Origin of the sequence: Collinsella aerofaciens, from assembly GCF_040926265.1 — a bacterium.
Lineage (GTDB): Bacteria > Actinomycetota > Coriobacteriia > Coriobacteriales > Coriobacteriaceae > Collinsella > Collinsella aerofaciens_BB.
The window spans coordinates 1-115343 of the sequence record NZ_JBCOIL010000004.1 but is presented as its reverse complement, the minus strand read 5'-3'; the positions used below and the strand labels follow the sequence as shown (position 1 = coordinate 115343).

At 60.7% G+C, this 115343-nt stretch carries 107 protein-coding genes and 2 tRNA genes (1 of these 109 running past the window's edge); 24 read left to right on the top strand and 85 right to left on the bottom strand.

What is annotated here, in order from left to right; genetic code table 11:
* The 3 genes from AB5767_RS02215 to AB5767_RS02205 all read right to left on the bottom strand — a co-directional run.
* Positions 1–47, bottom strand: partial view of a NanQ anomerase/TabA/YiaL family protein gene (locus tag AB5767_RS02215; protein ID WP_117778978.1) — the 5' end (the start) only. It extends 427 nt beyond the left edge of the window; the window shows 47 of its 474 coding nt (coding positions 1–47); its start codon is at positions 45–47; its stop codon lies off the left edge, out of view.
* A 204-nt stretch (positions 48–251) separates the two neighbouring features.
* Positions 252–1187 carry a hexose kinase gene (locus tag AB5767_RS02210; RefSeq protein WP_368131738.1) on the bottom strand — a complete coding sequence of 312 codons (936 nt, stop codon included), beginning with the start codon at positions 1185–1187 and terminating at the stop codon, positions 252–254.
* Between the two features lie 59 nt (positions 1188–1246).
* On the bottom strand, positions 1247–2128 hold the full coding sequence (locus tag AB5767_RS02205; protein ID WP_368131737.1) for an aldose 1-epimerase family protein: 882 nt from the start codon (positions 2126–2128) through the stop codon (positions 1247–1249).
* A 156-nt stretch (positions 2129–2284) separates the two neighbouring features.
* On the opposite strand from AB5767_RS02205, the gene AB5767_RS02200 reads away from it, so the two are divergent.
* Positions 2285–2869 (top strand): flavodoxin domain-containing protein, encoded by a 585-nt coding sequence (locus tag AB5767_RS02200; protein ID WP_117772910.1) that lies wholly within the window; start codon positions 2285–2287, stop codon positions 2867–2869.
* Between the two features lie 75 nt (positions 2870–2944).
* On the opposite strand, the gene nagA is transcribed toward AB5767_RS02200, so the two are convergent.
* From nagA to tmk, 21 genes are all read right to left on the bottom strand, one after another.
* The gene (gene nagA, locus AB5767_RS02195; RefSeq protein WP_022094606.1) at positions 2945–4114 is read right to left on the bottom strand and encodes an N-acetylglucosamine-6-phosphate deacetylase; all 1170 of its coding nucleotides are present in this window, start codon (positions 4112–4114) and stop codon (positions 2945–2947) included.
* Between the two features lie 117 nt (positions 4115–4231).
* Entirely contained in the window at positions 4232–5398 is a 1167-nt protein-coding gene (locus AB5767_RS02190; RefSeq protein ID WP_316365479.1) for an AgaS family sugar isomerase, read from the bottom strand.
* 114 nt (positions 5399–5512) lie between these two features.
* A complete protein-coding gene (locus tag AB5767_RS02185) occupies positions 5513–6244 on the bottom strand; it encodes a GntR family transcriptional regulator (RefSeq protein WP_022094608.1) in 732 nt (243 codons plus the stop codon).
* A 185-nt stretch (positions 6245–6429) separates the two neighbouring features.
* Entirely contained in the window at positions 6430–7512 is a 1083-nt protein-coding gene (locus AB5767_RS02180) for a PTS system mannose/fructose/sorbose family transporter subunit IID (protein ID WP_368131734.1), read from the bottom strand.
* Positions 7502–8302: a PTS mannose/fructose/sorbose/N-acetylgalactosamine transporter subunit IIC gene (locus AB5767_RS02175; protein ID WP_022094610.1), complete on the bottom strand. Its 801-nt coding sequence runs from the start codon at positions 8300–8302 to the stop codon at positions 7502–7504. Before AB5767_RS02175 ends, AB5767_RS02180 begins: the two co-directional genes overlap by 11 nt.
* Positions 8303–8392: 90 nt before the next feature.
* The gene (agaV, locus tag AB5767_RS02170; protein ID WP_022094611.1) at positions 8393–8875 is read right to left on the bottom strand and encodes a PTS N-acetylgalactosamine transporter subunit IIB; all 483 of its coding nucleotides are present in this window, start codon (positions 8873–8875) and stop codon (positions 8393–8395) included.
* Positions 8876–8911: 36 nt separating this feature from the next.
* On the bottom strand, positions 8912–9193 hold the full coding sequence (yajC, locus tag AB5767_RS02165; protein WP_022094612.1) for a preprotein translocase subunit YajC: 282 nt from the start codon (positions 9191–9193) through the stop codon (positions 8912–8914).
* A complete protein-coding gene (locus AB5767_RS02160) occupies positions 9193–9636 on the bottom strand; it encodes a PTS sugar transporter subunit IIA domain-containing protein (RefSeq protein WP_055310428.1) in 444 nt (147 codons plus the stop codon). The genes yajC and AB5767_RS02160 overlap by 1 nt, the downstream gene beginning before the upstream one ends.
* A gap of 631 nt (positions 9637–10267) precedes the next feature.
* Positions 10268–11362 (bottom strand): hypothetical protein, encoded by a 1095-nt coding sequence (locus AB5767_RS02155; protein ID WP_368131732.1) that lies wholly within the window; start codon positions 11360–11362, stop codon positions 10268–10270.
* Positions 11363–11488: 126 nt separating this feature from the next.
* Positions 11489–12574 (bottom strand): isocitrate/isopropylmalate dehydrogenase family protein, encoded by a 1086-nt coding sequence (locus AB5767_RS02150; RefSeq protein ID WP_368131731.1) that lies wholly within the window; start codon positions 12572–12574, stop codon positions 11489–11491.
* Between the two features lie 36 nt (positions 12575–12610).
* Positions 12611–13279, bottom strand: coding sequence for a hypothetical protein (locus AB5767_RS02145; protein ID WP_368131729.1), 669 nt, complete (start codon positions 13277–13279; stop codon positions 12611–12613).
* A gap of 18 nt (positions 13280–13297) precedes the next feature.
* A complete protein-coding gene (locus tag AB5767_RS02140; protein ID WP_346964050.1) occupies positions 13298–13723 on the bottom strand; it encodes a hypothetical protein in 426 nt (141 codons plus the stop codon).
* A 5-nt stretch (positions 13724–13728) separates the two neighbouring features.
* Complete coding sequence (locus AB5767_RS02135) at positions 13729–14808, bottom strand: NAD(P)-dependent oxidoreductase (protein WP_368131727.1); 1080 nt, start codon at positions 14806–14808, stop codon at positions 13729–13731.
* Between the two features lie 98 nt (positions 14809–14906).
* Positions 14907–15860 carry a DegV family protein gene (locus tag AB5767_RS02130; protein ID WP_022094619.1) on the bottom strand — a complete coding sequence of 318 codons (954 nt, stop codon included), beginning with the start codon at positions 15858–15860 and terminating at the stop codon, positions 14907–14909.
* A 79-nt stretch (positions 15861–15939) separates the two neighbouring features.
* Positions 15940–16524, bottom strand: coding sequence for a ribosome hibernation-promoting factor, HPF/YfiA family (gene hpf / locus AB5767_RS02125; protein WP_006236248.1), 585 nt, complete (start codon positions 16522–16524; stop codon positions 15940–15942).
* Positions 16525–16838: 314 nt separating this feature from the next.
* A complete protein-coding gene (locus tag AB5767_RS02120) occupies positions 16839–17831 on the bottom strand; it encodes a substrate-binding periplasmic protein (protein ID WP_368137016.1) in 993 nt (330 codons plus the stop codon).
* A 750-nt stretch (positions 17832–18581) separates the two neighbouring features.
* Positions 18582–19691: a hypothetical protein gene (locus AB5767_RS02115; RefSeq protein ID WP_368131723.1), complete on the bottom strand. Its 1110-nt coding sequence runs from the start codon at positions 19689–19691 to the stop codon at positions 18582–18584.
* Between the two features lie 11 nt (positions 19692–19702).
* Complete coding sequence (locus AB5767_RS02110) at positions 19703–20509, bottom strand: ComF family protein (RefSeq protein WP_253279182.1); 807 nt, start codon at positions 20507–20509, stop codon at positions 19703–19705.
* Positions 20510–20611: 102 nt separating this feature from the next.
* Positions 20612–22312, bottom strand: a complete 1701-nt coding sequence (locus AB5767_RS02105) for a PSP1 domain-containing protein (protein ID WP_368131722.1) — start codon at positions 22310–22312, stop codon at positions 20612–20614.
* Entirely contained in the window at positions 22303–23430 is a 1128-nt protein-coding gene (locus AB5767_RS02100; RefSeq protein ID WP_368131721.1) for a DNA polymerase III subunit, read from the bottom strand. Before AB5767_RS02100 ends, AB5767_RS02105 begins: the two co-directional genes overlap by 10 nt.
* Position 23431: 1 nt before the next feature.
* On the bottom strand, positions 23432–24115 hold the full coding sequence (gene tmk, locus AB5767_RS02095; RefSeq protein WP_055310417.1) for a dTMP kinase: 684 nt from the start codon (positions 24113–24115) through the stop codon (positions 23432–23434).
* 246 nt (positions 24116–24361) lie between these two features.
* Between tmk and AB5767_RS02090 the strand changes: the two genes are divergently transcribed.
* The gene (locus tag AB5767_RS02090; RefSeq protein WP_368131720.1) at positions 24362–25345 is read left to right on the top strand and encodes a zinc-ribbon domain-containing protein; all 984 of its coding nucleotides are present in this window, start codon (positions 24362–24364) and stop codon (positions 25343–25345) included.
* A gap of 145 nt (positions 25346–25490) precedes the next feature.
* Here AB5767_RS02090 and AB5767_RS02085 read toward each other — a convergent pair whose 3' ends face one another.
* The 7 genes from AB5767_RS02085 to AB5767_RS02055 form a co-directional block, all read right to left on the bottom strand.
* A complete protein-coding gene (locus tag AB5767_RS02085) occupies positions 25491–28082 on the bottom strand; it encodes a DNA topoisomerase I (protein ID WP_368131719.1) in 2592 nt (863 codons plus the stop codon).
* Positions 28083–28136: 54 nt separating this feature from the next.
* The gene (gene hypB / locus AB5767_RS02080; RefSeq protein ID WP_138374518.1) at positions 28137–28820 is read right to left on the bottom strand and encodes a hydrogenase nickel incorporation protein HypB; all 684 of its coding nucleotides are present in this window, start codon (positions 28818–28820) and stop codon (positions 28137–28139) included.
* A gap of 55 nt (positions 28821–28875) precedes the next feature.
* Complete coding sequence (gene hypA, locus AB5767_RS02075) at positions 28876–29232, bottom strand: hydrogenase maturation nickel metallochaperone HypA (protein ID WP_117565013.1); 357 nt, start codon at positions 29230–29232, stop codon at positions 28876–28878.
* A gap of 6 nt (positions 29233–29238) precedes the next feature.
* Positions 29239–30030, bottom strand: coding sequence for a twin-arginine translocase subunit TatC (gene tatC / locus AB5767_RS02070; RefSeq protein WP_022093860.1), 792 nt, complete (start codon positions 30028–30030; stop codon positions 29239–29241).
* Entirely contained in the window at positions 30030–30632 is a 603-nt protein-coding gene (locus tag AB5767_RS02065) for a twin-arginine translocase TatA/TatE family subunit (protein ID WP_368131716.1), read from the bottom strand. Before AB5767_RS02065 ends, tatC begins: the two co-directional genes overlap by 1 nt.
* 154 nt (positions 30633–30786) lie before the next feature.
* A complete protein-coding gene (locus AB5767_RS02060; RefSeq protein WP_035137695.1) occupies positions 30787–31101 on the bottom strand; it encodes an STAS domain-containing protein in 315 nt (104 codons plus the stop codon).
* A 51-nt stretch (positions 31102–31152) separates the two neighbouring features.
* Positions 31153–32457 (bottom strand): aspartate aminotransferase type Ic, encoded by a 1305-nt coding sequence (locus AB5767_RS02055; protein WP_138113353.1) that lies wholly within the window; start codon positions 32455–32457, stop codon positions 31153–31155.
* Between the two features lie 149 nt (positions 32458–32606).
* On the opposite strand from AB5767_RS02055, the gene AB5767_RS02050 reads away from it, so the two are divergent.
* Positions 32607–32861 (top strand): hypothetical protein, encoded by a 255-nt coding sequence (locus AB5767_RS02050; protein ID WP_161115881.1) that lies wholly within the window; start codon positions 32607–32609, stop codon positions 32859–32861.
* Between the two features lie 332 nt (positions 32862–33193).
* Here AB5767_RS02050 and nhaA read toward each other — a convergent pair whose 3' ends face one another.
* The 3 genes from nhaA to AB5767_RS02035 all read right to left on the bottom strand — a co-directional run bounded on the left by nhaA (position 33194) and on the right by AB5767_RS02035 (position 36865).
* A complete protein-coding gene (nhaA, locus tag AB5767_RS02045) occupies positions 33194–34552 on the bottom strand; it encodes a Na+/H+ antiporter NhaA (RefSeq protein ID WP_368131714.1) in 1359 nt (452 codons plus the stop codon).
* Between the two features lie 267 nt (positions 34553–34819).
* Positions 34820–35743 carry a manganese-dependent inorganic pyrophosphatase gene (locus tag AB5767_RS02040; protein ID WP_006235927.1) on the bottom strand — a complete coding sequence of 308 codons (924 nt, stop codon included), beginning with the start codon at positions 35741–35743 and terminating at the stop codon, positions 34820–34822.
* A 168-nt stretch (positions 35744–35911) separates the two neighbouring features.
* Entirely contained in the window at positions 35912–36865 is a 954-nt protein-coding gene (locus tag AB5767_RS02035) for an ROK family protein (protein WP_368131712.1), read from the bottom strand.
* 337 nt (positions 36866–37202) lie between these two features.
* On the opposite strand from AB5767_RS02035, the gene AB5767_RS02030 reads away from it, so the two are divergent.
* Together AB5767_RS02030 and AB5767_RS02025 are read left to right on the top strand one after the other, a co-directional pair.
* Positions 37203–37922: a GntR family transcriptional regulator gene (locus tag AB5767_RS02030; RefSeq protein WP_368131710.1), complete on the top strand. Its 720-nt coding sequence runs from the start codon at positions 37203–37205 to the stop codon at positions 37920–37922.
* A 74-nt stretch (positions 37923–37996) separates the two neighbouring features.
* Positions 37997–38929, top strand: coding sequence for a type I phosphomannose isomerase catalytic subunit (locus tag AB5767_RS02025; RefSeq protein WP_438265970.1), 933 nt, complete (start codon positions 37997–37999; stop codon positions 38927–38929).
* Between the two features lie 278 nt (positions 38930–39207).
* Here AB5767_RS02025 and AB5767_RS02020 read toward each other — a convergent pair whose 3' ends face one another.
* Complete coding sequence (locus AB5767_RS02020) at positions 39208–42099, bottom strand: ATP-dependent helicase (RefSeq protein ID WP_368131707.1); 2892 nt, start codon at positions 42097–42099, stop codon at positions 39208–39210.
* 356 nt (positions 42100–42455) lie between these two features.
* Positions 42456–43436 (bottom strand): undecaprenyl-diphosphate phosphatase, encoded by a 981-nt coding sequence (locus tag AB5767_RS02015; RefSeq protein ID WP_368131705.1) that lies wholly within the window; start codon positions 43434–43436, stop codon positions 42456–42458.
* Between the two features lie 248 nt (positions 43437–43684).
* Between AB5767_RS02015 and AB5767_RS02010 the strand changes: the two genes are divergently transcribed.
* A complete protein-coding gene (locus AB5767_RS02010; RefSeq protein ID WP_006235921.1) occupies positions 43685–44122 on the top strand; it encodes a universal stress protein in 438 nt (145 codons plus the stop codon).
* A gap of 220 nt (positions 44123–44342) precedes the next feature.
* Here the strand turns inward: AB5767_RS02010 and AB5767_RS02005 are convergent, their stop codons facing one another.
* The 4 genes from AB5767_RS02005 to AB5767_RS01990 all read right to left on the bottom strand — a co-directional run bounded on the left by AB5767_RS02005 (position 44343) and on the right by AB5767_RS01990 (position 48424).
* Entirely contained in the window at positions 44343–45386 is a 1044-nt protein-coding gene (locus AB5767_RS02005) for a sensor histidine kinase (RefSeq protein WP_368131703.1), read from the bottom strand.
* 9 nt (positions 45387–45395) lie between these two features.
* Positions 45396–46067, bottom strand: coding sequence for a response regulator transcription factor (locus tag AB5767_RS02000; protein ID WP_118066294.1), 672 nt, complete (start codon positions 46065–46067; stop codon positions 45396–45398).
* A 170-nt stretch (positions 46068–46237) separates the two neighbouring features.
* The gene (locus AB5767_RS01995) at positions 46238–47368 is read right to left on the bottom strand and encodes an aminotransferase (protein WP_368131701.1); all 1131 of its coding nucleotides are present in this window, start codon (positions 47366–47368) and stop codon (positions 46238–46240) included.
* A gap of 24 nt (positions 47369–47392) precedes the next feature.
* Positions 47393–48424 (bottom strand): ornithine cyclodeaminase family protein, encoded by a 1032-nt coding sequence (locus tag AB5767_RS01990; protein ID WP_368131699.1) that lies wholly within the window; start codon positions 48422–48424, stop codon positions 47393–47395.
* A gap of 196 nt (positions 48425–48620) precedes the next feature.
* On the opposite strand from AB5767_RS01990, the gene AB5767_RS01985 reads away from it, so the two are divergent.
* Positions 48621–49823 carry a PucR family transcriptional regulator gene (locus AB5767_RS01985; RefSeq protein ID WP_368131698.1) on the top strand — a complete coding sequence of 401 codons (1203 nt, stop codon included), beginning with the start codon at positions 48621–48623 and terminating at the stop codon, positions 49821–49823.
* An 18-nt stretch (positions 49824–49841) separates the two neighbouring features.
* Here AB5767_RS01985 and AB5767_RS01980 read toward each other — a convergent pair whose 3' ends face one another.
* Both AB5767_RS01980 and purH read right to left on the bottom strand, forming a co-directional pair.
* Entirely contained in the window at positions 49842–50576 is a 735-nt protein-coding gene (locus tag AB5767_RS01980; RefSeq protein ID WP_316370013.1) for a hypothetical protein, read from the bottom strand.
* 81 nt (positions 50577–50657) lie between these two features.
* Positions 50658–52265 carry a bifunctional phosphoribosylaminoimidazolecarboxamide formyltransferase/IMP cyclohydrolase gene (gene purH / locus AB5767_RS01975; RefSeq protein WP_349088162.1) on the bottom strand — a complete coding sequence of 536 codons (1608 nt, stop codon included), beginning with the start codon at positions 52263–52265 and terminating at the stop codon, positions 50658–50660.
* A gap of 277 nt (positions 52266–52542) precedes the next feature.
* Between purH and AB5767_RS01970 the strand changes: the two genes are divergently transcribed.
* Positions 52543–53184 carry a GNAT family N-acetyltransferase gene (locus AB5767_RS01970; RefSeq protein ID WP_055310399.1) on the top strand — a complete coding sequence of 214 codons (642 nt, stop codon included), beginning with the start codon at positions 52543–52545 and terminating at the stop codon, positions 53182–53184.
* Between the two features lie 138 nt (positions 53185–53322).
* Here AB5767_RS01970 and AB5767_RS01965 read toward each other — a convergent pair whose 3' ends face one another.
* Positions 53323–55266: a DUF2207 family protein gene (locus AB5767_RS01965; RefSeq protein WP_368131695.1), complete on the bottom strand. Its 1944-nt coding sequence runs from the start codon at positions 55264–55266 to the stop codon at positions 53323–53325.
* Between the two features lie 515 nt (positions 55267–55781).
* Here AB5767_RS01965 and gluQRS point away from each other — a divergent pair.
* Positions 55782–56783 (top strand): tRNA glutamyl-Q(34) synthetase GluQRS, encoded by a 1002-nt coding sequence (gene gluQRS, locus AB5767_RS01960; RefSeq protein WP_117847874.1) that lies wholly within the window; start codon positions 55782–55784, stop codon positions 56781–56783.
* Between the two features lie 15 nt (positions 56784–56798).
* On the opposite strand, the gene AB5767_RS01955 is transcribed toward gluQRS, so the two are convergent.
* The gene (locus tag AB5767_RS01955; RefSeq protein ID WP_117847872.1) at positions 56799–57524 is read right to left on the bottom strand and encodes a metallophosphoesterase; all 726 of its coding nucleotides are present in this window, start codon (positions 57522–57524) and stop codon (positions 56799–56801) included.
* A gap of 85 nt (positions 57525–57609) precedes the next feature.
* A complete protein-coding gene (locus tag AB5767_RS01950) occupies positions 57610–57849 on the bottom strand; it encodes a hypothetical protein (protein ID WP_117847870.1) in 240 nt (79 codons plus the stop codon).
* Positions 57850–58203: 354 nt separating this feature from the next.
* Here AB5767_RS01950 and AB5767_RS01945 point away from each other — a divergent pair, with 354 nt between their 5' ends.
* Genes AB5767_RS01945 through AB5767_RS01935 form a run of 3 tightly spaced genes read left to right on the top strand, consistent with a single transcriptional unit; the run spans position 58204 to position 60814 of the window.
* A complete protein-coding gene (locus tag AB5767_RS01945; RefSeq protein ID WP_022093856.1) occupies positions 58204–58746 on the top strand; it encodes a UBA domain-containing protein in 543 nt (180 codons plus the stop codon).
* Positions 58747–58764: 18 nt separating this feature from the next.
* A complete protein-coding gene (locus AB5767_RS01940; protein WP_195232729.1) occupies positions 58765–59535 on the top strand; it encodes a response regulator transcription factor in 771 nt (256 codons plus the stop codon).
* Positions 59519–60814, top strand: a complete 1296-nt coding sequence (locus tag AB5767_RS01935) for a sensor histidine kinase (RefSeq protein ID WP_368131692.1) — start codon at positions 59519–59521, stop codon at positions 60812–60814. The genes AB5767_RS01940 and AB5767_RS01935 overlap by 17 nt, the downstream gene beginning before the upstream one ends.
* 75 nt (positions 60815–60889) lie before the next feature.
* Here the strand turns inward: AB5767_RS01935 and AB5767_RS01930 are convergent, their stop codons facing one another.
* Both AB5767_RS01930 and AB5767_RS01925 read right to left on the bottom strand, forming a co-directional pair.
* Positions 60890–61264, bottom strand: coding sequence for a VOC family protein (locus tag AB5767_RS01930; protein WP_368131690.1), 375 nt, complete (start codon positions 61262–61264; stop codon positions 60890–60892).
* An 11-nt stretch (positions 61265–61275) separates the two neighbouring features.
* A complete protein-coding gene (locus tag AB5767_RS01925) occupies positions 61276–61563 on the bottom strand; it encodes a PTS sugar transporter subunit IIB (protein ID WP_006235903.1) in 288 nt (95 codons plus the stop codon).
* 163 nt (positions 61564–61726) lie between these two features.
* On the opposite strand from AB5767_RS01925, the gene AB5767_RS01920 reads away from it, so the two are divergent.
* The 3 genes from AB5767_RS01920 to AB5767_RS01910 all read left to right on the top strand — a co-directional run bounded on the left by AB5767_RS01920 (position 61727) and on the right by AB5767_RS01910 (position 64027).
* Positions 61727–62350 (top strand): hypothetical protein, encoded by a 624-nt coding sequence (locus AB5767_RS01920; protein WP_006235902.1) that lies wholly within the window; start codon positions 61727–61729, stop codon positions 62348–62350.
* 31 nt (positions 62351–62381) lie between these two features.
* Positions 62382–62466: transfer RNA gene (locus AB5767_RS01915), tRNA-Leu, on the top strand.
* A gap of 259 nt (positions 62467–62725) precedes the next feature.
* The gene (locus AB5767_RS01910; protein WP_117746838.1) at positions 62726–64027 is read left to right on the top strand and encodes an ATP-binding protein; all 1302 of its coding nucleotides are present in this window, start codon (positions 62726–62728) and stop codon (positions 64025–64027) included.
* Positions 64028–64145: 118 nt separating this feature from the next.
* Here the strand turns inward: AB5767_RS01910 and AB5767_RS01905 are convergent, their stop codons facing one another.
* The 6 genes from AB5767_RS01905 to larC2 form a co-directional block, all read right to left on the bottom strand.
* Positions 64146–65147, bottom strand: a complete 1002-nt coding sequence (locus tag AB5767_RS01905; protein WP_368131688.1) for a Ppx/GppA phosphatase family protein — start codon at positions 65145–65147, stop codon at positions 64146–64148.
* A 20-nt stretch (positions 65148–65167) separates the two neighbouring features.
* A complete protein-coding gene (locus tag AB5767_RS01900) occupies positions 65168–65929 on the bottom strand; it encodes a hypothetical protein (protein WP_229028219.1) in 762 nt (253 codons plus the stop codon).
* 196 nt (positions 65930–66125) lie between these two features.
* Complete coding sequence (gene eno / locus AB5767_RS01895) at positions 66126–67415, bottom strand: phosphopyruvate hydratase (protein WP_117564903.1); 1290 nt, start codon at positions 67413–67415, stop codon at positions 66126–66128.
* 189 nt (positions 67416–67604) lie between these two features.
* Complete coding sequence (mazG, locus tag AB5767_RS01890) at positions 67605–68465, bottom strand: nucleoside triphosphate pyrophosphohydrolase (RefSeq protein WP_368132546.1); 861 nt, start codon at positions 68463–68465, stop codon at positions 67605–67607.
* Positions 68466–68467: 2 nt separating this feature from the next.
* A complete protein-coding gene (gene yfcE / locus AB5767_RS01885; protein WP_368132545.1) occupies positions 68468–69016 on the bottom strand; it encodes a phosphodiesterase in 549 nt (182 codons plus the stop codon).
* A gap of 60 nt (positions 69017–69076) precedes the next feature.
* The gene (gene larC2, locus AB5767_RS01880) at positions 69077–69562 is read right to left on the bottom strand and encodes a nickel pincer cofactor biosynthesis protein LarC2 (protein ID WP_368132544.1); all 486 of its coding nucleotides are present in this window, start codon (positions 69560–69562) and stop codon (positions 69077–69079) included.
* Positions 69563–69861: 299 nt separating this feature from the next.
* Between larC2 and AB5767_RS01875 the strand changes: the two genes are divergently transcribed.
* Positions 69862–70773 carry a PHP domain-containing protein gene (locus AB5767_RS01875; protein WP_368132543.1) on the top strand — a complete coding sequence of 304 codons (912 nt, stop codon included), beginning with the start codon at positions 69862–69864 and terminating at the stop codon, positions 70771–70773.
* 27 nt (positions 70774–70800) lie between these two features.
* Here AB5767_RS01875 and hisE read toward each other — a convergent pair whose 3' ends face one another.
* The 25 genes from hisE to AB5767_RS01750 form a co-directional block, all read right to left on the bottom strand.
* Positions 70801–71118 (bottom strand): phosphoribosyl-ATP diphosphatase, encoded by a 318-nt coding sequence (hisE, locus tag AB5767_RS01870; RefSeq protein ID WP_271748334.1) that lies wholly within the window; start codon positions 71116–71118, stop codon positions 70801–70803.
* Positions 71119–71163: 45 nt separating this feature from the next.
* Positions 71164–71493: a phosphoribosyl-AMP cyclohydrolase gene (hisI, locus tag AB5767_RS01865; protein WP_117746844.1), complete on the bottom strand. Its 330-nt coding sequence runs from the start codon at positions 71491–71493 to the stop codon at positions 71164–71166.
* A 160-nt stretch (positions 71494–71653) separates the two neighbouring features.
* Positions 71654–72436, bottom strand: coding sequence for an imidazole glycerol phosphate synthase subunit HisF (hisF, locus tag AB5767_RS01860; protein WP_117654877.1), 783 nt, complete (start codon positions 72434–72436; stop codon positions 71654–71656).
* Positions 72437–72439: 3 nt separating this feature from the next.
* On the bottom strand, positions 72440–73183 hold the full coding sequence (locus AB5767_RS01855) for a 1-(5-phosphoribosyl)-5-[(5-phosphoribosylamino)methylideneamino]imidazole-4-carboxamide isomerase (protein ID WP_238057621.1): 744 nt from the start codon (positions 73181–73183) through the stop codon (positions 72440–72442).
* Positions 73180–73881: an imidazole glycerol phosphate synthase subunit HisH gene (hisH, locus tag AB5767_RS01850; RefSeq protein WP_368132879.1), complete on the bottom strand. Its 702-nt coding sequence runs from the start codon at positions 73879–73881 to the stop codon at positions 73180–73182. Before hisH ends, AB5767_RS01855 begins: the two co-directional genes overlap by 4 nt.
* Positions 73882–73960: 79 nt before the next feature.
* Positions 73961–74548: an imidazoleglycerol-phosphate dehydratase HisB gene (gene hisB, locus AB5767_RS01845; RefSeq protein ID WP_006235888.1), complete on the bottom strand. Its 588-nt coding sequence runs from the start codon at positions 74546–74548 to the stop codon at positions 73961–73963.
* Positions 74549–75664: a histidinol-phosphate transaminase gene (hisC, locus tag AB5767_RS01840; protein ID WP_368132535.1), complete on the bottom strand. Its 1116-nt coding sequence runs from the start codon at positions 75662–75664 to the stop codon at positions 74549–74551.
* Between the two features lies 1 nt (position 75665).
* Complete coding sequence (hisD, locus tag AB5767_RS01835) at positions 75666–77102, bottom strand: histidinol dehydrogenase (RefSeq protein WP_368132880.1); 1437 nt, start codon at positions 77100–77102, stop codon at positions 75666–75668.
* 105 nt (positions 77103–77207) lie between these two features.
* On the bottom strand, positions 77208–78923 hold the full coding sequence (gene hisG / locus AB5767_RS01830; protein WP_368132533.1) for an ATP phosphoribosyltransferase: 1716 nt from the start codon (positions 78921–78923) through the stop codon (positions 77208–77210).
* A gap of 170 nt (positions 78924–79093) precedes the next feature.
* The gene (locus tag AB5767_RS01825) at positions 79094–79930 is read right to left on the bottom strand and encodes a sugar phosphate isomerase/epimerase family protein (RefSeq protein ID WP_368132532.1); all 837 of its coding nucleotides are present in this window, start codon (positions 79928–79930) and stop codon (positions 79094–79096) included.
* Between the two features lie 73 nt (positions 79931–80003).
* Positions 80004–81065, bottom strand: coding sequence for an SIS domain-containing protein (locus AB5767_RS01820; RefSeq protein WP_368132531.1), 1062 nt, complete (start codon positions 81063–81065; stop codon positions 80004–80006).
* 170 nt (positions 81066–81235) lie between these two features.
* Complete coding sequence (locus AB5767_RS01815; RefSeq protein WP_368132530.1) at positions 81236–82450, bottom strand: MFS transporter; 1215 nt, start codon at positions 82448–82450, stop codon at positions 81236–81238.
* 92 nt (positions 82451–82542) lie between these two features.
* A complete protein-coding gene (locus AB5767_RS01810) occupies positions 82543–83376 on the bottom strand; it encodes a PTS system mannose/fructose/sorbose family transporter subunit IID (protein WP_195241126.1) in 834 nt (277 codons plus the stop codon).
* Positions 83357–84130: a PTS mannose/fructose/sorbose/N-acetylgalactosamine transporter subunit IIC gene (locus AB5767_RS01805; protein ID WP_368132881.1), complete on the bottom strand. Its 774-nt coding sequence runs from the start codon at positions 84128–84130 to the stop codon at positions 83357–83359. The genes AB5767_RS01810 and AB5767_RS01805 overlap by 20 nt, the downstream gene beginning before the upstream one ends.
* Positions 84131–84355: 225 nt before the next feature.
* Positions 84356–85246 carry a DMT family transporter gene (locus tag AB5767_RS01800; RefSeq protein WP_368132630.1) on the bottom strand — a complete coding sequence of 297 codons (891 nt, stop codon included), beginning with the start codon at positions 85244–85246 and terminating at the stop codon, positions 84356–84358.
* An 88-nt stretch (positions 85247–85334) separates the two neighbouring features.
* Entirely contained in the window at positions 85335–86168 is an 834-nt protein-coding gene (locus AB5767_RS01795; RefSeq protein ID WP_195241126.1) for a PTS system mannose/fructose/sorbose family transporter subunit IID, read from the bottom strand.
* The gene (locus AB5767_RS01790; protein WP_368132172.1) at positions 86149–86922 is read right to left on the bottom strand and encodes a PTS mannose/fructose/sorbose/N-acetylgalactosamine transporter subunit IIC; all 774 of its coding nucleotides are present in this window, start codon (positions 86920–86922) and stop codon (positions 86149–86151) included. The genes AB5767_RS01795 and AB5767_RS01790 overlap by 20 nt, the downstream gene beginning before the upstream one ends.
* Before the next feature lie 58 nt (positions 86923–86980).
* Entirely contained in the window at positions 86981–87463 is a 483-nt protein-coding gene (locus AB5767_RS01785) for a PTS sugar transporter subunit IIB (protein ID WP_368132171.1), read from the bottom strand.
* 57 nt (positions 87464–87520) lie between these two features.
* Positions 87521–87940 carry a PTS sugar transporter subunit IIA gene (locus tag AB5767_RS01780; RefSeq protein ID WP_117744006.1) on the bottom strand — a complete coding sequence of 140 codons (420 nt, stop codon included), beginning with the start codon at positions 87938–87940 and terminating at the stop codon, positions 87521–87523.
* A 46-nt stretch (positions 87941–87986) separates the two neighbouring features.
* Positions 87987–89048: an SIS domain-containing protein gene (locus AB5767_RS01775; RefSeq protein ID WP_271747061.1), complete on the bottom strand. Its 1062-nt coding sequence runs from the start codon at positions 89046–89048 to the stop codon at positions 87987–87989.
* 60 nt (positions 89049–89108) lie between these two features.
* Positions 89109–90224: an SIS domain-containing protein gene (locus AB5767_RS01770; protein WP_368132170.1), complete on the bottom strand. Its 1116-nt coding sequence runs from the start codon at positions 90222–90224 to the stop codon at positions 89109–89111.
* Positions 90225–90417: 193 nt separating this feature from the next.
* Entirely contained in the window at positions 90418–91131 is a 714-nt protein-coding gene (locus AB5767_RS01765; protein WP_117564863.1) for a GntR family transcriptional regulator, read from the bottom strand.
* Entirely contained in the window at positions 91116–91883 is a 768-nt protein-coding gene (locus AB5767_RS01760; RefSeq protein WP_368132169.1) for a GntR family transcriptional regulator, read from the bottom strand. The genes AB5767_RS01765 and AB5767_RS01760 overlap by 16 nt, the downstream gene beginning before the upstream one ends.
* Before the next feature lie 38 nt (positions 91884–91921).
* Positions 91922–92410, bottom strand: a complete 489-nt coding sequence (locus AB5767_RS01755; protein WP_195503999.1) for a hypothetical protein — start codon at positions 92408–92410, stop codon at positions 91922–91924.
* Between the two features lie 248 nt (positions 92411–92658).
* Complete coding sequence (locus tag AB5767_RS01750; protein WP_035137746.1) at positions 92659–93687, bottom strand: LacI family DNA-binding transcriptional regulator; 1029 nt, start codon at positions 93685–93687, stop codon at positions 92659–92661.
* Between the two features lie 183 nt (positions 93688–93870).
* Here AB5767_RS01750 and murB point away from each other — a divergent pair, with 183 nt between their 5' ends.
* Positions 93871–94833 (top strand): UDP-N-acetylmuramate dehydrogenase, encoded by a 963-nt coding sequence (murB, locus tag AB5767_RS01745; protein ID WP_368132168.1) that lies wholly within the window; start codon positions 93871–93873, stop codon positions 94831–94833.
* A gap of 221 nt (positions 94834–95054) precedes the next feature.
* Here the strand turns inward: murB and AB5767_RS01740 are convergent, their stop codons facing one another.
* Positions 95055–96260, bottom strand: a complete 1206-nt coding sequence (locus AB5767_RS01740) for a coiled-coil domain-containing protein (RefSeq protein WP_349074973.1) — start codon at positions 96258–96260, stop codon at positions 95055–95057.
* A gap of 266 nt (positions 96261–96526) precedes the next feature.
* Between AB5767_RS01740 and galE the strand changes: the two genes are divergently transcribed.
* The 3 genes from galE to glgP all read left to right on the top strand — a co-directional run bounded on the left by galE (position 96527) and on the right by glgP (position 101710).
* Positions 96527–97588 carry a UDP-glucose 4-epimerase GalE gene (gene galE, locus AB5767_RS01735; protein ID WP_006235870.1) on the top strand — a complete coding sequence of 354 codons (1062 nt, stop codon included), beginning with the start codon at positions 96527–96529 and terminating at the stop codon, positions 97586–97588.
* Between the two features lie 208 nt (positions 97589–97796).
* On the top strand, positions 97797–99314 hold the full coding sequence (gene malQ / locus AB5767_RS01730) for a 4-alpha-glucanotransferase (protein ID WP_233504904.1): 1518 nt from the start codon (positions 97797–97799) through the stop codon (positions 99312–99314).
* 128 nt (positions 99315–99442) lie between these two features.
* Positions 99443–101710 carry a glycogen/starch/alpha-glucan family phosphorylase gene (gene glgP / locus AB5767_RS01725; protein WP_368132167.1) on the top strand — a complete coding sequence of 756 codons (2268 nt, stop codon included), beginning with the start codon at positions 99443–99445 and terminating at the stop codon, positions 101708–101710.
* Positions 101711–102087: 377 nt separating this feature from the next.
* On the opposite strand, the gene AB5767_RS01720 is transcribed toward glgP, so the two are convergent.
* From AB5767_RS01720 to AB5767_RS01700, 5 genes are all read right to left on the bottom strand, one after another.
* The gene (locus AB5767_RS01720; RefSeq protein ID WP_138113449.1) at positions 102088–103287 is read right to left on the bottom strand and encodes an ABC transporter ATP-binding protein; all 1200 of its coding nucleotides are present in this window, start codon (positions 103285–103287) and stop codon (positions 102088–102090) included.
* Positions 103288–103354: 67 nt separating this feature from the next.
* The gene (locus AB5767_RS01715; protein ID WP_022095055.1) at positions 103355–104194 is read right to left on the bottom strand and encodes a carbohydrate ABC transporter permease; all 840 of its coding nucleotides are present in this window, start codon (positions 104192–104194) and stop codon (positions 103355–103357) included.
* Entirely contained in the window at positions 104194–105048 is an 855-nt protein-coding gene (locus AB5767_RS01710; protein ID WP_055285610.1) for a carbohydrate ABC transporter permease, read from the bottom strand. Before AB5767_RS01710 ends, AB5767_RS01715 begins: the two co-directional genes overlap by 1 nt.
* A gap of 87 nt (positions 105049–105135) precedes the next feature.
* Positions 105136–106452, bottom strand: coding sequence for an ABC transporter substrate-binding protein (locus AB5767_RS01705; RefSeq protein ID WP_138341397.1), 1317 nt, complete (start codon positions 106450–106452; stop codon positions 105136–105138).
* A 306-nt stretch (positions 106453–106758) separates the two neighbouring features.
* Positions 106759–107478: a GntR family transcriptional regulator gene (locus tag AB5767_RS01700; RefSeq protein WP_349071126.1), complete on the bottom strand. Its 720-nt coding sequence runs from the start codon at positions 107476–107478 to the stop codon at positions 106759–106761.
* A 229-nt stretch (positions 107479–107707) separates the two neighbouring features.
* On the opposite strand from AB5767_RS01700, the gene AB5767_RS01695 reads away from it, so the two are divergent.
* The 4 genes from AB5767_RS01695 to AB5767_RS01680 all read left to right on the top strand — a co-directional run bounded on the left by AB5767_RS01695 (position 107708) and on the right by AB5767_RS01680 (position 112454).
* Positions 107708–110158, top strand: coding sequence for a PTS transporter subunit EIIC (locus AB5767_RS01695; RefSeq protein WP_368132166.1), 2451 nt, complete (start codon positions 107708–107710; stop codon positions 110156–110158).
* Between the two features lie 125 nt (positions 110159–110283).
* A complete protein-coding gene (locus AB5767_RS01690) occupies positions 110284–111297 on the top strand; it encodes a polyprenyl synthetase family protein (protein ID WP_368132165.1) in 1014 nt (337 codons plus the stop codon).
* A gap of 138 nt (positions 111298–111435) precedes the next feature.
* A complete protein-coding gene (locus AB5767_RS01685; RefSeq protein WP_368132164.1) occupies positions 111436–112341 on the top strand; it encodes a peptidoglycan-binding domain-containing protein in 906 nt (301 codons plus the stop codon).
* A gap of 38 nt (positions 112342–112379) precedes the next feature.
* A tRNA-Gln gene (locus AB5767_RS01680) sits at positions 112380–112454 on the top strand.
* 517 nt (positions 112455–112971) lie between these two features.
* Here the strand turns inward: AB5767_RS01680 and AB5767_RS01675 are convergent.
* The gene (locus AB5767_RS01675; protein ID WP_368132163.1) at positions 112972–115164 is read right to left on the bottom strand and encodes a hypothetical protein; all 2193 of its coding nucleotides are present in this window, start codon (positions 115162–115164) and stop codon (positions 112972–112974) included.
* Positions 115165–115343: the final 179 nt, after the last annotated feature.

The window sequence follows — 115343 nt, the reverse complement described above, 5'->3', positions numbered from 1 at the left end:
AGCATTCCGCGGTACTCCTCGATATCGCCCAATGCACCGTAAATCATCTAAATCCCCTCTCGGATCGTTTCTTTGGCGGCTACGCGATAAAAGCGTTACCGCCGCTGTTGCCGCCCACATACGTCTCGACCAGGGTAAGGTCGGGATTGAACACGACAGCGTCGGCGTCGCGCCCCGGCATAATGCTACCGCACTTGTCGTCGGCTCTAACCATAAGCAAATAAGCGATGCCGGGGCCGTCGCCCAAACTCTTACAGCTCGGTCACGACAACGCCGTTATAGACCTCGTCCCAACGATCCATGACCAAGTGGCCAGTCATGGGATCCATGGCGTTGAGCTTGCCGCAGGTGTTGGCGGTACGCAGCACCGTCTCGTCGTCTGCGCCGGCAGCGATGGCATGTGCGAAGCCGGCAATGGTCGAATCGCCAGAGCCCGTGGCGTTAACGGCAGGGATATCAGGCGTCTTGGCGCGGAACGCACGGCCATTGTGGAAGCCCACGGAACCGGCGGCACCCATGGACACGACGACCCAGGGGATATCGGAGAAGCGGGCATCAGAGGCGAGCGCGGCGCGGAGCTCGTCCACATCGTCGGTGGTAAAGCTCGTGCCCAAAAGGCCGTTAATCTCGGTCAGGTTAGGCTTAACCAGCTCGGGCTTGACCTCGGACTTGAGCGCTGCCTCGAGCGAGGCACCCGAGGTATCGAGCAGCACCTTGGCGCCGGCATTCTCGGCAATGCCCGTGATCTTGGCATAGTAGTCTGCCTCGACACCGCGGGGCAGCGAACCCGAAATGGTGACAACGTCGGCCTTGCTCGCAAGCTCGGTAAACTTGGCGGTAAAGGCATCGAGCTCCTCGGGGGCAATCGTCGGGCCGCTCTCGAGCAGCTCGGTCTGGTTGCCGGCGTGGAGGATGTTGAGGCAAATGCGAGTCTCGCCCTTGATGGGCACAAAGTCGTTGTTAATACCGTTGGCGTCCATGAGCTCAGCCATGTAGGCGCCCATGTGGCCGCCGAGTAGACCGGTTGCCACAACGTCGTCGCCCAGCTGACCCAGCACACGGGCCACGTTGAGGCCCTTGCCGCCGGCGGTCTTTTCGGGCGTCACGCGGTTGACGTCGTCGATAATGAGCTCATCGAGCTGATAGCGCGTATCGACAGACGGGTTCATCGTAACGGTGAGGATCATTTTTAGCTCCTTATCTCGCAGGCTCCTTATGCCTCGCGATACGAGTCGACAAAACGGAATTACAGAATCTCAATCGTGAACGAGCGGACGACGGTCTCCTTGGGCTTGGCGACAAGGCAGCCGCGCTTATGCTCAAGTACGTCGTCCTCATCGGAGCAGGTCGAGAGGCCGCCCCAAGGCTCAACTGCCACAAAATCGCCCTCGGGCTTACTCCACACAATGAGATACGGGAAGCCCTCGAAGCTCAGGCGAACGCCCTTGTCCTCCCCCTTCTTAGAAAGCGTGACCTGGCGGCTCTCGAGCACGTCAAAGATGGTCTCCGCAAAATCGAAGAGCTCGTGCGACAGGGGCAGCGTCTTTCCCACCATGGGGTTCTTGGAACGGTTTGCCACGTCAATCAATCCGGTCGAGGGCACGGCGGTGCAAAGCTCCGCAGCCTCGTCTTTCTCAAAGCGCAGCTCGTAGTCCGTATAGGCCTCGCCCTCATCGAGCGGACACCTGAAGCCGGGATGACCGCCGATAAAGAACGGCATGTCCTCGGTTCCCTCGTTGGTCACCTCATAGGAGACGCGCACGGCGGTATCCTCGAGCGCATAACGAGCGACAAGCTTAAACGGATACGGATAATCGCTCAGCAGCGCGGCGTTATCCTCCGAAGCCAGGCACATCGCCAGCTCGTTCTCGCTCTGGCTCAGCAGCTTCCACTCCTGTTTGCGCGCAAACCCATGGCGAGCGAGCTTTACATGATGCCCGGCAAACGTCATGGCGTTGTTATCGCGCAAGCCTCCGCAAATCGGGAAGCAAATCGGTGCCTGGCCGGACCACACGGCGGGATCGCCCTGCCACAGATACTCGCGACCTCCGGCCTCGATCGAGGTAAACGAACCACCAGCCGTGGACACCTTAATAGAAATCGAATCGTTGGAGAGAGCGTATTCCATTGCCCATCCTTTCGAACAACTGCTTTTTGCTCGCAAGTACCCGTCTCGGCCCTGACCAAAGGACAAACCCGCACGTTCATCGATACGTCCGGTATCCCAGCCATGCAACGGGGTACCATACAGACATTGATGCAATTACAGCTGAAAGGCCTTCTTATGCGAACCATCATCCTCTACGCCTCGCGCCATCACGGCAATACCAAAAAGCTCGTGGACGCCATCGTCGAGGCACACCCCGAGATCGATACCCTCGACGTCAAGGCGCTCGGTAAAAACGAGTACCCCGACCTGCACGAATACCATCTGATCGGTGTCGCCACGGGCATCTATTACTCCGAGATCGACAAGGACATGGCACGCGTGCTCACTAACGTGCTGCAACCGCAGGACAAGGTGTTTGGCCTTATGACCTATGGCGGCAAAAACAAGTGGTACGGCAAGGATATCGATGGCATCTGCCGCATGAGGCAGGCCATCTTTATGGGTGTCTACGGCTGCCCCGGCTTTGATACGTGGGGGCCGTTCAAACTCACCGGCGGTGTCCAAAAGGGACACCCAACCGCTGAGGAAATTAAGGGCGCCGTCGACTTCTTCGACAAGATCGAAGACGAGTATGGCGACATCATCGTCGAAGAGTACGCCAAGCGCGAAAAGCGCCTAGCATACGAGAAGGAGCATCCTGCGGGAGGCCTGGTGGCCGGCGTTAAGCGCACGGCAAAGAAGATCGCTAACAAGCTGTAACTGTGAAGGTGCTTTTGAGCGTTTAACCCATACGGCGGGTCCGAGCAGATTCGGGCCCGCCGTCTTTTTCTATCGTTACTCGGTAAAGGCGTTGCCGACGCTCTGGCCGCCAACATACGTCTCGACGAGGGTGAGCTCATGGTCGAACACGACAAAGTCGGCGTCGCGACCCGGCATGATGCTGCCGCACTTATCCTCGATGTGCGCGGAGCGTGCCGGCACCTCGGTTGCCATGCGAATGGCGATATCGGCGCTGGCGATGCCCCAGTCGACGATGTTCTTAACGCCCTGGGCAAGCGTGAGCACCGAACCGGCAATGCTCTTGCCGTCGGCGAGCCAGCACAGGTTGTCCTTCATGATGACGTCCATGCCGCCACTGGTGTAGCTGCCCTCGGGCATGCCGCCGCAGCCAAGGCAGTCGGTGATGAGCACCGTATGCTGCCAGCCCTTTGCCTGCAGCAACGCCTTGATGGCAGCGGGGTTTACGTGTTTGCCATCACAGATGATCTCGGCGTAGGTCTCGGGCGTGGACATGGCAGCACCCACGACACCGGGCTCACGGTGATGCAGCCCGCGCTGGCCGTTATAGGTATGCGTAAAGCAGCTGGCACCGGCGTTGATGGCGGCGATGCACTCATCGTAGGTGGCGTCGGAGTGACCGATGCTGGTCACGACGCCCTTGGCGTTCAGAGCAGCCGCATAAGCAGCGGCACCGTCGCGCTCGGCCGCCATGGCGCTCTTAACGATGCGACCACCCGCAGCCTCCTGCCACTGGTCGAAGACCTCCTCGGAGGGATCGATCAGGTAAGCGGGGTTCTGCGCGCCCACATGCTTCATGGTAAAGAAAGGGCCCTCCAGGTAGATGCCCTGAATGCGAGCACCGCAGAAGTCGGGGCCGCGACCCTCGTCCGCCTGGGCGATAGCGGCGCAGGCGTCCTTGATCTGCTCGACGCCATCGGTGAACGTCGTGGGCAGCCAGCTGGTGGTACCGCGACGGGCGAGCTCGGTCGAGCTGATATCGATGCCCTCGGGATCGTTATCGGTAGTTGAGTGGTTGTAGAAGCCATGGATGTGAGTATCGACCATACCCGGCGCGATCCACGATCCCGTGTAGTCCTTAATCTCGCAAGAGGGCTCGTCGGCCTGCCAGGCGCCAAAGACGCCATCCTCGACCATAAGATAGCCGCCCAGCTGCGGGCCTGCCGGCAAGAAGAACTTGTCAGCCTTAATTGCGTACGTGCTCATATGCACTCCTTGCTTCTAAAGCAGTTGACTGTGGTGATGCTTATACCCAGCACACGTAAAACAAAAAGCGCCCGCCCGCCGTTATGAGCGGACGGGCGCCCTTACAGGGGGACGCGATTAAGCGGTGAAGGGGTGAATCGTCACGCCCTTAACCACGCGGTTGACCGTGCCGGTGGGGCTCGGCGTATCGGGCGTATTGCCCACGCGCACGGAGTTGAGCAGGCTGATAGCCTGGGCAAACATCACGAACGGCAGAGCAAGGTAGCCCTCGGGAAGTGCCTCGTAGCCCTTAAAGGTGAAGGACTCACCCTCATAGACGGTGGCACCTTCCTGCTGAACGGCGACGGTGTGCTGAGCGATCTTGTCGCCACCGATCTCGTTGAGGATGTCGATGTCGTACTGACGGGTGTAGGCGTCGTTGTTGACGAACACGAAGACGAGCGTCTTATCGTCAACGAAGGACTTGGGTCCGTGACGATAGCCCATGGAAGTGTCGTAAGAAGTGGCAACCAGGCCGTGAGCAAGCTCGAGAATCTTAAGCTGGCTCTCCTGAGCAAGGCCGCCAAAGGAGCCGGAGCCCAGGTAGGTCACGCGGTTGAAGTCGCCAGCGAGGTAATCGGCGACCTCGGACTCGCGAGCGATAACCTCCTCGCCCATCTTGGCGATGGTCTCGACCCACTCGGCCTTCTGCTCGTCAGAGGCAGTGTCGAAAATAAGGGTGGAGAGCAGGGTCATGCAGGAATAAGAACCGGTCATGGCGAAGCCCTTGTCGTTGGCGCGCGGAATGAGCAGCGTCAGCGCATTGGGATCATCGGCAGACTCGACGGCGAGCTTGCCCTCGGGAGCGCAGGTGATGTTGAGGAACTTGACGTTGTGGACGAGCTCCTTGGCAACGGCAACGGCGGCAAGGCTCTCGGGGCTGTTGCCAGAGCGGGCAAAGGAAACCACGAGCGTGGGATCCTCGGCGCGCAGGAAGTCGCGCGGAGCGCTCACGATGTCGGTCGTGGCGATGGGCTTAAAGTCGTAGAGATCAGTGTTGCCAGCGTGACGCAGGTACGGGGCGCAAGTATCGCCAACGTAGTCGGACGTACCGGCACCGGTGAAGACAACGGACAGACGACCCTCGCCCATAGCGCGAGCCTCGGCCAGGAAGGCCTCGATGGCCTCCTTGTTCTCGCGATAGATGTTGAGCGTATCACGCCAAAGCTCGGGCTGCTGAGCAATCTCGGCCGTGGTGATCTGGGCGCCGAGCTCGGTGAGCTCCTCGACACTCTTCTCGAACATTTCTAATACCTCTCTCTAGAAGTAATCCTCTGACGTGCAATTATACACTTCGGTTGGTTATCTGGTAGTAACCAGTTAAATGCAAAGAATCACCATATGGAAACGATGCGAGCACTAGTTACTGCGCTGGTGGTAAACCTTGTATTTAAACTGATCGGCACGAGCAACCGAGAGTGTGTACTCCACAACCTCGTTTGACTCGTTATACGTAGTCCTGACCAAATCGAGCACAGGCGAGCCCTCGACAATTCCCAAAAGGTGGGCATCGGTGGGACGGGCTATGCTCGCATAGAACTCCTCTTCGGCCACGCGAATCTTTTGCTGAAAATCCTGCTCAATCACATCGTAAAGCGGCTTACGCTCCAGCAGCGGTCGCTTTAGGGACAGAAATTGACGAACCGGTAGATAGCTGCGTTCGACCATCATGGGCATGTTGTCGGCAGAGCGAAGGCGCTTGAGCTTAAAAATGCGATCACCGATGCGCAATCCCATATGCTCGGCCAGATTCTTATCGGCCTCCATCTCGCAAAACTCGAGAATCGTGGTCTCGGGTTCTCGACCCATCGCGCGCATCTGCTCGGTAAAGCTGTAGGACTGCATAAGATTGGTTGCTTTTGCCGAACGGTCGGTCACAAAGGTACCGCGACCGTGCTGCCGAACCACCAGTCCTAAACGCTCCAGTTCCTGCAGAGCCAGGCGTACCGTAGTGCGCGAGAGACCATAGCGCTCCGAAAGTTCGCGCTCGGAAGGAATCATGTCACCGGCGCGATATTCATGGTCGATCTTTTCGGTCAGAATATCGACCAGCTGATCGTACAGCGGTTGCTTACGCGCTCCGATCGCCATCCTATCCTCCCTTTTGCTCGAATTCGGCTAACTACCTAGGGTGTTTAGCATTATCTGTCTGCCACACCCGAATCATCAAGAAAACAAAAGCCGCGCGCTCTTTCGAGCACGCGGCTTTTAACATACACATGGCTTAAGGGGTCGGGGTGTGAGCCGCGTAGGGACACACCCCTCAAGCTAGAGCCTTACCAGATGCTCGGCCAGAGACCAAGCGGGCCAGCGCCCAGGATGCCAAGGACGAAGAGCAGGAGAATGCCCTTGGTCGGGGTCCAGCTGTGCTTAGCGAACATGTAGTAAAGCAGCAGCGTAAGCATAAGCGGGACGAGCTTCGGGACGATGGTGTTGAGGGTGTCGGCAACAGAGAAGTTGACCGGATCCTCGGTGACGGTAGCGTAGGTCACGGACTCCATGCCGTTGCCCAGATCGGCGACGCCGCACTTGACCTCGTTGCCGTCGGCATCGGTGGCGGTGAGAGCGTTGCCGTCCTCATCGGTCATGGCGATGGTACCGGCCTCAGCGGTCTCGGTATCGATGCCCTCCATACCGGTGAAGTTCTCGGCCTCCTTCTCGGAGACGATCACGGTAGTGGCGGAGAGACCACGGGTGGTGCCGTTGGGGATCTGGAGGTTGATCTGGGTGCCACCCATGGTGACGACCAGGCAACCGACGACGAAGACGCCCATGATGGAAGCGGCACGCGTGAAGGCCTGCATGTTGGCGGTCAGAGCGTCAATAGCGCTGGTGCCAAGCTTGTAGGACCAGTTCATGAGCCAGAAGCGCAGAGCGAACTGGACGACGTTGAAGATCACCAGGAAGATGATCGGTGCAGCGGCGTTGCCGTTGATGGCCATGTTGGAGGTGATGCCGGCCGTGATAGGCACGAGCGTCAGCCAGAACAGGGCGTCACCGATACCACCGAGCGGGCCCATTGCGGCGACGCGGACGGCGCGGATCGTGGGGATGTCAACCTTGTTCTGCTCGAGCGAAAGCACGATGCCCATAACAAAGGTGACAAGGAACGGGTGGGTGTTGAAGAACTCCAGGTTGTGGCTCATGGAAGCCGCGAGGTCGTTCTTGTTGGTGTGGATCTTCTCCAGACCGGGGATGATGGAGTAGAGCCAGCCAGCGGCCTGCATGCGCTCGTAGTTGAACGATGCCTGCAGGAAGCAGGAGCGCCAAGCCATCTTGTTGAGGGTCTTCTGGTCGAGCTGCGGAGCAGGAGTGAGATCCTCGTAGTGCTCCGGGATCACATACTCATTAGATGCCATCTTCGAAGTCACCTCCGTCAGAAACAGCTGCACCCTTCAGCTCGGTCTGCTGCTGGAAGTCCCAGAAAGCGATGCCGAAGCCGATGAGAGCGAGGATGAGCAGAGCAGGGGTTGCCAGCGAATCGTTGGCAACGGTGATGAGCGCGAGGCCAAAGCCCATGAGGAAGAAGCCCCACATATCGCGGTTCATCATAACCTTGAGCAGGACGGCGAAGCCGACGAAGCGCATCATGCCGCCTGCAGCGGACAGACCGGTCTGCAGCCAAGTCGGGATGGCGGAAGCGATGGTCTGACCGATGGTAGCGCCAGCGATGAAGAACAGGGTGACGACGACAGCGAAGATCAGGCCGAGCAGAGCCATGGCGAAGTAGTTCAGGCGCTCGATGCCCTTGGTGTCCGCGTTGTGAGCCATGTTATCGGCCGTGGACATAAGCGGGGACATAAGCGTGAAGACCAGGGTAACGCCGAGCTGGCCAAGCAGAGCGAACGGAATGGCGAGACCGACTGCCGCGTTGGGCTCGAGGCCCGTGGCGATAGCGAGAATGGCTGCCATGATGCCGCCGATGACGGCGTTAGGCGGCTGAGCGCCTCCGATCGGCATGTTGCCGATCGTCATGAGCTGATAGGTACCACCCACGAGAAGACCGGTGTTGAGGTCGCCAAGGATAAGACCGATGACGGCGCCGGTGACGATGGGCTGATAGAGAGACTCGAGGAAGTCAAACTGGTCGATTGCCGCGATGAACGTGACGACGAAGACCAGAGCGATCTGGATGATCGAGTATTCCATCTTGCTCCTCCTTTCAAAATGTATGTACGCACTTTGGATATCACGTACAGAACGTCAGGGTTTCACTCCTGACAACGTGGATCACGAGGATTACGAGAAGAGCTTGCTCGTGTCCTCAACAGGCGTGCTCGGAACGCGCCTGATCTCCAACTCCACCCCCAATTCCTGCAGCTCTTTAAACGCAGCGACATCCTCGTCGTTAACTGCGACGGAGGTGGCGACTTGGCGCTTTCCTTCCGACATGTGCATGTTGCCGATGTTTACCTTCTTTATAGGCACACCGCCCTTGACGAGCGTAAGCACGTCTTCCGGTGTTTCGGCCACGATGAAGATCTTCTGGCGCGGGCTCGCCTTGCCAATGACGTCGATGGTCTTCTGCAGGGAGAAGAAACGCGTAGCGACGCCGGCGGGAGCGGCCATCTTCATGAGGTTCTGGCGCATGGTGTTGGACGCCACGTCGTCGTTGGCGACGAGGATGAGGTTGGAGCCCAGAGTGGAGTTCCACTGGGTGGCAACCTGACCATGAACCAGTCGGTTATCGATGCGGGTAAGAAGAATGTTGGGTTCTGCCATGTTGATCAGCTTCCTTTCGATATTTGCTGACGACAGTTACTTGATCTCCTGAATCGCGTAACGCGAAACATCTACGACGGCTCCGGATCGGACTTTGATCTGGACCTTCTCGCCTTCGATGCCTTTGACGGTTCCGTAGATACCGCCGGCGAAAAGAACCTCCTGACCCGGCTTGAGCTCGGTGTGCAGCTCCTTGAAGTACTTCTGCTTCTTCTTCATGTTGATTTGCGACCAGATGGTGTAAATCAAGCCCATGATGACAAGCAGGCCTAAAAGGGCGACCGAGGAGCTCAGGACGTTGGCTCCGAAATCGGCCATTAGATGCCGTCCTCGTCGCCGAAGATATCCTCTTCCTCGGAGCCGGCAACGGATGCGACCGTCTGGGCGGTGATGCCCGTCTGGCCAACGGTCACGGCCTGCTCGCCAAGCTCGGCGAGCGTGGCATTGCCGCGGAGGAACAGGAGCTCAATAACCATGGGAAGGTTGGTGCCAGTCAGAACCTCGACGTTGTCGACATCCTGGGCAATCATCATCGACTGGTTGAACGGGGTACCACCGAGCAAGTCGGTAAAGACGAGCACGCCATCGCACTCCTCGCGCATGGCGGTAATAGCGGCGCGGAGATCCTCACCGTAGGATGCGGCCTGATCGCCCTCAAAAGGAACGACGGTAAAAGCAGGCTGGTCGCCGGCAACCATAGCGATAGCGCTTGCAAGGCCGGGTGCGAACTGTCCATGACCGGTAAGAATAAAGCCAACCATTCAAATTTCCCTTCCGAAGGTGTGTACGATCTGAGTCCGATGATTTTCGGAAGCCAGCGGGCACTTGCCCTTAAAGCTTCTTAGAAAGCGTTCTTTGAAGACCAGTGGTTTCTAAACTGGTAGTAACCACGTGACGTGTTGTTGTCACTATATCACCCCAGAAGAGATCGCTTTCGCTGATTCAAACAGTAAAACGTTTTTGCACCGCTCACGGTGATATTTCGACCGTTTACCGCTCGTTAACACTTCTACCTGCGGTTTTGAAACCGTTTCGAAACGCTTTGGCAAAAGAACGGATCTTTCCCGGTGTCTAAACAACGCAGGGCGGCTAAAAATAGCGTGTAGAAAAATTGCAGGTCATTGTGAAGATATGTGAATTGGTCTTTTTGACTTAATACCAGTTAGAACCAGTTTTGAGATTATCGGTGAACGGTAGTTTTCGACCGTTCACCGGTCACTTGCAATCGTTTGCAGTTGTTTTCCCAGATGAATTAGGGGAACCCGATGGAGCGCTTGTGCGGGCGCGAGGCCTATCCTATTGATTTCGGCAACAAAAAGCCCGCTAGAACGTTGTCCGTTCTAGCGGGCTCAATCAGGTAGATCGGTTAGCGCGCAGTAGTGCAGGCAAACCTTACGCAAACAGGCCGTAGATGCTGATGTTGGCCTTGGCGTAGAGGCCGTTCGCATACTCGGTCCACTTGGAGCTGGCGCTCGAAGCCTGCGAGGAATACTGCTGGTAGGCGGTGTAATAGGCGGTCATGGCTTGCTTATAGGTAGCGCTATCGGCCGTAAAGGCATCGTCAGCGAAGGCCTTGGCATAGGTGCTGTCGGCATCCTTCCAGGTGCCCTTCTCGCTATCCCACTCGTCACCGGCAAGGTTGATGATGTAATCGGCGTAGTCCTTGCTCGCGGTCTCCTCGTTGCCGTCAGCAGGCTCGGTCGGGGCGGTCGGCATGCTTGCGGAGCTATCGCCCACCTTCTTCTTGTAGAGCTTCTGCAGCGTCGCGGACTGGCGGACGATCTGCTTGGCCTGGTCCTTGGACACGCCGTACTGCGTGGCCATGGTCTTGTAGTCGGAGGTGCCGATGGAATCCTCGGCATACTGCTTCATTTCCTTGGAAGAGACGGTAATGCCCTCGTCCTCGGCAGCGTCCAGCAGAATCTGGTTGCGCACGTAGGACAGGATAACGTCGGCAGACGGAGCGGTGTAGTTGCCGTCGTCGTCCTTGACGGTGTCAAGGCTGTACTGGCTCTCGATGGCCTCACGCGCGGTGATGTCGCTCTTCTTGCCGTTGTAGCTATAGCTCGCCACGGTCGAATCGAGCTGGTCCTCGGACAGGGTCGCCGAGCCGACGCCCTTGCCGCCAAAACCACCGTTGCCGATAAAGAAGCCGACCACAGCAGCGATCACGACTGCAACCACGAAGGCGGCAATCATCGTCTTCTTGTGCTTGGATGCGCGGTCGTCTTCGTCGGAACCCAGGATATCGTCGTCCTCGTCCTGCTCCTCGGGTATGAGGTTCTCGTCGGCGGCGTCCGCGGCGATCTTTGCCTCCAAGCGAGCGTCCTCCTCCTCGGCCGTCGTACCGGCGGCAATATGTTCGGCAGACGTACCGGCGACCAGATCGATCTTCTCCTCCTCATCACCATCGGGGCCTTCGCCGCGCTCGATGATCTGGATGCCGTCGATCTCGTCCTTCTCGTCCTTCTTTTGAATCAGACCCATATCAGTTACTCCTTGTTAGGAAACATAGTCCGCAATAGAATACGCCCGACAAAGCGCCGGGCGTATTGATTCTCAGGTTATACGCAAACACTTAAGTACTATTTAGGCGTTTGCAGTCTGCATGCCTTAGGCCAGGTGCGCGATAACGGCATCGGCAAAGGCCTGCGTGCCCACAGCGCCCTCAACGGAGCCGGTCTGGGCACGACGAACGTCGCCGGTAACCTGCTCACCCTCGTCGAGCGTGGCAGAAACGGCGGCGCGGATGCGATTGGCCGCGTCGTTCTCGCCCAGGTGATCGAGCATCATAGCCGCGGACAGAATCTCGGCCGTGGGGTTAGCGATATCCTGGCCAGCGATATCGGGCGCGGAGCCGTGCGTCGCCTCGAAGATGGCGCAGTCGGCACCGATGTTGGAACCCGGAGCCATACCCAGTCCACCTACCAGACCGGCGCACAGGTCGCTCACAATGTCACCGTACAGGTTGGGCAGCACCAGGACATCGAAGTCGTTGGGGTTCTGGACCAGGCCCATGCAGGTGGCGTCGACAATCTTGTCGTTGAACTCGATATCGGGATAGCTGGCGGCCACCTCGCGCGCAACGCGCAGGAACAGGCCATCGGTCGCCTTCATGATGTTGGCCTTATGCACGGCCGTCACCCTTTTGCGGCCGCAGCGGCGGGCGTACTCAAAAGCGTACTCCACAATGCGGCGGCTCTTGGCGATGGAAATCGGCTTGATTGAGATGGCGGAATCCGCGGCGAAGGTCTTCTGGCCCGAGCGCTCGACGAGCTGCGAGAGCTCCTCGACCTCGGCAGCGCCCTCATCGAACTCGATGCCGGCATAGAGGTCCTCGGTGTTCTCGCGCACGATAACCAGGTCGACGTCGCGGAAGCGCGAGCCGTCGCCCGGCTGCGACAGGCAGGGGCGCACGCAGGCGTACAGGTCAAAATGCTTGCGCAGGGCGACGTTAACGCTGCGGAAACCCGTGCCGACCGGCGTGGTGATGGGGCCCTTGATAGCAACCTTGGTCTCGGCGACCGCATCGAGCACATGTTGGGGCAGCGGCGTGCCAAACTCGTCCATGACGCCGGCACCGGCCTCCTGGACGTTCCAGTTGATCTGGACACCAGTGGCCTCGACCACGCGGCGCATAGCCTGCGTAATCTCGGGACCGATACCGTCACCAGGAATCAGGACTACATCGTGCGCCATAATCTGTTACTCCTCGTCTTCGGCGTCGTCAGATTTTTATACGCTAGCACGCTTCTTCTTTTTGGAGAGATCCAGGCCAAAACGTTTAACAAGCATTTCGCAAATCTCGCTCGAACGGGCCTTGAGATAGCTACCCTTGCCGTTCTCGGCATCGAACTTAAGGCGCAGCGCGAGCTTCTCGGCGACCTCGGCGTCAATCTCGCCCCGGCCAAACTCGTACAGGCAACCGAGCATGTCGCGATACTCGAGGTCGCCGTGGTAGCACTGGATGGCCTCGTCCAGGATGGGCCAAGCCTCGCGCGAACGCTCGACGCTCGTGGCGCCCCACACGCACAGCAGGCGGAAGGCGGCATAGCGCAGCGTGGACGAAATCTCATCGAACAGCGCGGTCTCGGCGCCCTCAAAGGCATCGCCCAGCTGCTCGGGGCAGGTGGTGGCGAGCGCCGCCAGGGCATCGAGAGCCTCCCAGCGGGTCTGAGCCTCGGGGCGGTCGAGCGCCTCGATCAGCGCGGGCACGCAGGGCACGACGCGCTGCGGATCGCGCTCGGCAAGCAGGTGCAGCACGCGGGCGGCAAACTGACGGATGCGGCGCGTGGGGCAGCCGAGCTCCTGGACCAGGCGGTCGACGGCGTTCTCGTTCTCCTCTGCCAGCTGAAGCTGTGCCAGCTCCTCGTCGGTGAGCTGTTCGTCTTTGTTTTCTGCCATAGTTACCTCTTCTTACTATTACTTAGCGTGCTTGCCAGCACCCTTGCTGTCATCGGTGACCGAGATGAGCTGTCGGTCGGCCGCGCCATTGCGACGCGCACGGCGGCGTTCCTCAGCGTCGCCCGCGTCGGCGGCGGCGCGATGAGCCTTGTTGACGTTAAAGACCTCGTCGTGTTTGCGCCACGGACCGACGGACTCGCCAAAGCTCATCTTAAGACCGGCGATAAAGCCGCCGAGCCAGCCGATCGGCGCAAACTGCACCAGCGGGAACAGTGAGAACACCCAGGTCAGCAGGACGACTGCCGCCGCGCCTGCAAAGTTGGCAATCCAGTAGTCGCGCTTGGTGATGACGCGCTTTTCGCACGCCCACTGGCCGCACAAAAAGCCAATGTAGATCGCGAAGAGAAAGAGCACCAGCGCAAGCACCACGAACGTCCAGCTCATGGGCGCTACTCCCCGTGATGGTGGCCGCAGCAGCACTCGTGGCCATCATCATGGCCGTGGCCGCCGCAGCACTCGTGGTCCTCGCCATGGTGGTGGCCGCAACCGCACTCATGGTCGTCGCCGTGCTCGCCGCAACCGCAGCCGTCCTCGTGAGCACCGTGCTCTTCGGGACGATACTGCGACCAGTCCAGACCGGCGGCGATGGCGTCGGCCTCCTCCTTATAGAGGACCGTGATGGCCTGGGTGCCCAGCTTGGCACCACCGATGGCATCGAGCATGTCGTAGAGCGTAAAGGCCACGTCGGCGCCGGGCAGCGCAAGCTCGCGATCGTCGGCATAGGCGAGCGCCAAGCGCAGGTCCTTGATGAAGTGCTCGACCATAAAGCCGGGCTTGTAGTCGCCGTCGAGCGCCTTGGTAGCCAGGCTCTCCATGGCGCCGGACTTGCCGGTACCGCCCAGGATCATCTGGCGGGTCTTCTCCAGATCAAGGCCGCTCAGCTCGGCAAATGCCATGGCGTCTGCCATGCCGACCATGCAGGCGCCCAGCGACACCTGGTTGGCGAGCTTGGCAGCCTGGCCCTTGCCGGCGCCGTCGAAGCAGCAGATGTTGGCCGCAAAGGTGGCAAGGATGTCGCGGACCGGCGCGATGTCGTTCTCGGTAGCGCCCACGATAGCCGTGAGCGTACCGGCGATAGCGCCCGACTCGCCGCCGGTGACGGGGCAGTCAAACGCCATGCGACCAGAAACCTGGGCGGCCTCGGCAATGTCACGGGCAAGCTCGGGCGAGCTCGTGGTGAGGTCGATCAAGACCGCGCCGGGCTTAGTGCACGCGAGCAGGCCGTCGCCCGCCAGGTAGAGTTCCTCGACCTCGGAGGGATAGCCCACCATGGTAAAGACGACATCGGCGTTCGCCGCGGCATCGGCCGGCGTATCTGCCCAGACGGCGCCGCGCTGGATAAGCGCCGCCGCCTTGGACTTGGTGCGGTTGTTGACCGTGACGGGATAGCCGGCGTCCAGAATGTGGCCGGCGATGGGGGCACCCATGATTCCGGTGCCGATGAATGCGACGGAGAGCTTGTTTGCCATGAAACCTTTCCTTTTGGGTTGGGTGTTGTTACCAGGTTGAATACTCGGTGCCAGCGTTTGGGCTGTGAGTCGAGGGCGATTACGGACGCAGCGCTTGCCTACTGACCGCGCACGCGGCGGGCGATACGGTCGGAAAGCGACGCCTTGTCGGCGCGGTTCTTACCCCAAAACGCGCAGCCCACCATGCCGGGGCCCACGTGCGAGCCGATGGTGGGACCCACGGAGCCGCGAATGATCGTGACGTCGGCGCAACCCTCCTCCTTGCGGATGGCGGCTTCGAGCCAGTCACCATCCTTTTCGGCATCGGCCGTCATGATGGCGATGGGCATGGTGCGATCGGGCACGTAGTTCTCGCGGAACGACTTGAGGATGGACTTGAGCGCCTTCTTGCGGCCGCGGTTGACGCCGATCAGCGACAGCGAGCCGGCCAGGTCGTAGGAGAGCTCGGGCTTGACGTCGAGCTTTGCCGTGAGCTGCGCCGCCGCGGGAGGAATGCGGCCGCCGGCAGCCAGTGCGTCGAAGCTCTCGAGCGTAAAGTAGCCGTGCACGTAGGTCTTTGCCTCGTTTGCCCAATCGACCAGCTGCTTGGCGGTCAGTCCCGCCGAACGCTGGCGCACGGCCTCGAGCGCCAAGAGCGCACCGGTCGCGCAGGGCAGAGCGTTGTCGACCACGTAGAGCTCAAAGTTGGGATACTCGGCGCGCACGACATCTGCCGCCTGGCACGCGGAGTTGTAGCTCGACGACAGCGCCGAGGTAAAGCACAGGTAGACCGTGGGCGTGCCCTCTTTGGCGCACTCGGTAAAAAACTCGATATAGCGACCGAGCGACACAGCCGAGGTGGACACGCGGGCACCGGCGCGCATGCGGTCGTAGAACTCCTTAGGGCTCATGCTCGACCAGATGTCGTCTGTGCGCTCCTCGCCATCGATAATGAAAGGGAAACCCAGGATATCGACATCGAGGTTCGCGGCGACCTCGGGGCTAAAGTCGCAGCAGGTATCGACGACGATGCGGCAACGGTTCGAATGACCGGCGGATGCGGCCTTGTCCATCAAAGCGACTCCTTACGTAAAAAGGCGGCCACCCGCATGGGATGGCCGCCAACCGTTAACTCATGCAAGTTAACGTATTTTACTCGTCAAGTGTTTCGATGCGGGGCTTGATGATGCCATATCCACCATTCTTACGGTGATACACCACATTGATGAGACCGGTCGTCGCGTTCTCGAACACGTAGAAGTCGTGGCCCAGCAAATCGGTCTGCACCAGCGCCTGCTCCTCGGTCATCGGGGTGACATCGATGACCTTCTCGCGGACGAGCAGGTCGTCGTCCTCCTCGGGCAGCAGCAGGTCGGCCAGATCCTCAACGCGCTCGACCGGCGCGACATCCGCGGCACTGGCACCACCCTGGCGGTTGTCCACGACCTTGGTCTTGAACTTGCGCAGCTGGCGGGTGACCTTATCGGCGGAGAGGTCGATGGCAGCATACATATCTGCGCCGTGCTCGGCAACGCGAATCACCGAACCGCGGGCACGAGCCGTGACCTCGACGATTGCCGGGTTGGGGTTCGAGGGGTTCTTCTCATAACGAAGCACGACGTCGACTGTCATGGGCTCGATGTCGAAAACCTTGAGCGCCTCGCCGATTTTCTCATCCACATGCGCACGCAGAGCATCGGTTACCGTCGTCTTGCGTCCAGAAACCTTGATATCCATACGTGGCTCCAATCTGCCTCGGGGACTTACTGTACTGGCTATGTACCCATTGCCGTGCATTTAATCACGCGATTTCCCAAAGACCCGAATAACGACTGCTTGATACCGCATACCGAAGTCTCGCACTTTTCCGTGGCAAAGTGCGCTATAGGAGGGCGACGACTTTGTATTTGGTCCCGAAAATTGGCTTTGACCTGCTGGTTTTATTGGGATGAAAAAGCCGGGCTCCCCCATCGGGGAAGCCCGGCAGTGCGTGTTGAAACCGTGAAGAGGCATCTCTCCTAGCGCATAGGAGACGCCACCCCTAGCAATAACTAGCTATTGAGCTTGTTAATGTCGTCGTCGGTGATAGTGCCCTCCTGGCTGGACGATTTATCCTCGGAGGTTGTACCCTCGCTGCTCGAATCGGAGGATGCGGACTCGCTGGATCCGGTGTCGGTCGACTGCACGTCGGCGCCCGAGACCGTCTTGGTGGTGAGATCATAGGGCATCGTGCCGTACCAGACGGAGTGGACCGCCTCGAGCGTGCCATCGACCGTGATACCGTCGAGGGCATCGCTCACGGCACGGCATAGCTCATCGTTGGCCGCGAGGCCCGCGACGTCGAGCGTCGAGGGTGTCTCGAGCGCGCCGACGTAAGAGATCTGGCTCATCAGGCGCGCAAGGTAGCCGCCGGCCGTGGAATCGCAAATCACGTAGTCGATCTCGCCGGACTCGAGTGCCTCAAAGCACTCGTTGATGTTGGTGAAGGTCTTCTGGTTGGCGGTGATGCTTTGCTTGGCAAGCGCCTCCTGCGAGGCCGAGGAGGTCTGAACGCCCAGGGTAGCGGTGTTAAGCGTTTCGGTGGAAACGCTCAGCGACTCGCCGTCGCTCGTCTTCCCGAACACTGCCGCAGCGTCGTACAGGCAAGTACCAAGCGTGCTGATGTCACCATCCGTGGAATTGATGTCGCCAATGAAGATGTCGGCCTTTTTGTCGCCGAGCGCGGAATCGGCAGAAGACGCATCGACGAAGGCGACCTTAAGGCCCATGCGACTTGCAAGGGCGCGGGCAGCGTCAACTGCGTAGCCCATGAGGTTGCCATCGGCGCCCTGCATGGCCTGCGGGGCATCGGAGGTATCGAGGGCAACCGTCAGGGTACCGGGAGTGACCAGGGCATCGTCCGACACCGTAGGGGTAACGGTCTCGCGCTCGATCTGGTCAATCGTGGGTGTCGTGAACGTGGACAGTGGGTTGAACGCGCATCCGCTCAAACCCAATACGGCAATGACCGCCGCGGTCCCAGCACCTAACCGAGCCGCGTGCATCAAGCTGCCCCTCACCATGTCCACTACCCTGCCTTCTGTGTCGTATACAATCCGTGCGTTGCGCGGAATAACGGGTTGTTCCCACCAGCTGACCTGGTATTTGACCCCACACTTGCGCACCGGGGTGTTTGCTCGGGAGGCCGTAACCACCTTCACGACTGGCCCGCTCGCCCGCGAGGCGGTATTGCCCCAAAGAAAGTAGAACGGACGGTGCGGCTTACATCTAGGACGCGCCATGATCGCGCCGCGCGCACGCGGTCGCTTACGTGGATCCCTTTGACCGCGTCTGTCTTGGACTAGGATGGACATTTCGTCCGTCCGCAACCACAGCCCGGCAGGAACGTAGCGCATTATAGCTAAGTTCAAGCTAAAGTTTAAGGTTAGGGACGTCATTCGCATCGTGAGCACAGATTTTGCAGGTCGGAGCGGACCATTCGTACCCCCATGAAGCCCGGAGCTCCCCTACGGGGAGCTCCGGGGCACCCGTCTCAGGGTGCCGCGGCCAAAAAATAGCAAATATGAGTACTGTTACCAATTTAGTAGCAGACAATTTTGGCCTCTCGGACAGATTTTGCGCTCAGTGTCGCCAACCTGATGCTTAGTTATTCTACATTTGTTTATTATCTTCTTACTTTACGACGCCTCCGAGTCCTAAATTCCTTGATTTTGCTGTTACTGATTTAGTGACAGTACTCATATTTGCCATATTTTGGCCAGGGCATATGATTAACCCCCTATTTTCGACGCGAATTAGACCGGCTTAAGCCCAAAACACGCCCGCAGCGTGTTAAGCAACGCCTCTTGCTTCTTTCTGCGGGCATCGACACGATTCCGGTACCGCTTTCGCATACGCTGGTGGATGCGCCATGCGAGCGCTTCCATCGCTTCCATGTCACAGAGCATTTCGTTGTTGACCGTCGCGACCTCGATTCCCATAGTAATCAAGCCCGTGTTGCGTTTTTCATCATGGATACGTCCCTTCCGGGAAGAATGGCCCAGCTCACCGTTGTATTCCAGGTCAAACCGGGCTGTTTCCTGATACGCATCGCAAACTGCATGCGGCATCCCCGAGATTGCCTGCGCGCGGTCATCGAACTCGATCTTGTAGTCGGTCTTAAAGGGACCGCAGGCAAATCCGCCATAGGAAAACGGAAGCGAAAACATGGCAAGCATGATGCACTCCATGGGTGAGCGAAGGTTTTCTGACAGGTAGGGACACAGGCGTAGCAGTTGTTTGGCCGCACTCCCCTTGCATGCCGCAAGGTAATCTGCCAGGCGATCGGGCGTCAGCACCGGCTCGACTTCAAAGTAGCCCACGTCTGCCGGTTGGTCCTTGTCCTTTGCAAGTCTATTCGCAACAGGTGAGGTGTAGGGAGGCAGATACTTCCCGCGATCACTCAGTGAAATCTTGGAACACAGTTCCTGGGCCAGGGCAAACGCCTGGATACAGCCGACCTCGCGGGCGACGGCAACACAAAGGGCCTCGGGAGATAGGCTACACACCCCCGATTCCACCTCTAGAATCGCGCCGGCAGGCAACCCGGAACACACGGACCAGTCCACGCCAGGCATGCGGCGGCGCTGCGCCGCAGATCCCACCAGCAAGCAAAGATCTTCTTGCACCTCGCCGCTTTTGGCTCCAATTCGCACCAGGTCGGGAAGATAGATATCCTCGGTCGAAGGCGATGACGTACACAGCACGCGGCGCTCTTCATCGGGATTGAGGTCCTTCCAGCCGATGTAGCCCATCTGCCGGCGCTCGGCTCGAATCATGCGCAACGCCGAGGCGCCCGTCAGGATCACGGAAGCCGCTAGCTGCTCTTTTGTCGGTTTGTTGCACTGCCTGATTGTTACCGCCACACGAATCACCCCTACCAAACGCGTGCGATAGCAAGGCCATCAACGGCCGCGGCACCGGCGCGCTTGAGTTCCGCCGAAGCCGCCGCCATCGTCGCACCCGTGGTGATAACGTCGTCGATAAGCAGCAGGCGGCGGCCCCGCACGTCCTCAACGGTCTCGTACATGCCTCGGGCGCGTTCACGGCGTTCTTCACGACCGAGTTCACGTTGGTCGCCATGGCCGTACTTAACGAGGGCGTCGAGCAGCGGAACACCCGACAGCCCGCAAAATGGGCGCGCGATGGCTTCCATATGATCGAAGCCGCGCCGCCGAAACGCCGCCGCCGTCGCGGGCACAAACACCACGGCATCGGCGCCGGACAACACACCGCCTAAGCGATCGGGTGCCGCGGCCTGGGCATGTAAGGCAGTGTCGTATAGCAGCTCTGCCAGATACGGCGCCAGGCGTCGCTCGCCCGCGTCTTTGTACGCTTTAATGATCCGCGGCAGCGGATGCGTGTAAACGGCACATGCCAGGCACCGGTCGAGTGCTTCGGCCATCGCCGAGGACGAGCCCTCGACCGAGCACTCGGTGCACAGCAAGTCTCCAAACGGGGCGCCGCATCGAGTGCAGCTATGCCGCGGGTCGATGAGCGCAAGCGCCGCCAAGCAGTCTTGGCAAATAAGCGCACCGGCGCGCTCGCAGCCGGCGCATCGCGTGGGCGACAACGCCTCAAGCGCCTCGTGCGCCGCCCGCTCGGCAAACGGTAGCAATTCGTCCGCAAACGGTAGGATGCCGGTACCTTGCAGGCATCCCAACACATTCAAATGTCTCTTCACGACACAACCCTCCCTACGCTCGGTCGCAGGGAGGGTTGTCGATTCAGCGCTATGGTACCCCGACGCGTTTGGGGCCAGACAGGTTAAATCCGTTTGCGGGTGCTATTCGCCGGTGGGCGGTTGCGGTGCGGACGAGTTTTGGGTCGAGCCCTCGCCACCATCTTGACGCGGCTTGCGGGAACGACGACGGCGACGGCGCTTCTGGCCCTGGTCGGCCGAACCCTCGCCACCACGATCTTCGCGCGACTCGCGTTCGTCGCGAGCAGCGCCGCGCGCGGCCTTGGCAGCCGCCCCTCCGCCATCTCCAGGGCGACGGCGCGTGACCTTGACCTCGCCATCCGAGACCTGATCGGCCACGGAGGGCACCGAGGGCTTTTGCTGCGTGCCCGAGGAATGGCGACGACGCGGACGCGGGGCGCGCTCGTCATCGTTGCGCTGCTTGCCACCCTTGTCGGCAGGCGTATCGGAACCCGAACCACCCTTGGGGGCGGCACCGGCTTCGCGAGCGGCTGCGGCGCGGAAGGCGTCCTCGCGCTCCTCGCTCGACAGATGACGGCGGCGACGGCGCGTGGGATTCATGCCACCGCCGCGGTTTTGCTGCTGGGGCTGCTGAGCCTCGCGCTCGCGGGGGGAATTCTTGCCTGCGGGAGCGGCCTCGCCGGTATCGCCCGAACCCGAGCGCTTGCGGCGGCGACGTCCACCGGCAGCCTCCTCGGCCTCGGGTGCCTCGGCCTTGCCGCGACCCTTACCGCGGCCGCGACCCTCGCCCTGGCTCTGACCCGCACGGGTATCGGCGTCCGCATCGCGACGGCGGCGCTTGGGCATCGTCGTCCCCGCCAGACGGTCGGCGCTCGACAGGCCATCGCCCACGTCGACGCCGTTCTCGCGGTCGAGCTCCATAAGCGCCAAGCGCATCTCGGGCGACTCGATACGCTCGAGCACATCGCGCGTCACGCAGTCGGGGCGGCAGTTGCAGCCCTGCTCGGCGGCCTTCTTTTTACAGCCCTCCGAGCAGGTCATGTCGGCCAGGTTGACCTTAAAGACTTTGCCGTTCTCCAGGCGCAACACCAGCTGCTCACGCGGCGTGTCATATTCCTGGATACGCGCCTTGCCAAGCGGCGTATCGATAAGCGTCTTCTTTTTGGGCGCGCGGCTCTTAAAGTCCTTGTACGCCTCGAACTCGTAGCGCAGGCAGCACATCAGGCGGCCGCAGACGCCGCTAATTTTGGACGAGTTGAGCGGCAGGTCCTGCTCTTTTGCCATGCGAATCGAAACCGGCTCAAACTGTCCGCCAAAGCGCGTGCAGCAGAGCTCCTGGCCGCACTGGGCATAGCCGCCCACCAGGCGGGTCTCGTCACGCACGCCGATCTGGCGCATGTCGACGCGAATGTGCAGCGTCGAGGACAGGTCCTTGACGAGCTGACGGAAATCGACGCGCTCCTCGGCAGCAAAGTAGAACACAGCCTTCTCGCCGCCAAACAGGTACTCGACGCCGACCGGCTTCATCTCGAGGTCGAGCTCCTTGACCAGACGGCGGAAGTCGACCATGGCCTCGTCACCCTGGATAGCCAGGTCGTCGGCAAGCTGCAGGTCGATGTCGCTCGCTACGCGCAACACGGGCTTGAGCGGCTGACCGATTTCGTCGAGCGGCACCTCGAAGGGATCGGCCGTGACCAGGCCGATCTCGGTTCCGCGCTCGGTGGAGCAGATAGCATAATCGGCCTCGAGGATATCCAGATCCTGTGGGTCGAACCACAGGTCGCGCGAGGCGTAGGTAAACTTAACGGGTACGACTAACGGCATTTCAGTGCCTTCCTGATATCGAACAGCATGACCTCGATGGCCAGCTGGGGAGTAACGTTTCTGGCGATGTTGCGCTCAGCGGTCGCGACTGCCTCGAGCGCCCGGGTGGCACCCGCAACATTCGTCGCCGCGGCAAGCCGCCCGATCGTGTCGCGCACGTCCTCGTTCACAACGTCTGCCGCCTCATCCTGAAGTGTCAGCAGCACGTCGCGCATGAGCGTCCGCGCGCTCGCCAGCGCTTCCATGATACCCGAACGCTCGCGCGCGTTGAGTTCGCGCTTGTTGCGGTCCTCAAGCTGCTTCAATGCTCCACGCGACAGGTAGTCGGCATTTTGCTCGAGCACCTTTTCCTGCGTGGACTTGACCTCGGCGAGCGGCGCCTTGACGGCGACGATGAGCGACTTGGCGCGACTGAGCACATCGGCCTCGTCGGCGGCGATGAGCGAGTCGATGGCACGGACCATCTGACGACGGGCGTCCTGGCGCTCGGCGCTCTTGAGGAACTCGATGCCACGCGTGGGGCTTCCCGCCACAGCGACGGCCATGCGGCAACGCGCAGGGTCCTGACCGGTGGCGCGGCTCACGGCCTGCGCAGCCACAGTGGGCGACACCAGCCGAAACGGTACGCACTGGCAGCGGCTCACGATGGTGGGCAGCATCACGTCAGCCGAGGTGCCCAACAGGATGAACATGACGCCCTCGGGCGGTTCCTCGAGCGTTTTGAGCAGCGCGTTGGCGGTGTTGGCGCGCAGTTGCTCGGCACGGTCGATGATGTAGACCTTTGCCTTGGCGCGAATGGGCGCCAGGGGCACGTCATCGAGCAGCTCGCGGGTCTGCGCGATGAGGTAGCCCGTAGCGCTTTCGGGGGTGTAATAGTGCACGTCGGGATGCGTGTGCCGAGCAACGCGCACGCAGCTGTCGCACGAACCACAGCCATCCTGCTCGCACAGGAATGCCTGGGCAAGCGCCCATGCGGCGTCGAGCTTACCGGCACCGGGCGCGCCCAAGAACAGGTAGGCGTGCGATGCACGGCCGCTTGCGATGGCGTTGGCCAAAAAGTCGCGCACGCGCTGTTGGGTGTCGAGCTTGGCCAGCAGGCTTGTCTGCGCGGGGGCCATGTTACTCAGCCTCCTGGGCAAGCGCAGCGGCGACGGCATCCTGGGGGATGTCGAGACCGTACGCACGAACCAGCTCGACCGTCTGCGCGAAGACGTCTGCGATCGACGCAGTGGCGTCGATGAGCTTCACGCGGTCTGGCTCCTCGGCAGCAATGGAACAAAATCCCTGATAAACGCGCTCCTGGAAGGCCATGCCCTTTGCCTCCATGCGATCCGCCGCACCGCGGGCCGCCATGCGCAGCGCCGCCTGCTCGGGCGTGATGTGATAGACGAGCGTGAGCGCCGGATGCGTACCGGTGACAGCCAGGTTGTTGGCATCGCGCACCATCTGACGGTCGAGGCCATCGGCAAACGCCTGGTAGCAGGTCGTGGAATCGTAGAAACGGTCGCACAGGACCACCTTGCCGGCAGCGAGGGCGGGAGCTATGACCTCATGCACCAACTGAGCGCGTGCCGCCTCGTAGAGCAGCAGCTCGCAGGTGTCGCCCATCGCCGTATTGGCAGGGTCGAGCAGCAGGGCGCGGATCTTTTCGCTGATGGCGGTACCGCCCGGCTCGCGCAGGCTCACAACCTGGTAGCCAGCGAGCTCGAGCGCACGGGCAAGTAGGCGCGCCTGCGTGGACTTGCCGGCGCCGTCGACGCCCTCGAGCGTGATAAAGCTATGTTGAGCGGGCTCAAAAGCCATGGGCGCAGCCCCTTCCTACAAGGCGCGTAAATGCAGATATATCAACTAAGCCATGATACCCCAGGGGCAGGCGCGTCCCAAATCCAACCTAGCCATCGAGGCATCCCCGAAGTTGCGGTGAAATAGGGACTGTTTGGCGGTCTCAGAGCTTCAATCAGTCCCTATTTCACCGCAACTTATGATGGGGAATTTTGGACGCTGGGTATAATCGTCGTATTGCATTGAAATGTGGCGAAAGGAGTGGCAATGTCTCGGTATTGCGCCTCGTGCGGCAAGCTTCTTGCAGATAATGCCAAGTTCTGCACCTCGTGCGGTGCACCCGTTGAGCAAACAACCGCGAGCGATAGCCAGCCCGCTTTTGAGCAGACCGGCTCCCTTGATACGCCGCAAGCCAAGGCGGACGACCCCCTCGCCTATCGCCCCGACCCCGCCGCAAGCCCTGCGGCCGTCGAGACCACGCAGCGCATACCCGTCGCGAGCGGCTCGCCCCAACAGGAGCCGGCTCCCGCATACACGCCCGCTTCGCCACAGACCCCCGCTCCCAAAAAGAGCGGCACCGGGCCGCTTATCGCCGTTATTGTTGTGCTGGTGGCGATCATCATCGCCCTGGTCGTTTTCTTTGTGATCAAGCCTTTCGACAACGCCGCCACGCAGACGACTGCCGAGGTAGCTAAGCTGCACCATGACGTCGACGACGATGACCTAAAGCCTCTCGGCGATCCCAACAGCCTGTACGACGATGATGACGATGACGACGAGGATGGCGGCGAAGCAACGCTCTCCGAGCAGAATCTCTACCGCCGACTGAGCGAATACTACGACTTGCTCGAAGACCTCGACAACTACGTCCGTGGCTGCGCGCAGAACTTCAACGGCAGCTATCTGGAAGAAGATCGCACCACCCGTCAAAATCTCGCCGACGTCGCCGAGCGCACAGAGGACACCATCGAGCAGTATTACGACATCGTCGAGGACCTGGACGTCCCGACGAGCTCTAAGAACTACAGTTCCTGGAAAGACATCGTTGCCCTGTATGACGACCTGGATCACCGCATTGACGCAATCTGTGATGCCTGGGAGATCAGCCTGAAATACACCAAGCCTGCGGATCACAAGAATGAGATCGTGGCGCCGCTGTCGCGCGACAACGTGGCGGGCACCAATGACAATAAGTACCGCCTAGACTTTGAGGAGCGCTACCCCGGCGCCAAACCCGTCGAAGTGAACTAGCGCTTTGTCGTTCCCGAGCCGGCAGTTAGGGACGTTCCTAAACTGCCGGCAGAAAAGGAACGTCCCTAACTGCCAGATAAAAAAACGAGCGAGGATTTTGAGGTCCTCGCTCGTTTTTGTTTTAGGTGATGTCTCGACCGTGCGGCTACTTGTCGGCAGCGGTCTTTTTGGTAGTCGACTTCTTGGCCGTCGTCTTTTTGGCGGTCGTCTTCTTGGCAGCAGTCTTCTTTGCCGACGTCGTCTTCTTAGCCGTGCTCGCCTTAGTCGTGGTCTTGCGGCCGCGTGCCGGCTTCTTCTCCTTGGTCGGGCAGTCCATGTTCACGCAGATGCGCCACGGGCCGCGCGCCGTGTTGACCACCACGATGGGGGCGCCGCACTCGGGACAGGTCTCGCCCGTCGCCTCGAGTTTGCCACGTGCCGGAAGCGGATAGCTCACGCCGCAGTCATCGTAGTTGGTGCAGCGGATAAAGCGCTTGCCGCTCTTCTCGCTCTTGTGTGCGATCAGGTCGCCATGGCGTCCGGCCTCGGCACACACCTTGCACTCACCCACCTTAAGGTCGGGTTCGTAGTTAGTGGGGCACGTGGGGTTCACGCAGATCTCAAAGGCCTTCTGACGGAACGGCTGGCACTTAATGCGCGGCGCGCCGCACTCGGGGCACACGGCTGCCTCGCCCTCGAGCGGGCTCACCTTAACGCCGCTCGGCACCGGATAGGTCACATCGCAGTCGGGCCAACCCATGCAGCCGATAAAGCTGCCACGGGTCTTGGCGCTCATCTTCATGACCAGGTCCTTGCCGCACTTGGGACAGGCGCCCACGCGTGCATCGGCCGTGACGGCGTCGCTGATAGCGTCGCCCAGCTCCTGCGTATGTTTGAGCAGCTCGTCGAGCACACCGGCCAACAGCGCGCGCGAGTGCGTCACGACATGCTCTTCGGTGTCCTCGCCGCGCTCCACGCGGGTCATGTCGCCATCGAGCTCGCTGGTCATATCGGGGCTCGTGATGCGCGGGGCAAACTGCGACAGCGCATCGATGATGGCGATGCCCAGCTGACTCGGCTCAACGGGATCGTTTTTGAGATAGCGCACGGCATACAGGCGCTCGATGATGCTCGCGCGCGTGGACTTGGTGCCCAGGCCACGCTTTTCCATCTCTTGCACGAGCTTGCCCTGGCTGTAGCGCGCGGGCGGCTCGGTCTGCTTGGCCTCGAGCTTGATGTCGAACACGTCAACCGTATCGCCCTGCTCAAGCGGCGGCATCTGTTCGTCACGCTTAAGGCCATACGGATAGGCTTCGCGGAAGCCCGGAGTCACGAGCACGTCACCCGAAGCCACAAACGGCTCGCCGTTGACGTCGAGCTCGAGCTTGGTGTTCTCGATGGTCGCGGGGCCCATAAGCGTCGCCAGGAAACGGCGGGCAATGAGGTCGTAAAGCTTACGCTGGCCGCCATCGAGCGTGGACGGATCGCCCTCGCCCGTGGGGTAGATGGGCGGGTGGTCGGTGGTCTCGACCTTGCCGCGCGTGGGCTTCATAGGACCGGCGAGCACCTTTTTGCACACGGGTGCCAGCGCCGGATTAATCTTTGCCAGGTCGCTTACCACGGCGCCCAGATCGAGCGTCGCGGGGTATACGGTGTTGTCGACACGCGGATAGCTGATGAGGCCCGCCATGTAGAGAGACTCGGCGATACGCATGGTACGTGCAGGCGAGATACCCTCGGCTGCGGCGGCAGCCTGAAGCGAGGTGGTCGCAAACGGCGTAGGCGGTTGCTGTTTGCGCGAGCGCTTGGTCACCGCGGCGACGGTTGCCGTCTTGACACCGTCGACGTTGCCATACGCCGTCTCGGCAGCATCCTTGTCGGTAAAACGCGTCGTCTTGTGCGCAATCTTAAAGCGGTCATCCTCGGCAGCGCCCTGCGCGGCACCCATGCCGCGAATCTGCCAATAATCCTCGGGCACAAACGCCATGCGTTCGCGCTCGCGCTCGACCACCAAGGCGAGCGTCGGGGTCTGTACGCGGCCGGCGGAGCGCACGTTGCCAAAGCCGCCAAACTTGGCGAGCGTCAGGTAGCGCGTGAGCACCGCGCCCCAAATGAGGTCGATGTGCTGGCGGCTCTCGCCGGCGTCGGCCAGGTTCTGGTCGAGCGAGACAAGGTTATCGAAGGCCTGCGTGATCTCGGCCTTGGTAAACGAAGAATACTGAGCTCGAGCGACCGGCAGGTCGGGCGCCACCTCGCGCACCTTGTTGAGGGCGTCCGAACCGATCAGCTCGCCCTCGCGATCGAAGTCCGTGGCGATGATGACGCTGTCGGACTTTTTGGCAAGGTTCTTAAGCGAGCGGATGAGTTCCTTCTCGGCCGGCAGCTTAATGACGGGTGCCCAGGTGAGATACGGCAGACTCTCGAGCTTCCAGCCCTTGATGGAGATGCCGTCGGCAAGAAACGGCTTGCGCTTGGTGTCGTAGGGCGGGCGTGCCAGGCCATCGGGCATGTCGGCCGGCAGCATCTCGCCGTCCTCAGTAACCGAATACCAGCCCAGCTTTTTATCGAACAGCACGCTGTCGCAAAAATCGGGCGCAAGGATGTGACCGGCCAGGCCGATGGTCACGCACTCCTCGCCCTTCCACTCAAAACGGTAGATGGCGGTGTTGTACACCTTATCCTTTTTGGGTTTGCCCGTGGACAGACGCTCGGCGATCTGACGCGCAGCGTCGTTTTTCTCGGCGATGATGAGCTTCAAAAGAGGCTCCTATCTCGTGTCTCTGCGGCTACGCCCGCCCGTATGGCGGCCGATTTACGCCCTTGCTTGCTCGATCTGCCCGATGAGCCAATCGCACCAGGCATCCATGCCCTCGCCCTTGCGCGCGCTCACGGCAAACCGCGGCGCCTGCGGATTGAGGTCATCGAGTGTCTTAGTATACCTATCCATGTCAAAATCGAAAGCCGGGGCCACGTCGACCTTATTGAGCAGCTGCGCGCCGGCGTGCTGGAAGATGCCCGGGTACTTGATGGGCTTGTCGTCGCCCTCGGGCACCGAGAGAATCATGATGGACAGGTTCTCACCCAGGTCAAAGTCGACCGGGCAGACCAAGTTGCCCACGTTTTCGATAAAGATGACGTCGATGTTCTCCAGACCGACGGCCTGGTCGAACGCGTCAACGGCCTCCATGATCATGTTGCCCTCGAGGTGGCACAGGCCACCCGTGTTGATCTGGATGGCGGGCATGCCGGCTTCCTTCATGGTGATGGCGTCGACATCCGAGGCAATATCGCCCTCGATGACGGCACAGCGCAGGCCAGCCTTGTCGCGCAGGCGCTCGTTGGTGCCCAGGATCGTGGTGGTCTTGCCCGAACCGGGGCTCGACAGCACATTGATCACATAGGTGTTTGTCTCTTTAAATCGCTGTCGCAGCTGATCTGCCAGGCGCTCGTTGCGCGACAGAATCGGCGACGCGATATCAATCGTTTTCTCAGCCATACTCGGCACTCCTTACTTTGGCCCCTTTATACCCCATCACCAGATGGCTAGCGGGCTAATCGTCGGGGGTTTCGATTTCGATACTTGCGATGTCGAGCTCGCGGCCGTGCAGCAGACGCACGTTGGCGCCGCCACATTGGGGACAGCGGCAATGGAAGCGGTCGTGCTCGAAGACCTCGCCGCAGTCCAGACACTCGCTTTGTGGATGGACCTCCTCCACGGCAAGCTCGCAGCCGCGCGTGAGCGGGTCCTCGTCGCGAAATGTCTCCCACGCAAAGTCGAGTGCTTCGCGCACGACCTCGGTCATATCCCCGATACGCAGCGTTACCAAAACGGCGCGCGAGGCCCCCGCCCCACGCGCCGCGCGAATCACTGTATCGAGTATGCCGTTGACAATGCCAACTTCGTGCATACCGTTTTACTCCTCGTCGTCCTCGTCGTCCGAGAACAGGTCCAGACGACTCACGAACAAGCCCTCCTTGCCCTCGCGCGCGGTAATGACCACACGGGCGATGGCGAGCGAAATCTCGTAGAGCGAGAGCAGGGCGCCATACATGAGACCCAGCGTAACGGGCGAGCCGTCGGGCGTGATCACAGCCGAACCCACGAGCAGGCCAACGTATACATAACGCCAGGCACCGCGGAAAGCAGCGTAGGACACGATGTGGAAGACGGACAGATAGAAGATGATGAGCGGCAGCTCAAACGCCACGCCAAAGCCGATCATAAAGAGCAGTTCCATGTTGACGTAGTTCTCCAGATCGGGCAGTGCCGTAGCGACGGCCGAGGTCTCGCCGATGAGCCACTCAAAGCCCGCAGGAATGATGATGAAGTAGCAGAAGATGGCACCCAGGAAGAACAGCACCGTCGAGGCGAGCACCGTGGGCACGACCCACTTGCGCTCGTTGGGGCGAAGCGCCGGTAGGAAAAACGCCAGAATCTGCCAGATGATCATGGGCGTGCACATGACCACGGCCATCTTGATGGCCAGCGAGAAGCGCAAGCCAAAGCCGCCGAGCGTGGTAGTGATGTAGAACTTACCGTCCGGCACAAAGGAGCGGATGGGATCTTCCAGGATGTCGAGCACCACAGGCGTGGCGAAATACAGCACGATGGCGGCGGCAAACACCGACACGACCACGATAGTCAGGCGGCGACGGAGCTCTCCCAGGTGATCGAAGAGCGGCATGCGCGCAGGTCCGATAGGCATTACTCATCGCCTCCCTTCGAGGCGTCGGCGGTGGCAGTCTCGGCAACGGCCTCGTCCTCGGCCTCGAGCTCGCGAGCGAGCTGGTCGACGACGGCCTTGCGCTTGCGGGGACGACGGGCGTAGAGGTCAGCCGTCGTGGGCTCTGCCGGCTCGGGCTCGGACTCTGGCTCTGCAGCAGGCTCGGGCTCGACGACAGGCTCGGCGGCAGCGGCAGGCTCGGCGCCCTCGGCCTCGGACTCCTCAGCAGCACCCTCGCCCTCGGCGGCAGCCTCGCTCGCGGCCTTCTCGGCGGCAAGGCGGGCACGGCGCTCGGCAAAGGTCTCCTTCTTTGCGGGCGCTGCCGTCTCGGCGGCATCCTCGTCCGCATCGGAATCGTCGTCGGTCGCAGCAGCCTTCTTGGGCTTGACCGGGGCCGAAGCGGCCTCGCTCACCGGATCGATAATCTCGGACTGAACAACGGCCGTCATCTTTTCCTGCGTCTCGCGGAACTGACGGATGGCACGGCCGATCGTGCGGCCCATCTGTGGGAGCTTATCCGGGCCAAACAGCAAAAAGCCGAAGACCACGATGATCGCGAGCTCACCCTCTCCAATACCAAACACACATACCTCCAAGGCTCGATGTGAGTCGAGCCCGCACCGCGCCATTCGGCCGGAACTCGTCTATTCATTCGGTCAAGTATAGCGCCCGGACGCCAAAACGTCCGAGCGCATCACAAACATATGCCAAACGGCACGCCCTTTTGGGGGGCAAAGATTATGCAGCGGTGATCGAAATCTCTTGGTCGACACCCAACAGCTGGACCACACGCATCACCGGGGGCTGCACATTGGTGCAGCTAAAGCGCTTGCCGTGGTCGACCGCGTGGTGCGCAGCGCCCACGAGCACGCCAATGCCCGTCGAATCGATGTAGCTCACCTGGGCAAAATCGAGCTCAACGGCCTCGGTGGGCTGCTCGAGCGCCAGGTCGATGGCATTGCGCAGGCTATCGGCGTTAGAGATATCGATCTCGCCGGTTACCTTAATGGTGTAGAGCTCTGGCGTGGGGTTGGTGGAAATACCCAAATCCATGTATACGCTCCTTTACGTATCGAAAGTGCGGATAGTACGGGAAGCCGCGCGTTAGGCGCGCTCGGCACGCGCAAGCTCGGCAGCGACGAGCTTAACGGCCAGCACCAGCACATCGAGCGCGGCCTCCAGGTCCTCGACCGTGGGATAGCTCGGCGCGATGCGGATGTTGGTGTCGCGCGGGTCCTTGCCATAGGGCCAAGTGGCGCCGGCCGGTGTGAGCTTGACGCCCAGGTCGGCGCAGAGCGCGGCGACCTTTTGGGCCGAGCCCTCGGGACCATCGAAGCTTACAAAGTAGCCGCCGCGGGGGTGCGTCCAAGTAGCGCAACCCGTATCGCCCAAGCCCTCGGTGAGCTTGCGCTCAACGGCCTCAAAGCGCGGGCGCAAAAACTCGGCATGCTTTTTCATGTGCTCCTTGACCGCCTCGATGGTGGGAAGGAAGCGCACGTGACGCAGCTGGTTGAGCTTATCGGCACTGATGAGGCCGGCCTTCAGGCGCTTGGAGAACTCGGCGATGACCGCGGGGCTCGCACCGATAAAGCCGATACCGGCGCCCGGGAAGGTGATCTTGGACGTCGAGGCAAAGGCCACCACGCGGTCCTCGGTGCCCGCCGCGCGAGCGAGGTCAAAAATGTTTGCGAGCTCATCGGTCTCGTCGTACAGGTCGTGCACGCAGTAGGCGTTGTCCCAGAAGATGCGGAAATCGGGCGCGGCCGTGGGCATCTCGACCAGGCGACGCACAGTGTCCTCGCTAAAGGTGATGCCCGTGGGGTTGGAATACTTGGGCACGCACCATATACCCTTGATGGAATCGTCGGCGGCAACCAGGCGCTCGATTTCGTCCATATCGGGGCCGTTGTCGGTCATCGCGACGGGAACGTTCTCGATGCCCAAGTCGGCGGTGATGCCAAAGTGGCGATCGTAGCCGGGAACCGGGCACAGGAACTTGACCTTCTTGCCGTCGTGCGCTGCCTCGTAAGCCTCCCAGGGCTCGCTGCCGCACGAGCCACAGCGCCAGAACATGCCGGCGATGTCGTGCTCGATCAGCAGGCTCGACGAGCCCAGCACGAGTGTCTGCTCAGCGGGGCAGCCCAGGAACTCCCCTGCCAGCTTGCGTGCCGAGGGAATGCCCTCAAAGCAGCCGTAGTTGGAACAATCGACGTTGCCGTCGTGCAGATCGGCATCGGCATTGAGGATATCGAGCATGGGTCGAGAGATGTCCACCTGGGAGGGCGACGGCTTGCCGCGGGCCATGTCGAGCGCCAGGCCCTTGGCCTTGACCTCGGCGACCTCGGCTTTGAGCGCCTCGATGGCGGCATCGAGTTCGGTGGTTTCCATCTTCTGGTAGATCGTCTGCATGGGTGCGACCTTTCACGAAGCGGTACGTTGCAATTCTTCTAAGTATAGACCGCCACCGTCGCAACGTTATGAAGCCGTGATAGATTAAGTCCATCGCAATGAATTACGAATCGCCGCGCATGCCGGCATGAAGCGCCCAAGGAGGCACTATGGAGTACGGATCGTTCCAGACCGAGGAATTCGGCGACCTTCAGCGCCTGGTCGACGGACTGTTTTACGACCGCCACGCCATCGACCGCCTGGATCTGATCGTACAGGCCGAAATCTTGGACCTGGCGCCCGATCTCATGGAAATCGTGAACCTGCTACCGCCCGGCTATTACGACCGCCAGTCACTTTGCGACCAGCTCAACTCCGCCTTGGCCGCCCACGGCTGGGGCGCCATCTACGGCACCGTGGAATAAACCTAGTCATTGGGGCCTGTGGTCAAAAAATAGCAAATATGAGTACTGTTACTTTTTTAGTAACAGCGATTTTGAATTAAAAAGGCCAGTCTTGGCCTTTTGTGTCCGGTTTTGGAAGGATGCATCAGCATTTTTCGTCCAGCCACGCAATCGTTAATGCACAGACAGAATAGATTTGTACATTATTTTTCGCGCCTAAAATGAAACGCCGTTTGTGACAGTACTCACAAACGGCGTTTTTTGGCCACTGGGGTGTCCGGCAGGTGGCAAGTACCACTCAAAACCGCGTTTTACACGCGCTCGAGCAGGCTCTGGCGTCTGTTTCTACGCGCCTACTCGTTCTTGGGCGCGGGGTGCTTGCAGATCACACTCATGTAGATCATGCCAAGTACGGCCGCGGTGACAGAGCCGGCGAGAATAGCGGCCTTGGCAGCCAGAACCTCAAACTGGGCCGTCGGGAAGGCGAGGCCGCTGATGAGAATCGACATGGTAAAGCCGATACCGCCCAGAATGCCCACGCCGGCAATCATATGCCAGTTGACATTGTGCGGCAGCTCGCAGGCCTTGAGCTTGACCAAGGCGAACGTCATGCCAAAGATACCGATCGGCTTACCCAGCAGCATGCCAAAGTACACGCCGAGCGTCACCGGGTCGGTGAGCAGCGTGCTCATGTCCACGCCCACTAGGCGAACCTGTGCGTTGACGAACGCAAAGATCGGCAGGATCACAAAGTTGACCGGCGTGGAGATCAGGCGCTCCATGCGGATGAGCGGCGGGGTCACGCGGTGCATGACGCGCTCGACTTTGGTGGTCGAGACGGTAAAGTCATGCTGGCCCAGGATGTGCGCCTCGTCGTCGTAGCGGTCATCGAGCAGCGGCAAGCACTCGCCCAGCCAATCGGTGAGGCTATCAAGCTTAACACCGCACTTGGCCGGGATGGTGAAGGCCAGGATGACGCCAGCAAGCGTAGCGTGCACGCCGCTCTTGAACATGCAGAACCACAACAGCAGGCCCAGTACCGAATACGGGGCAAGGCGGTAATGCTGCGTCTTGTTGAGCCACACGAGCGCACAGGTCACAAGCGCGGCGGCGCCCAACCAAAACGGATTGGGGCTCTGACCGTAGAAGATGGCGATGGCGGCGATGGAGATGAGGTCGTCGGCGATGGCGAGCGTCGAGAAGAACACGCGCACGCCGTTGGGCACGCGGTTGCCCAAAAGCGACAGCACGCCCAGCGCAAAGGCAATATCGGTTGCCATGGGAATGGCCCAGCCGTTGTGCGCGCCGGCATGGTTAAAGATCAGATAGATGCAGGCGGGAACGACGACGCCGCCCACGGCCGCCAGCATGGGAAGCATAGCCTGGCGCGGGTTCTTGAGCTCGCCAACTGTCATCTCGTACTTAAGCTCAATGCCCACCAACAAAAAGAAGATCGCCATGAGGAAGTCGTTGACGAAAAGCTCAACGGTGAGACCGGCCGCAAGGTTGCCCAGACCCACATACAGCGGGGTCTCCAAAAAGTGATGGATGGCCTCGTAGGCATCGGTGTTGGCGCAAATGACGGCGGCGATGGCGGCGAAGACCATGACGGCGGCGGAAATCGTGCCGTTCTCGGTGATGCGCTCCCAAATGTCGTGGCGCTCAAAACGCTTGCGCTCACGGACGTTGAACAGCTGCTCGGGTGCTGCCATGGGCGGCTCCTTTCACGGGAAAGCTCCCGTCTTAAAAAAGCACGGCCCGCCCAAGTGGCGGCGCCGCGCTCTAACGTATTACGCTTGCATCTAGCCTACCCTGCACGACAAGCGCGCAAGCGTGGCCGAAAAGCGGAACCACAGGTTGAACATTATTTGCTCAACGGCACGGGCACGCCTGTCCAAGAGACGACGCGGCGACGTGCACAAAAAACGACCGGAGCGCGGGGCGTCCGCGATCCGGTCGTGGCGTTTGGTCAACTAAACCTAGCAGGCGGCCATGATGGGGGCAGCGACCTGCTTCTTACGGGAGAGGACGCCCGGCATCCAGACGCCGTCGTGCTCGTCGGCAATGCCCAGGCCCTTCTGAGCAGCCTCGGTCTCGCCCTCGAGCAGGACCTGCGAGCCCTCCTCCATGATGTCGGTGATGCACAGGACGATGCCGTCGGCACCCTTCTCGGCGGCGTAGGCGCGCATGGCCTCGCGAATCTCGTCGATCATGCCAAGCGCACGGCTCTTGTCGACAGTCTCGTACTGGCCGATGAGCAGCTTCTTGCCGGCAGGCTCGAACATCTTGATGTCGTTGCCGACCATCTCGGCTGCGGTGAAGGAGCCGGACGGACGGGTGAGGAAGACCTCCATGCCAAACTTGACCGGGTCGACGCCCACCTGCTCGCCGAGCTTGGCGGCGACGGCGCGGTCGACATCGGTGGTGGTGGGGCTCTTGAGCATGAGCGTGTCGGTCATCATGGCCGAGAGCAGCAGCTTGGCCTGGACGTCGGAAAGCTCAACGCCGAGCACGCCGGCGAGCTTGGTGACGATGGTGCAGCTGGAGCCCCAGGGCAGGCAGATGTAGTGCAGCGGGCCGGCGGTCTCGAAGTCGCCGATGCGGTGATGATCGACAACGCCAAAGACCGTGGCGTCCTTAAGGCCGGCGACGGACTGGGCAGACTCGTTGTGGTCGGTGAGGACGACGAGCTGACCAGCCTCGACGGACTCGATCACGCGGGGCTCGGCGATGCCGGCGTCGGCGAGCAGCTTGGCGGACTCGGCCGGAAGCTGACCAAGGGCGCAGGCCTCGTAGGTGTTGCCGGCATACTCAACCTGGTTGAGCAGCTGGGACAGGACGACGGCGCTCATGATGGCGTCGTTATCGGGGTTCTGGTGACCAAAGACAAGAACGTTTGCCATGGATATCCTCCACTTGATATGTGTACTTGGACGTAGCTATGGTAGCACGCCGATGCCGAGCCTTCGCAGACGGAAGGGCCACGGCATATTTTGGGGCGCAGGCACGGGGGCCAAGGCTGTCCCTTTTGCACCATGTTGGTGCAATGTAACCTGTCCCCCTTGCACCAGCTATTTACCGGCAGCGCGCAGGGCTACGTAGGCAGCACCGATGATGCCGGCGTCGTTTCCGAGCGAAGCGACCTTAATGGGCGTCTCGCGCGAGGCGGAAAGCGCGTACTGCTTAAAGTGCTCGCGAACCTTGTCGAGGTAGAAATCGGCCGAGGCGGAGGCGCCGCCGCCGATGAGGAACATCTCGGGATCAACCACGTTGGCAATAAGCGCCAGTGCGCGGCCGAGGTAGTCGGCCATGGTATCGGCAGCTGCCAACGCGAGCTTGTCGCCCTCGCGGCAGGCCTGGAACACGTCCTTGGAATCAGAAGGCCCGGTGAGCTCAATGGGCTCGACGCCCGCCTTCTTGCACTCGGCAAGGTAGTTGCTCACCACGCCGGTGGCGCTGGAATACTGCTCCAGGTGGCCATGGCCACCGCAGCCGCAGGTGCGCTCTTCAGCCGGGTTCAGGCACATGTGGCCAATCTCGCCGCCGGCGCCCACAACGCCCGATACCACGTCGCCGTTAACGATAACGCCGCCGCCCACGCCGGTACCGATGGTGACCATCACGACGTTCTGCACGCCCTTGGCAGAACCGAGCCAGGCCTCGCCCATGGCAGCGGCGTTGGCATCGTTCTCATACTTAACGACCGCGTCGGGGCAGTGCTTTTGAATGGCGATCCTCAGCTCGGGCAGGTTAATGGCAATGTTGGCCTTGACCTTGGCATCGCCCGATGCCGGGATGGGGCACGGAACGGCCAGGCCAATGCCTGCCACAAAGGCACGCGGAATCTGCGCCTTGGCGACCACCTGGTCGATAGCCTCGGTCACCGCGGCAAAGCCCGCAGCGTCAACGATGGGAGGCGTAGGCACACTGGCCTTGGCCAGCAGGTTACCGTCCTCGTCGAACAGTCCTTCCTTAACCGAAGTGCCGCCGACGTCGATGCCGATGTAGTATTGCTTAGGTTCCATGGGAGCCCACCTTTCTCGTTTAAACATTGCCTGTATGGTACCGCTCCCAAGGCAAAAACCTACCAAAAAGGGACAGGTTTGTTTTTGCAGGTTTTATCTGGGGAAGCGCAGAGTACGAGATTCGGTTCGCTGGGTGTTATATCGGTTCGGCCCCGTCCTCGGACCGATCATTTTTCAACACGACACTACTCAGATGTTTATCATTTAAAACGCTCTAATTTTACAAGCGAGGCGACTTTTAATTTTATCTTTCTCGAACTTTTCAATAACTCAATAGAGATACTTAGGTGTTGACTATACTTTCTTTTATTCTCAATCAAGTTGGAAAGGAGGTTCCTTGGTTCCCAAATACGAGGCGATAGCTGCAGATATTCGTCGAAGCATCGAGGATGGCGCTCTTAAACCGGGCGACAAGCTTCCCACCGTCGTTGAGTTCTGCAAGCTCTATAACGTTTCCAAAATCACCGTCAAACGAGCTATTGAACAAATCACCGAAGAAGGTCTTATTACCAGCCGGCGTGGATCGGGTACCTACGTTAAGGACACGGCGGGGCTTCCCGGCCAGGCGTTTTTCCAGGGCAAAAACGACCGTACCCAGGGTTTTTCGTATGAGCATCGCGGGGAGAAGGTGACCTCGGTGGTCTACGATTTCTCGATCGTTAATCCACCAGCGGACATCGCAGCCCAGCTGGGAATTGCCGAGGATGACTTTGCCTATCACGTCGTGCGCGTGCGTCAGGCCGATGAGAAGCCCATCGTTATCGAGTACACCTACATGCCCCTCGAGCTGATTCCAGGCCTTAAAAAGAAGGACCTGTACGGATCGGTCTACCGCTTCATCCGCGAGCAATGTGGGCTGAAGATTTCGAGCTTCCACCGTACCATTCGCGCCGTGGCAGCAACCGAGGAAGAAGCCGAGCGTCTGGACACCAAACTTGGCTCTCCCCTGCTCGAGCTCACCCAGATTGGCTTTTTGGACAGCGGCGCCGCCTTTGAGTATTCGATCTCGCGCAACGTTGGCGATCGCTTTGAGTTGCACAACGTAACGTTGGCATAGGTTTTTGTAGTCACGCGGGCGCTCGTTTTGAGCCGTCTTACGCGGCACCCGCACAACCTTATGGGAGTATGCACATGTCCGATTTGATTAAACTCACGCCGATCTTCCACGAGAAGATCTGGGGCGGCCGCCAGTTGGAGACCGTGTTTGGCTACGACATTCCCGAGGGTCCCATCGGTGAGTGCTGGGCCATCTCGGCCCATCCCAACGGCGACTGCCAGATTGCGGAGGGACCGTACGCCGGCCACACGCTGTCGTGGCTGTGGGCCGAGCACCGCGAGCTCTTTGGCAACTGCGAGGGCAAGGAGTTCCCGCTGCTCATCAAGATTCTGGACGCCAAGGACGACCTTTCGATCCAGATTCATCCCAACGACGAGTACGCTGCCGAGCACGAGAACGGTAGCCTGGGCAAAACCGAGTGCTGGTATGTGCTGGACTGCGAGCCCGGCTCCACGATTATCGTCGGCCAGCGCGCGCATGACCGCGCCGAGGCCGCACAGATGATCGAGGACGGCCGCTGGGACGACATGCTCAACGTGCTGCCGATCCACAAGGGCGACTTTTTCCAGATTGATTCCGGTACCGTGCACGCCATCAAGACCGGCACGCTCATTTTGGAGACGCAGCAGTCGAGCGACGTGACGTATCGCCTGTACGACTACGACCGTCCCGGCACCGACGGCAAGCTGCGCCCACTGCACATTGAGCAGAGCCTCGACTGCATCGACTTTGATGCCCAGGCTCCGACCGACGGCACGGTGACCGCGCCCGAGGTAAACGGCGTGACCGAGCTCGAGTCTAACTCCTGCTACACCGTCGATCGTGTGCGCGTCGACGGCAGCAAAACCCTCGACCAGCGCTGGCCCTTCATGTGCCTGTCGGTCATCGACGGCGAAGGCACCGTCTGCGGCGACCCCGTCCACAAGGGAAGCCACCTGCTGGCACCCAGCACCGTCAGCTCCATCGACCTCGAAGGCAAGATGGAACTGATCATCAGCCACCTCTAGTTCGCACCAACAACCCAAACGCAACAAGGGGCTCCCCCGTTCACCAACGGGGGAGCCCCTTGTCCATATATATCAGCCCACCCGGCTCTCCAGATCAAAAAGCGGACGAGCAAAGCGACGATTGCGCAACAACGTTATCTAAGAACCTGGGCGGGCGTATGGGGCAACATCGATCGCGAGTTCCGCACGAGCCGGAGAGCACTTAATGTGCTCTCCGTGCGAGCAGGACTGCCCGAGCAGGCGATGTTGCCCCATACGCCCGTCCAGGTCCGCCGGGATTATGACAGCTTGACGATCGGTGCAAAGCCCTTCATCAGCTTTTTGGTCTGGCCGGTCTTTTCGAATTGAACCTCGATCATGTCTCCGGCGACCGAGATCACGGTACCCGTGCCAAAGGTCTTATGGCTCACGGTATCGCCCGCGGCAAAGTCCTGTGATGCACTGGCGCGATCGACCTTGCGCTCCACCGTCGGGGACACCTTAGACGACGGCTTTTTGGCTCGCGGCGCGCCCGAGCCAAAGGTCGAGGCAACACGGCCGGCGTCGGGCGAAACCCCACGATGGCGCTCGGTGCCATAAGTGCTGCCGCCAAAGAAGTCATCGAAGCTCGATCCGCTGCGCGATCCAGAGCCGCCGGTCGAGCGCGTATGCGAGCCAAACACCTTGCCGCCATACATGTCCGAGCCCATACCCGAGCCAAACGTGCCACGACGATCGCCGCGCTTCTCCCAGCCCGTGCCCTCAAAACCGGCAGAACCGATACCGCTAAACTCGATGTCCTCAAACGGGATCTCGTTGAGGAAGCGCGAGCGCGGGTTGGCAGAGGTCGAGCCGTAGGTGCGGCGCGTAGCGGCGTAAGTCAAGAACAGGCGCTTGCGAGCACGCGTGATGGCGACGTAGGCCAAGCGGCGCTCCTCCTCGAGCTTGCCCGGATCGTCACTACCGCCAAAGTCGTGCACGTGCGGGAAGATACCCTCCTCCATGCCGGCCACGAACACCGCCGGGAACTCCAGGCCCTTGGCGGAGTGGATGGTCATCATGGTAATGGCATGCGTCTCGCCGGCCAGGGAATCCAAGTCGGAGCGCAGGGCCAGCCACTCCATGAGTGCCGGCAGCGCCTTACAAGTGAGCGGACCGTAGGTGCGCTCGATCTCGTCAGCATGCACGGCGCCCGCCGGCAGCTCAGTCGGCGCGGCATACGCGTTGCCCGCGATGGCGGCGGCCAGGGCATCCTGCGGAGAAAGCGCCGGAGCGGCCAGGCTATCGAGCGGATTGGAACCCGCGGCATCACGCGCGCCAACGAGCGCCTCAAACGAAGACACGGGCGCAGACGGGCCGGGCTCGGGCGCAGGCGCGCTCACCACAACGGGCTCGGGCTCAACGTCGGCGGACACATCGGCAACACCAGCAGCGCGCAGCTCTTCCAAGCTCTCGAGCGTGCCTTCGATATCCTCGTGCGTCTCCTCAAATTCGGCAGCGACACCCAGGAATTCCTGGATGATCTCGGCGCGGCTCTCGGACTCCATGGTGCCCTCGGCGCGGAAAGCCTGCAGCAGGCCCGTCTTATCGACAATCATCTCGACGACGTCCTTGAGCTCGCCGTCCATGCGGCGACCCTCGCGCACCAGCGACACAAAGCTCGACAGGCCATTGCGCACCTTGGCGCTAAACATGCCGGTTTCGGCGCACGCGATCTCGCAAGCCTGGAAGAACGAGCAACGGTTGTCGCGCGCCAGCTGCTCAATCTTTTGGATCGAGGTGGAGCCGATGCCGCGGCGCGGCGTGTTGATGACGCGCTTGACGCTCATCTCGTCTGCCGGGTTCACGATCATCTTAAGGTAGGCCATGACGTCGCGGATCTCGGCACGGTCGAAGAATCGCGTGCCGCCCACAATCTTGTAGGGCACGCCCGCGCGCAGGAACATATCTTCGAGAATACGCGACTGGGCGTTGGTGCGGTAGAACACGGCGATATCGTCGTAACTCGTGCCCTTGGAGTGCAGCTTTTCGATCTCGCCGGCAATCCAGCGGCCCTCGTCGCGCTCATCGCTTGCCTGGAAGGCCTGGATCTTCTCGCCGTCGCCCTCGGCCGTAAACAGGCGCTTGTCCTTGCGCTGCGAGTTGTGGCGCACCACGGCATTGGCGGCGCTCAGGATGTGACCCGTAGAGCGGTAGTTCTGCTCCAGCTTGACGGTCTTGCAGTTTTTAAAGTCCTTCTCAAAGTCCAGGATGTTGGTGATGTCGGCGCCACGCCAGCTGTAAATGGACTGGTCATCGTCGCCCACGACCATGAGGTTTTGGTACTTGGCGGCTAGCAGGTTGGCGATCTCGTACTGGACGTGGTTGGTGTCCTGATACTCGTCGACGCTAATGTAGCGGAAACGCTCTTGGTACTTGTCGAGCACCTCGGGGCGAGTGCGCAGCAGCTCGAGCGTGCGCACGAGCAGGTCGTCGAAGTCCATCGCGTTGGCGGCGCGCAGGCGGCGTTCCAGCTCCAGGTAGACCTGCGCGGCCTTTTTGTCGTTGGGGCTGTCGGCGGATTTGAGCATGTCCTCAGGGCCGATCATGGCGTTTTTGGCCGAACTGATCTTGCTGCGGATCATATTGATGGGGAATTGCTTTTGCTCGATACCGAGCGCCTGCATAATATCGCGCACCATGCGCTTGGAATCGTCGTCATCGTAGATGGTGAACTGACCGGTGTAGCCCAGCAAGTCGGCGTCCTCGCGAAGCATGCGCACGCACATAGCATGGAAGGTGCACACCCACATACCGCGGGTACCGCTGGGGATGAGTGCCGCCAGACGCTCGCGCATCTCGGCCGCGGCCTTGTTGGTAAACGTGATGGCAAGGATCTGCCAGGGCTTAACGCCTAGGTCGCCGAGCATATGTGCGATGCGGAAGGTCAAGACGCGGGTCTTGCCCGAGCCGGCGCCGGCAAGCACCAGCAACGGGCCCTCGGTGGTCAGAACTGCCTCGCGCTGGGCGGAATTAAGGCTGTCGATGTCGACGAGCGGCTTGGGTGCCGGCGCGGGAGCGTCGTAGATGTCGAGCGGGACGAGCTCGGGTTCCGGCGCAGCGGGGGCAGTGTATGCATCGAGCGGCACGGGTTCCGGCGCGGGCGGCACGGGTACCGCGGCATTCTTTTCCCAGGGCAAGGGCTGGGTCATGGGCGACTCCTCATCTGACGGACGGCGCGCCTGCGGGCGGCGCCATAGTTTGAGCCGTACCAGTATACCGACCCGCGCGGACACCGACGCAAATCACACCACGACTCCGTGCGTCACCATCAGGCCCGCACCAGCGGATTTGGCGCAATGGGGTCAGGTTAGTCTGCACCATGTTGCTGCAAAGCAACCTGTTCCCATTGCACCAATCAGGGAGCCACCGATGTCACGGCAACGGTAGCGAGCGGCGGCCAGAACGAACAAATTGGCATGAAAAGAGGGCGGCATAGACCTTTTGGTCATGCCGCCCTCTTTGAATGACAAGTTGTCGTTCTGGCCGCCGCGCAGCGTCAACCAAGCTACAGGCCGAGCATAGGCTCCAAGACGAAGAAGTACGCAAGCACCACGATGCCCAGAATGATGCGGTAGACGCCGAAGCACTTGAAGTCGTGACGGCGGACGAAGCCCATGAGCCACTTGATGGCGATGAGCGAAACCACAAAGGCCACAACGCAGCCCACGCCCAAGATAGCGACCTCGTTGGCGCCGAACGTGCCGCCCTTGATGAAATACTTGACCAGCTTGAGCGCACTCGCGCCAAACATGACAGGGATGGCCAGGAAGAACGTAAACTTGGACGCCACCGAACGCGTGCAGCCCAAAAGCAGGCCGCCGATGATGGTGGAACCGGAGCGCGACGTGCCCGGAATCAGCGAGAGCACCTGGAAGCATCCGATGCCCAGTGCGGTCTTCCAACTCAGGTCCTCGAGCGTGGTGATGGAACCAAAGTCCAGATCCTCGTCATCGCCCTCGTCCTCGGCAACGTCTACCGCGGGCGCCGCAAAGTGCGCACCGGCGGGACGTCCACCCGACACCACAGCACGCGAACCAAACGAACCGGCAACGGCCATTTCCTCGCGCTTGCTCGCGCGCCAGTTCTCGATCACGATAAACAACACGCCGTACACAATGAGCGCCAGCGCCACGACGGGAGCGTTGTAGAAATGCTCCTCCATCCAGTCGTTGAGCGGCAGGCCGATCGCCGCCGCAGGAATGCAACCGAGCACAATCTTGCCCCACAGCACCCAGGTGTCGCGACGGCCCTCCTTGCCCTTGCTGGGCGAGAACGGATTGAGCTCATGGAAGAACAGCACACAGACGGCCAAAATGGCGCCAAGCTGAATCACGACCAGGAACATATTCCAGAACGTCTCGCTCACGTTCATCTTGACGAACTCGTCCACCAAGATCATGTGACCGGTCGACGAAACAGGCAGCCATTCGGTGATGCCCTCGACCAGGCCCATGAAGGCAGATTTTAGAAGCTCGATAATATCCAAAGGGACCCCCTCGTTAGACACCCGCCGATATTGTTCTGCGGACGGTGCGGGCGATGTCCCATTATCAACCGTTGGCGGCGCGCCTGCGCCTACCCTTACCAAAAAACTCGCCCGTTCACAGAATTGCGAGCGGTCAAACCCAAATCCTTGGGTATAACTGCAACAAGATAAAGTGTTCGGCGGCCAACGCGCCCGCGCCCGCCCGATGCACGAGCCCCGCGCCCGTGCGATAGACCAAGGAGGAAACCATGAACGAGGGCTACACCAAGGTATTTGTTTCACTCGATGGTACTGAGCAGCAGGATTTTGTGCTCGCACGCGCCATCAAGGTCGCCGCGAACAACGGCGCCAAGCTAATCATCGGCCACGTTATCGATTCCACGGCGCTCGAGAGCGCCGGTTCCTATCCGGTCGATCTGGTCAACGGCCTAGAGGAGGCATTTAAGAACTCCATCGCCAAGCAGCTCGAAGAGGCCAAGGCCAATCCCGATATTCCCGAGGTCGAGGTCATGATTCGCGCCGGCCGTATTCGAGAAACGCTCAAGGACGAGATGCTCGACGTAGTCAAGCCCGACCTGGTGCTCTGCGGCGCACGCGGCCTGTCCTCGATCAAGTATGCGCTGCTGGGTTCGATTTCGACGTTCCTGCTGCGCAATACGGACTGCGACATCTTGGTCGTGAAGTAGGTTCCTTCCCGTCGGCGCAAGGCCTGCGGGGTTATCACGCCGACGTCCTCGCCGCTTCGCGGCTGCGGGATGTCGGCTTTGATAACCCCTCCCGGCCTTGCGCCTTCGTCACCGTACTTCAGCGAGTTGGCTGATAAAAGATGGCGTGCCGCCCCATTTGGGGCGGCACGTTTTGTTTGAGGCGGCACGTTTTTGTTTGGGCGGGCGTCTGCCGTGTGCGTTACTCAAAGTATTGGAACTTGTTCGTTGAAAAAGCGAATGTTACGACGAAGCCTTCGCCCGGCTCCGATGCCGCGGTGACGTCGATGCCCATCTTGGAGCACAGGCGCGCCACCAGGTAGAGGCCGATGCCCGTTGCGCGCTTGGTGGTGCGGCCGTTGTCGCCGGTAAAGCCCTTCTCGAACACGCGCGGCAGGTCTGCCGCACACACGCCGCAGCCGTTGTCCGCGACGGTAAGCTCGATGCGCTCGCTCGCCAGGCCCTCGTCCAGCAACGCACCCGAAAACACGATCTTTGCGCCGTCCTCACGCGCATATTTAATGCTGTTCTGAATGAGCTGGCCCAGAATAAACTCGAGCCACTTCTCGTCGGTAAAAACCTCAAAGTCGAGGTTCTCGCACACCGGCGCCACGTGTGCCGCGATGAGCTCACGCGCATTGGCCTTGATTGCGCCCGTCACCAGAGCCTTGAGGTTCCAACGTCGAATCAGGTAATCGCGCTCCACAACCTCCGAGCGCGCATAGTAGAGCGCCTGGTCGATATAGCGCTCCACGCGGGCAAGTTCGCGTGCCAGGTCGTCCACGCGCGACAGGTCGTCTTCGCTGCTGTCCAGGTTTTCCAAAATCAGGTGAGCCGCCGCCAGGGGCAGCTTGGCCTCGTGGACCCAGCTCTCGATATAGTCGCGATAGTCATCGGTCTGACGCCGGCCTTCGGCAACCTCGTCGCAAGCGGCTTTGCCCACCCGGCGCAAGACCTCGTACTCGAGCTCGCCCTCGGCATAGGTCGGGCATTGCACCATCTCCTGTACCCATGCGGGACTCTCAAGCTCCTCGGCCGCGCGCTCCAGCTGGCGCAGAAAACGACGACGGCGCGCGTACTCGATCACGATGCCGAGCATACCAAAGATAAAGGACACGCCGACCGCCACGACCACGATAGAAACGGGTGCGCCGGCGACCGTCAGCACAAAGCAGCTCAGCAGCACACCGCACGTCCACACGGCGACGGGAAGCAGCGCATCTTTAAAGAACTTGCCAAACGACATAGCCAGCTCCTAGACCGAATAGCCCTGGCCGCGGTGCGTTGTCAAATACCCCTTGATGCCGATTTTTTCGAGCGTGGTGCGCAGGCGGTTGATGTTGACGGTAAGCGTATTGTCGTCCACAAAGGCGTCGGAGTCCCACAGGTCCTGCATGATGGCCGAGCGCGAAACGATCTTGCCCGCGCGGCTCAGAAGCAGCGAGAGGATACGCAGCTCGTTTTTGGTGAGCTCGGTGCTGGTGCCCGTTTGCGTGTTGGTGACCATGGAGCGTGCGAGGTCGAGCTCCAGTCCCTTGTGGACGAGCGTGCTGCGCTCGCCCGCCGCCGCGGTGCGACGCAGCAAGGCATTGATGCGCGCCACGAGCACACGGGCGCTATAGGGCTTGGGAACAAAGTCGTCCGCGCCGAGCGTCATGGCCATGACCTCGTCGATCTCGGTCGTGCGCGACGTGAGGACGATGATGGGAACCTCGGATTCGCGGCGAACCTCGTGGCAGATATGCTGGCCGTCCTTGACGGGAAGCGTGAGGTCGAGCAGCACCAGGTCGGGCGCGGCGGCGAGAATATCGCGCGAGACATGCTCAAACGATTCGCATGCCTCAACCTCAAAACCGGCACGGGCAAGGATGTCGGCAAGCTCGCGACGAATGGGCTCGTCATCCTCAACGATATAGATCAGCGCCATGCGTCCTCCCATTTCGCGTAACTTGCACCTTCCATACCATTATGCCCACGGCGTCGCAGCGATACGACCCCGTGGGCACCCAATATGACAAAAGTGTTCGGTAGCCTTGAGAGAAAATAGAGGCCGACCGGTCCTAAGCCGATCGGCCCCATCACTTCGACCACGAGTCTCTACTCGAGCGTACGCATGTACGCGGAGATGGCATCCAGGCCCTTCTGCAGGTCGTCGGTGTTATCGGAGTATGCATAGCCGATGCGCATGCTCTTGGGCTCCTCGAAGCAATCGCCCGGGGTGACGAGCGCGCCGGACTTCTTAATCATGTCGATGCAGAACGTCCTGGAGTCGATGTCGTAGTCGTAATACACGAGCGCGGTGGTACCCGCCTCGGGCTTAACGAACGACAGGTGCGGCTCGCTCTCGACCCACTTCTCCAGAACAGCAAGGTTCTGACGAACGATGCGACGGCTGCGCTCAAGGATCACGGAAGCGTTGCCCAAAATCAGCTCCGCCACCGACTCGCTGAATATGCCGGCGGAAATCAGGTTGTAGTCGCGATGCGAGAGCAGCGCGCGACGGAGCTCCGGGCTCTTGGTGACCGCCCAGCCCAGACGCAGGCCGGCGAACGACCAGACCTTGGACATGGATGCGGTGACGATGGCCTTGTCGTACAGGTCGATCACGGACTCGGAGTACTCATCCGTCTGAGTAAGCAGACGGTAGACCTCGTCGCAGAGCACCCACGCGTCGTGTTTGCGTGCGACCTCGACAATCGCCTTGAGCGTATCGGTGTCGAGCAGGGCGCCCGTGGGGTTGTCCGGGTTATTGATGCAGATGAGCTTGGTATCGTCGGTCACCAGAGCATCGAGCGCGTCGACGTCGACGTGGTAGCCGTTCTTGCGATCGAGCTGAAGAATATCGACCTTCGCACCGCACATCTCGGGAATCGAGTAAAGCTGCTGGTAGGTGGGCTTGACGGAGACTACGTGATCGTCCGGTTCGACGAGCGTGGAAATAACCAGGGAGTTGGCACCGGTCGCGCCGTGCGTGGGCACGATATGCCCGGGCTCGACCGTCTTATAGAGACGCGCAACCCCCGCGAGGAAGCCGGGCTGCCCCTCGATGTCTCCGTAGGTGAATCGGCGCGAGCACAGGCTATCGAGCCACGCCTTCTTGTCGGTGTTCGTAAGCTTGAACAGCTGGTCGAGCGTGAGGGAGTAGACGCACGTCTCCGCAACGTTGTGGGTGCACTTGGTCTCCCACTCGTTCATCCACTGCTCGACGGCGAAATCCTTGATCTGCATTGTCGTTTCCTTTCCTTGACTTTCTTACAGTTCCACCACGGTGCCCAGCCCCGCCTCGATGGCGCGGTCGTAGGCGATTTTCGATGCCGAAAGGTCCTGAACGGCGATGCCCGACGTATCGAACACCGTCACCTGCTCGTCATCCGAACGCCCCGTAGCCGTGCCGGCGATGACTTCGCCGAGCTCCGCTCTGATGTCCTCGGGCGTGATGACACCCTCGGCAACCGGAATCTCCAGCTCACCGGACGTGACCGATTGCTCGCGGTCGTCGACGTAAACAGCGGCACGGGCGACAAGCGCCGAGGCGAGCTCCTGCTTGCCGGGCATGTCGGCACCGACGCAGGAGATATGCGTACCAGGACGCACCCATGAATCGGGAATGATGGGCTTGGTCGCCGGCGTGATCGTCACGATGATGTCGGCCTCTGCCGCGGCGCCTTGGCCGTCGGCCGTCGCCTCGATGGAATAGGTGGATGCCTCGCGAGCATGCTCGCAGGCGCCCAAGATATGGGCGACCTCGTCTCGCATGCGCTCGACGCGGGCCTCGGGCGCGGCATCGGAAACTGGCTCCCACACCTTGACCTCGCTCACTTTGGGACAGGCGGCGAGCACGCCCGCCACCATATAGGTGCTCATGTGGCCGGCACCCGCAACAAGCAGTTTGGACGCATCCGCCCGAGCCAGCCACTTGGCACCGAGCGCAGCGGCGGCACCGGTGCGAAGTCCAGTGACGGCGGAGGCATTGAGCAGCACCAACGGCTCTCCCGTCGCGTTGTCGCACAGCAGCGTGGTGCCAAAGATCTCGGGCAGCCCCTTTTTGGGATTCTGAGAGAACCAAGCAGTGAGCTTGAGACCGAAGAGGCCGCTTCCCGCCAACTCGCCCGAGCGGATATCCATATCGGCCACGCCGGGTTCGAACTGCTCATATACCATCGGCCACGCAACACCCTTGCCCGTTGCCTTCTGGCGATATGCCGCCTCCACGGCAGCGATTGCATCCTCAATCGTCAGCACCTTGGAAACTTCCTCGGCCGAAAGCACCACCATCTGCCCCATCATCGCTCCTCTCAGCGAAAGCTTTACGTTGCTTCACTGTACGGTTTAGTAACGATGCCGCCAAGGATCATTTCTTGTTGGAATCTACAACGATTCTCGATCTGATTTTTCGTTCTATCAGCAGGTATTTGAACTATTTATCGCATCAAAGGCATACGGATGTGCGATTATCCTATTTGTATAGGTACTTATTGTAATGATTTACAAGGTGATGCTGATGCTATACACCATCTCGGACTTCTCACGGGAATATGAGGGGTCGGTCCGTCTAATCGCCGGCAGCGATGGCGTCTCGCGTGCCGTCTCTGGCGTCGGGATCCTCGATTATGAACTCATGCCCGGCCTCAAGAACAAATACCAGCGCGTCAACTTCAGCTCAGACGAGATCATCCTCAGCACTTTCCTCTATGCGAAGGACGACCCGTACCTCATCACTGAAGCCGTGAAATACCTCGTCGCCAAGGGAACGAGCGGTCTCATCATCAAAAACGTCCTGCACATCCCGATTCCCGACCAAGCCATCCGCTACGCCAACGCGCGGCACTACCCGGTCTTTCTCACGACCGACGACTCACTGTTCTTTGACAGCGTCATCTATGAGGTCAAACGGCATATCGAGCAGCTCGCGTCCATCGACTTCGCACAGCGCGAGATCGATGCCCTGAGGACAGACGTATCGCCCGAGTCCATCTGCCGACGCATCCGAAGCCTCAACCCGTCATTTCTGGACGAAGCGGTCGCCCTGTTCGCATCGTTTGCAGAGCCCCTCGACCCGCGTGCGTTTTTGCAAATCGAACGTCTCTGTGCAAAATCGACCCTCGCCGGATGCCACAACATGCTGGCACCCTATGACGGAGGATTGCTATTCGTAGCGACAAGCGACTCGGAGCAGACGCTCGATGTGGAGCGAATCGTGCAGGCGCTCACGGAGCTCATCGAGGCTAGCGGCATCGATGGCGGAGTGGAAGGGCTCGGCATCAGCGATATTCTGTTTGGAGACGAGGCGGTGGCGCAGGCGATCTCGCAGGCGATTTACGCACAGCGCCTATCTTGTCAACGAGCCGAGGGTCCCGTCCGCTATACGCAGCTCGGCATCCTGAGAACCGTGATGCCTTTTGCGGAAACCCCGGAGATGCGATCGTTCTCGGAAGCGATTCTCTCGCCGATACGCGAGCACGACAGTGAGCATGGCAGCGAGCTGGAATCCACGCTCGCCGCATTCATCGAGAACGACCGACGTATCGAGCGAACCGCCAAGCAGACTGGCCAGCACCCGAACACGATTCGATATCGCCTCGATAAGGTGACAGCCCTCACCGGACTGAGTTACAAATGCGCCCCGGAGATGGAGCAGCTGTCGCTCGCCTACGCCATCGAACGCGCTCGCTCGCTTCAGTAAGCCAACCCCGCCTTGAGATTAGGAGCGGCGGGCACGGAGCTTTTCGTAGCCGTCGGCAAAGAAGGCGACCGTGGCGGCGTCGGCCTCCGCAGCGTCCGTCTCGGTTGCGGGAACCACGCCGTGCTCGTCGCTCACCAGGAACAGCGCGCCCTTGAGTTGCGCGGGAATGTCTACGCGCGTGACCGGGATGCCCTTGGTCTGGGCCAGCTGCTCGATGAGCGTCGCCGTGCCGCACAGGCACTCGTCCGCCGGCGCCACAAAGGCAAGCTCGCCGTTGTTGACGGCGGCGAGCAACTCGGGCGCCACGCCGGTCTCGTCGGCCTCGGAGCGGGCCTCGGCGGAACGGGCACGCAGCGCCTTGGCCGACGTATCGGCGAGCGGCTCGTACTCCCCCACCGTCATGGCGGCGTTGCCGTTGATGTCGATCACCAGCATGAGTACGCCGTCGTGCGCAGTGTAATCGCCCTCGGCAAGCGACCACTCAACGTGCTGTTTGGCCCAGCTGAGCATGTTATGGGTAAGCGGCTCGCCCTGCACCAGGCGCTCGGACAGTGCGCGAATGTGGCGGTTGAGCATGGGCACCTTTTTATTGGACATGCGCCAACGGCAGACAAGCGCGGGCTTGTCGAGCGTAAACTTCTCGACCGCCTCCTGATTGGCGCAAAAGTCCTCGTACGCACGCTGATCCTCGGCATTGCCAAACAGCTCGGCATCATCAATCTGGGGCATGGTCATACCTTTCGTGTTAGTCATTTCGTCCTCTTATACCAAAAAGACGGCCCTCCAAACGGAGCAGCCGTCTTTTGCGGAGATTATTTTGTCCCAAGGCGGAACTTAGTGGCGGAAGTGGCGGGCGCCGGTAAAGACCATAGCAATATTGTGCTCGTTGCAGGCCTGGATGCTTTCGTCGTCGCGCTTGGAGCCGCCGGGCTGGATGATGCAGGTCACGCCGTGTGCAGCAAGCACGTCGACGTTGTCGCGGAACGGGAAGAACGCGTCGCTTGCACAGGCAAAGCCGCCCTTCTCCACGCCCTCGCGCTCGCAGAAGTCCTCGGCGCGCTCGCAGGCAAGTAGCGCAGAGTCAACGCGGTTAGGCTGACCCGGGCCCATGCCAATGCCGGCCTTACCCTTGGAGACCAGGATGGCGTTGGACTTAACGCCCTTGCAGACCTTCCAGGCAAACTCGAGCTCGGCCATCTCGGCGTCGGTGGGCTTGCGGTCGGTGGGGAACGTAAAGGTCGCGGGATCCTCGGTCACGTGGTCGACCTCCTGCACCAGCATGCCGCCGTCGACGGAGCGCAGCTCCACCTGAGCGCCGTGGTCCACGCCGCCGGTCGCCAACACGCGCAGGTTGGGGCGCTTGGCCATGCGCTCGAGCGCCTCGGCGGTGTAGCTCGGGGCGATGATGACCTCGACGAACTGCTTGTTCTGATCGGCAAAGTGCTCAACCAGATCAAAGGGAACCTCGCGGTTGCAGGCGATGATGCCGCCGAAGGCGCTCTTGGGATCGCAGGCAAAAGCGCGGTCGTAGGCAGCCGTGATGTCCTCGGCAACGGCGGAACCGCAGGGGTTCTGGTGCTTGAGGATTACGCAGGCCGGCTCGTCGAACTCGCGGACCAGGTTCCAGGCGGCGTCGGCATCCAGATAGTTGTTGTAGCTGAGCGGCTTGCCCTGGATCTGCTTGGAGCCCACGAGCGGGAACTGCGAGCTCGCGGTGTTCTCGCAGCCCTCGGCAAAGCGATAGACTGTGGCTTTCTGCTGCGGGTTCTCGCCATAGCGCAGGTCGTCGACCTTCTCCAGCGAAATCTCGAGCTTGGCAGAGGTGTCCGCCACGTCGCTTGCCTGGGCGGCGAGCCAGCGGGAGATGGCCGTGTCGTAGGCGGCGGTGGTCTGGTAGACCTTCACCTGCAGGCGACGACGGGTGGAAAGCGTGGTGCAGCCACCGGTCTCGTGCATCTCGGCCAGGACGGCATCATAGTCGGCCGGATCGGAAATGACGGTAACGCTCGTGGCGTTCTTGGCGGCAGAGCGCAGCATGGAGGGGCCACCGATGTCGATGTGCTCGATGGCGTCCGCGAAGGTGACCTCGGGGTTGGCGACGGTCTTCTCGAACTCGTACAGGTTGACGACGACCAGGTCGATCAGCTTAATGCCGTGCTGAGCCGCCTCCTGCATGTGCTGCTCGGAATCGCGGCGGGCCAGCAGCGCGCCATGAACCTTGGGGTGCAGGGTCTTAACGCGGCCGTCCATCATCTCGGGATAGCCCGTGAACTCCTCGATGGGGGTTACGGGAACGCCCGCGTCCTCGATGGCACGAGCCGTGCCGCCCGTAGAGATGATCTCGACGCCAAAGTCGTCAACCAGCGTCCGTGCGAAATCGACGACGCCCGTCTTATCGGTAACCGAGATCAACGCGCGTGCGATCTTCACATCAGATCCCATGCAGTCCTCCTGTCTGGTACGCCGCCGTGCTCCGTGAGTCGGTGATACGTCGATCTGCAGCGCTCGCGCAGCGGCATTGAAAATACTGATTTAATGTAGCGCATCGAGCGCATCGATGCACCCCGCAACGGGCGCATGTGCAGAAAAAGTTTGCGAGCGGAGGGGATGGGCATGGCACCGGGCACGGTGAGTTCATGGAACACAGGGGCACCATAATTAGATGCCAATGGCGTGGTAGAACTGTGCTCGATATGCATCCGCAAAAGAAAGAGGCACCATGGTCTCGCGGGTTCTCTACCGACCGTTTGATACCGAAGACTTCGACGCCATCGCGCTGATTCTGCAGCAGCTTTGGCATAACAATTCGGATAACGATGAGTACAACCGCCTTGAGGCCGCGTGCGACCTCGCCTATTGCCTTTCGTCGTCGACGTTTTCACAGGTTGCCGTAATCGACGGTCAGGCGCGTGGCATTTCGCTCGCGCGTGCGGGACAGAGCTCCGGCGCCACTATCAACGAGCATTGGATGGATACCGAACGCGCGCTGCTATCGCAGATGCGTGAGCTAGAGCCCGATGCGTGCGCCGAGTATCTCTCGTTTGTGCGCGCAACCATCCGAACCAACAACCGCCTGCTCGAGAGCAGCCCGTTGCCGCACGACAACGAGGTCACGCTGCTTGCCGTGGATCGCGATGTCCATGGCCTGGGCGTTGGCACGGTTCTGCTCGATGCCGCCGTCTCGCACCTGTCCTCGCTTGGAGCGACGAGGGCGCACCTGTACACCGACTCCAACTGCTCGTGGAAGTTCTACGAGCTGCACGGCTTTAAGCGCACGGCCACGCACCGCGCCAACCGCGAAGAGCGCCGTCACGACATGCCGCGCGAAAGCTTCCTCTACGAACTTGACCTAACGGCCTAGGCCCAGCAGCCATACCTAGTCATTTAGGAACGTCCCCAGTGACTAGTCGTTGGGGACAGTCTTCGTAGGTAGCGCATGAAAAAGGGATGGATCCGTCGGCAGTCGCCGGAGAAGATCCATCCCAAAAATCAGAGCGCGCTAGAACGTTCCGCCGCCGTCTCCGCCGACGCCGCCACCACCGCCGCCAGAGAAGCCGCCGCCGCTGCCGCCGCTCGAGCTATCGGAGCTCGAAGCCAGCTCGCGGATGGTCTCGTGATACACATCGTTGAACGAATCGAGCGGAGACTCGATACCGTAATGATGGTAGTACCACCAGTAGCAGGGATAATTGTCATAGAAGCCGTCGGCCTCGCGCACCTCGGGCGGCACGGCCTCGGCAAGCTGACGCAGCACTTCCTTGGAAACACCCAGCGCCACGCCCATCACCAGCAGCTTGTTCCACAGCACCAGATCGCCCGGGACGGCTTCCTTTAGACGCGTGAAGTCCTCGAGCCAATGCTTAAGTGCCTTGCAGCGAGCCGCCACCTCGGCGCCCTCCGGCGTAAAGCGGCGAAACGTAAGGCCCACGCCGATACCCACCAGCACAATCGGCACCGAGATAACCGCGGCGGTAATGTTCGCCTGTGCGCCATCGGTAAAGAAGATGGATCCCACGGGAACAAAGGCAATCAGGATACCAAGAACCAGGCAAAACACCATTGCGACAATGCCGTCCGAGGCAACGTACTCGCTATCGGCCAGCTTGCCCTTAACGGTGTTCTGATAGTCCTCGAGCTTGTCGCCTACGGGCGTAGCGTGCTGCTTGACGTAGTGCTGCAGCTCGTCGAACGTGCGCGAACGGTCACCGTTCTCGTCAGGCTTAGCACCGGCAAAGAAGACCTTGAGCACCATGTGGTCAATGCCCTTGGCCGACTTCCAGCCCGCATCACTCACCGTCACGCGATACGTCTGCTCTTCTTTTTCACGCCCCAACAGACCCTTCTTGGCCTTGGTCACGGTCGCCTGCTCCAGCTTGATCACACGGTCGTCAGTGAGCTTCATGAGCGTGGCGATATATGCCTGGTCGGGCACCTCGTTCCAGCTCATGAGGGCCGAAAGCACGGCGGGATGGTCGGCCGAAGGCACATCGCGGAAATATTCGTCCTGGAAAAGCGGCTTGGGCTTGCGCTTGCGCAGCTTGAGCATAACGATTGTGCCGGTAAAGACCACCGCCGCAACAACACTTAGCACGGCAAGTGCATTGGCAATCATGCGAGCGTGAGCGCGGCGGGCGTTAGCTTCGTCGGCCCATTCCTTCTCTTCGCTCAGGATCGTTGACATGCGCTCTTCGCCCGAAGCGGCAAGCTGCGGCACCCAGTCGCTAGGGAAGGCGATGCGTGCCTCGGCGAATTCGCCCTGATGCACGCAGGGAATGGTATAGGTGACCATGGGTTCGTCCGCATCGAGCGATACATCGCCCGTCAGCGGGCCGTGGCCCCATGCGCGGAAGTTATCGCCCTTGACGGCCGCCGTCCCGGCAGCGGCATTCGCGAAGTACACTTCCATCTCAACGTCATCGGAGTCCGCGGACCAGCCGTCGCCCACAAACTTCCAGTAGAGCTCGGCGGTATCGGCCCAGTTCATGACCGCACCGGTCATGGTGTAGCTCACGTAATAGATCGCGCTGTCGCCGCTCTCGTGGGGGCTGAACACCTTAATCCTTACGCCGTCACCGGTCTGCTCGACCGTGTAGACGCCAGAATCGCCCTTGTTCGCGCTATCGACTTTGTTAAACGCGGTGTCCTCTTCCTCGACACTCAGCACGTCAACGCCCGCCGTGCCGCCCTGCTGGTTGGTGCCCGTATTGATCTCCCAAAACACGCCGTTGATGTCGTCGTCGAAATCAAACTGGCGTCCCTCGACAACGGTCAGCGATCCATCGGCCTCAACCGTGGCACTGATATAAGTTTGGGTCATGGAGTAGCCGTCGGCGTGCGCGGCGACAGGCAGCAGCAACAATGCAAGCGCGACGAGTGCGCAGACGGAAGCGAATCGCGCAAACAGGTGGCGCTGCCGGCTGACTTTGGCGGCGAGGGTGTTCATAGGCACATCCTTTGTCTGTAAAACCAACAGCGCCATTGTCCCACGTTTGCGGGTACGCATGGCGAACATCTAGGCGACCGGAGCGCCAAACGGGATGAAAGTCACACCCGCACCCCGGCAGCTAGTCATTGGGGACGTTCTTAAATGACTAGTCATTAGGGACACCCTTGGCATAGCCTGCCCCGGCAATAGATACCACTTCACAGCTCCGTCACAGGTGTAGCGGCTTTGTGTGGGCGCGGCACGCGCTGATTGAGCCGCCAGCCGAGGGGCATAAAGCAGTTGAGCGAAAACGGTTTGCCCCTTTGCCGTTCGCTCGAGGATCATGTCCCCCTTTTCCGCGGAAACCCCGGCAGTTGCGAAGAGCTGCCGGGGTTTCTGTCGTTTGTGAGGCTAAGTCGGTACGCAGCGATCGAGACCTTGAGCCGCAAACCCACCGTGCGCAATGCGTACCGCCGCCAACTTGTGAGCGCAGCAACGCCTTCCCTGCCAAGCCCCGCGCTATACTCGTCCACATGGATATCAACGCACGCAACATAGCAACACACGCCGCGGACGCACCAGCAACGGCAGCGCCCACCCCCGTCGTGGGCCGCTTTGCCCCGTCGCCCTCGGGCCGCATGCACTTGGGCAACGTGTTCAGCTGCCTGTGCTCGTGGCTTTCGGCCCGCAGCCAAGGCGGCAGCATCGTGCTGCGCATCGAGGACCTGGACGATCGCTGCAAGCGCCCGGAACTTGCCACTCAATTGATTGACGACCTGGCCTGGCTGGGACTGGAATGGGACGAAGGCCCCTACTACCAGCACGATCGCCTGGATCTGTACGAGGACGCCCTGCGTCAGCTGCAAGACGCCGGCCTCACCTATCCCTGTTTTTGCACGCGTGCCGAACTCCACGCCGCGAGCGCGCCGCACGCGAGCGACGGCACGCCCATCTACCGCGCCGCCTGCCGAGACCTTTCTGCCGAGGAGGTTGCCCGCCGCAGCGCTCTGCGCGCTCCGGCCACGCGCCTGCGCGTACCCGCCGTCGACGACCTCGCAAACGATGTGATCGAATTCGTGGACCGCACGTATGGAGCCCAATGCGAAGCACTCGCCACCGAATGCGGCGACTTTTTGGTGCGCCGCAGCGACGGCGTTTTTGCCTACCAGCTAGCCGTGGTGGTCGACGACGCTGCCATGGGCGTCACCGAGGTCGTGCGCGGATGCGATCTGCTGGGCTCCACGCCGCGCCAAATCTACCTGCAGCATTTGCTGGAACTTCCCACGCCGCACTACGCGCACATTCCGCTGCTCATGTCGCCGGATGGCCGCCGCCTTTCCAAGCGCGACCGCGACCTGGACCTGGGCGAGCTCCGCACCCGCTTTGGCGCGCCCGAGGCACTACTGGGCTGGCTCGCCGGGCAAACAGGCATCGCGCCGGACGCCACACCGCGCTCTGCCGAGCAGCTGGTCGAGCACTTTAGCTGGGATGTTATCCGCACGCATCGGGAAAACATCACTGTAACGGTCGAGTAGCCAGCCACCCCGCCCCTACGCGACATCCCAGGGCTGGAGTTCGTCGCCCAGGCGGACAATACAGTCGTAGAGCACGGTGTGGCACTCGGCTGGGTTGGCGTCACGATGAAAATGCCCGTAGTACCAGCGCTTGTAGTCCAGGTGGTCCTCCAGCTCGTCGAAAAACGTGGTGAGTCGATCGACATCGGGATAATTCCAGCCAGGTGCCGGGTAAAGCGTGGGCGAAAGCATGCGCGTGGAGCAGGTATGGGTGATCGCATAGTCGACCTTCCAACCCACGCTGTCGAGCTTTGCCCGCGCCTCCTCAAAGTTGCGCTCGTCCGGCAGCTCCTGCGGCCACCAGCTGGAATACGGAATGCGGTATTCCTTATCCACGCTCGTGGCGCCGCCCATGGTAAAGATCGTTGAGCCGTCGAGCTCAAAAACCTCACCGCGCGTCAGGCGTCGGATGGGCGAGGTGTCCGACAGACGCTGCGTCAGGCCGCCGTGCCACAGCTCCATGGGGCGCTCCGACCAGTGATCGAAACGCTCGTGGTTGCCGTCGACAAACAGCACGGTATAGGGGCGCGACTCCAGCCAGGCGATGTCGGCACATTCCTCGGCAGAGAAATCCCACGGAAAGCCAAAGTCGCCCGCGATGATGAGATAGTCGTCACTTGTCAGACCATCCCCAAGATCCCAGTCGCGAAGCTTTTGCATGTCGACGCCGCCGTGAATATCGCCCGTCACATAGACCGTCATCGGATCACCACTTCCCTGTAAGTCGCTAGCCCACATTCTGCACGATCACTAAGTCAACCGTTCCAGCCCTTCCATCCTTTGGGACCTACCCCTCGCTCTTCCATCCAAACGGGTCAAACACCCAAAAGATCAGATCGAGCACGCCGCCGGTCATCGTGGCGCCGGCAAGAGCCATGCAAACATGCAGAAAGCTGGCACTTCGGAGCACGTCGAACGGCCCCAGAACAGCCAGCAGCGCGACCGCTGCGCCGGCTACGCACAGCGCGAGGCACGGCCCCGCGTCCTTTACGCACTTCTTTGCGAGATGCTTTGCGTTGTCACTCATCGGTATCGAACTCCTTAGAGAGTCGTTGTTCAGACGCATGCCGCCGCGGCAGAGCGGGGCGGCAGGGTAAGTGTCACATGCTGTGCGGACATCAATGGAGAAACCGCCTGCTCGACCAACCTTTGACGCCGTTTTGCACCGGCACCACATCCCCCGCTATCGAGGTCTAATACTTTTCCCACCGCCACCCAAAAACTCATCCAACGTTAATCTTGGCTCAAGAATCGCTTAATCTATAACCTGCACTATAGAGTTCGACCAAGGGCGGGGCGGCGTCACGCAGGCCGCCGAACGCAACGCTCGCGCCCGGGCAGATCGCCCGGCGTCGCGCCCATCGAACGAAAGGAACAGGTCATGGACGACCTCGAAAAAGTTGAAACCATCCGCACCAAGTGCAACGTGAGCTACACCGATGCCAAGGCCGCGCTCGACGCCGCCGACGGCAACGTCTTGGATGCCATCATTTGGCTCGAGTCGCAGGGCAAGACCCAGACCACGTCGGCGCACGCCGCCACCGAGTCCGCGCCAGTCGATGAGCCCTCAGCCGAGATGGTCGCCGCGCAGGCCGCCTACGAGAAGTCGAGCGAAAAGACCGACTTCTCCAAGAAGATGGACAGCGTGTGGGAGTACCTCAAAAAGCTCTTCCGCCTGAGCCTGGACACCAAGTTTATCGCCACGCGCCGCGACGCGATCATCCTCAACATTCCCATCCTGATCCCCATCGTCGCGCTGTTTGCCTGGGGCGCCACGATATGGCTGATGCTGATTGGCCTGTTCTTTGGCATGCGTTACCGCATCGATAGCGACGGCGACGTACCCGGCAGCATCAACAACCTTATGAATCACGCTGCCGATGCCGCGGACGACATCAAGCAAAATCTCAACGACGACAAGTAATCTCAGACGGGGGCACGCATGGCACGGATCCTGATCGTAGAGGACGAGGAGAAAATCGCCCGCTTTGTGACGCTCGAGCTGGAGCACGAGGGCTACCAGGTGGAGCACGCCGCCGACGGCCGCACCGCCGTGGACCTGGCGCTGGAGCGCAACTACGATCTGATTCTGCTCGATGTGCTGTTGCCGCAGCTCAACGGCATGGAGGTGCTGCGACGCGTCCGCAAGCACAAGGATGTACCGGTGATCATGGTCACCGCGCGCGATGCCGTGATGGACAAGGTGGCCGGGCTCGATGCCGGCGCCGACGATTACCTGACCAAGCCGTTTGCGATTGAGGAGCTGTTCGCACGGATCCGCGTGGCGTTGAAGCGCTCGGAGGCCGTGCGGGCGGCTTCGGGCGTTGGCGGCGTTGGGGCCGGGACGGGCGCTACGGGCGCCGCTGCGATACCCCCGGCTGGCGACTCGACCCAGGCATCCGCCTCGCCCTCCCCCGCCGCGCTCACCGTGAGTTCGGTCGCGCTCGATCCCGACCGCCGCGAAGTCACGGTCGGCGGCTCGCCCATCGCGCTCACTGCCCGCGAGTTCGACGTCCTCGCCCTGCTTATGGCGCACGCCGGCACCGTGCTCACGCGCGAGCGCATCGCGCACGAGGCGCTGGGCTACGAATACGTGGGCGACACCAACAACGTCGACGTGCACATCGCGCACCTGCGCGCCAAGATCGAGGACGCCGGCGGCGCCCGCATCATCCAGACCGTGCGTGGGGTGGGCTATGTCTGCCGCGCGTAACGCCGAGGCCAAGCGCGTCACATCCATCGCCCGCGCCATCAACTGGAGCTATATGTGGCGCCGCTTGATGAGCTACGTCTGGCTCGATCTGCTGCTGATGGCGATTGCGGCGGCGATCCTCGTCTATGGATACAACCAGATGCTGCCCGACGGCGCGTTTACCGCAGGATGGATCCCCGGCGTCGCCGTTCACGGCATGTCGCTGGCGCCTGCGCGCGGCTGGGACCTGGCAACGCTCACCTATACCGTCGAGCTTGCGCGTACCACCAAGACTTTCCCCCTCGCGCAGGACCTCGTCGCGCTATGGCCTCTCTACCTTGTCGTTGTGGGTTGGCAGGTCATCAGCGTGCTCGACATGCTCGGCGGCGCCCGTCGCGTGCGCCGCACCATGGCACCGCTCAACGACCTGGCCTTGCGCGTGGACGAGCTCGGCCGTATGCAGCTCTCCGGCGGCAAGATGGAAACACTGGAGCAGGCCATCGAGCGCGCAAGCGTCGACTCGCCGAGCGTCACTACCGGCGACGCCGACCTGGCAAGCATCGAGGTTGCACTCAACCGCCTACTGCGCCAGATGCAAGAGGCCAAACTGCAGCAAATGCGCTTTGTCAACGATGCGAGCCACGAGCTGCGCACGCCCATCGCGGTGATTCAGGGCTACGTAAACATGCTCGATCGCTGGGGCAAAGACGACCCGGACGTGCTGGCAGAATCTATCGCGTCCCTCAAGGCCGAAAGCGAGCACATGCAAGAGCTCGTGGAGCAGCTGCTGTTTTTGGCGCGCGGCGATGCCGGGCGCACGGTCCTGCGGCGCGCAAATACCAACCTTGCCGCACTGGTCGACGAGGTATGCGAGGAATCGCAGATGATCGATACCGAGCACACGTATCGGCTGGCCTTTGACGCTGCGCTTGTCAGCGACCCGCGCTGCGACGCGCCCGTCGACGTGGCGCTCGTGAAGCAGGCTCTGCGCGTGATCGTGCAAAACGCCGCCAAGTACTCGGATGCGGGAACGACCGTCACATTTGGCATAACGCCAGATGCGGGCGCGGGCACGATCGACATAAGTGTTGAGGACGAGGGCATCGGCATGAACCAGGAATCTGCAGCCCACGCGTTCGAGCGGTTCTACCGTGCCGACAACGCGCGCGATGCCGGCGCACAGGGTTCGGGTCTGGGGCTTGCGATCGCCAAGTGGATCGTCGACAGCCACGGCGGCGTCATCGGTGTGACCTCGGTCGAAGGGGTCGGCAGCCGCTTTACGATTCGCCTGCCACGATAGGAAGCCCCTCGGCATAAATAAAGGGATAGGGCCACGCGGCCCTATCCCTTTTTGCCAGCTATGGCAGCTTGTGCGCTACTCGCGGCACAGGTGCACGGCGAAACCGGCGAACTCGCGCTTAAAGTACACGAGCTTGGTACCACCGTCGGGCAGCAGTGCGCGCGACTCTTCGTTGACCTCGAACCCGCGCTCGGCAAACCACTTCTCGGCCGCATCGATGTCGTTAACGGCAAAGCCGATGTGGCCCTTGGTGCCACGACCGTTCTGCTTCATGATCTCGACCAGCGAATCGTTGAAGTACGAAACCGGGGTCTCGATGACGGGCAGGCCCATCATCGTCGAGAACAGCTCCGCGATCTCCAGGGCGTCTGCCGGGTCGGTGGCGTTAATGCCCACATGGGCAACGCGCATACCAAAGAGCTCTACCGGGTTGGCGTTCTGCTCACTCATGCAGTCAGCGCCTACTGAGCCATGACGTCGAGAACGGCCTTCTCGGCGGCAACGCGGTTCATGCCGGTCATGAAGGGCACGCCACTCACGTACGGGCAGGTGAGGCCCTCGGGGGCAACGGTGGTGGCGATCAGCAGGTCAGCGCCCTCGTCGCAGTAATCCTTGGCCTCGGAGATGGCGCACTGCACGATCTCGTACTTGTCGGCATAACCGTTGGCGTCGAGCAGGGTAGCGACCTTCTGGGCAACGAGCGTGGAAGTAGCAGCGCCAGCACCGCAAGCCAAAACGATCTTCTTCATAGGTAATGTCTCCCTTCATGGTTTACTTTAGGTAAGTGTACCGCAGCGAGCGATGGCACTCGGCCTCGATGAGCTTTTATGCCAGTTTGCTTGCGCGCTGCGTATAATACATCTAGTACGTGTTGTCATACCGCTCGCTTTATGAGCGACTAAGGACCCTAATATGCCCGATTCCCGCACACTCTGGACCGCCGTCGTTATCATCTGCATCGCCGTGTCGGTGTTCTTTAGCGTCAAAAAACGCACAACGTTCAAGCGCCTGCAGCAGCTTATGGCCGCCAAGCAGTGGGACGAGTTCGATCGTTTGCTCGACGGCAAACTCACCAGCATGCTGTACCCACGCTACAACCGCGACTACCTGCGCCTGAACTCCTATCTGCTGCGCGAGGACCACGAGCGTGCCAGCGAGATGTTCGACCTGCTGCTGGGGCTCAACCTCCCCAAGATGCAGCGCGTCGACCTGGTGATCAAAGCCTTTAACTACTATGTTGGCCAGGAGGACCGCAAAAAGTCCAAGGAGTTGCTGCACGAGATCAAGGGCTTTGAGGGCGGTCAGGCCGAGGCAGTTGCGCACGAGTGCCAGCTGATGTACGACACGATGATCCTCAAGCGCCACAACGACATTCCCGAGCTGGAGCGCATGCTCGAGGATGTCGGCGACGACCCGGTCAAGCGCTGCCGCTTGGAGTACCTGCTGGCCCTGCAGTACCAGAACAAGGGCGACGAAGCCAAGTTCCAGGAGTTCCTGGAGAAGTCGGGCCAACACTCGATGGCCGTCAACGCGTAACGGACGGCTTGTGCTAGACTTCTAGTCTCACGGGGGCGTGGCGGAATTGGCATACGCAGGAGACTTAAAATCTCTCGCCGCAAGGATTGTGGGTTCGAGTCCCACCGCCCCTACCATATGATTGCTTGCGAGCCCGTGTTCCCCAGGGATGCGGGCTCGTTTCTTTTGGACGCCGTCAACTGCAGAGCAGCTCATTTGGGACGGGGCTTTTTTGACTACTTTTTCCGCCCACCCAATGAGTTTCCTACCACATTTTCCGATGGAAAAACGTGGTTGTCTCGCACATTTTCCGATGGAAAAACGTGGTTGTTTCGCACATTTTCCGATGGAAACACCCAAATGGCCTTATACTAACCGAGAGGGTTGGGAGGCAATATGCAGCGACAGCTTATGAGCGAACTTATCGCTTGGAAATCAAGGACGAATCGCAAACCTCTCTTGCTTAAGGGAGCCCGCCAGACAGGAAAGACTTGGCTTCTTAACGAATTCGCAAGCCAGCAGTATCGAAACGTCATTCGTTTTGACTTTATGCTCGAGCCGAGCACACGCTCGCTGTTCGATGGGGACCTCGACCCCAAGCGCATCATCTCCCAGATAGAACTCCTACGTGGCCAAACTGTAACGCCAGCAGACACGCTCATCATCTTCGACGAGATCCAAGAGGCCCCGCGCGGGATCACCTCGCTCAAGTACTTCAACGAGCTTGCACCCGAATACCACATCGTAGCAGCCGGTTCCTATATGGGCCTCGCGCTCCGACGCGAAAACGAGTCATTTCCCGTCGGCAAAATCGACCAGCTCACCATGCGTCCCATGGGGTTCGCCGAGTTCGTTCGTGCCGTCGACGGCGACCCGCTCGCCGACGCCATCCTTGCCGCAGACATGAACCTTCTAGCAAACGTTACCGAAAAGCTCGAACACTTGCTCAAGGAATACCTTGTTGTCGGCGGTATGCCCGAAGTTGTCTCCGCTTTCGCCGAGACACGCGACTTCATCGAAGCCCGAAGGCTTCAGCAGCAAATCATCGAGGCTTACGAATCCGATTTTGGCAAACATGCACCCGCCCGCATCATCGAGCGCATGAGGTTGGTTTGGAAATCCCTTCCCGGCCAGCTTGCCAAAGAGAACAAGAAGTTTGTCTATGGCGCCCTTCGCCCCGGAGCGCGCGCACGCGATTTCGAGGAAAGCCTCCAGTGGCTCACGGACTACGGAATCGTTCATAAGGTGCCACGTGTTTCCGCTCTAAAGGCGCCGCTCTCGAGCTACGAAGACCTCTCGGGCTTCAAACTGTTCTGCATCGACACCGGCATCCTCGGAGCGCTCTCCGGTCTCTCTCCGGCCATCGTTCTTAACGGATCCGCTGTTTTTACCGAGTTCAAAGGTTCGCTGACCGAACAATACGTCGCGCAGGAGCTTTTGCTCCAGGACAAAACTCCCGCGTATTGGTCCTCTACCTCTGGCAATGCCGAAACCGACTTTGCCATCGACCATGCGGGGACCGTGCTTCCGCTTGAGGTCAAGGCGGCAGAGAACCTTAAAGCGAAGAGTCTGAAAATAGCCTGCGAAAAATTCAAGCTCGAGCGTTGCGTGAGGAGCTCCCTGGCGGCATATAGAGACGAGGGCATGCTCGTCAATATTCCGCTTTGGGAGATTGGGCAAATCGACAAGCTGGCATAGGCGCTGTGGGGACGCCCCGCAAGGACTGTCCCCAGGTGCCGGCTGTTGAGTTGCGGTGGAATAGGGACTGTTTGGCGCCCGAAAGGGCGATTTTAGTCCGTATTTCACCGCAACTTATTTAGAGGGCGCTGAGGCTGGGAGTCCATGCGATGGTGGGAGTCGCGCCGTCGAGAACCTCGTTGATGGTGGCGGCCATGCCAGCGAGTAGGCTGTTCTCGCTTACGGTGAGCGCATCGTAGCCACCGGCGCGCATGAGCTCGCGAATCACCACGGCGCCGGCCAGAATCACGCCCGCGCGCTTGGGCTGCACGCCCGGCAGCGCAGCGATACCCTCCACATCCAGCGTAGATATACGATCGATGGCGGCCGAGATCTGCTCCATCGAAAGCTCGCGCAGGTGCACAAAGCTCGAGTCGTACGGCTCCAGTTCGTGGACCAGCGCCACGAGCGTGGTGACGGTACCGCCCACCGCGACGAGGCGCTCGGCGCGCTCAAAGTCGCTGGGCAGGCCCTCAAAATAGGCGGAGAACTGCTCGCCCGCCCACGCGGCGGCAACCGCAAGCTCGTTCGTCGACGGCGGCAGCGCAGAGAAAAACCGCTCGGTCACGCGACGGCAACCGATGTCCAGCGAGCGCGTTCCCTCCAGCGCAAAGACCCCGCGCTCCGGCGCGTACACGCCCGTCGCGAGCTCCGTGGAGCCGCCGCCCGAATCGGCGACGATAATGCGTTCACCGGCAAAGTCGTGCGCCACGCCAAAAAACGTCAGGCGCGCCTCGACTTCTCCTGGAATCACCTGCGGCTCGAGACCCAGCTCGCGCAGGCCGTCCAGCAGCAGGGCGGCGTTGGACGCATCGCGCGCGGCGCTCGTGCACGTGGTGCAGATGCACGCGGCGCCAAAGGTACGCGCCTCGTCCACAAACATGCGGCATGCAGCGAGCACGCGCTCGACCGCCGCCTCGCAAAAGCGACCCGTCGCGTCCACACCCTCGCCCAGGTCGGTAATCTCGGTATGCTTGGACGATTCCACGATCGCCCCGCCCTCGACCTGCGCCAGCACCAGTCGCGACGACACCGTTCCCAGATCGATCGCCGCCACCTTATATCGTTTGCAATCTGCCATTGCGGGCTCCCCTCCGGGCGCTATTTGCCGTTGGACACGACCGTCTGGCCCTCGACACCGTTAAACCCAAACAGCATGTCGAGCGCCTGGATGTACCACGGGGCGTCCTTACCGACTTCTTCGATTTCCTTGGCAACTTCGCTGGCCTTCTTGGCGTTCGACGACTTCTTGCTCGAAGACGAATCCGAATCGTCGTCCAGGCCCTGCACTTCAACCCTCTTCTCGCCGGGCATCACCAGGCCCAGATCCTCGGACGCCGCATCCTTAATGCCCTCCTCCGAGAGCAGTTTGTCGACGCTTTTTTGCAGCTCATCATTGTATTGCTGACGAATCTCGACCTGCTTGGCCAAGATATCGCTCGAACGCTTTGCCACGTACAGATCGCGCACGGGGAAATACAGGCTCACGAGCACCAGGGCAACGACAATGCCGATGAATAGCCCTCGCTGAGGACCGTGGGTAAAGTCGTAGATCGCCTTGACCACCGCGTTGTCGTTGGCGTAGTGCATAAAGTCCGAGCCCGAAAAACGGTTCGAAGGCCTGCTCGACCTATCGTGCGTTTGAGCCGACGAGCGCTGAGCATGCGACGAACGTGCCGGGCGCACTGGTCCATCTGTCGAAGTATTCACTTGAGCATTTGGGCGCGAGGTACTTGTCGGGCGCTGCATGGAGCGGTCGGCGCCGGCGTAGGCGGACCCACCGAGCTGCACCGTGCGCGCACGGCGAGGCGACGGCTCACGCGAACCGGCGGAATAGTACCTGTTGTCGTAAATCTGATCCATGTGCGCCTTGTGCGGTTGAGGTTTGTTTGCGCTAAGTATTCTAGTTATAGCACGAGCGCCCGCACCGCCTTCGCCAGCCTTTGCTCGACATAAAAAAGGCGCTGAGTCATATGGCCCAGCGCCCAATGGTGCTCAACAGCACCCGGCTGGAGCAAGGCAAATCCGAGTCTTCCCCGCCCCCGCGACCTCCGCGTGCCTAGCGAATGTTGTAGAACGCGGCCTTGCCGGCGTAACGCGCGCTGCCCTCGAGCTCGTCCTCGATGCGGATGAGCTGGTTGTACTTGGCGATACGGTCGCTGCGGCACGGGGCGCCCGACTTGATCTGGCCGGCGTTGACGCCCACGACCAGGTCGGCGATCGTGGAGTCCTCGGTCTCGCCGGAGCGGTGACTCACGATGCAGGCGTAACCGGCCTCCTTGGCGGTCTCGATGGCCTCGAGCGACTCGGTAAGCGTGCCGATCTGGTTGACCTTGACCAGGATCGCGTTGGCGGCACCCAGCTCGATGCCCTTCTTGAGGCGCTCGGTGTTGGTGACGAACAGGTCGTCGCCCACCAGCTGCACCTTGTTGCCAATGCGACGGGTGAGCTCGACCCAGCCGTCCCAGTCCTCCTCGGCCATGCCGTCCTCGATGGAGATGATGGGATAGGTGTCGACGAGCTTCTCCCAGTAATCGACCATCTGAGCGCTCGTATACTCAACGCCCTCGCCCTTGAGCTCGTACATGCCGGTCTCGGCGTTGTAGAACTCGGTCGAGGCCGGGTCCATGGCGTACATGAAGTCGACGCCGGGCTTAAAGCCAGCCTTCTCAACGGCCTTGGTGATGTACTCGAACGGCTCGGCATTGGTCTTAAGGTTGGGGGCAAAGCCGCCCTCGTCGCCCACACCGCCGCCCAGGCCGGCCTCGTGCAGCACGCCCTTGAGGGTATGGTAGACCTCGGCGCACCAACGCAGGCCCTCGGCAAAGCTCGGGGCGCCCACCGGCATGATCATGAACTCCTGGAAGTCAACGTTATTGTCAGCATGCACGCCGCCGTTGAGGATGTTCATCATGGGCGTGGGCAACAGGTGGGCGTTGACGCCGCCCAGGTACTGGTACAGCGACAGACCCGCCGACTCGGCAGCGGCGCGGGCGACGGCCAGCGACACGCCCAGGATGGCGTTGGCACCGAGCTTGGTCTTGTTGGGGGTACCGTCCGCGGCAATCAGCGCGGCATCGACGGCGCGCTGGTCGAAGGCGTCGAGGCCCACGACGGCGTTAGCGCACTCGTTGTTGACGTGCTCGACGGCCTGCGAAACACCCTTGCCCAGGTAGCGACCCTTGTCGCCGTCGCGCAGCTCACATGCCTCAAAGGCGCCGGTCGAAGCACCCGAAGGCACCATTGCGCGGCCAAAGCTGCCGTCCTCGAGCACGACCTCGACCTCGACGGTGGGATTGCCGCGGCTGTCGAGCACCTCGCGACCGTAGACGTCCAAAATATCGCTCATGTTGTCTCCCTCTCACTTGGAAACGTAGTGGATGCAAGCGACTGGCCGACTGTGCACCGTCGGTGCACCTCCGTAAGTTAGCCATGTCGCACTTTTTGCATTATGCCCTAAGTTAGCCGAGGGATACACTTGATTTTCGAAAAATTTAGCGGGAACGATGAGGCGCGTCAGCCCGTCGTTCCCGCAGTCTTACTCCTCTGCCTTGGCGGCATCCCAGAGGTCGTTGAGGCCGTGGGCCGAAAGCTCAGCCAGATCCACATGGGCGTCGGCCGCCATCTGCTCCATCGCAGCCCAACGGCGACGAAACTTTGCTGTGCTGGCGCGCAGGGCGCTCTCGGCGTCGATGCCCTCTTTGCGCGCAACGTTGACCAGAGCAAAGAGCAGGTCGCCAAACTCCATCTCGCGCTCGGGCGAGCCAGGGGCCTCGGCCTCAAACTCGGCACGTTCCTCGGCGACCTCGTCCCACACGTCCTGGACCGTCTCCCACTCAAAGCCCACGGCCGCTGCCTTGCGCGACACCTTCTGGGCCTGCATCAGCGCCGGCAGATGCGTGGGCACACCATCGAGCAGACCCTCGGGCGCGGCCTCGCCCGCCGCCACGACCTTGTCCTTGGCGGCTTTCTCGGCAAGCTTGACCTCGTCCCAAATCTTGAGCACCTCGTCGGAGCTCTCGGCACCCGCATCGCCGAACACGTGCGGGTGGCGACGGATGAGCTTGGCGTCGATATCGCGCGCCACGTCGGCCAGTGTAAACTCGCCGGCGTCCGCCGCAATCTGTGCATGCAGCACGACCTGCATGAGCACGTCGCCCAGCTCCTCGCGTAGGTGAACCGCGTCGTCCGCCTCGATGCAGTCGAGCGCTTCGTAGGCCTCCTCGATCATGTTCTTGCCAATGCTGCGGTGCGTCTGCTCACGGTCCCACGGGCAGCCATCGGGCTGACGCAGACGCCAGACGGTCTGCACCAGATGCTGCAGCTCGGCCGACGCGTCGACCAGCGTGGACAGATCGCGCGAGCCCTCGGCATTTTGCTGAGCCATGTGCTGCGCCATGGCTACTCCTCCTCCATGACCACGTGGCGGAACGCGCCGCCCTCGTAGATGCCGTAGCTGTGCGAGCCGTCCTTGGGGATGCTCACGCTACCGGGGTTGAAGAGCCACAGGCCCGGGTGCGCGGCGCTTTCCTCGTTGACCTTGATGTGCGTATGGCCGTAGACGAGCGCGGAGCCCCCGGGCAACGCGGGCGCGTGGTCGACGCTGTTGTGCATGCCGGCGCCAAAGACATGGCCGTGCGTCAGGAACAGCTCGCGGCCGGTCTCGTCGAACAGCGTGGCATAGTCGGCCATGACGGGGAAGTCGAGCACCATCTGGTCGACCTCGGCGTCGCAGTTGCCGCGCACCGCGATGATGCGGTCGGCCAGGGCGTTGAGCAGCGGGATCACGCGCTTGGGGGCGTAATCGCGCGGCAGGTCGTTGCGCGGACCGTGGTAGAGCAGGTCGCCCAGCAGCACGATGCGGTCAGGCTGCTCGGACTCGATGGCGGCGACCAGGCGCTCGGTCCAATATGCCGAGCCGTGGATATCGGAGGCGATGAGGTATTTCATGGGGAGATCCTTTCGAATGGGGTTGATATGGCTAGGCGCAGGATGTCGCCACCAGCCGCGTTATTCAAATCGCAGTGCCGCGCTCTGGGCCGTCTGCATCACGCGCTGGAGCGGCACATTATGCTCGCGAGCGAGACGGGCGCAGTCCTCGTACTCGGGCGCTGCACGCTCGCTGCCATCGGGCAGGGTTGCCACCTTTACGGCCACCTCGCCCCAAGGCGTCGCCACTTGTTCAAAGTGGCGCGGCAGGCAGACGCGCTCCATGACCTGGCGGCGGATGCCATTGGTCGTAGTTTCCAAAAAGATAATCGTCTGTAGACGTTCGATATCCTCATGCGAGCAGATCACCTGCAGCTGCCAGCCGGGACGGCCTTTCTTGCAATAAACGGGCAGCCAGTGCACCTCGCGCGCACCGGCCTCGCGCAGGCGGTCGGCGGCGTAGGCGAGCACCTCGGGCGACGCATCGTCGATGTCGCATTCCAGCTTGACGATGGTCTCGGGCGCATCGGTCTCGCGAGACAGCGGAGATTTGCTATCGCATGGCATACGGTCCGGCTCCTTTCCGCACGGGCTCGTTTTGTTCATCCAAACGCTAGCACATCGGACGTGGCACAAGCGTGACTTTCGTCCGTCGCCGCCCTCGCCCCCATCCAAACGTGTACGTCAGCCTCCAAACATGTCATTATTTGTCGGTTTTGGAGGCTGACGTACACGTTTTGAGAGCAAGCGAGGCCGCACCACGCGCCGCGCAACCTTTCCAATCGATTTCGATCCCCGGCGTGCCCGGCGTGTTGAGAGCTGCGCCATTACAATGAAGCGGATTCGCTTGACGCAAAGGAGCCGCTATGCCCATGTGCCCGCTGGTCGATTGCCATACTCATACCTCGTTTTCGGACGGGCATGCCTCGTTTGAGGACAACGTCCGTGCCGCTGCTGCGGCCGGCTGCCGCGTCATGGTCTCGACCGACCATCTCACCCTGCCCGCCAGCATGGATGCTAACTGCGAGGTGCAGGTTACTGAGGGTGACCTCCCGGCGCATCGTCTGGCTTTTGAGGACGCTCGCAATCTTGCCGCTCAGATTGCGCCAGAACTCACCTTTATCTACGGTTTCGAATGCGATTGGTACGAGGGCTGCGAGCCTTTGGTTGAGCGCTGGTCCCAGGGCGCCGTCGTGCGCCTGGGCAGTGTGCACTGGATTGGCAACCCAGGCGATATCATGGCCGGTGCCGCGGGTACGGCGGGAACGGAGGACGTCGCTCGTCCCGATACGCCCGATTCGCGCTGCGGCTGGATCGACGATGATACCGACCTGCATGTTTGGGAAAACTTAGGCGTGCGCGGCGTGTGGGAGCGCTATGTCGATGACTGGTGCCGCGCCTGCGAGAGCCCGCTCAACTTTGATGTGATGGCTCACCCCGACCTGGTCATGCGCTTTTCGAAGGGAGGCTTTGCGCCCGACTTTGACCCCGCACCGTTTTGGCAGCAGATGGCCGAGTGCGCGCACGATACGGGCCGCCGCGTTGAGGTCTCGACCGCCGCACCGCGCAAGGGCCTCGACGACTACTATCCCGCGACCGGATTGCTGCGTTGCTTTGCCCACGCCGAGGTGCCGATCACTTTTGGCTCGGACGCACACCGCGCCTGCGACATCTGCTGGAACATCCGCGAGGCCCAGGCCCACGCCTACGACTGCGGTTATCGAACCTTCGACATCCCCCACCTCACCGGAGAATGGGAGTCCACGCCCCTCGCCTAACTGGTCGTTTAAGAACGTCCCCAATGACTAGTGGCGGCGGGCGTTGAGTTCGCCGGCTAGCTCGTCGAGGGTGATACCGTAGCGCTCGAGCGTCACGAGCAGGTGGTAGACCAGGTCGCCGGCCTCGTAGCGGATGTGATCGTGATCGTTATCCTTGCAGGCCATGATCACCTCGCTTGCCTCCTCGGCAAGCTTCTTGAGCAGCTCGTCCTCGACATCGGTCAGCAGACGCGCGGTATAGCTCTCCTGCGGCGATGCATCATGACGACCGTGAATCACCTCGGCCAGACCTGTCAGCGTCTCTCCGATATTTCCATCCTGAACGTTTGCGGTGCGCACACCCATAGTTCAATCCTTTCTGGTGGCCGAGCGTCTAATCGAGCGCCCGCCCTACGCGAGTTTCTTAAAGAAGCAGGTACGGTTGCCGGTGTGGCAGGCCGGACCCGGCGAGTCGACCTTGACCAGCAGCGTATCGCTATCGCAGTCGGCCCAGAGCTCCTTGACCTCCTGCATGTTGCCGCTTGTCGCGCCCTTGTTCCAGAGCTCCTGGCGGCTGCGGCTCCAAAACCACGTGGTCCCGGTCTTGAGCGTCAGCCCCACCGATTCCTCGTTCATCCAAGCAACCATAAGCACCTCGCCGGTGTCATACTGCTGAACCACACAAGGAATCAACCCACGGGCGTCGTATTTCAGCTCGGTAGCATTTACCACCTCAGTCATCATTCCTCCCAAGTAATTACCGTGAACATCGCAGGTCGGCGAGGCTTGCCCAGGTGCCGCAGGTTGCCGCGAAAGAGGAGCGACGCGTACTTTGGTACGCGAGCGACGGTTTGAACGGCAAGATGCGGTGCCTGGACAAGCCGCAGCGAAGCCCGCAGCATTAGAAGTCCAACCTCACAGGAATACCCTGCGACGCCATATACTCCTTCACCTGGCGAATGCTGAAGGTTCCAAAGTGAAAGACGCTCGCCGCCAGCACGGCATCGGCCTCGCCCTCGATCACGCCCTCGGCAAAATGCTCGAGCGTACCCACGCCGCCGCTCGCAATAACGGGAATCGGCACCGCGCGCGCCACGGCACGGGTGAGTGCCAGGTCAAAGCCGGCCTTGGTGCCGTCGCGATCCATACTGGTCAGCAAGATCTCGCCGGCGCCGCGACGAGCCGCTTCCTCGGCCCACGCCACCGCGTCGATGCCCGTGGCGTTGCGGCCTCCTGCGGTAAAGACTTCCCACTTGTCGGCACCCGGCTCTCCGGGCAAACCGACGCGCTTGGCATCGATCGCCACGACCACGGCCTGACTGCCAAAAGCCGCGGCAGCCTGGCTAATCAGCGACGGGTCGCGCACGGCCGCCGAGTTGAGCGACACCTTGTCGGCACCGGCGGCAACCATGGTCCGCATGCCCGCCAGGTCGCGAAAGCCGCCGCCCACGGTATAGGGAATAGCGAGCTCCTCGGCCGCGTGCGCCGCCATCTCGATGGTCGTCGCACGGTTGTCACTCGTCGCGGTAATGTCCAAAAATACGACCTCGTCCGCACCCTCGCGGTCATAGGCGCGCGCCAGCTCCACCGGATCGCCCGCATCGCGCAAGCTCACAAAGTTGACGCCCTTAACCACACGGCCGTCCTTGACGTCCAGACAGGGAATCACGCGTTTGGTAAGCATGGGCTACTCCTCCCCTCGGGCGGCGACCAGTGCCTGGGCCAGCGTAAAGTTGCCCTCGTAGAGCGCGCGACCGGTAATGGCACCTTCAATCGCGCCCTCACCCACCGCGACCAGTGCGCGGATGTCATCGAGCGTCGAGATACCACCCGAAGCCACGACGGGAAAGCCCGCGACCTCGGCCACATGGCGATACGCCGCTACGTCGATGCCCGTCTGCATGCCGTCGCGCGCGATGTCGGTATACACCAGATGCTTAAAACCCAGCTCGGAAAGCTGCGCCACGGCGTCGTCGAGCGCCACACCCGCACCGTCACGCCAGCCATTCACCTTGACCTGACCGTCGCGCGCGGCAATGTCTGCCACCAGCAACTCGCCAAAGCCTTGGGCTGCCACTTCGGCAAAACCCGGCTCGGTCACCAGCACGGTGCCCAGCGCAATACGGCGAGCACCATAGCCGGCCAGCTCGTCGATGCGCGCGAGCGAGCGGACGCCGCCGCCCACGTCCACAGACAGGCCGTCGACGCCGCAGATAGCCTTTATCGCCGCCGAGTTGGCAGCGCACGTGTCCTCGTCCTCGCCAAAGGCAGAAGACAGGTCTACGACGTGCACCCAGCTTGCGCCCTGCTCGGCAAACGAGCGGGCAACGGCAACGGGGTCGTCGGAATATACCTTGCAGCGGCTCCGGTCGCCGCGCTCCAGGCGCACAACCTTGCCGCCGATCAAATCGATTGCGGGAAACAGAATCATCGGCCGGCCCCCTCGACGATGCTCACGAAGTTCTTAAGGATGCGCTGACCCAGCGCGGAGGATTTCTCGGGATGGAACTGGCAGCCCCACACGTTGCCGTGGCGCACGATGCACGGGAAGCTCCGCGTATAGTGCGTGCGCGCCAGCACATCGGCGGCATCGGCATCGTCGGCCACCGCGTAGCTGTGGGTGAAGTACATGTTGGCACCCTCGGCAAAACCAGTAAGCAGCGGATCGGCCGCACCGGCGGGCGTCATGTGCACCTGGTCCCAGCCCACGTGCGGCACCTTCAGGCGACTCGATTTCAAGCGCGTGCACGAGCCACGCATAATACCCAGGCCATCGACCCAGGGACCGCCAGCCTGCTCGGGGGTGTTGCCATCGGCAACCGCGCCCTCGTCCGCAGGCACGCCCTCGTTGCCGCGCTCAAAAAATAGCTGAAGGCCCAGGCAGATACCGAGTAGCGGAGTTCCGGCGGCGACGGCATCGTGCACCGCGTCGGCCTCGCCGCTCTGGCGCATAAAGGCGATCGCGTCATAGAACGCGCCCACGCCCGGGATGACCAAGCCGTCGGCGTTACGGATCTGCTCTGGGTCGTCCGACGTGCAGGCGACGGCACCGGCGCGCGCAAGCCCGCGCACAACGCTCGACAAGTTGCCCTTGTGGTAGTCGACCACCACGATCTTCGGTTCGCCCACGCGACCCCTCCACTTCTCATCATCCAAAACCACCACAAAGGTGCCTGTCCCCTTTGTGGTGGTTTTACCCTTGTAACGGTTACAGCGATCCCTTGGTGCTGGGGATGCCCTGCACGCGGGGATCGAGCTCGCAGGCGTGGCGCATCGTGCGGCCCACGGCCTTAAAGGCAGCCTCGATAATGTGATGCGAGTTGCTGCCCGCCAGCTCGCGCACGTGCAGCGTGAGCTTGGCGTCACGCGCAAAGGCGTAGAAGAACTCGACGGCCAGCTCGGTATCGAAGCTGCCCACGCGCTCGGTCGGCACGGGCAGCTCGCAGTAGGCCTGCCCGCGGCCCGAAATATCAACAGCAGCCATCACAAGTGTCTCGTCCATGGCGATCGCCGCGTCGGCAAAGCGCGTAATGCCCGCCTTGTCGCCCAGCGCCTGGCAAAACGCCTCGCCCAGCACAATACCCGCGTCCTCGACGGTGTGGTGCGCATCGACCTCCACGTCGCCCACCGCGTGCACCGTCAGATCGAACAGACCATGGCGGCCAAAAGCGTTGAGCATGTGGTCGAAAAACGGCACGCCGGTCGAGATATCGCACACGCCGCTTCCGTCCAGGTCGAGCTTTACGACAATGTCGGTCTCGCCCGTCTTGCGGGTCACCTCGGCATAGCGGTCCATCTACATCTCCTCCTTCACCAGCGCGGCAAACGCAGCCAGCACCTCGTCGTTTTCCTGCGGGGTACCCACGGTAATGCGTAGGCAGTCCGCGAGCCCCGGCGCGTAGCTAAAGTCGCGCACCAAAATCGAATACTCGTCGCGCAGACGCTCGCGCACGTGCGTGGCATGCGGCGTGCGCACGAGCACAAAGTTCGCCGCGCTCGGCCACGCCTCCACGGGCAGACCCTCGGCAGCCATTGCGTGCAGGGCACACAGTTCGCGCTCCCGCTCGGATGCAACCTGTGCCACCACGGGTGCGTACGCATCGCGAACACGTACGCAGGCAAGCGCGGCGGCCTGGCTCAGCACGTTAACCGAGTAGATCTGGCGAATCGCCGCAAACGCATCGATGACCTCGGGCGCCGCGATCACATAGCCCAGACGCGTGCCGGCGGCGCCAAACGCCTTGGACAGCGTATGCAGAATCACCAGGTTGGGATGCTCGGCGATAAGCCCCTGCGCCGTGGTAGCCGCGCCAAACGAATCGTCCGCAAACTCAACGTAGGCCTCGTCGACCATGACCATGCCGGGACACGCATCGCACAGGGCCGCGACAAAGTCGAGCGGTACCACGTCGCCCGTGGGGTTGTTGGGCGAAGTCACGATGGCCAGGCTGCACTCCGGCGCCGCGGCAAGCACGGCTGCCTGGTCGAGCTCAAAGGTCGCCGGGTCGCGCCACACGTCGCGCACCTCGGTCTGGCACAGCGACGCAAAGAACGCATACTCGCTAAAGCACGGTGGGCAGTTGAGCAGGGTCCGCCCCGCGCCGCCAAACGCCAGCAGGTAGTTATAGAGCAGCTCGTCTCCGCCGTTGCCCACGCAGATGTTCTCGCGCGTCACGCCATGCCAAGTGGCAAGCTCGTCGCGCAGCTCGTTGGACATGGGATCGGGATAGCGGTTGAGCGGTGTGGCAGCCAAGGCCGCGTCGATCGCCTCGCGCACGCCAGCGGGCACGGGATAGGTGTTCTCGTTGGCCGAAAGATTGATGCGCGTGGGCGTAAAGTTGGGATCGTAGGGCTCAATACCGGCCAAGTAGGGCTGGACGAGCTCCTTCATGCGCGGCGTGAGTTCGGCCATGTTAAGCCTCCTCGCCGGTCGCGCCAGCGCCATCCGAGCCTGCAGCCGCCAGGTCCACGCCCTCGGCGACCGTCACGGTCGTATCACCCGGCCAGGCGACCTTGGTCAGGTCGGCCGCAGCCAGCGACGCAGCGCTCACGGCATCCTCGCCCTGCCCCAACACGCGGCGACGCAAAGCGGCGGAAAGCGCGTGCGCCCACAGGCCCTCGGCCTCGGCCAGGCGCTGCGTCGCGGGAGCGTCCGAGAGCAGGCCCTCGGGTGTATAACAAATGACACTCGAGCGCTTAACGAACTCTTCGACCGAAAGCGGGTTGGAGAACATGGCCGTACCGCCGGTCGGCAGCGTGTGGTTCGGGCCGGCAACGTAATCGCCGAGCGGCTCGGAGCTCCACGCGCCCACAAAGATGGCGCCGGCGTTGCGAATGCCGCCGAGCAGGCCCATCGCATCCTTACAGTGCAGCTCAAGGTGCTCGGGCGCCACGGTGTTCACCGCCTCGACAGCGGCAGCCATATCGGCGGCCACCACGATGGTGCCCTCGTTATCGAGCGAGGCACGCGTGATCTCGGCACGCGGGGACTGCGCCACCAGAATATCGATACCCGCCTCGACCTCGCGCGCAAACTGCTCGTCGCAGGTCACCAAATAGCAGGCTGCCAGCGGATCGTGCTCGGCCTGAGCCATCAGGTCTGCCGCGACCACCATGGGCTTGGCCGTAGCATCGGCCAGCACGCAGACCTCGGACGGGCCGGCGACCATGTCGATTCCCACATCGCCCGAGACAATCTGCTTGGCCGCCGCAACAAAGGCGTTACCCGGGCCGGTGATTTTGTCGACGCGCGGAATGGTCTCGGTACCGTATGCCAGCGCGGCCACGGCCTGGGCGCCGCCCACCATATAAATTTCGTCCACGCCGCCGAGCTTTGCCGCCGCGAGCGTGTAGGGGCTGATCAGGCCATCCTTTTGCGGCGGAGTCACCATGACCACGCGCTTGACACCAGCAACCTTGGCGGGAATGGCGTTCATGAGCACGGTGGAGGGATACTGAGCGCGACCGCCCGGCACGTAGATGCCGGCCGCCGCGAGCGGGGTCACCTTAACGCCGAGCATCGTGCCGTCCGCACGCGTGGTAAACCAGCTCTGCTCGACCTCGCGTTGGTGGAACTCGCGAATCTGACGCGCGGCCTTCTCGAGCGCGGCGACAAAGGCCGGATCAAGACCTTCGAGCGCGGCATCGATCTGCTCTTGCGGCAGACGGAAGCTCTGCAGCTCGACGCCGTCAAAACGCTGACAGTAATCGCGCACCGCGGCATCGCCGTTGGCACGCACGTTGGCCACGATATCGCGGGCGGCTTCGACGATGTTTTGCGGCAACACACCCTTGCGGTTGAGCTGGTTGGTAACGAGGCGCTCACCGGGAGCAAGCTTGATGGTCTTCATATCGGTATCCCCTATCGGTCGAGGTTGTGTTCGAAAAACGAGCGACTGGGCAGCGGCACCAGTCGGCCCGCAGCCCGTACGTTGGGGCGCCCGTGCGCGCTCGCGCTATTGTGCCGAGCCCGCGACGGGCTCAAAATGCTTGTCCTTCACGGCAGCCGCCAGGCGATCGGCCAGGTTGCGCACACGCGGATCGAGGCGCGCGGCACCCGGGTTGACGAAGAAACGGGCCGTGCAGTCCATGATGCGACCGGTGATGACCAGGTCGTTGTCGCGCAGCGTGGCGCCCGTGGCGGTAATATCCACGATGCGATCGGTCATGCCGACAATGGGGCCCAGCTCGATGTTACCGTGCAGCGAAACGATGTCGGCGTTCACGCCGCGCTCGGCATACCAGGCACTCGCGATGCGCGGGTACTTGGTTGCCACGCGAAGCGACCCGCGGCGAGCATAGTTGCGCTCGGCCTGACCGGCGCGCCATGCGGGCTCCGCCTCGATAAAGGTGCACAGGCCATAGCCCAGGTCTACCAGCTGCAGCAGGTTGAGGTCGGCCTCGATGAGCGAGTCCCAACCGCAGATGCCGCAATCGGCACCACCGCAGCCCACAAAGGCAGGCGCATCGCTGGGACGCACGATGACAAACTCGATATCGCCGACCGCGCCCTCGCCGGCACGCGTGTCGCGGCCGCGCACGATCAGGTGACGGCCGGGGTCACGCAGCTCAGAGACATCCAAGCCCGCGACCTCGAGCACGTCGAGCGTGTCGGCCTTGAGCGAGCCCTTGGGCACGGCAATGCGCAGCGGACCCTCGGCGCCACGGCCCGCGGCGTGATCGCCATCGGAAGCGGCATCCTCGGCCGAGGTGCGCGCGGCCTCCAGGCGCTCGAGCGAAAAGGCGAAGCCCGCCGCCGGCACCTCGATACCGTCGCCAAATGCGCCGGTGAAGATGGAGTCATAGCGTCCGCCCGAACCGACCGGATCGGGCAGTCCGCCCGCATAAGCCTTAAAGACCAGGCCCGTGTAGTAATCAAACGAGTTCATGATGGAGAAGTCGAAGGACAGCACCTGGGCGTCCTCGGGAGCCAGGCCCTCGACCAGGGCACGCAGCTCGCGCGTCAGCGGCGCGACGATACCGGCGGCCTCCAGCAGCGCGTCCACGCGGTCGAGCACCTCGGCACCGCCGTGCAGACGCGGCAGCTCGCAAATGGCGGCCTTGACGGCATCGGACTCGGTGCTTGCCGCCACGCGGGCATCGAGGCCCACAAAGTCGTTGGCGTGCACGCAGCGCAGGGCCTCGGCGGCCAGTTCGCGATCCTCGCACGCCGCGAGCAGTTCCTTAAACGGACGCACGCTGCCCGCGATAACGCGCGCATCGGGCAGTGCCAGCTTACGCACGGCCTCGGCCACGAGCGAGACGATCTCGACATCGCCCGCAGTGTCGCCCACACCGATAAGCTCAAAACCCAGTTGCGTAAACTGACGCGAGCCGCCGGCATTGCGCTGGCACTCACGAACCACCGGCGCCTCGTAGCGAAGACGTAGAGGCAGGTCGGCCGCGCGCATGCGAGTCGAAACCAGGCGAACGATCGGCAGCGTGTTGTCGGGACGGACCACCAGCAGGCGACCATCATCGTCAAAGAGCTTAAACGGCGTGTCCGCAATGCGGCCGCCTTCCTCGAGCGAACCCTTGTCCTCGAGCAGCGGCGTCTCGACCGGCAGGTAATGATGCTCCCTAAAGCAGCCCTTCACCGTCAGCGCAATCTCCTCGCGCGCCTGAGCCTCCTCGGGCAATATGTCCCGGAATCCCCACGGTGTGGCCGTCATCTGGTGAGCCTCCTCATGCTGCGTTTCATATAGAACAGAAGACCGGCAGAGCTCCGCCGGTCTTCTGGGTACTTTAGCATACTAGAGTGTTTGCGGGGAGAATCGTCCTCCTCGGCTCACACCGTATTCATTTGGAAACATAGGAGCGGATTGTCGCAACCCAACCCCACCTAGACGCCAATCGCACGACGATACTCTGCCATTACCTGCGCATCGGCAGCTGCGGGGTCGGCAAAATAGCGCCAGTCATAGGTCTCGGCCGAAACAACTCCGCGATAGCCGCGCGCCACCAGCCTATCCAGGTCGGCGCGCATATCGCGGTCGCCGTCACCCCAGGCAAGATGCGTCGTGCCATCTGCCGCAACATCGACAAAATGCACGTGGGCGACATCATCGCCAAGCAGATCGAAATAATCGTCGATGGTATCCCCTGCCACCGCCATAGCGCCCAAATCCAGACACGCCTTAAGTGCCGGATGATCAACTGCCTCGATCATGCGCTTCGTGTCGGCCGCCGAGTTCACGATCATCGACTCAACCGGCTGTAGGGCCTCGAGCACCAGTCGCACGCCGCGCTCTCCCGCATGCTCGGCAATCGCACGCAGCATCGAGGCGCTGCGACCCCACGCGTCCTCGATCGGCTCGTTCAAAAATGCCCAGCCGCTCGAGACCATGACCTGCTCGGCTCCAAGTTCCGCCGCGATATCCACAACGTTCTTAAAGTACGCGAGCGTGCGGGCGCGCGCCTCATTCCCGCGCGCCGCGATATTCCACGGCTTGGGGTTGTTCTGTTCGGGACAAAGCCCCACAATCCGAACCCCATACCGCTGTGACAGCTCCCGCACCTGCTCGAGCGAATCGTATCCATGGCAATCGACATACAGATGCATCGCCCCGGTCCAAAGCTCGCAACACGTATAGCCCGAAGCCGCTGCCGAAGAAAAGAACTCCTCAAGATCAAAGTAGCGATGGCTGATATTCATAACGGCAAGCTGGGGGTAGCTCATAATTACTCTCCAACCCAAACGGGGCCCCGTTCCATATAGGAGCGGGGCCCAATTACACAAACGTTATTTGCTCTTAGTAGTCGAACTGGTGATAGTAACGACGGTAGTTGAGGTTGTGCTTGGTGACCGTCTCGTAGTAAGCGGCAAGGCGATCGGTGATCAGCGAGGAAAGGATCCACGGAGACACGATGACGCGGAACTCGTCGTCAAGGCCGGGGATCGCGAACTCGGCGGTGTCGATGATGTTGATGTCGGTGTCGCCGGTCACGCCGCGGTTGAGGAACGCGCGAACGCGCTCGTCGAGCTTGCGGTTCTCGTCCTCGCCCATGAACAGGAACACGGGGACGCCCGGCTCCACGAGCTCGAGGGTGCCGTGGAAGAAGTCGGCCGAGGTGATGTAGCGGGTGCGCTTCCACTGCATCTCCTCGAGGATGCACATCGAGAACAGGATGGTCTCGCCCCACAGGGCGCCGGAGCCGATGAACATGGTGTAGGGGGCCAGGGCGTACTTCTTGGCGAGCTCCTCGGCGCGCGGCTCGAAGCTCTTGCGGATGTCGACCAGGTGGGTCCAAACATCCTTGGTCTGCTCAATAAACTTATCGAACTGCGGGAAGCAGCCACGGCGGTTGAGCAGGCGCAGGCCGAAGCAGTCGGCGAGGTAGTAGCCCATCTCGCAGCCACCGTTACCATGATCGGAAGCCATCTTGACGCAATTCTCGGCGCCGACAGCCTGGCCGATGGGGCCCTCGGGCTTGGTCATGGCGTAGACGCGCACGCCCATGCCCTTCATCTTCTTGACGGCCTCGAGGACCTCGGGGGTGGTGCCGGACTCGGAGGCGGTGAGCACGACGGACTTCTCGGTCATGCGCTTGTGGCCCATGACGTTCCACTCGGCGGCGTGGATCAGGTAGACCTCGAGGTCGCGGTCGCCGAACTTGTTCATGAGGTACTCGAGCTGCATGAGCTCGTCCCAGGTGCCGCCGACGCCCATCAGGAACACGGCGTCGTAGCCCTCGTCGGCGACCTTGTCGGCGAGCGCGGTCATCTTCTTGCCGGTCTCGTAGAGCGCCTTGCCGTCCTCGAGATAGCCCTCCTGGTCGAAATGCATGATCTCGATCTTCTCGGTTTCCTTCATGGCTTTTCCTTTCTGTCCTGCACGCAACTCTATACATCGCGTTTCTTTTCGAAACCAATTATAGACATACACCTAACATGTTTTTAATACCACTTATCAATCTGTTCCAATCCTCGGTGAACGGTCGAAATTCTCTGGTGAGTGGTATTAAATTAGAATTGAATGTATAGCTAACGCCTCTGGCGCCTCCCTTGTGTGACAAAGAACAGCGTTCCTACCAGCGCAATAATGGTCGATGCCCCAAACAGCACCGCCTGGACGCCCAAAGCCTCCGCCAAAAACGGAGCCGCCAGCAGCGGCAGCACGCCGGCGCTCATCAGGCCAAAACGCACAAAGCCGGTAATGCGCCCCAGGTATTTGATGTCAGCGCGCTCCTGAATCAAGATCATCTGCAGCGGTTCCAGGAATCCCCAGGCCAGACCGTTAATCGCCTGACCGATAATCGCGACCCCCAGCATATCGGTGCCCACGTACACCATGGACCCAATGCCCACGGCCATGAGCGCGCCGAGCAGCAATCGCAGGTTGACATGGCGGGCAGAAAGCTTGGTCAGGATGAACGCGCCCACCGAGGAAGTGAGGCCCACGACCGAGGACAGCCAGCCCAGCCAGACGATATCCACGTTGAGCACATCGCGATAGAACAACGACTCCAGCGAATCGAACGCGCCAAACGCAAAGAAACCCAAAAAGCCCGAGATAAAGATGAGGCGCAGGTCGTGGTCGCGAAACGTAAGTCGCGCGCCCTCGGCCATGCCGCCCAGAATACCGCCCTTCGGCTTCCCCCCCTTTGCGGGAGCAACACACTCGTGACAGCCCAAGGAGAGCACGGCCGCCACACCCATCATGCCCGCCATGAGCAGATAGACCGATTGCGTGGCAAAACAGCTCACGATGGCACCACCGAGCAGCGGGCCAGCGGTATAGGCGATATTGCTGTAGAACACCATGAGACCGTTCACGCGGGTACGGCCCTCGGTGGTCGACTCCAGGTATCCCGGAAACGCATGCGTACAGGTGTTGATAAAGCCGCCCGCAAGCCCCAAGACGCACGCGGCAAACACAAGCCCGGGGACAGACAACGGCGCCAACCCCACGCCAAGCGATAGCACCGCCGTAATCACGCACGTCACAAACGACGTCCGGCGCGGTCCAAAGCGGTCGATGACCGAGCCCGACACCATATTGCCCGCCGACGTCATAAGATTGCGTACGAGCGTAATGGCAGCAACCAAAAAGGCCGTGCCAGCCAAATCATACGTCGCCGCGCCGATAAGCCCTAAAAAGTACACCGCGTTGTTGGCGCACCATTGCAGGGACTCAATAAGAATCAGCCTGACCTCTGCCGGCGTCAGGCGCATTGCTTCGCGATCCTTCGCGAACATACGAACTCCCTCTATACAAGTAAGGGGATGGAGGGCATAGGCCCGCTCCATCCCCTTACCAGGTTGCAATGACAGTCTATGCAGCCGGGCCCTTACGCCAGCACGCCGAAGAACGCGCCGATGATGCCCACGACCATGGTTGCCACGATCAGCACCATGGGGTTGATCTTCTTGGACAGCAGCCAGTAGTACAGCCAGAAGGCGATCATGCCGAGCATGCCGGGCATGATGCCGTCCAGGATGTCCTGGAGGGTCTGGGCGTCGTCGCCCGAGCCGATGGCCACCGGGATGCTGGCCCAGAACATGTCCTTGCACATGGCGCCCACGACCATGACGCCCACGATGCCCACGCAGGTCATGATCTTCTGCATGAGGCCGGTCCTCTGGGCCTCGTCCAGGAAGCCCACGCCCAGCTCGTAGCCCTTGACGGCGCCCCAGATGCGCAGCGCGAAGCCGGGGACGTTGTAGATGAGCAGGAAGGCGATGGGGCCGAAGGGGTTGCCGGCCTGGCACAGGCTGATGCCCACCGCGGCGGCGACCACGCGCAGCGTCGACAGGAAGATGGAGTCGCCGATGCCGGACAGCGGGCCCATGAGGGCGGCCTTGACGTCGTTGACGCTCTCGGGCTCGATCTCGCCGCGGGCGACCTTCTCCTCCATGGCCATCGCGATGCCGCCGACGAACGGGGCGAACTGGACGGTGATGTTGAAGAACGCGCAGTGGCGGTGCAGGGCCTCGGCGTAGTCGTCGGGGCGGCCGGCGTAGATCTTCTTGAGCATGTTGGCGACCATCAGGCAGAAGGCGATGTTCATCTGCTTGTAGTAGGTCCAGGAGAACTCCATGCCCAGGGCGCCGACGTTGACGGCGCTCTTGACGAGGTCGGAGCGCGTGATCTTGTTCTCGGGACTAGAAGTCATCGTCCTCATCCCCTTCCGCGGAGAGCTGGGGCTGGGCTCCGCCCAGGCCGAGCAGGTCGAACTTGTCGATGCCGATGATGATGGCGATCAGGGCGACGCCCAGGACGGGCACGTTGGCGTAGGAGCACAGCAGGAAGCCCAGGAAGTAGAAGGGCACGAGCTGCTTGGTGAGCACCAGGCGGCCGAGCATGGCGAAGCCCATGGCAGGCAGGATGTTGGCGGCAACGCCGCAACCGTCGATGATGAAGGGCGGGATGAAGTCGAGCAGGCCCTGGATGGCGTCGGAACCCAAATAGAAGGCGCCGCCGCACAGCAGGAAGTACTCGACGCAGCCCCAGATTCCAATTCCCCAATGAACGGCGTAGATGCCTTTAAGGTTTCCCTTGAGGGCGAACTTGTCTGACATATCGACAAACACAGGGAACAAGGCATTGGTAATGTTGCCGATCGTCAGCGCAAGGACGGCGATAGGCATGGCGAGCGCGATGGCCGTCTCGGTACCCTGACCGAGCTGAATGGCAAACGCGCAGGCGAGCACGCCGCCGACGGTTTCGTTAGGCGGCACGTAGGCGCCGATGGAAATCGAGCCCATGAACAGCAACTCCAGGCTGGCGCCAACGGCAAGGCCAGTCTGCAGGTCCCCCAGCACCAGGCCCACGAGCGGGCACAGGACGATGGGGCGGAACGCGTAGAGGGTGCCGAGCTGGTAGTCGAGGCATCCAAACGCTCCGACTAAGCCGACGAGGATTGCTTGGACAAGCATAATTCCTCCCAATAAGGAATCTCGAACCGTCGTCACTCCCGTCGCGCGCGTTGTTGATATCAATTCCGGGAGTTCGATTCCACGGCTCGAAGCGTACCTGGTGTGCTGCTAACACCCATGCCAGGCACAAATGATTTGATACCAATTATAGGTATGCAGGTTCGCCTTATTTAATACCAGTCGCTCAGCGGGGTGTTTTTTACCGTAAACGGCAGGCGCATCCCATTAGGCACGCTCTTTGTTTCGATGGCGGACAAGCGCCACCAGAAAGCCGTCGCCAAAGGCATCGGATGCCAAGTTGGCCACAATCACCAAAACGATCATCGCCGCGCCCAAGAACTCGTTCCAGCTAAAGACCTCGCCAAAGAGGAGCGCCGACCAGCAGGGAGCGAGCACGACCTCACTCATGCAGACCAAGTTGGCCGCAAACGCGTTGGTGCGCGCAATCCCCTTGGCATACAGCACACTCGCAAGGCCACTGCAAAAAAGGCCATGCACCAGCATAAGCCCCCACTCAAAGGGTTTCACGGAGCCTAGGTCGCCTGCAAAATAGACGATCGGCAGTATCGAGATGCCGCAGGAGATGAGCGAGGACACCATGGGCGACGCATCGGAGCGAGAGTTTAAAAAGAAACACAGCCCAAAGGTGGCGCCCGAAATGACGGCAAGCAGGTTGCCGAGCATGCCCTCGGCACTCAAATCACCTAAAAAGAAAAGTCCCATACCCGTAAAAGCAACCACCACGGAGGCAATCTTCGCAGGCGAGGGCAACGTGCGAGTTGCGAGCGATTGATACACGATAACGAAAATCATCGAGGTGTACTGCAGGACGATCGCGTTGCCGACCGTCGTGAGCTGGTTGGCAAAGTTAAACGTGGTGCCCGTCACGAAGTTGCAGACGGCCACAAGGACAATAAGACGGCTGACGCGGAGGACAGGCCTGCCGACGAGCAGGATAAAGAGCGCCATAAATATTGCCGTGACGGCACCAATCAAAAGAGCTGACTGCGAATTTGCGTGAACGAGGATGCCGATAAAACTCCACAGGAGCGCCGTGCCAAATAGATACATCGCCCCGCTCACGCCATTATCGGGTGGATTGTCAGATCGAATCACGAAACACCTCCAGCTAGCTTTCGGTAATAAAAAACGGCGACCGCAATGGGTCGCCGTTTCCCTTGGGGGCAGAATAGAACGCAGGAACCTACGCCAGCACGCCGAAGAACGCGCCGATGATGCCCACGACCATGGTGGCCACGATCAGCACCATGGGGTTGATCTTCTTGGACAGCAGCCAGTAGTACAGCCAGAAGGCGATCATGCCGAGCATGCCGGGCATGATGCCGTCCAGGATGTCCTGGAGGGTCTGGGCGTCGTCGCCCGAGCCGATGGCCACCGGGATGCTGGCCCAGAACATGTCCTTGCACATGGCGCCCACGACCATGACGCCCACGATGCCCACGCAGGTCATGATCTTCTGCATGAGGCCGGTCCTCTGGGCCTCGTCCAGGAAGCCCACGCCCAGCTCGTAGCCCTTGACGGCGCCCCAGATGCGCAGCGCGAAGCCGGGGACGTTGTAGATGAGCAGGAAGGCGATGGGGCCGAAGGGGTTGCCGGCCTGGCACAGGCTGATGCCCACCGCGGCGGCGACCACGCGCAGCGTCGACAGGAAGATGGAGTCGCCGATGCCGGACAGCGGGCCCATGAGGGCGGCCTTGACGTCGTTGACGCTCTCGGGCTCGATCTCGCCGCGGGCGACCTTCTCCTCCATGGCCATCGCGATGCCGCCGACGAACGGGGCGAACTGGACGGTGATGTTGAAGAACGCGCAGTGGCGGTGCAGAGCCTCGGCGTAGTCGTCGGGGCGGCCGGCGTAGATCTTCTTGAGCATGTTGGCGACCATCAGGCAGAAGGCGATGTTCATCTGCTTGTAGTAGGTCCAGGAGAACTCCATGCCCAGGGCGCCGACGTTGACGGCGCTCTTGACGAGGTCGGAGCGCGTGATCTTGTTCTCGGGACTAGAAGTCATCGTCCTCATCCCCTTCCGCGGAGAGCTGGGGCTGGGCTCCGCCCAGGCCGAGCAGGTCGAACTTGTCGATGCCGATGATGATGGCGATCAGGGCGACGCCCAGGACGGGCACGTTGGCGTAGGAGCACAGCAGGAAGCCCAGGAAGTAGAAGGGCACGAGCTGCTTGGTGAGCACCAGGCGGCCGAGCATGGCGAAGCCCATGGCCGGCAGGATGTTGGCGGCAACGCCAAAGCCAGCAAGAACAAAGTCGGGGATAAAGTCGAGCACGCCCTGGATAGCGTCAGCACCCAGATAGAACGACAGCGAGCACATCAGGAACGCCATGATGATGCCGGTTAAACCGATCAGGAAGTGCATCGCATAGACACCCTTAAGGTTGCCCTGGCCGGAGAAGACATCAGCGCGGTCAACCAGGATCGGCAGGGCGGCGTTGAGGATGTTCTTGATGGCAAGGCACAGCGTGGCGATGGGCATGGCAAGCGCGATGGCTGCCTCGGTGCTCTGGCCCAGCTGGATAGCGAAGGCGCAGGCGAGCACGCCGCCGATCGTCTCATCAGGCGGCACGTAGGCGCCGATGGAGATCGAGCCCATGAACAGCAGCTCCAGACTCGCACCGATCGCGAGGCCGGACTGCAGGTCCCCCAGCACCAGACCCACGAGCGGGCACAGGACGATGGGGCGGAACGCATAGAGCGTACCGAGCTGGCAGTCGAACTTACCAAATGCGGCGATAAGTCCGATGAGGATTGCTTGGGTAAGCATACATCCCCCTTTCCTAATAGGACACTACGAAGAGCTCAGACTCTTCGAATTCAAACGCCTAGAGCACGCTGGCGCAGTCAACCTTGGGGTCATCGGCCAGGGGTCGAATCTCGACCTCAACGCCACGATCCAGCATCTCGCGCACATCGGCTTCCTCGGCTGCGGTCAGGAAGATCTGACGAGAGACCTGACGAGCATCGGTGCGCTTCTCGTCCTTGGGCTTGGTGTTGCCCAGGTTGACCGACTTAATCTGCGGGCAGCCCTCAACAAGCTGCTTTGCCTCAGCGATGGTGGCAACGCAGATGATCATCTTGTACTTGTCGGTCACGCCCGAGTTGATAGCCTCGATGGCATTCGCCATATCCTTGATGACGAGCTTGCAGCCGGCAGGCTTGCCCATCTTGAGCGTCGTCTTCCACACCGGGTCGTTGGCGACCTTATCGCCCACGCAGAAGATGCAGTTGGAGCCGAGGCCCTGAACCCAAGAGACCGCGACCTGGCCATGAAGCAGGCGATGGTCAACGCGAAGTAGCTGAATCATAATGTGACCCCCCAAAGGTCTTGTGCCGTCTTACGGCGTGTCAGTAGGTGCTACGGATTAGAACTCTTCTTCCTCGTCGTCATCGACCAAAAGATCGTTGACGAACTTCACGCGCGTATCGTCCGCAGCGACGATGGCGCGAATCGTCTCTTCAACCGGCGCCGACTCGTCAGAGAACAGCAGCTGGATGAGCAGAGGAAGGTTCATGTTGGTAACGAGGTACGTGCGGGGACGCGTCTGGACGATCTTGGTGAACTCGTTGTTGACGCTGCCGCCAAAGAGGTCGGTGCAGACAACGACATCATCGTCGGCAGCCATGCCTGCCAGCAGTTTTTGGGCCTCCTCGGCCACGTCCATGCGGTCATCGACGAACATTGAAAGATCGTGGACGTTGTCGCGAGCGCCCGAGAGCAGCTCGACGCTCTCCTTGATGCCGGTGGCGAAGTGCGCATGGCTGGCGATGATGTACTGTCTCATTCTGTGTTCCTCTCAATAGCCCGGCACGTTCCCGCACCCGTTTTCTTTAGTAGTCGAACTGGTGATAGTAGCGACGATACTTGAGGTTGTGCTTGGTGACCGTCTCGTAGTAGCGAGCCAGACGGTCGGTCACGAGCACCGTCAGAATCCACGGGGAGACGATGACGCGGAACTCGTCGTCAAGGCCGGGGATGGCGAACTCGGCGGTGTCGATGATGTTGATGTCGGTGTCGCCGGTCACGCCGCGGGTCAGGAACGCGCGGACGCGCTCGTCGAGCTTGCGGTTCTCGTCCTCGCCCATGAACAGGAACACGGGGACGCCGGGCTCCACGAGCTCGAGGGTGCCGTGGAAGAAGTCGGCCGAGGTGATGTAGCGGGTGCGCTTCCACTGCATCTCCTCGAGGATGCACATCGAGAACAGGATCGTCTCGCCCCACAGGGCGCCGGAGCCGATGAACATGGTGTAGGGGGCCAGGGCGTACTTCTTGGCGAGCTCCTCGGCGCGCGGCTCGAAGCGCTTGCGGATGTCGAGCATGTCCTTCCAGATGTCCTTGGTCTGCTCGATAAACAGGTCGAACTTGGGGAAGCAGCCACGGCGGTTGAGCAGGCGCAGGCCGAAGCAGTCGGCGAGGTAGTAGCCCTTCTCGCAGCCGCCCGAACCATGATCAGAAGCCATGGCAACGCAGTTCTCGGCACCGACAGCCTGGCCGATGGGGCCCTCGGGCTTGGTCATGGCGTAGACGCGCACGCCCATGTCCTTCATCTTCTTGACGGCCTCGAGGACCTCGGGGGTGGTGCCGGACTCGGAGGCGGTGAGCACGACGGACTTCTCGGTCATGCGCTTGTGGCCCATGGCGTTCCACTCGGCGGCGTGGATCAGGTAGACCTCGAGGTCGCGGTCGCCGAACTTGTTCATGAGGTACTCGAGCTGCATGAGCTCGTCCCAGGTGCCGCCGACGCCCATCAGGAACACGGCGTCGTAGCCCTCGTCGGCGACCTTGTCGGCGAGCGCGGTCATCTTCTTGCCGGTCTCGTAGAGCGCCTTGCCGTCCTCGAGATAGCCCTCCTGGTCGAAATGCATGATTTCGATCTTCTCGGTTTCCTTCATTTGTCTCTCCTTTCTGGGGTTGTTTCCACATCCCCCATGCCAACGGGCATCAAAACCCGCTTATATTCCGTAACACTCAGCCGCTTTGGCCTTAAGCACATTGACTGACTCTTCGTAGCCCTCTGCCTTGACCTCCATTTGCTTGGAGACGGCACCGAGATACGGGTGAACGTCCCATGACTTCAGACGCTCGGCGATTATTGCCGCAATCGTCTGGAAGAACACGAGATTGGGAATTGCGCTGAGCAGCGGAGCCACCTGAGGCACCACAACCTCGTGAGCCCCACCCTTGGGATGGGCCGTGAGCAGCACCGTTTTTGTCGTAACGTTCGATAGCGCATCGGCGATATTCGCAAGACGCTCCGACCCCTGCGGATCGTCGACAATAAACACCAGATAGCCCGGAACGATCTGCATCTCGGGACCGTGGACGAACTCCTCGCCTTCGTGATGCATGGCAGGAATCTTGATGGTCTCGCTCAGCTTGAGCGCTGCCTCCTCGGCAACACCATAGTTGGGGCCGTTGCCGACGACCATAGCGGGCGTGTGCTCAGAAAGCTCGAGCATGTGGTCTTGGACATATGCCTCGGCGGTCTTGCACATCACGGCATTGGCCTGGATAGCCTCGCGCAGGTCGTCAAGACGCTGGGCAACGCCTTTGGCGTCAACCGTTCCGCGCGCCTGACCGCCGTAAATACCAAAGAGCACCAGATACTCAACGAGAACCTCGACGCCCAGAGTTACAAAGTCCACCGACTCGACGCCCACACCGTAGTCAAGAACGATGTCAGCGTGTTCCTTGATGGGTGCCTCGACGTTTGCCGTGAGCGCAACTGCAGCCATATCGTGTGCGCGCATGTAATCGAGCGCCGCAATCGTATTGGTCGAATAGCCACTCTGCGAGACGGCGATGTTAAGCGCATGCTGCGGATAGGTGTGTTCAAAATCGACGAAGGCCTCGGGCGTTACAACGGACACCTGCATCTGCAGCGCATCTTGCAGGTAATCGCGGGCGCAATCGGCGGCATGGCGCGACGAACCCGAAGCAACGATGCGCAGTGCGTCAAAAGAACCGGACTGGAAAATATCAACGAGCTGCGCTACCAGCTCAGACGAACGCTCGAGGTTCTCCCCCATACGCACATGGGCAAGCTGAACGTAATCGAGCATCTTCATCGTCTCACCTCGTTATAAATCATTAGTATTTGATACCAATCACAGTTACAGGTTACGCCTTTTTGATACCTCTTTGTCGATTAATTTATCCCCTTCGGCGAACGGTCGATTTTGAGCCATGTAAGGTTGTATATACAGTCGGTCAAATTGCCCAAACAGACCGGCTGTTACCGCGCGCGATGCAAAGCCCCAGCTAGTACGTATAGGTGTAGCCGCCCGCATCGCCACGATTGAAGGACTTTACATACTCGATAGCCTGACCGCTCGCGTCATAGCTCACGCATTCCAAAAGCAAAACAAGATCCCCTTGTTCCAAGCCAAGCAAGCCCGCGTCGCGTGCACCCACCGCCTCGATATCGAGCTTCTCCTGTGCCATGACCGGCTTTCGGCCCAACATCTCATAGGTCTCGTACAAACTGAAGACCGACACGTCAATATCTTCGATTGTGGGAAACAGCAGGCACGGGATGAACGCCATCTCAATCGATACGGGATCGCCGTTGACGCAGTTCAAACGCCGAATCGAATACAGCAAATCGTCCTCGGCAATGCCAAACAGGTTGGCATAATATGGGCCCGCATAACGCTTGGAACGCGCGAGGATGCGGACGGACGGCTCGCCGCCCGAAGCACGAACCGACTCGCGAAAGCCTCCTGTTCGTTCGTAGGCAACGGGCACTTTCTGCGCCACAAACGCGCCCTTTCCGCGGACGCGTCGAATCTGCCCGCGCCGAACCAGCTCATCGACAGCACTTCGAATGGTCAAGCGTGTCGTACCAAATTCCTCGGCGAGGTCTTTTTCGGACGGAATCATGGAACCCGTGGGATATATACCGCGTTCGATACGCTCTTCAATGCGACGTCGTATGCGCATATAAACCGGGGTGGCATCTACTGTTTCAGCCATTGTTCACCTGCCACGCTCCTCATGCCGTTCTTTTCACCGTTATCGGCAAAGCGGAACTTTGTGGGCAAAATCACCGATTTGCAATGCTCCACAAAACGCATGTCCTTATCAAATTCGATCGCGCTCTCATAGAACACCGGCGTCCCCTCTTCTTGCTGGAGCAGCTCGGCCTCTTCGGCGTTCAAACGCGAGATGGAGATATGCTCACGTCCATGCTCAACACGCACGCCACCTTCTTTGAGCAAGACATCGTAAAGGCTCTCACACTCAAAATCGTGCTCGGGAAGCGATGGGCACAGGGACAGGTTAACGTGAGCGGTCTCGATTGACGCCGGCTCGCCCTCAATAAGTCGAACGCGCTGCGTGCGGAGCAAGGGAGCGCCTACAGCCACCCCAAGCTTGTCGGCAAGCGCCTCATCCGCCTCGATGGTCCCGGTGGAAACCAGACGAGAAGAGGGGTGCAGGCCGGCAGTCCGCACAGCATCGGAAAAGTTATACGTTTCCTGGAAGATGTTCAGCGGCTTGGGAGGACACACATACGTGCCCGATCCGCGACGGCTCTCGAGCGTTCCACACGAGATAAGCCGCGTGATACCGGCACGCAACGCCGTACGCGAAACGCCAATCTCTTCGCACAGCACGCGCTCGGCCGGCAGGCGATCGCCGCCGGCAAGCTGATGGTGCTGGATATACCAAAGAATTCCCTCAACAGCACGATCTTTGGGGGGAATTGCATAAGATTCGCCTGCCATTGCACAGACTCCTCATTCAGACACGTATGCCGCCAAAATTAGGTCAGCCCTCCCATGGCATCAAATTCGGCCTTGATCTTCTCGGCGACATTCCGATACGACTTATATAGACTTGAATCGCGTTTGACCTCGTCGGTCATAACGGGAATCTCTAATTTGGAAACCTCGTCTTTTCCCGTCTGAACCGCCACAACAACGCCCATACCAAGACACATATTACGCTTGGCAGCATTTATTTTCGCCGCCTTGGCAGGATTTGCCAGGATACGCTGGGCAAATTCCTGTTTAGAGACCGCTTCTTCGGCCTCCGGATCGCCCGCCTCGGCCACTTCGCACTGCAACACGTCCGCATAGTCAAAAATCTTCGGCTCGCCACCGCGTTGATGCACAGCCCACTTGCGGCGCGTGGCATCCTGGTAGATAGCCGGCAAAAATGTAAACCGCGGCGGGTCCAAAATCGTATCCGTGATGGTAAACACATCGGGATCAAAGGCATCCTGCGGGTTTTTCTTCTTGAACAGCCCCATATCAGCCTCCCGTACTAGCATTAAACAAATCATGCTGAATATAGCACCAATTTCAAGCCACTGCTTTATCGCATCGGTGCGCGGCGTCTATGGCTCGCCCAGCGGAAGAGTTAACGGACGAGGGCCGGGGTGTCTGCCTTGTTTTGAGAAGTGGGCTTCGCGAACTTCTCAAAACAAGGCAGACACCCCGGCCCCGCCGGCAAATAGCGGACACTCCGCATGCAATCTATGCAAACAAACAAGTACGCTTAGCTACATTCGGTAAGTTCGAGCACGCTGCCCTTAACGATAAGTGCCGGCTCCAGGACGACCTCTTCGGCACGCCTACCGCCCCTACCGGCAAGACGCTTGGACATGCAGCCAAAAGCATGCTCCGCGAGGATACCAGGATCCTGCTCAATCGCGGTCAGCGCCGGCTCAAAGAGAACGTCGGCGGCCGAGTTGTCGTAACTCACCACCGAGATGTCGCCCGGAATGCTCTTCCCCATCTCGTGTAAGCGCTTGAGCAGACCGAGGGCAATGTTATCCGAGCTTGCGAACACGGCGGTGGCATCAGTTGCGAGCACCGCCTCCGAGGCCTCGTAGGCACTCGGAATGTAGTACTCGCTCTCAAACTCCAAACGCGCGTCGATAGGCAAGCCAACCTCGCGCAGTGCGCGCTCATAGCCGGCAAGTCGTTTGCGACCCGTATTGGAGCGGCGTGCGTTAACCAGGCAAGCAATACGGCGGTGGCCTTGCTCGATCAGATAGCGGGTGGCCATGTAGCCGCCCATCTCGTGGTCGAACATCACCTTGTCGCACTCGAGTCCCTCAATGGCACGGTCGACCATCACGGCAGGGATAGGCAGATGGCTGACTTCTTCGCGCAGGGCGCGGTCGTCGGAGAACTCGTCGCCCACAACCAGGAAGACGCCATCAACGCCGCGCGTTACCAGCTGGCGCAGCAGCTCCAGATCGTCGTCGGCACTTCCACCCGAGCTGGTAATGAAGAGCGCATAGCCGTCCTCGCGGCAGCGCTTTTCCAGGCTACCGGCGAGCGAGGCAAAAAAGCGGCTCTCGATGTTAGGGACGATAAGGCCCAGCGTGCGCGACTCGCGCATGACCAGACTACGCGCAATCTGGTTGGGGACATAGTGGTTGCGCGCCGCGACCTCCTTGATGAGCTTGCGGTTTTCTTCCGAGATGCGACAGGGCCGATTATTGAGAACAAGCGAGACCGACGAGGGGGAAAGCCCCACCTCCTGGGCGATCTGCTTGAGGGTGACTTTGTTGGCCATCTCGCTCCTTCCAGGTTTACGCGCAATCTCTTGAAAGTATAGCGACCGACCCTCTACCTCGGTGATAAACACTTTACCAATCCGGTAGACGGCTGTTTTATCGCCGCCAGCGCACCAAATCCGTCCGGGTGGGGTATATTGCAATCGATTGATGACAACGACCACCAAAAGGCGGATATTCGTATGCACGAGAACGACTTTTTTAACGAGGACCTGCTGTGCGCGCTCGCCGGCGTTGCCGGCGAGGACAACGTGTTGATGAGCGAGCCCATGCGCGAGCACACCACGTTTAAGATCGGCGGCCCGGCCGACGTCTTTGTCACGCCCGATACCGAGCAGGGCCTCGTCGCCACGCTCGATACCTGCTATCGCTGCGACCTGCCGCTCACCATCGTGGGCAACGGCTCCGACCTGCTCGTCGGCGACAAGGGCATCCGCGGCGTCGTCGTAGCGCTGGGCGAAGGTCTCTCCAACATCACCGTCGACGGCACGCACGTCACGGCGGCAGCCGGCGCGCTGCTTTCCGATGTCGCCGCGGCGGCAGCCGAGGCCGGCCTCACCGGCATGGAGCCCATCTCGGGCATCCCCGGATCGGTCGGCGGCGCCTGCTACATGAACGCCGGTGCCTACGGTGCCTGCATGGCCGATGTGCTGGAGTCCGTGCGCGTCTACAAACCCGCTCGCCAGCTCGACGACGGCACCCGCGGCAGCGGCAATATCATTGAGTTCGATGTCGATGAGCTCAACCTGGGCTATCGCAAGAGCCGCATTGCCGACGACGGCTTCATCGTGCTTTCGGCCACCTTCAATCTCGCTCCGGGCAACGCCGCGATGATCAAGGCCGACATGAACGACTACCGCCAGCGCCGCGAGGACAAGCAGCCGCTCGACATGCCGAGTGCCGGCTCCACTTTCAAGCGCCCCGAGGGCTACTTTGCCGGCAAGCTCATCATGGACGCCGGCCTGCGAGGACACGCCGTTGGCGGCGCGCAGGTAAGCGAAAAGCACTGCGGTTTTATCGTCAACGCCAACCACGCCACCGCCGCCGACGTTGACGAACTCATCCGCCACATCCAAACAACCGTCAAAGGCCAATTCGACGTAGACCTAGAACCCGAAGTCCACCGAGTAGGCGAATTTTTATAAAAAGAAGGCCCCGAAAGGGGCCTTCACCATATTCATTCAGATAACCCAGTCCGGTGTGTCGCGCCCCGAACCCGAGAGGGCCGCGTGCCCGCCCGCATTATATTTGATTGATCGCGAGTTCCGCACGCAAAGAAGGCCACTTAATGTGGCCTTCGTCTTGCGCAGGACTGCCCGAGCAGGCAATCAAATATAATGCGGGCGGGCACGCGGCCCCGTCGGCTTTACGACAGCGCAATACCGCCGAGCCAGCCCCAACGCACGCCAGAGCCAGTGCCATAGAAGCTAATAAACGAATCAAGCGACTTAGACGTAATGGCGCCCTCATTGCTCATGACGATGCCGCCGCCAACATAGATGCCCACGTGGCCATAGATCAGACCCGGCATGCCGGTGCCGCTATGCGATGAGTCGGCCACGATCATGCCCACCTGCAGCGCCGAGCGGTCGGAGCTATAGCACCAGGCGTTAAACATGTCGCACGCATTGCCTCCAAAGTAGCCAACGCCGGCGTTACGGAAGACATTGGTGACCCACGCCGCGCACCAGTTCTGACCCGGCGAAGGCGTGGAGTAGCACGCGTTGACGACAGCCTGCTGCTTGCCCGAGCCGGCATTCTGCTGCGGAGTTCCGGGCGCGTACGATCCACCACCCGAGCTCGAACCACCCGAGTAGGAATTGTTCTTGTTCGCGGCAGCCGCGGCAGCGGCAGCCTTCCTAGCGGCCTCCTCAGCCTGGGCAGCAGCGAGGATCTCGGAATCGCGCTGAGCCATGAGCTCCTTGACGTCGTCGGAAAGACCGTTCAGCACGGTCTGGACTTCTTGCTGCTTGGCCTGCATGTCCTGCATCTGGGCAGTCTGCTGGTCCTTGAGCTTCTCTAAGTCGGCCTTCTGCGACTCGAGCTCGGTCTTTTGCGCATCGAGCTCTTCCTGGATGGTCTGAATGTCCTCGATGGCGTCGCGGTCGCTCTTGTTGATCTTCTCAACGTAATGCGCGTTGGCGACGAGTTCCTCAAACGAGCCAGAGGCCAGCAGCAGCGACAGGATGTTCGTGCCGCCGGACTTGTAGCTGGCGGCCACGCGATCGGAAAGGTCGTTGCGCTTCTTCTTGAGCTCGGCCTTCTTTTCATCGATCTGGGCCTGCGTGTCGTCAATCTTGCCCTGGACATTCTCGATGTCGTTGAGGGTCTGGGCATTCTTGTTGGCCAGCGCCGCATACTCATTTGCGATGCTGTCGAGCTGGGCCTGAACCTCGTCGAGCTGGGCCTGGGCGGCATTCAGTTTATCGGTGGTTTCTTTGGAAGCCTCCGCCGCATGGGCGCGAGCGGGCAGGCCAAAAAGAACTGCCGCAGAAGCGGCGCCGAACAGGGCCTTGAGGGCAGTGCGGCGCGAGAGCTCCTGGGAAAGGATGGAATCGCTGTTTGGTGACATATGTACTCCGTTACATGCTTATTTATATGTCGCTCAACTCATACATATTAGCGTACATATGGCGCGTCCCAACGATTTCCACGAACGGCAGGAAACTGCAAGGTCAGCGGCTCGTAAGCAAATGCCAAAGATCAGGTTATGCGTACGCAAGCTCTTCTATGAGTACGTTAGCACAATCCTCTGCTTTTCCTACAGCGCACGATTTGGGCGTCCCTGCCTGCGCTATACTCCCCTGAAGAAGTGTTCCTGATTCGATAGGAGACTACATGTCCAAAGCACTCGACCCCAAAGACACCTGTGTCCTCGTTACCGGTGGCGCCGGCTTTATCGGCTCGCACACCGTCGTTCAGCTGCTCGAGGGTGGTTACCAGGTCGTCATCGTCGATGATCTCTCCAACTCCAGCGCCGTCGCCGTCGACCGCGTCAAGACCATCGTGGGCGACGAGGCCGCCAAGAACCTCACCTTCTACGAGGCCAACGTGCTCGACCGCGATGCGATGAACAAGATCTTCGATACCCATCAGATCGACCGCGTCATCCACTTTGCCGGCTTTAAGGCCGTCGGCGAGTCGGTGAGCAAGCCCGTCGAGTACTACCACAACAACATCGAGAACACCCTGGTGCTCATCGACGTCATGCGCAACCATGGCTGCAAGTCCATCATCTTCTCGAGCTCCTCGACCGTCTACGGCGACCCGGACAACCCGCCCGTCACCGAGGAGGATCCTAAGAAGCCCGCGACCAACCCCTATGGTTGGACCAAGTGGATGATCGAGCAGATCCTTATGGACGTCCACACCGCCGACCCCGAGTGGGACGTCGTGCTGCTCCGTTACTTCAACCCCATTGGCGCTCATCCGTCGGGCCTGATCGGCGAGGACCCCAAGGGCATCCCCAACAACCTGGTGCCCTATGTCGCCCAGGTTGCCGTGGGCAAGCTCGAGGCCGTTCAGGTCTTTGGCAACGACTACCCCACCCCCGACGGCACCGGCGTGCGCGACTACATCCACGTGTGCGATCTGGCCTCTGGTCACGTTGCCGCCCTTAATTGGATGAACGGCAAGACCGGCGTCGAGATCTTTAACCTGGGCACCGGCACCGGCACCTCGGTACTCGAGGTCGTCGCCGCCTTCTCCAAGGCTTGTGGCAAGGAGCTGCCCTACGTGATCCGCGAGCGCCGCGCCGGCGACATCGCTGCCAACTGGTGCGATGCCTCCAAGGCCGAGCGCATGATGGGCTGGAAGGCCCAGTACGACATCGCGGACATGTGCCGCGATAGCTGGAACTGGCAGAGCCACAACCCCAACGGCTTCGCCGACGCCGAGTAGCAAAAACCTACATACCGCTCTTGCCCCGATCTCACGTTGTGAGGTCGGGGCTTTTTCATGGCATGTAACCATTCGCCGAAAATCGACCAACTTTTTTATCTTGCCTGTACATGTTTAAACAACATGTTTTACAATAGGCGTACCGAATCAGAACATCGGAGGCGGACTGCACACCCATCGGCAGGCCGACCCCACAACAAGAAGGTTGGTGAGCGCATTCATGGAGCGTGCAAGCGGCGTCCTCATGCCCGTCTCATCTCTGCCCGGACCATACGGAATCGGCGGCTTTGGCTGGAATGCCTACGACTTCGTCGATTTTCTCGCCTCGTGCAAACAACATTACTGGCAGATTCTGCCCCTTACGACGACCAGCTATGGCGATTCGCCCTATCAGTCGTTCTCGGCCCGCGCAGGCAACCCCAACTTTATCGACTTTGCCGAGCTTATCGAGGCAGGGTATCTGGAGCAGCGCGATATCGATGGCGTGTATCTGGGATCCGACCCCAGCAATGTCGACTACGGTGCTATCTTTGACGGCCGCCGTCAGATTCTCGACCGCGCCGCTGAGCGCTTTGCTGCCGACAAGCCGGCCGATTTCGATGACTTTATCCAGGCCAACGAGGACTGGCTCATCCCCTACTGTGAGTTCATGACCGTCAAAGAGGAGTGCGGTCTCAAGGCGTTTTGGGAGTGGCCCGCGGAGCTCCGCACCCGCGGCGAGGCTTCCGCCAAGGTCTGCGCCGACCATCCGGCGCATATGCTCTACCACCAGATGACGCAGTACTTTTTCGATCGCCAGTGGAGCCGCCTCAAGGCCTATGCCAACGAGCGCGACATTCTCATCATCGGCGACCTGCCCATCTATGTCTCGCGTGACTCCGTCGAGATGTGGGCGACACCTGAGCTCTTTAAGATCGACGCCGCCGGCAATCCGGTGAGCGTCGCCGGCACGCCGCCCGACCAGTTCTCGGCCACCGGCCAGTACTGGGGCAACCCCATCTACGACTGGGACGCCATGGAGTCCGACGGCTTCTCCTGGTGGGAGGGCCGCATTCGCGCCGCCCTCGACATGTACGACGTCATCCGCCTGGATCACTTCCGCGGCTTCGAGGCCTATTGGGAGGTGCCGTTCTCCTCACCCGATTCGTCCTACGGTTCGTGGACGCAGGGTCCCGGCCTCAAGTTCTTCAAGACGCTCGAGGAAAAGCTCGGCACGCTGCCCATCATCGCCGAGGACCTGGGCTTCCTCACCCCCGGCGTCATCGACATGCGCGACAACTCGGGCTTCCCCGGCATGAAGATCCTGCAGTTTGCCTTTGAGGGCACCAACTCGTACTACCTGCCGCATAACTACATCGCCAACACCGTCGCCTATGTGGGCACCCACGACAACGAGACGGCGCGCGGTTGGTTTGAGGGAACGGCCACCCCGCGTCAGCGTGAGCAGGCAGCCCTGTACACCCATCAGCAGGCCGGCGAACCCATGGCAGATGCACTCAATCGCACCATCGCCGCCAGCGTGAGCGACACGTGCATCTACACCATGCAGGACCTGCTCAACTTGGGCAACGAGGCGCGCATCAACACCCCTGCCACGCTGGGCGGCAACTGGACCTGGCGCATGCTCGACGGCGCCATCACCCGCGAGCTCGAGCACAAACTCACCGACTGGACCGAGACCTACTTCCGCATCCCGTCGGAAGCCGAAATCGAGCTTCCTCAATAGGAGCTACCGCGCCCGACCCCTCCCCACCGTGCGGACGCGCTTGCTTTTCCCGCGCGAGGCCACCCCAATCCCCTCGCGCGGGCTTCTTATGAATTGCAGACATGAAACAACCCATCACAGGAGAAAACATGCCCCAAATTAACCTCATGGAACTCGCCGAGCAGTCCTTTGGAACTTCGCTCGAGCAACTCGATGACCGCCGCATTTACAAACTGCTGGTCAAGCTCGTACAGGAGCGCTCCGCCGCCTGCCCGCTCAACAATGGCAAGAAAAAGCTCTACTACATCTCTGCTGAGTTTTTGATTGGAAAACTGCTGATCAACAACATGATCGACCTTGGCATCTATGCCGAGGTTAAAGACCAGCTCACCGCTGCCGGCCACGACCTCAACAAGATTGAGGAGTTTGAGGTCGAACCGTCGCTGGGCAACGGCGGCCTGGGCCGTCTGGCCGCGTGCTTCCTGGATTCCATTGCCACGCTGGGCCTTACCGGCGACGGTGTGGGCCTCAATTACCATTACGGTCTGTTCCGTCAGCGTTTTACCGACAACCAGCAAAAGGCCGTCCCCGACGAGTGGCTTAGCGAGCAGGACATCCTGATCGATGACGACCACTCCTACACCGTCGAGTTTGGCGATTTTGCCGTCACCTCCAAGCTCGTCAACATCGATGTGCCCGGTTACGGCCAGCCCACCAAGAACCGCCTGCGTCTGTTTGACCTGGCAAGTGTCGACGACGGCCTGGTCCCCAGCAGCTCCATCGACTTCGACAAGACGAAGATCGCCAAGAACCTCACCTTGTTCCTTTATCCGGATGATTCCGATGAGCAGGGCCGCCTGCTTCGCATCTACCAGGAGTACTTCATGGTGAGCAACGCCGCCCAGCTCCTGATCGACGAGGCCGTCGAGCGCGGCAGCAACCTGCACGATCTGGCCGACTACGCCGTGGTCCAGATCAACGACACGCACCCCACCATGGTCATTCCTGAGCTCATCCGCCTGCTCACCACCGAGCACGACATCGAGTTTGACGAGGCCGTTGCCATCGTGCGCTCCATGGTCGCCTACACCAACCACACGATCCTTGCCGAGGCGCTCGAGAAGTGGCCGCTCGCCAGCCTGCAGAAGGTCTCGCCCGCCATCGCCGACATCATCGTCAAGCTCGACGAGGTTGCCAAGGCCGAGCACGACGACCCGCGCGTCGCCATCATCGACGAGCACGACACCGTCCACATGGCCCACGTGGACATTCACTTTGGCTTCTCCATCAATGGCGTCGCCGCACTCCACACCAAGATTCTGGAGGACACCGAGCTTCACCCGTTCTACGAGATCTATCCCGAGAAGTTCTCCAACAAGACCAACGGCATCACCTTCCGTCGTTGGATCCATGGCGCCAACCCCGCGCTCGCCAACCTGCTCGACGATGTGATCGGCACCGATTGGCGCAGCACCGGCGACCTGAGCAAGCTCGCCGAATTCGCTAACGACAAGGATGTTCTTGAGCGCCTGGCCGCCACCAAGGCCGAGGCCAAGACCATCATGCGCCAGTTCATGGCGCTCGAGCAGGGTGTGACCATTCCCTCCAACGCCATCATCGATGTTCAGGTCAAGCGTATCCACGAGTACAAGCGCCAGCAGATGCTCGCGCTCTACATCATCTGGAAGTACCTCGATATCAAGAACGGCAACAGACCTAAGCACCCCATCACCATCATCTTCGGCGGCAAGGCGGCACCTGCCTACACCATCGCCCAGGACATCATCCATCTGATTCTGACGCTGTCGCAGTGGATCGCCAACGACCCCGACGTGGCCCCCTACCTGCAGGTTGTCATGATCGAGAACTACAACGTCACCGCTGCTGAGCGTGTGATCCCCGCCGCCGATATCTCCGAGCAGATCAGCTTGGCCTCCAAGGAGGCGAGCGGCACCTCCAACATGAAGTTCATGCTCAACGGTGCTTTAACCCTGTGCACGCTTGACGGTGCCAACGTGGAGATTGCCGAGCTCGTGGGCGACGAGAACATCTATACCTTTGGTGCCTCTTCCAAGCAGGTCGAGCAGCTCTACGCCGACGGCAGCTATGACGCCGGCGCGCTCTATCGCAAGCCCGGCATCAAGCTGCTGGTGGACTTCATCACCAACCCCGCCTTTATGGCGACCGGCAACGCCGAGCGCCTGCAGCGCCTGCACGACGACATTAAGGGCAAGGACTGGTTTATGGCCCTGCTCGACATTGAGGAGTACATCCAAACCAAGGAGCGCGTGCTGGCCGACTACGAGGACCAGGACGCTTGGATGCGCAAGGCGCTGATCAACATCGCCAACGCCGGCACCTTCTCGTCTGACCGCACGATCTCCCAGTACAACGACGAGATTTGGCACCTGAGCTAATTTCGCTTCCCTTACCCATCCTCTTGAGAAACGGAGTCGTGGCAACACGGCTCCGTTTTTTGTGCCCGCACGTTATCCTGTGACCCGACTCGACCGAAGAATCTCGATCTGTAACAGCTACTCGGTAAAAACGGCCCCAGCTGTTACAGATTGAGACATACCGGCCCCTCCCCTTGGGTCTATCTCGATCTGTAACATCTAACGTCCGAAATCGGCCCTACCCGTTACAGATCGAGACAAACGACCGGTCAGACAGCCCCGACACAAAGAAAGGCTCCCCTCTCGCCCAGTGGACGGGAGGGGAGCCTTATATGTGACCGCGGCAAAAGGATGGCAATACCGCAGTCGCCCAAAGGGAGGGCCTGGATGCACCGGGCCTAGATAAGGTTCTTGCCAGAGACCTTATCGAAGAGGTGGGTCGCGTTCTTCTCGAACTTGAACCAGATGGTGTCGCCAGCCTTGAGCGCGCCCTTGGCCTCGAGGTCGACGACGGGGATAATCAGGACAAACTGGCCGTCGGGAGCGGTCACGTGGACATGCTCGGTCGAGCCCATGAGCTCGGTCACCTCGACGGTACCCTGGAGCGCGCCCTCCTCGCCCTTGTCGGCAAGCAGGATCTGCTCGGGACGCACGCCGGCCGTAATCTCCTTCACGTCGCCGCCGTCCCAGTTGAGGGCAAGCTGAGCGCAAGTCTCGGGGGCGAGCGCCACGTTCATATCCTCGGTCTTGACGGTAAAGCCGTTGCCCGAGCGCACCAGCTGGGCATCGAAGAAGTTCATCTGCGGCACGCCGATAAAGCCGGCAACGAAGATGTTCGCGGGATGATTGAAGACCTCCTGCGGGGTGGCGATCTGCTGGACGACGCCGTCCTTCATGACCACGATACGGTCACCGAGGGTCATAGCCTCGGTCTGGTCGTGAGTAACATAAATGAACGTGCCCTTGATCTCGTGGCGCAGCTTAATGAGCTCGGCACGCATCTGGTTACGAAGCTTGGCGTCCAGGTTGGACAGCGGCTCGTCCATCAGGAAGACCTTGGGGTCACGCACGATGGCGCGGCCGATAGCGACACGCTGGCGCTGGCCGCCGGAGAGCGCCTTGGGCTTACGGTCGAGGTACTCGGTAATGCCCAGAATCTCGGCAGCAGAGCGAACCTTGCGGTCGATCTCGTCCTTGGGAACCTTCTTGAGCTCAAGCGTAAACGCCATGTTCTCGTACACCGTCATATTGGGGTACAGAGCATAGCTCTGGAACACCATGGCGATGTCGCGGTCCTTGGGTGCCACGTCGTTGACGCGCTTGCCATCGATGAGCACATCGCCCGAGGTGATGTCCTCCAGGCCGGCGACCATGCGCATCGTCGTGGACTTGCCGCAGCCAGAGGGGCCAACGAGGACGACGAACTCCTGGTCGTGAACGGTGAGGTTGAAGTCCTCTACAGCGAGCACACCGTCCTCGGTAACCTTGAGGTTGTGCTTCTTCTCCTCGGTCTTCTTCTTTTTGCCAAAGAAGCCCTTCTTTTTGGACTCGGTGTTGGGATACACCTTCTGAACATGCTTGAGAACGATCTCGGCCATGTCTCTACCTTTCGATATGCGGCGCCATGTTGAGGGCGCCGCAGAAACTTGCAAAACAGTTACGGCATCAGCCCTTGACGGCACCTGCCACCACACCGTCGATGATGTACTTCTGGCAGAGGATGTACATGATGACGATGGGGATAACGACCATCATGATGCAGGCCATCATGGGGCCGAGCTCGACGTGGCCGTAGCCGCCGCGGAAGTACTGGATCAAGATAGGAATGGTCTTGTACTTGGTGGAGTCGAGCGTAAGGTAGGGCAGCAGATAGTCGTTCCAGACCCACATGGTCTCGAGGATGCCGACCGAAAGATAGGTGGGCTTCATGATGGGAAGGACGATCTTAAAGAACACCTGGACCGGGTTGCAGCCATCAATCATGGCCGCCTCCTCGATCTCGAGCGGGATGTTCTTTACAAAACCGGCGAACATAAAGACCGCCAGGCCCGCGCCAAAGCCGAGGTAGATAAAGCAGATGTTGAACGGCGTGTTGAAGCCGATGCGGTCCGCCAAATTGGACAGCGTGAACATGAGCATCTGGAACGGCACGACCATCGAGAACACGAACAGGTAATAGAAGAAGTTCGAGATCTTGTTGTTGACACGAACCACGTACCAAGCGCACATGGAGCAGCACACCAAGATCAGCACGACCGACGTGACCGTGATGATGAGCGAGTACATAAATGCCGAGGCAAAGCCCTGCTCGTTAAGGGCGTGCATGTAGTTTGCGAGGCCGTTGAACGTCTCGGGCGTGAGCAGATCGAATGCCGTGGTGGTGCTGATTGCGGTCGCTTTCTTAAAAGAATTAAGCGCAATCATGAACACGGGGTAGATCCACGCGAGCGACAGGATCGTAAAGAAAATCGAGAGCGCGCGGTTGATAACCTTATCGCGTTTCATTACTGCTGCACCTCCTTGGACCTCGTGGCCTTAAGCTGGATCATGGAGATGGCCACGACCAGGATGCAGAAGATAACCGCCTTGGCCTGACCAATGCCCTGCCATGCGATACCGGCACGCGAATAGAACGTGTTGTAGATGTTCAGGGCGAGCATCTCGGTGGAGTGCGCGGGGGCGCCGCCGGTAAGGGCGAGGTTCTGGTCGAACAGCTTAAAGCCGTTGGTGATGGACAAGAACAGGCAGATAGTGATGGTCGGCATCAGGTTAGGGATCTTAACCTTCCAAAACGTCTGCCATGCCGTGGCACCGTCGACCTTGGCGGCCTCGATGTAGTCGGACGGAATGGACTGCAGACCAGCGATGTAGATGATCATCATGTAGCCGACCTGCTGCCACAGGGTCAGGATGATAAGGCCCCAGAAGCCAGCAGCAGAGTTAAGGGCAATGAGCTGGGCGCCCACGTTGGAGAGCAGGCAGTTGATCAGAATCTGCCAGATGTAGCCCAGCACGATGCCGCCGATCAGATTAGGCATAAAGAAGATCGTACGGAAGATATTGGTGCCCTTGAGCGCTTTGCGGGTGAGCGCCTGCGCAATGGCGAGGGCGATCACGTTGATGAGCACCGTCGACAGGAAGGCAAACGCCACGGTAAAGAAGAACGACGTGGCAAACTGCGGATCGGACAGTGCGCGCACGTAGTTCTCGATACCGACAAAGTGCGTATTGTTGATGGTAATAAACTGGCAGAACGAGAGATAGAAGCCCTGGATAAAGGGGATCACGAACCCGATCATAAACGCCAGGCACGTGGGCAGCATAAAGAGCGGCCACCAGCGCTTGAGTGCTTTGCCCATAGAAGGGTCCTTTCAATATGCAGGGGGCGGGCAAACCAACGTCTGCCCGCCCCCTGTCGCTAATCAGATAGCTTGGGCAGCAACTACTTACTCGGAAGCAGCCTTCTCGGTCTTCCAGCCATCGACGAAGGCGTTCTTGACGCCGTCCCACTTGCTGTTGTCGGCAGCATAGGCGATCAGAGCCTGCTTGAGGTTCTTCTTCCACTCCTCAGAGGGGATGTAGACGAAGTCCCAAGCGACGGTCTTCTTGCCGTCCTTGGCCATGGCAACGGCCTGCTGCGAGAAGACGTTGGTGGTCTCCTTAGCGCTCTTGAACGGGGCAGTCAGACCCATCTTGTCAGCGATGATGCTGGTGGCGGTGTCAGAAGTAACGCACCAATACATGAAGTCCTCGGTTGCCTTCTGGGCATCCTCGGAAGCCTGGGAGCTGACGCACCAGTAGTTCTCGCCGCCGGAGCACAGGCCCTGGTTCTCCTCGCCGTCGACACCAATGTAGATGGGCATCATGCCAATCTGATCGTCGGTCATGCCGGCCTTGGTGAGGTCAGCGTAGGCCCAAGAACCGTTCTGATAGAAGACGGCCTTGCCGGTTGCGAACTCGTTGGTGGCGTCGTCGCCGGTCTTGGAGGCAAGCTGCGAAGGATCGCAGGTGGAGTCGGTGATGTACAGGTCGAAAATCTGCTTGAAGTTGTCGAGATACTCGCCCTTGATCTCGTCGTCCTCCTGGTTGTGCTCCTTCTCGAACTCGTAGTAGAGCGGGAGGTTGGCAAGGTGGGTGGTGTAGCGCCAGCTGGAGGAGTCATCCATGCCGGCGGAAGTGAAGGCACCCTCAACACCAAGCTCGTCCTTGCGGGCCTGGATGTCGTCGGCACAAGCCTTCAGCTTGTCGAAGGAGTTGATGTCCTCGGCCTTGTAGCCAGCCTTCTCGAGCAGCTGCTTGTTGTAGATAATGCCGTAGCTCTCCTGGACCCAGTCGATACCCAGATCCTTGCCGTCGGACTGCAGAGCCAGGGAGTCGTCAATGAGCTCACCGCGGAGCTTGGTATCGGACAGGTCGGCGCAGTAATCCTTCCAGTTCTTAAGACCGGTGGGGCCGTTGACCTGGAACAGGGTCGGAGCGGAGCTCTTGGACATCTCGGACTTGAGCTTCTCCTCGTAGGTGTTGGAGGCGGCGGTCACGATCTTGACCTCGACGCCCTTCTCCTTCTTATAGGCCTTGGCGATCTCCTTCCACTCCTTGTCGACCTCGGGCTTGAATTGGAGGAAGTAGACCTCGGCAGCGTCACCAGAAGCAGAGGAGCCGGAGCCAGCAGAACCGCCGCAGCCCACGAGACCCAGACCAAGAACCGCAGCCGCGGAACCAGCAAAGCCCAGGAACTGCCTTCTGCTCATTTCGTTCTTCATTACAATCCACCCTTTCACACCGTGGCGGCACCCTTTGCCGCCGCCTTCGGAGATTGGCTCGGGGACTTTGCCCCTTTTGCTGATTTGTACGATACGCTATTTAGCTAGTTGTTTGAACAAGTATTACTAGAGCGGTAGAAAAACTTCGGTGAACGGTAATTTCAACTTGATACTTGACAAGTTTTGTATAAACAATTATTTGTTATCGAATGCAGAGAAAACGCCCGGTCAAGCCGATGCATCGTCGGTTTGACCGGGCGTTTTCTCTTTGAGGGCATGAGTCTCGTCAGGCTGCGAGCTAGCCGGCTATCGCTTGGAGTTGACGCGGTAGTGGAAGATCTCAGGATGCGTACGGGCGTGCGTAACCTCGAACAAAATGCCATCCGAGGTGTATGACTGGCTCTCCATGACGGCGACACAGTTGTATTTGCCAAGGTCCAAGTAGCTGCAGTCCTCATCGTTGGCAAGCTCGACGCTCACCGTACGGCGACTCGCCATCACTTTGACGCCGCGTTTGTGCTCCAGATAGTCGTAAATTGACTTTGCAGCGATCTCGGGCGTCAGACCCTTGGCGATCGACTCCAAAAAGTAGCCGTGGTCCACCTGGCGAGCATTGCCGTTGAGGCTTCGGACACGCACTACACGAATCAGCTCCTCGCCCACCTTAAAGCCCAGGCGACGAGAAAGTTGCTCAGTGCAAATCAAATGTTCAAAAGACTTAACGTCCGTCGATGCAACGGCATTGTTGCGCTTTGCAAACTCGCCAAACGACTCAACCTCTTCGAGTGCGCCCAACATGTCGGTTTCGCCCTTAAGCCAAATAACGCGCACGCCCTTGCCGTGTATGGGCTGCACAAACATCCCGTCGGCCAGCATACTCAAGGCGCGACGGACGGTATTGCGAGTGCATCCGAACTCCGCGGTCAGCTCGGCTTCGGTTGGCAGCATCTCCTGAAACGCATAGGTCCCATTAATGATGCGCGAGCGTATTTCTCGGTAGATTCCTTCGTATATCGCTTTTGGCATTGTTTCACCTCTACATTATTCATTTCCGGCTAGGCACGATAGCATTTCTTAAAGTTGTTTAAACCGAATATCGGTAAAGCGACAGGATTTAACCGTTGACGGTTTCTGTCATGCCCAAATCGGTTTCGCTCAAAACTGCCGGTACGACAATCGTCTGGTCCTCTACAATGAATCCATTGTTTAAACGTTTCCCCACGCGCAACGCGCCTCGATATTCGGAAGGCAGAACATGCTGCAAAAAATCCAACGCTTTGGCGGGGCAATGTTCGCGCCCGCCATGCTGTTTTCTATATCAGGCCTCATGGTCGGCGTCTCCGCTCTCGCAACGACTGCGGACATCGTCGGCGATCTCGCCGTATACGGAACCCCTTGGTACGTTTTTTGGGCCATCATCCAGCGCGGCTCATGGACAGTCTTTAAACGCCTCCCGCTCCTTTTTGCCGTAGCGCTGCCTATCGGTCTTGCCCAAAAGCAACCGGCACGCTGCTGCCTCGAGGCTCTCGTCGCCTATTTTGCCTATTGCTTCTTTTTGAGCGAGATCATTAAGCTGAGCGGAGACAACCTTGGGCTTAAGTACCCGTCATCTTTGACCCCCGCCAACGGCATCACCGTCATCGACGGCATCAAGACGCTCGACACCGGCATTATCGGCCCGCTGACGGTATCGGCAACCGTCGTTGCCATCCATGACCGCTTCTACGATGCCAAGGTTCCCGATTGGCTCGGCACCTTCTCGGGCTCCTCGCTGGTCTACCTCATCAGCTTTTTTGCCGTGTTTGCCCTTGCCGCTATCTCGGCCGCCATCGTGCCCTCCGTATACGCAATGACCGAAACGCTGCGCCATGCACTTACGAGCGTCGGCCCCTTTGGCGTGGGCATCTTTGTGTTTTTGGAGCGAGCGCTCGAGCCTATGGGGCTGCACCACCTGCTCTACATGCCAATCTACTACGACAACCTGGTCATTAACGACGGCATCTACGCCACGTGGAGCAGTTTGCTCCCCATCCTCTCCCATAGCACGCGCCCCCTTAATGAGCTTGCGCCGTGGGCCGGTTTTACCGCCACCGGCTGGGTCAAGCTCTTTGGCCTTCCTGCCATCGCAGCTGCGTTCTACTCCACCGCAAAACCCGAGCGCCGCGCCGGCCTCAGGGTCATCCTTGTTCCCGCCATCATCGCCTCGGTGGTTTGCGGCGTTACTGAGCCACTCGAGTTTCTCTTTATGTTCACCCACCCCGGGCTCTTTTTGCTCTACGCCGTCTTATCGTCTTGCCTTGCCACAACCATGAATCTCTTTGGCATCGTCGGCATCTTCTCGGGCGGCCTCATGGAGATGGCAGCCTTCAACTTTATTCCGCTCATGCGCACGCATGCCGGTGCCTATCTTTTGGCGCTCGGTATCGGCCTTGCCTTTAGCCTCATCTTTTTTGTTAGTTTTCGAGCACTCATCTTGGTCTATGACCTTAAGACTCCGGGCCGCGAGGATCATGTCGTCAATCGCGCGGCAATCGATTGTTTAACGGGAAGCGACTTTGCCAAAGAGCAATCTCCCAATGACGAGGTCAATAGTCGATCCGATCAAGATCACGTCCTCGCTGAGCGGATAATTCAGCTTTTAGGTGGCGTTGGCAATATCGTGGGCGCAACCAACTGCGCCACGCGCCTGCGCGTCGAGGTCGCAGACCCTTCCATCGTTGCAGATAACGCGTCGTTTGTCGCGGTGGGCGCCAAGGGCCTCATCATTACGGGCAAGACCGCCCAGGTGGTCATCGGCATCTCCGTTCCCCGCGTTAAAGAGCATTTTGACCAGATCATGGGCCTCGAGCCGGAATTTGTGCCCACCACCTCGGCCTCCCCTGCCGCCAGCGCAGCCCATAAGCGCGGCAATATTTGCTTCTTCGATATCGACGGAACGCTCGCCTGGCAAGACCCCAGGCTCGCCCAAGACCTTCCCGAAGACGAGCGGGACCTCTCCCCCTATCCCAACGAGGCGGTTTCGCAGGCAATCCGCGAGTTTGTCGCCAACGGCAACATGGCCTTTATCTGCACGGGACGCACCCTGAGCTGCATCCACCCCAAACTTCTTGAGCTGCCCTGGACCGGCATCGTCTGTCTTGCGGGCGGTTACGCCGAGATCAACGGACACACAATTCGCGATCTGTCGATGACGCCCAGCATGCTGCAGCGTCTTGCCCCCTACCTTGAGCAATCGGGCGAGGTCATCCGCTTTGAGGGCCTCAACGGCGTCGTGCGCATGAGTGCCGATGCCACCGATGCTCCCGGATACGCGCGCACCCTGGGCGACGCAGTCACGCAGCTGCAACATTACAGTGTCTACAAGATCTTGATGTCTACATCGCTCGCCAACCACATCGCTCAAGATAAGGCACTTGAGCCGCTGCTGTGCTTTAACGAGCTCGAACTCGAGGTAACCGAAATCTCGCCCCGCGAATGCACGAAGCGCGGGGGCATCCAGTCTGTACTCGACGCCCTCGATCCCCACCACGGAACCGTATACGGCATTGGCGACGCCAGCAATGACGTCTCGCTGATGAACGCCGTCGATGTCGGTATCGCCATGGGCAATGCACCGGACTATCTCAAGGATAAGGCCGATTACGTGACCGACACCGTCGATCACGACGGTGTCGTTGCGGCGCTCGAGCATTTTAGGCTGATTTAGGCGCGCTCCATCAAACGCACGCCCGTTGTCCCAAATCGCCAAAACTGCCGCGCCAAACGCCCTAATGTGGCAATATGTTGTCTGCATATTGCATCAACGCAACCTCAGAAAGAATGCGAGAACCCGTGTCCAGTCCGTTTACCAGCTTTTTAGCCCAGCACTTTGACCAGATTAACGACTATCTGGCCACGTTCTTTGACGGACAGGCGACCTCTGCCGATATCGAGCGCTACCTGTATGCGCCGCTCTCGGCTTTTACGGCCAACGCCGGCAAGCGCCACCGCCCGCTTATCTGCATGCTCGCCGCAACCGCAGTGGGCGGTAGCTTTGAGAGCGCCCGCAGCGCCGCGGCAGCTATCGAGCATTTCCAGTCGGGCGCGCTGATCCACGACGACATCGCCGACAACGGACAGCTTCGTCGAGGCAAGCCCTGTATGCACCTTACCGAGGGCACGGGCCTTGCCATCAATTGTGGCGACCTGGCGCTCACCATGGTCACCAAGACGGTTCTCGACGACTCTACGCTGGAGTCCGACGTGAAGCTGCGCGTGCTCCACGAGCTTACCGAGATGATCGTCCGCACCATTGAGGGTCAAGCACTCGACCTGGGTTGGGTCCGTGACGGGCGCTTTGATATCTCGGTTGATGACTACCTGGACATGGCGACGCACAAGACCGCGTTTTACAGCGGAGCCACGCCGCTTGCCGCCGGAGCCATTATCGGCGGCGGCAGCGATGAGCAAATCGAAGCGCTGCGCGCCTTTGGCCTACACACAGGCCTTGCCTTTCAGATTCATGACGACCTGCTCAACCTTGTCGGCACTAAGGAAGCCGCCAACAAGGACTTCCGCACCGACATCACCGAGGGCAAGCGCACGCTTGTCGCCGTACACGCCCTCTCTGATGAGCGCCACCACGACGAGGTCGAGGAGCTTCTTTCCTCGGGCACCGATGATCCCGCGCAGCTCGCACGCGCCGTGGAGATCTTCCAGGAGACCGGCTCTATCGATTACGCCCACACTTACGCGCTCGACCTGACCGCTAAGGCCAAAGCGGCCATCGAGAACGTTGAGCTTGATCCGCACGCACGCGAGCTGTTCCTCTCCATGGCAGATTTCTTTGTGGAGCGCCTTAACTAACGGGGGTTATAAAACCTGTCAGCAGCGTATTTAGGCACAACTTGCTACACTGTTGAGTGCATGTTTATGCATCCCTTTGCGTTGTCTATCCGACAGACGCTCAAATAGTACGAATGGTACGCCGAAAGGGGTTCGTTCATGGAACCTATTACAACGGGCATGCAAGGAGCAGCCGTCGAGGACGTGCAGTCTCGTCTCCTGCAGCTCGGCTACACGATTGATGCCGCCGAAGTCACCGACAAGTACTTTGGAGCCACCACTGAGCAGGCCGTCAGCACCTTCAGGCTCGACAGCGGCCTTGCTGCCGGTCATGCCGTCGATATCCCCTGTTGGAGCGCCCTTGTAGACGCTTCGTATAAGCTGGGCGACCGCACCCTCTATCTGCGCATGCCCAATTTCCATGGCGCCGATGTGCAGGCCCTGCAGCGCGCTCTCAACGTTTTGGGCTTTGCCTGTGGCGAAGACGACGGCTACTTTGGTCCGCATACCGAGGCCGCCCTGCAGCAGTTCCAGGAAAATGTCGGCCTGTTTGCCGACGGCATGGCCTTCCAGGACACCTACGCCTACATCAACCGCCTGCACCATGTGTGGGAGGGCAAGCCCTCGGTCACCGAAGCCGAGTCCCGCATCGGTTTTGCTCGCGCCGCCAACGTGCTCGAGCGCTTTCAGATTGCCGTTATCGGCGAGGACCCCATCGCACGCAGTGTTGCGTCGCGTATGTGGAATATCGCCACGGCAACGACCGACAACAGCGGCATGATGCTCTGCGACTCCGAGGTCCCAACCGACGTTGACCTGGTGCTCGAGATCGCAAGCGACGAGCCGCCCGCCGACGCCGCACCGCGCGCCACGATTGCCCTCGCCGAGTGCCACAACCTAGCCCAGCGCATCCGCACTGCCAATGTCGCCGCACAGCAGAAGCCGGCACGCATTCGCATTGAGCTCACGGGCATGACGCGCTACAACGGCACCTTCACGGCCAGCGACGCGCAGACACTCGCCGTACGCCTGCTCGATGGCGTTTGCGATGCCCTCGCAGATTAGGTAAACTAAACGAGTTGCTTTTGGGCAACACCACACATTGGGACGTAGTTCAACGGTAGAACTCCGGTTTTTGGTGCCGGCTGTTGGGGGTTCGAATCCCTCCGTCCCAGCCATTAAAATTGAGCGCCCTGAGCCCATAACGGCCCAGGGCGCTTTCTTGTGGGCAAGCGGAGAAATTCGAACCCGCAAGGGTGCGAATCCGAGGAAACGCGAAGCGTTTTCCAGCGCAGCACGCAAGGAGCGAAGCGACGCAGCGGGGCACGGCCGCCGAAAAGGCGGACGCGGAATCCCTCCGTCCCACAGCCGGCACTTGGGGACGTTCCTAAAGTGCCGGCACTAAAGGAACGTCTCCAAGTGCCGGCCTCCCAAAAATCTACCTTTAAAAGACAGGCGCCCCAGGCCCATAAGGACCAAGAGCGCCTTTCATCTAGAAAATATCAGCCCAGTTCCGAAAAGCGAGCCGCATGCGACAACCAAGTAGCCGCAGGCCCCGGGAGAGTGGGGACACCGGCTTAGGTTTATCGCGAGTTCCGCACGAACAGGAGGCCACTTAATGTGGCCTCCGTCGTGAGCAGGACTGTAGAGCAGGAAACCTAAGCCGGTGTCCCCACTCTCCCGGGGCCGAACGCCCTAGTTGTTGAGCATGCGGTCGAAGCTTCCCGAGTCGCCATCCCGATAGTCTGCGGTCATCAGAATCTCCTGCGGAATGCGCCCGCCCTCGCGCAGCACGTTGCGGAACTGCACGCGCGTAACCATGGGCAGATCCTTAATCGTCGCCGCCAGGTTCTGCGGCACGCCCTGGTTGGCAGCAGCGGGCTCGCACGCGCCGCCGGCCTTCACGCGACGCCTATGCTCGGCGAGCATGGCGCGGTACATGCCGGCATGCAGGCGAATCTCAACCACATTGGCATTGCGAGCCTGCTCGACGATGCGCGCGCCCTCGCGGTCGATATCGCCCACATAGTAGACGTAGTTAAAGCGATAGCCAATCTCGGCCAGATAATCGTCCAGGGCATGCGAGACGCTTGCCTTGCATCCGCCGCCAAAAATCACGCCGCCCACCTTGATGCCAAAGAGCTTGGCGTGCTTGCGGCCACGCAGCAGCTTGACGATCTCGTCGTAGGTGTCCAGGTTCTCGACCATAATGAACGGCTTGTCGGCACCCAGCGTAAAGAAACCCGTAAAGTGCACGGGGCGATTGGGAGCGACCTTGATCGCCTGCATGCTGATGCCCTTTTCGGTCATACGCCTGATCAGGCGCTCACCGTGCTTGCCGTCAAAAGCCTTCTCGTCGTTAAAGATCTGGTAGGCACGCTGGCGGCGCGAGGCAACCGGCGTATCGGCACCTCGGTTCTGCTCGATCCAAGCCTGGATGATTGCGATTTCCTCGGCAATCTTGCGGTTGGACATCTCGTTGTGCTGAGTGCGCTGCGGAGCCTTTTTGCCGTCCTTGCCCTCGACCTTAACGATTTGAGTCTGTTGCTCCTTAATCTTGGAGAGCGCCATTGGCGTGGGAACGACCTTGAGCAGCTGCCTGCCCAGGACACGGGCCAGAGCAAACGCCGAAACCTCGCCATGAGCGGGCTGCTCAGGCTGCTGGGCGGCCGCATCGTTTGCAGTCGGTTTGGGCTGCGCCTGGGATTTGTGCTTGGAATCTGCCTGAGCTTTGCGCTCTTGCTTTGGCGCGGACGAGCTCTTTTGCGAACGTTCAGGCTTGTCCCCCTTCGCCGGCTGGCGCTTGGGCTGCTCCACCGGGGTCTCAGCCTTCACATCCTTGTTTTGCGTTGTCGCCTTCTCGGCCACGGTTTCGGCATTTGAGCCACGTCCGCCACGGTGACGACGACGGCGGGGCTTGCTCGAAGCGCTCTCCCCCGCCTGTTTATCAGCGGACTGTTGAACTTTGACCTCGGTGTCAGCCGCAGGCTGCGACTCGGAAGGTTGCTGCTCGCGAGCCGCCGGCTCAACGGTTTTCTCGGTTTGTTCGGCCTTATCGGCCTGAGCGGTCGAAGCCGGCTCGCCCTTCTCCTGACGCTTTACGGGATACGCGCGCCCTGCAAAACCGCGGCCGGGACGACACGAACCCGGAGCCCTCTTGGCAGACTCCTCAACATCGTCTGCAACCTCGGAAGGCTCTTCAACCTCACGCGCGACATCCTGCTGCGCAGCCTTGAAGTGAGCACCGCGACGACGCTTGGGCTCTTGGGCCTCCACGGGCTTTTGTTCCTTCGCGGGCTTCTGCGACTCAGCGGCAACCTCGGTCTCAACAGCCTCAGCATCCGTCTCACCCTTTCGAGCAACGGCGCGACGGAAGCGCTCCTGCTGGGCGCGGCGCTGCGCATCGCGCTTGCTACCCCCGCCAAAACCGCCGCGTCCTGCCTTGGCCGTAAAGGCACGCACGACGTTCTCATCGAGCAACTCATCGGTATCGACATGCTCACGCGGGGCAACTTCTTCCACAGCAGGCACGTCAGCGGGATCCTCGACGACAAAATCCTCGACGGACTCGGCAGGCTGCTCCTGGGCATCGCGGATCTCGGCATTGATGGTATAGAACGCCGGGCGCCCGCTAATGCCGCTACCCTCGATCTTGGTCACGATATTTGCCGCGATAAGCTCATCGCGCATCGCCTTGGTGTCACATTCCTTATCGACGGAGCGGAAAATTTGCGCCAGCGCGCTCGACTTGATCTTGAGCGCCTTGCGGCAAAGCAGGTCGTAGGCAACCAGCTTGGCACGCTCAGCAGAAAGCGATGTCTGGCTGCTCAGACGCTCAGCCAGGGCATCGACATTATTTTGGTTATCGGAATATACCGTCTTGGCCACGGGGCCCCTTTCATATGTACACATATACGTCTATATGGTACAACGCGCGCCCTTATCCACGCAAAACATCTGCGAGAACACTCGAGCGTCACCCGCTTTTGCATCAGAACCACCCTTAAAAAGGGTGGTTTGCTCTTAGGGTATAACCCACGGGCCCCGGGCTCGCGTCTAAAGGCGCG

What these genes read in the sequence shown, in the direction of transcription:
- AB5767_RS02210 (WP_368131738.1), bottom strand. Translation starts at nt 1,187, where the DNA reads ATGATCCTCACCGTTACGATGAACCCGTCTGTCGATACGCGCTATCAG.
- AB5767_RS02205 (WP_368131737.1), bottom strand. Translation starts at nt 2,128, where the DNA reads ATGGAATACGCTCTCTCCAACGATTCGATTTCTATTAAGGTGTCCACG.
- AB5767_RS02200 (WP_117772910.1), top strand. Translation starts at nt 2,285, where the DNA reads ATGCGAACCATCATCCTCTACGCCTCGCGCCATCACGGCAATACCAAA.
- nagA (WP_022094606.1), bottom strand. Translation starts at nt 4,114, where the DNA reads ATGAGCACGTACGCAATTAAGGCTGACAAGTTCTTCTTGCCGGCAGGC.
- AB5767_RS02190 (WP_316365479.1), bottom strand. Translation starts at nt 5,398, where the DNA reads ATGTTCGAGAAGAGTGTCGAGGAGCTCACCGAGCTCGGCGCCCAGATC.
- AB5767_RS02185 (WP_022094608.1), bottom strand. Translation starts at nt 6,244, where the DNA reads ATGGCGATCGGAGCGCGTAAGCAACCGCTGTACGATCAGCTGGTCGAT.
- AB5767_RS02180 (WP_368131734.1), bottom strand. Translation starts at nt 7,512, where the DNA reads ATGGCATCTAATGAGTATGTGATCCCGGAGCACTACGAGGATCTCACT.
- AB5767_RS02175 (WP_022094610.1), bottom strand. Translation starts at nt 8,302, where the DNA reads ATGGAATACTCGATCATCCAGATCGCTCTGGTCTTCGTCGTCACGTTC.
- agaV (WP_022094611.1), bottom strand. Translation starts at nt 8,875, where the DNA reads ATGGCAGAACCCAACATTCTTCTTACCCGCATCGATAACCGACTGGTT.
- yajC (WP_022094612.1), bottom strand. Translation starts at nt 9,193, where the DNA reads ATGGCCGATTTCGGAGCCAACGTCCTGAGCTCCTCGGTCGCCCTTTTA.
- AB5767_RS02160 (WP_055310428.1), bottom strand. Translation starts at nt 9,636, where the DNA reads ATGGTTGGCTTTATTCTTACCGGTCATGGACAGTTCGCACCCGGCCTT.
- AB5767_RS02155 (WP_368131732.1), bottom strand. Translation starts at nt 11,362, where the DNA reads ATGGGTCTGATTCAAAAGAAGGACGAGAAGGACGAGATCGACGGCATC.
- AB5767_RS02150 (WP_368131731.1), bottom strand. Translation starts at nt 12,574, where the DNA reads ATGGCGCACGATGTAGTCCTGATTCCTGGTGACGGTATCGGTCCCGAG.
- AB5767_RS02145 (WP_368131729.1), bottom strand. Translation starts at nt 13,279, where the DNA reads ATGGCAGAAAACAAAGACGAACAGCTCACCGACGAGGAGCTGGCACAG.
- AB5767_RS02140 (WP_346964050.1), bottom strand. Translation starts at nt 13,723, where the DNA reads ATGAGCTGGACGTTCGTGGTGCTTGCGCTGGTGCTCTTTCTCTTCGCG.
- AB5767_RS02135 (WP_368131727.1), bottom strand. Translation starts at nt 14,808, where the DNA reads ATGGCAAACAAGCTCTCCGTCGCATTCATCGGCACCGGAATCATGGGT.
- AB5767_RS02130 (WP_022094619.1), bottom strand. Translation starts at nt 15,860, where the DNA reads ATGGACAAGGCCGCATCCGCCGGTCATTCGAACCGTTGCCGCATCGTC.
- hpf (WP_006236248.1), bottom strand. Translation starts at nt 16,524, where the DNA reads ATGGATATCAAGGTTTCTGGACGCAAGACGACGGTAACCGATGCTCTG.
- AB5767_RS02120 (WP_368137016.1), bottom strand. Translation starts at nt 17,831, where the DNA reads ATGCACGCGGCTCGGTTAGGTGCTGGGACCGCGGCGGTCATTGCCGTA.
- AB5767_RS02105 (WP_368131722.1), bottom strand. Translation starts at nt 22,312, where the DNA reads ATGCCGTTAGTCGTACCCGTTAAGTTTACCTACGCCTCGCGCGACCTG.
- AB5767_RS02100 (WP_368131721.1), bottom strand. Translation starts at nt 23,430, where the DNA reads ATGGCCCCCGCGCAGACAAGCCTGCTGGCCAAGCTCGACACCCAACAG.
- tmk (WP_055310417.1), bottom strand. Translation starts at nt 24,115, where the DNA reads ATGGCTTTTGAGCCCGCTCAACATAGCTTTATCACGCTCGAGGGCGTC.
- AB5767_RS02090 (WP_368131720.1), top strand. Translation starts at nt 24,362, where the DNA reads ATGTCTCGGTATTGCGCCTCGTGCGGCAAGCTTCTTGCAGATAATGCC.
- hypB (WP_138374518.1), bottom strand. Translation starts at nt 28,820, where the DNA reads ATGGCTGAGAAAACGATTGATATCGCGTCGCCGATTCTGTCGCGCAAC.
- hypA (WP_117565013.1), bottom strand. Translation starts at nt 29,232, where the DNA reads ATGCACGAAGTTGGCATTGTCAACGGCATACTCGATACAGTGATTCGC.
- tatC (WP_022093860.1), bottom strand. Translation starts at nt 30,030, where the DNA reads ATGCCTATCGGACCTGCGCGCATGCCGCTCTTCGATCACCTGGGAGAG.
- AB5767_RS02060 (WP_035137695.1), bottom strand. Translation starts at nt 31,101, where the DNA reads ATGGATTTGGGTATTTCCACCAACCCCACGCCAGAGCTCTACACCATT.
- AB5767_RS02055 (WP_138113353.1), bottom strand. Translation starts at nt 32,457, where the DNA reads ATGCAGACGATCTACCAGAAGATGGAAACCACCGAACTCGATGCCGCC.
- AB5767_RS02050 (WP_161115881.1), top strand. Translation starts at nt 32,607, where the DNA reads ATGGAGTACGGATCGTTCCAGACCGAGGAATTCGGCGACCTTCAGCGC.
- nhaA (WP_368131714.1), bottom strand. Translation starts at nt 34,552, where the DNA reads ATGGCAGCACCCGAGCAGCTGTTCAACGTCCGTGAGCGCAAGCGTTTT.
- AB5767_RS02040 (WP_006235927.1), bottom strand. Translation starts at nt 35,743, where the DNA reads ATGGCAAACGTTCTTGTCTTTGGTCACCAGAACCCCGATAACGACGCC.
- AB5767_RS02035 (WP_368131712.1), bottom strand. Translation starts at nt 36,865, where the DNA reads ATGGAACCTAAGCAATACTACATCGGCATCGACGTCGGCGGCACTTCG.
- AB5767_RS02025 (WP_438265970.1), top strand. Translation starts at nt 37,997, where the DNA reads ATGTCCGATTTGATTAAACTCACGCCGATCTTCCACGAGAAGATCTGG.
- AB5767_RS02020 (WP_368131707.1), bottom strand. Translation starts at nt 42,099, where the DNA reads ATGACCCAGCCCTTGCCCTGGGAAAAGAATGCCGCGGTACCCGTGCCG.
- AB5767_RS02010 (WP_006235921.1), top strand. Translation starts at nt 43,685, where the DNA reads ATGAACGAGGGCTACACCAAGGTATTTGTTTCACTCGATGGTACTGAG.
- AB5767_RS02005 (WP_368131703.1), bottom strand. Translation starts at nt 45,386, where the DNA reads ATGTCGTTTGGCAAGTTCTTTAAAGATGCGCTGCTTCCCGTCGCCGTG.
- AB5767_RS02000 (WP_118066294.1), bottom strand. Translation starts at nt 46,067, where the DNA reads ATGGCGCTGATCTATATCGTTGAGGATGACGAGCCCATTCGTCGCGAG.
- AB5767_RS01995 (WP_368131701.1), bottom strand. Translation starts at nt 47,368, where the DNA reads ATGCAGATCAAGGATTTCGCCGTCGAGCAGTGGATGAACGAGTGGGAG.
- AB5767_RS01990 (WP_368131699.1), bottom strand. Translation starts at nt 48,424, where the DNA reads ATGGGGCAGATGGTGGTGCTTTCGGCCGAGGAAGTTTCCAAGGTGCTG.
- AB5767_RS01985 (WP_368131698.1), top strand. Translation starts at nt 48,621, where the DNA reads ATGATTTACAAGGTGATGCTGATGCTATACACCATCTCGGACTTCTCA.
- AB5767_RS01980 (WP_316370013.1), bottom strand. Translation starts at nt 50,576, where the DNA reads ATGACTAACACGAAAGGTATGACCATGCCCCAGATTGATGATGCCGAG.
- purH (WP_349088162.1), bottom strand. Translation starts at nt 52,265, where the DNA reads ATGGGATCTGATGTGAAGATCGCACGCGCGTTGATCTCGGTTACCGAT.
- AB5767_RS01970 (WP_055310399.1), top strand. Translation starts at nt 52,543, where the DNA reads ATGGTCTCGCGGGTTCTCTACCGACCGTTTGATACCGAAGACTTCGAC.
- AB5767_RS01965 (WP_368131695.1), bottom strand. Translation starts at nt 55,266, where the DNA reads ATGAACACCCTCGCCGCCAAAGTCAGCCGGCAGCGCCACCTGTTTGCG.
- gluQRS (WP_117847874.1), top strand. Translation starts at nt 55,782, where the DNA reads ATGGATATCAACGCACGCAACATAGCAACACACGCCGCGGACGCACCA.
- AB5767_RS01955 (WP_117847872.1), bottom strand. Translation starts at nt 57,524, where the DNA reads ATGACGGTCTATGTGACGGGCGATATTCACGGCGGCGTCGACATGCAA.
- AB5767_RS01950 (WP_117847870.1), bottom strand. Translation starts at nt 57,849, where the DNA reads ATGAGTGACAACGCAAAGCATCTCGCAAAGAAGTGCGTAAAGGACGCG.
- AB5767_RS01945 (WP_022093856.1), top strand. Translation starts at nt 58,204, where the DNA reads ATGGACGACCTCGAAAAAGTTGAAACCATCCGCACCAAGTGCAACGTG.
- AB5767_RS01940 (WP_195232729.1), top strand. Translation starts at nt 58,765, where the DNA reads ATGGCACGGATCCTGATCGTAGAGGACGAGGAGAAAATCGCCCGCTTT.
- AB5767_RS01935 (WP_368131692.1), top strand. Translation starts at nt 59,519, where the DNA reads ATGTCTGCCGCGCGTAACGCCGAGGCCAAGCGCGTCACATCCATCGCC.
- AB5767_RS01930 (WP_368131690.1), bottom strand. Translation starts at nt 61,264, where the DNA reads ATGAGTGAGCAGAACGCCAACCCGGTAGAGCTCTTTGGTATGCGCGTT.
- AB5767_RS01925 (WP_006235903.1), bottom strand. Translation starts at nt 61,563, where the DNA reads ATGAAGAAGATCGTTTTGGCTTGCGGTGCTGGCGCTGCTACTTCCACG.
- AB5767_RS01920 (WP_006235902.1), top strand. Translation starts at nt 61,727, where the DNA reads ATGCCCGATTCCCGCACACTCTGGACCGCCGTCGTTATCATCTGCATC.
- AB5767_RS01910 (WP_117746838.1), top strand. Translation starts at nt 62,726, where the DNA reads ATGCAGCGACAGCTTATGAGCGAACTTATCGCTTGGAAATCAAGGACG.
- AB5767_RS01905 (WP_368131688.1), bottom strand. Translation starts at nt 65,147, where the DNA reads ATGGCAGATTGCAAACGATATAAGGTGGCGGCGATCGATCTGGGAACG.
- AB5767_RS01900 (WP_229028219.1), bottom strand. Translation starts at nt 65,929, where the DNA reads ATGGATCAGATTTACGACAACAGGTACTATTCCGCCGGTTCGCGTGAG.
- eno (WP_117564903.1), bottom strand. Translation starts at nt 67,415, where the DNA reads ATGAGCGATATTTTGGACGTCTACGGTCGCGAGGTGCTCGACAGCCGC.
- mazG (WP_368132546.1), bottom strand. Translation starts at nt 68,465, where the DNA reads ATGGCGCAGCACATGGCTCAGCAAAATGCCGAGGGCTCGCGCGATCTG.
- yfcE (WP_368132545.1), bottom strand. Translation starts at nt 69,016, where the DNA reads ATGAAATACCTCATCGCCTCCGATATCCACGGCTCGGCATATTGGACC.
- larC2 (WP_368132544.1), bottom strand. Translation starts at nt 69,562, where the DNA reads ATGCCATGCGATAGCAAATCTCCGCTGTCTCGCGAGACCGATGCGCCC.
- AB5767_RS01875 (WP_368132543.1), top strand. Translation starts at nt 69,862, where the DNA reads ATGCCCATGTGCCCGCTGGTCGATTGCCATACTCATACCTCGTTTTCG.
- hisE (WP_271748334.1), bottom strand. Translation starts at nt 71,118, where the DNA reads ATGGGTGTGCGCACCGCAAACGTTCAGGATGGAAATATCGGAGAGACG.
- hisI (WP_117746844.1), bottom strand. Translation starts at nt 71,493, where the DNA reads ATGACTGAGGTGGTAAATGCTACCGAGCTGAAATACGACGCCCGTGGG.
- hisF (WP_117654877.1), bottom strand. Translation starts at nt 72,436, where the DNA reads ATGCTTACCAAACGCGTGATTCCCTGTCTGGACGTCAAGGACGGCCGT.
- AB5767_RS01855 (WP_238057621.1), bottom strand. Translation starts at nt 73,183, where the DNA reads ATGATTCTGTTTCCCGCAATCGATTTGATCGGCGGCAAGGTTGTGCGC.
- hisB (WP_006235888.1), bottom strand. Translation starts at nt 74,548, where the DNA reads ATGGACCGCTATGCCGAGGTGACCCGCAAGACGGGCGAGACCGACATT.
- hisC (WP_368132535.1), bottom strand. Translation starts at nt 75,664, where the DNA reads ATGGCCGAACTCACGCCGCGCATGAAGGAGCTCGTCCAGCCCTACTTG.
- hisD (WP_368132880.1), bottom strand. Translation starts at nt 77,102, where the DNA reads ATGAAGACCATCAAGCTTGCTCCCGGTGAGCGCCTCGTTACCAACCAG.
- hisG (WP_368132533.1), bottom strand. Translation starts at nt 78,923, where the DNA reads ATGACGGCCACACCGTGGGGATTCCGGGACATATTGCCCGAGGAGGCT.
- AB5767_RS01825 (WP_368132532.1), bottom strand. Translation starts at nt 79,930, where the DNA reads ATGAGCTACCCCCAGCTTGCCGTTATGAATATCAGCCATCGCTACTTT.
- AB5767_RS01820 (WP_368132531.1), bottom strand. Translation starts at nt 81,065, where the DNA reads ATGAAGGAAACCGAGAAGATCGAGATCATGCATTTCGACCAGGAGGGC.
- AB5767_RS01815 (WP_368132530.1), bottom strand. Translation starts at nt 82,450, where the DNA reads ATGTTCGCGAAGGATCGCGAAGCAATGCGCCTGACGCCGGCAGAGGTC.
- AB5767_RS01810 (WP_195241126.1), bottom strand. Translation starts at nt 83,376, where the DNA reads ATGAGGACGATGACTTCTAGTCCCGAGAACAAGATCACGCGCTCCGAC.
- AB5767_RS01805 (WP_368132881.1), bottom strand. Translation starts at nt 84,130, where the DNA reads ATGCTTGTCCAAGCAATCCTCGTCGGCTTAGTCGGAGCGTTTGGATGC.
- AB5767_RS01795 (WP_195241126.1), bottom strand. Translation starts at nt 86,168, where the DNA reads ATGAGGACGATGACTTCTAGTCCCGAGAACAAGATCACGCGCTCCGAC.
- AB5767_RS01790 (WP_368132172.1), bottom strand. Translation starts at nt 86,922, where the DNA reads ATGCTTACCCAAGCAATCCTCATCGGACTTATCGCCGCATTTGGTAAG.
- AB5767_RS01785 (WP_368132171.1), bottom strand. Translation starts at nt 87,463, where the DNA reads ATGATTCAGCTACTTCGCGTTGACCATCGCCTGCTTCATGGCCAGGTC.
- AB5767_RS01780 (WP_117744006.1), bottom strand. Translation starts at nt 87,940, where the DNA reads ATGAGACAGTACATCATCGCCAGCCATGCGCACTTCGCCACCGGCATC.
- AB5767_RS01775 (WP_271747061.1), bottom strand. Translation starts at nt 89,048, where the DNA reads ATGAAGGAAACCGAGAAGATCGAAATCATGCATTTCGACCAGGAGGGC.
- AB5767_RS01770 (WP_368132170.1), bottom strand. Translation starts at nt 90,224, where the DNA reads ATGAAGATGCTCGATTACGTTCAGCTTGCCCATGTGCGTATGGGGGAG.
- AB5767_RS01765 (WP_117564863.1), bottom strand. Translation starts at nt 91,131, where the DNA reads ATGGCTGAAACAGTAGATGCCACCCCGGTTTATATGCGCATACGACGT.
- AB5767_RS01760 (WP_368132169.1), bottom strand. Translation starts at nt 91,883, where the DNA reads ATGGCAGGCGAATCTTATGCAATTCCCCCCAAAGATCGTGCTGTTGAG.
- AB5767_RS01755 (WP_195503999.1), bottom strand. Translation starts at nt 92,410, where the DNA reads ATGGGGCTGTTCAAGAAGAAAAACCCGCAGGATGCCTTTGATCCCGAT.
- AB5767_RS01750 (WP_035137746.1), bottom strand. Translation starts at nt 93,687, where the DNA reads ATGGCCAACAAAGTCACCCTCAAGCAGATCGCCCAGGAGGTGGGGCTT.
- murB (WP_368132168.1), top strand. Translation starts at nt 93,871, where the DNA reads ATGCACGAGAACGACTTTTTTAACGAGGACCTGCTGTGCGCGCTCGCC.
- AB5767_RS01740 (WP_349074973.1), bottom strand. Translation starts at nt 96,260, where the DNA reads ATGTCACCAAACAGCGATTCCATCCTTTCCCAGGAGCTCTCGCGCCGC.
- galE (WP_006235870.1), top strand. Translation starts at nt 96,527, where the DNA reads ATGTCCAAAGCACTCGACCCCAAAGACACCTGTGTCCTCGTTACCGGT.
- glgP (WP_368132167.1), top strand. Translation starts at nt 99,443, where the DNA reads ATGCCCCAAATTAACCTCATGGAACTCGCCGAGCAGTCCTTTGGAACT.
- AB5767_RS01720 (WP_138113449.1), bottom strand. Translation starts at nt 103,287, where the DNA reads ATGGCCGAGATCGTTCTCAAGCATGTTCAGAAGGTGTATCCCAACACC.
- AB5767_RS01715 (WP_022095055.1), bottom strand. Translation starts at nt 104,194, where the DNA reads ATGAAACGCGATAAGGTTATCAACCGCGCGCTCTCGATTTTCTTTACG.
- AB5767_RS01710 (WP_055285610.1), bottom strand. Translation starts at nt 105,048, where the DNA reads ATGGGCAAAGCACTCAAGCGCTGGTGGCCGCTCTTTATGCTGCCCACG.
- AB5767_RS01705 (WP_138341397.1), bottom strand. Translation starts at nt 106,452, where the DNA reads ATGAAGAACGAAATGAGCAGAAGGCAGTTCCTGGGCTTTGCTGGTTCC.
- AB5767_RS01700 (WP_349071126.1), bottom strand. Translation starts at nt 107,478, where the DNA reads ATGCCAAAAGCGATATACGAAGGAATCTACCGAGAAATACGCTCGCGC.
- AB5767_RS01695 (WP_368132166.1), top strand. Translation starts at nt 107,708, where the DNA reads ATGCTGCAAAAAATCCAACGCTTTGGCGGGGCAATGTTCGCGCCCGCC.
- AB5767_RS01685 (WP_368132164.1), top strand. Translation starts at nt 111,436, where the DNA reads ATGGAACCTATTACAACGGGCATGCAAGGAGCAGCCGTCGAGGACGTG.